This is a genomic window from Roseateles sp. GW821-FHT09H11 (assembly GCF_059415845.1).
The window spans coordinates 508,366-589,508 of record NZ_JBWKOA010000005.1 but is presented as its reverse complement, the minus strand read 5'-3'; the positions used below and the strand labels follow the sequence as shown (position 1 = coordinate 589,508).

Below are 81,143 nucleotides of genomic sequence, written 5' to 3'. Positions count from 1 at the left end.
CAGTACTAATTGCCCGTGAGGCTTGACCCTATAACTTTGACACTCAAAACGTCAAGGTGAGTGGTCACGCAGATCGACGCGCATCCCGCTCATGCTGGGAATGCCCGATCAAAACCGTTCTTCAAACCTGAAGACGCAATCAAACCAAGCTGATTTGACTCTACCGAATTGGGCCTGCTGAGCCCCTCAGCAAGCCAACCAGTCAAGCCTGATGACCATAGCGAGTCGGTCCCACCCCTTCCCATCCCGAACAGGACCGTGAAACGACTCAGCGCCGATGATAGTGCGGATTCCCGTGTGAAAGTAGGTCATCGTCAGGCTAATACCCCGCCAAACCCCTCGATCAGCCATGGTCGAGGGGTTTTGCCTTTTCCGGAAGCAATTTCCGACTTCAACCGCTCGCAGCTGAGATTGTTCGAATTGGCGTCGAGTCCTGTTGCAAGGCGCCGCCAAGTACGAGGTTCTGCACCAACTCCGCTGCCCAACCATGTAGCGGATCCGAGTCAAAGAACCGTCTCCAGGTCTGGACCAGGATAGGGGTGCTCGTCAGCCACTCGACCAAGTCCTCCGTTGGGCAGGCTTGAGCTTCGAGCATGTGGAAGACCGTCAGTGCCTTAGCCGCATGCATGGCGTGTTTTCGAGGCTCGCGCTGGAAATACTCGAGTCTTCCGCGTGCAGAGCTCAGGGCGGTTTGTGCATCTTTAAATGGCGAGCCATGACCCGGGATAACGATTCGAGGGTCGAGCGATTCGATGAGGTCCAGCGTCGCGCCCACGTGCGCGAACGCGTGTTCGCCGTCGAGCTCCGGAAACACAATGCCGAAACCCCGTTCCCACAACGCGTCAGCCGAGATCAGTGTCCGGTTCTCTGGCTCAAAAAGGATCACCGAGTGGGGATCATGGCCTGGTGCCGAATGAATCTGCCATTCGTGCCCACCTTGGTACAAGGCTTCGCCGGGAATCAGCTTGCCCGTGGGGCTGAACTGCTCACAGTATTGGCCAGTGGCGCGAAAACTGAGTGCGGCCTCGTCCCAGGCCAAGATTGCCGAGAATTCGCCCGGGGGGATCAAAACTGGGCAACGATACCTCGCCGAGAGGGCCGCGTTTCCACCGCAATGATCCGAGTGCAAGTGACTATTGGCAATTAGCCGGAGCTTTTCACCCGGCCGGAGTGATTCCGCGATCAGTGCGAGCGTTTGTTCACGATGGGACGAGTACCCGGTATCTACCAGGACCGCACCTTCCTCACGTGTCGCGCCATGAAGCAGGATGTTGTTGGAGGAGAGCCATCCGCGCTCCAGCACTGTCATGCCGGCAGGAAGGTCTAGGTGGCCCATCGCCCCGCGTCTCGCCAAGTCCAATCGAACTGCTACTGGCGCAACTCGCGCCTGAGGATCTTGCCGACATTCGTCTTGGGCAGCTCATCGCGGAACTCGATGTACTTCGGACGTTTGTAGCCGGTCAGTTGCTTATGGCAGTAGGCGGACAAGTCCTCTTCCGCGAGCGCCGAATCCTTCTTGATGACGAAAAGCTTCACCGCCTCACCTGAATGCTGATCGGGAACTCCGATCGCAGCGCATTCCATGACCCCGGGATGCAGATTGACCACCTGTTCAATCTCGGTGGGATATACGTTGAACCCGCTGACAAGGATCATGTCCTTCTTGCGATCTACGATGCGTGTGAAGCCTTCGGCGTCCATGACGCCGATGTCGCCGGTCTTGAAGAATCCGTCCGGGCCGATTGCCTGTGCGGTGTCGTCCGGGCGATTCCAATAGCCGGCCATCACCTGAGGGCCGCGGATGCAGATCTCTCCGCGCTGCCCCAATGGCACGTCATTCCCGTCGTCGTCGCGGATGGCAATCTCAGTATTTGGAACAGGCAGCCCGATCGAGCCGTTGAACTGATCCAGGTCGAGGCGGTTGACCGTCGCGACAGGAGACGTCTCCGAGAGTCCATAACCTTCGACGACGGGACAGCCGGTGATGCGAGCCCATTTCTCCGCCGTGGCCTGCTGCACTGCCATGCCACCGCCGTTCGAGATCACCAGTTCGCTGAAGTCCAGCTTGGCGAAGGCGGGGTCGTTCGCCAAGGCGTTGAACAGCGTATTGACCGCGGGGAACATGTTCACGCGGTAGTTGCGAAGCGTGGCGATCAGCCCTGGAATGTCGCGCGGATTGGGAATCAGCAGATTCATGATCCCCATCCGCGCGCCCAGCATGTAGCACGCCGTCAGCGCGAAGATGTGATACAGCGGCAGCGCGCAGACGATGGTCAGCGGCTTGTCGCCCAGCTTGTTGAGCATCGGCGCGAACCACGCCTCGCTCTGCAGGATGTTGGCCACGACATTTCGATGCAGCAGCGTCGCCCCCTTGGACAGGCCGGTCGTGCCGCCGGTGTACTGCAGGAACGCGGGATCCTCGGCGCCCACCTGCACCGGCCTCAGCGGCTGGCCTGCGCCTTCCGCAAGCGCCTTGTTGAAGCGCGTGACGCTGCGGCCGCCGGTCAATGGCAGGCGGAATTCCGGCACCATCTTCTTGACATGTCGAACCGCGAAGTTGATCAGTGGCCCGCGCCACCAACCGAGCATGTCGCCCAAACCGGTGAGCACCACGTGCTTCACCTGAGTTCGGTCGATGACCTCCGACAGCGTCTTGGCAAAGTTCTCGAGGACGATGATCGCCTCGGCGCCGGAGTCTTTCAGCTGATGCTCGAGCTCGCGAGGCGTGTACAACGGATTGACGTTCACGACGACGTAGCCTGCGCGCAGGATCGCGGCGATCGTCACCATGTACTGCAGCACGTTCGGCATCATGATGGCGACGCGAGCACCCCGCGCCAGACCGCGGTGCTGCAACCAGGCGCCCAATGCGGTCGAGAGCTCATCGACCTGCGCGAAGGTCAGGCGCTGATCCATGCAGGCGGCCGCATCGCGGCGCGCATGCTTGCGGAAGGCCTCCTCCAGCAGGGCTACCAGCGAGGGATAGACATCGACGGGGATCTCGGCAGGAACGCCTGGCGGATAGTTCTTGAGCCAAGGCTTGTCGGTGTGGGTTGCGGTCATGTCTCCTCGTCGCGTTCTTGATGTTGGGGAGGGGGCTGGCCCCCGAGGAACTGCCGATGCTGGCGGCTGACGCGGTCTCGTCGTAGCGGGGATGCCCTAGGCCGACGCGTCACGTGAGGGACAACGTGGGTGATCCGAGGGGCGGTGCACGCCGCCGCAGAATTTTCCGAACTCCCGGCGACGCCGAACCCACCTCTACACTCGATGCTTTGCCCGGGAGTCCGGATGAACGGCAGGCTGCAGCGCCTCACTTCCCTGTTTCGCTGGATCGTCGGACCGCTGCTGTCCGCGTGGGCGGCCGTTCTCTGGACGCCATGGATCGGTCTTTCCGTCCTCGCGCTGTTCGTGCTGGGGCCCCCTTTGACGATGCTGCCGCAGTTCCTGGTTCTGCGCGTCATACCGCCGGCGCCGGGGCTCCCGACCGCGCCGCTCGGCGACCTGCTGCACGCATGGTGGCGCGAAGTCGTCGTGGTGACCAAGGTGTTCAGCTGGCAGCAACCGTGGGCAGAGCACCAGGAGCCCGACTTCATCCCCGACGCCGCGCAGGGACGAGGGCAGCGCGGCGTCGTGCTCCTGCACGGCTATGGCTGCAATCGCGGCTTGTGGAACGGATGGATGAAGGCGCTGCGCAAGCGCGGCATTCCCTTCGTCGCCATCACCCAGGAGCCGGCATTTGGCTCGATCGATCGTTACGCGCCTCAGATCGACGCGGCTATGCACGCGCTGCAGGCGTGCACGGGGCAGGCGCCGTTGATCGTCGCGCACAGCATGGGCGGATTGAGCGCTCGCGCCTGGTGGCGCAGCCAGGGCCACGCCTTTGACCGCATCCATCGCATCCTGACGCTGGGCACCCCGCATCACGGCACGCTGCTGGCGAAACTTGGCACCACCGAAAACGCCCGCCAGATGCGCGGCGATTCGGAATGGCTGAATCAGATGGCGCGCGAGGAGCCTGCACAGCTGGCAGGTCATTTCGATTGCCTCTACGGGCACTGCGACCAGATCGTGTTCCCGGCGGAAACCGCCATCCTGCCCGGCGCCCGCGTCCTGCACCTCCCGGCGCGGGGACATCTGCAACTGGTGTTCGAGCCGCAGGCCTTCGAACGGGCGATGCAGTTGCTCGAAGAGCCCGCCCAGCGTGCACCCGAAAGGGCGAGCCGGGCGGGCTGAGTCAGGCAAAGATCAGGCGTCGGCCTTGAGCACGCCGCGGCGGATCTGGTCGAGCTCGATGCTTTCGAACAGCGCCTTGAAGTTGCCCTCGCCGAAGCCTTCGTTGCCCTTGCGCTGAATGATCTCGAAGAAGATCGGGCCGATCACCTCCTTGGTGAAGATCTGCAGCAGCAGCTCGTGCGGCGCGCCCTGATGCGCGGCGCCATCGATCAGGATGCGCAGGCGGCGCAACTCGTCGAGGTTCTCGCCGTGCTCGGGCAGGCGCTTCGACACCAGGTCGTAGTAGGTCTCGATCGTGTCCTGGAAGACCACGCCGGTCCCCCGCATGCCTTCGATGCTGCTGTAGATGTCGTCGGTGCCCAGTGCCACGTGCTGGATGCCTTCGCCGTGATACAGGTCCAGGTACTCCGCGATCTGGCTCTTGTCGTCGCTGCTCTCGTTGATCGGGATACGGATCTTGCCGCAGGGGCTGGTCATCGCCTTGGACTTCAGGCCGGTCAGCTTGCCCTCGATGTCGAAATAGCGGACCTCGCGGAAGTTGAACAGTCGCTCGTAGAACTCAGCCCATTCCTTCATGCGTCCGCGGAAGACGTTGTGGGTCAGGTGATCGATGTAGGTCAGGCCATGCCCCTTGGGCGTCGACTGCACCGGCTGGCCTTCCGCGTCCAGCAGCGGAACGAAGTCGACGTCGTAGATGCTGATGTTGCCGATCTCGCCGGCGGCCGCGCCGTTCTTGCCTTGCCAGCGGTCGACGAAGTAGATCAGCGAGTCGCCGATGCCCTTGATCGCCGGGATGTTCAGCTCCATCGGGCCGGCCTTGTTGTCGAAGCCCCAGGCGCCCAGTTCCAGCGCGCGTCGGTACGCGAAGGCGGCGTCCTTGACGCGGAACGCGATCGCGCAGATCGACGGGCCGTGCAGGCGCGCGAAGCGCTGTGCGAAGGCGTCCTGCTCGGCGTTGATGATGAAGTTCACATCGCCCTGGCGATACAGCGTCACGTTCTTGTGGCGGTGGCGTGCGACAGCGACGAAGCCCATCGAGGTGAACAGCGCGCCGAGCGCGGCGGGATCGGGCGCGGCGAATTCGATGAACTCGAAGCCGTCGGTGCCCATCGGGTTGTCCCAGGGGGTGAATGCCATGTTTGTCTCCGATTCCCGTCAAGGGGATCTGGTCAGAAATGCGATGGCGTCACTGTAGAAGGTGGAGGGCGCAGGATTTCTGCGATCCACGTCGTCCTCTTGGGGTGAGGCGCAGGAATCCTGCAAGAATCTCGGCATGGACAAGCAGATCGAGCTCGATGCGATCGACCGACGCATCCTCCACGCCCTCCAGGCCGATGGCCGCATGACCTACGACGCGCTGGCGGCGCAGGTCAACCTGTCGTCGTCCGCGGTGCTGCGGCGGGTCCGGAGGCTGGAAGAAGGCGGCGTGATCACCGCCTACGTGGCGCTGGTGAATCCGGAGCGGGTGGGGCTGGGGCTCACGGCCTACATCAACGTCCGATTGGAGAAGCACACGGAGAGCCACAAGCGCACGCCGATGGACCTCTTCCGCGCCGCGGTCCAGACCTGGCCCGAAGTGGTGGAATGCGCCGCCCTGACGGGGGAGATGGATTACCTGCTGCGTGTGCTTGTCGAGGACATGAGCCACTACGCGCGCTTCATCAGCGACACCCTGTTGCGTCATCCCAGCGTGCAGGACTGCAAGACGAGCTTCGTGCTGGACCGGTTGAAGAACACGACGGCCTTGCCGGTGTGAGCCGGGGACGTCAGCGGCGTTCCAGCACCACCGCCAGTTCGAACCACCCTCGCTCGTGGGGGCGTTGCAGGTAGGGCGGCGCGGGCCACTTCCAAAGGGCGAGCGGGAACAGGGCCCTCACCGCGTTGATGTCGCAGTGGTACGGCGGGCCGACGACCTGGCCGAGCTCGGACTCTTCGCGCCGCGCCTGCATGAACAACCCCAGCAGCCGCCCTCCCGGCTTGAGCCAGCGCTGCAGTTGCTCGGCGTAGGTCGTCCATTGATCGGGGTGCAGGGCGCAGAGGCAGGTCTGCTCGTAGACCAGGTCGAGCGGCTGGTCCGGACGCCAGGCCAGCACGTCCGCCTGTTCGACCCGACCCGGCAGGCCCGCCTCCTTGAGCTTGGCGCGGGCGCTCTCGACGGCCGCCGGCGTGTAGTCGAGCCCGGTCACGTCGAGCCCCGCCTGCGCCAGCACGGCCAGTTCGTGGCCGCGACCGCAGCCCGGCACCACGATGCGCTGGCCGTTGCCGAGCAATCCGTCGCCCATCCACGTCGCCAGTTGCGGATGCGCGCTGCCGCGGTCCCAGCCGGTCTGACCGGTCTCGAACCGCTGTTGCCAGAACGCTTGATCGGGGCCGGCCATGTTGTCTCCTCGCGCGGTGTCCGCGTTCCTGCGAAGCGGACAGCGTAACCGGGCGCGGGGTCAGATGACGCCGTCGACCTCGTGGACGAGTTTCAGCGTATGGGCCGGTGAGAGGCTCATCAGCTGGCCGATCTCGATGAGATCGTCCGGCACGGCCGGGTTCTCCCAGCTCTGTGCGGTGTGTCGCGCCAGGCGGACTGCCAGCATCACGCTGCGGACCTGCGGGTCGTGGACCTTCTTGTCATCGACGATGTGGGCGAGCAACTCTGGCAGACGCCAGGTGCGCATCAAGGCCTGCTCGAGATCGCCGAGTTCCACGTTGAGCACCGCGCGCTGCGCCGCGACGCTGCGCAGCGTCGGATCGGCCTCTTGACGGCGCCGGATCTCGAGCGCGAGGTCCGGCGCCTCGCACCACAGCAGCATCTCGGAGAAGTCGTGGAGCAGCGCGGCGCTGTGGATGACGGCGGCGTCGGGATCGGCGCGGTGGGCGGCGAATCCCAGTGCGAAGCGGGCCGCGCGCTCGGCGCGGTGCAGCACGCGCTGCACGCCGGCCAGCGCGTCCGGTCGGTCTGCCAGACGCTGCTCGACCGTCGGCTGCTCGCCGAAGGCCTTGAAGAAGGGGGTGATGCCCATCAACACCAGGGCGGCCGTGACCGTCTCGGTGTCGGTCAGCAGCCGGCTGGAGCGCTGCGACGCGGCATGCGCCAGCAGCTTGAGCGTCATCAGCGGATCCTTGCTCAGGAACTCGCCGAGCAGGTGCGCGTCGACCGCGTCCTCATTCGCGCGCCAGAGCTCCAGTTGCTCGGCCGTGCTGGCCAGTACCGGGATCTCCATGTCGCGAAAGCGGGCCGTCCACGCCGCCAGATCCGGCAAGGGCCGGGTCAGCGGCTGGAACGGCGTCCGCGGCGCCGGAGGCGGGGAGGGAATCGGCGGATTCCCCGGCCCGCTCCCGGACGGGGCAGACGCAGCGGGCGGAGCGCTCTGGGTCATGAAGCGGGGTCGTCGCGTGGGCGGCGATGCACGGTGAACGTTGTTCATCGTATATCGGCTCGGCGCCCGCGAGCTTGATCCCCACCGCGGCCACGGCGACCGCGAGCCAGACCGGCATCACAGCCGTTGCACACCCGCGAGGGTGCCCTGCAGTTGGCCGTCGACGTAGATCCGGCCGGCGCCATCGGCATCGGCGTGGAACTCAAGCCCTTCGGCCGGAGCTTCCCGACGCGCCGCCGGAGCGACGTGCCAGGCCCAGCTGATCAGGCGCCCGCCGGCGCTGAGCAGCAGGATCGCCAGCCAGCCCCGGAGGCTCTGCTGGCGGACCAGACCGTGCATGCGGCCTGGCATCAAGGTGATCTCTTGCATTTCTTGTCTCCCGGGGCGGCCTGCGCCGGACCGGGAGGACATCCCGTTCCGTCGGAGGCTACCCTTTCAAGGGCTGAAGTCGTCGTGCCGCTGAAGCGCGCGCTTCAGGGCCTGCTGTTCCTGCTGGCGGCGGCCGCCGCCGGTGGGGCCGTGACGGCCCGCGGAACGGCCGTGGCTCAGGGCCACGAAGGGATTGCGCGGCTTGCGCAGGGTCATTGCGAGACGCGGACGGGGAGTGGTGAACTGGGCCATGGCAAGCCTCCTGTGATGACAGACGAAAGGGGACGGAAAGGGGTCGGACAGCGTGAGCGCCTCGGTCCCGGGACGGCGCCAGACAGCGCGGCCGTTGCGGCGGGGGCTCAAAAGTTGCGCAGATGATAAACATCTGATTATCAAGCGCAAGAGCTTTTCATCAGACGTTGTCCCTGGGCGACGGGACGCGCCCAGGCGGGCGCCCACCGGGTCGGCGTGGCGTGTGCAGGGTTGGGGCGTGCGGAAGAAGCGCGTCAGCGCTTCTTGGACTTCAGCGGTGCGATGCTCCGCTGCAGCTTGTGCCAGTCGTCGACGTCGGAGGCCGCTGGCGCGGCGGCCCTGGGCGCCGGCACGGGCGGCGCATTCGGCGCGGGTGGGGTGAGCACCTCGCCCAGCAGATCCAGCAGGCGCGTGCGCGCCCGTTGCGGATGGCGGCGGTAGTAGGTCAGCACCAGACCGACGATGAAGCGCTCGTCGTCGTCCTGCGGCAGGCTGGGGGAGTTGTCCGCCGAGCCTGGCCGGCTTGCGCTTGATAAAGCCGTGTTGCTCTGCGAGGTACCGCCGGCCGCCGGCGCGGCGGTGCCGAGCGGGCCGTGTTCCTGGTCCATCCAGCCGTTGGGCTTGTGGGTCAACTGTTCGAACTGGCGGGCCAGCCGCTCTCCGATCTGCCGCGAGCGGCTCTTGATCTGGCTCCAGTAGCTGGGCTGGATCTGCAGGCGCTCGGCAAAACGGCGCTCAAGGCCGCGCAGGGCGGCGGCATCGGGATGTTTGATCGTCGCGGAGACAAACTCGTCGAACAAGCGCATCGCGTTGTCCAGGCGGATCTGCGCGACGTCTCGGTGGGCGGAACACATCCCCCAATGATAAAGCTTCGTTCACAAACGCCCGGCCCCCACCCCGGGGCCAGCGCCGTGCCCATCGGCGTGGTAGCGCTACGGTGAGGGGAGCGGGGGCTACTCCTCCTCCTTCAGGTGGTAGCCGGCCACCAACTGGGCCTGTGTATTGGGGGGCACCGCCTCGTAGTGGGACAGCACCATCGTGTAGCGCCCCTGGCCGCTGGTCATCGCGTTGAGCCGGTTCTGGTACGCGCTGAGCTCGGCCAGCGGCGCCAGCCCGTCCACGCCAATCAGTCCAGGCACGCTGCTGCGCGTCCCGAGCACCTGACCGCGCCGCGACGCCAGATCGCCGGTGATGTCGCCGGTCGCGTTCTCGGGCGCGCTGATCTCGACCTGCACGATCGGCTCCAGCACCACGGGTCGCGCTTCGCGGACCGCCGCGATCAGCGCCTTCTTGCCCGCCGTGATGAAGGCGATCTCCTTGGAGTCGACCGAATGGTGCTTGCCGTCGAAGACCGTCACCCGCAGGTCGACGACCGGATATCCGGCCACGACGCCCTGCGCCAGCGCCTGCCGCACGCCTTTCTCGACCGCCGGCATGAACTGGCCGGGGATCGTCCCGCCCTTGACCTCGTCGCGGAACTCGAAGCCTGCGCCGCGCTCCAGCGGCTCGATGCGCAGCCACACCTCGCCGAACTGCCCTGCGCCGCCGGTCTGCTTCTTATGGCGGTAATGCCCCTCGGCTTTCGCCGAGATCGTTTCGCGATACGCGATCCGTGGCGGTTGGGTCTGGACGTCGAACTTGTAGGTCTCCTTGAGCCGGTCCAGCAGCACCCGCAGGTGCAACTCTCCCAGTCCGTAGACGAGCGTCTCGCCGCCTTGCGGGCCGAGTCCCTCCTCCTGGCCACCACGTTCCAGGCGCAGGCACGGGTCCTCCTCGACCAGGCGCGCGAGGACCTCCCACAGCCGCTGCTCGTCGCCGTGACGGCTGGGTCGGATCGCCACGCCGTGCACCGGCGTCGGCAACGCGATCGGCGCCAGGTGCAGATGCTCGTCTTCCTGCGCGTCGTGCAGCACCGCGTCGTAGTGCAACTCGTCGATCTTGGCCAGCGCGCACAGGTCGCCGGGCAGCGCCTGCTCGATCTCGACGTGCTCCTTGCCCTGCAGCATGAACAGATGGGCGACCCGCACCGCCTTGCGCGCGTGGCCGACGAACAGCTGGGCGTTCTTCCTCAGCGTGCCCTGATGGACGCGCAGCATCGCGAGCTTGCCGAGGTAGGGGTCGGACTGGATCTTGAAGACATGCGCGACGACGTGCTGCGCCGGATCCATCGCGACGATCAGCGGTTCCGCCTCGTCGCCTTCGCGTCGCATGAACTGCGGCGGGTTCGCTTCATAGGGGTTGGGCAGCAGCTTCTCGATCACGTCGAGCAGTTCCGCCACGCCCGCGCCGGTGCGCGCGGACACGAAGCACACGGGGATCAGGTGACCCTCGCGGAAGGCCTGCTCCAGCGGGGCATGCAGCTCGGTGGCGGGCACGTCGCCGTCGTTGAGGTAGCGGTCGACGAAGTCCGGATCGACCTCGACGACTTGCTCCACCAGCGCGCGATGCGCCGCCTCGACCGAGCCGAAGTCGCTCTCGCCGCTGCAGCCGAAGAAGCAGTCCTGCACCCGCGCGCCGCCCGCGGCGGGCAGGTTCAGTGGCAGGCACTCCCGTCCGAAGGCCGCTTGCAGCTGCCCGAGCAGCGCCTGCGCGTCGACACCCGGCGCATCGATCTTGTTGACGATGATCAGCCGCGTGAGGTCGCGCCCCGCCGCCGCGTCCATCATCCGTTGGACCATCAGCTCGAGGCCGTTCTGCGCGTTGATGACGACGGCGACCGTTTCCACCGCCTCGAGTGCCGGCAAGGCCTGGCCGATGAAATCGGGCGCGCCCGGCGTGTCGAGCAGGTGGATGCGCAGGCCCTCGTGCGTGATGTGCATCTGCGAGGCCTGCAGCGAATGCAGCATCCGCCGCTCGAGCGGATCGTGGTCGCTGACCGTGCTGCCTTTCTCGATGCTGCCGGCGGTCTTGATGGCGCCGGCTTTCAACAGCAGGGCCTCGGCCAGCGTGGTCTTGCCGGCGCCGGCCGGGCCGGCCAGCACGAGGGTGCGGATCGCCGCGATGCCGGGATGCCGGGCCACCGCGGCGCCGCCTGGGCTGCCCGCGGGGGCGCCTTCCGTGTCGGGGGAGGGAGTGGGGGACATGGCTCGTTCCTCTCAGGCAAGAGTTGGACGTGGGTCTGGAGCCGGACTGCGGCCAGCGTAGAGGAAGCGCAGGGCCTGCACAAGCAGGGGCATCCGGCTCGGTCCTGGGCGCGCATGGTGATTGCCCGTGTCGCGGGAGCGTCCGGAGACGCCGATTTCATCCGCTTGCAACTCCGTTGCGGGCGCGGCCTAGACTGGCCGCCTTCACGGTGTCGTGACACCGGCACGAGCGGCAGGCAACAAGGAGAACGGACATGAGCGTGGCGGAATGGATGTCGACACTGGCCGTCGCGATGGCGGCCACGGCTTGCGGTGGCGGCGGCGGCGGGGATGACACCGCCGCGCCGACCCAGCCCGGCGGCGGCGCGGCGGCGCCTTCGATGCAGACGCTGAACAGCACGCTCGACCGTCCCTGGGGCCTGGCGCAGCTGCCGGACGGCCGGCTGCTGGTGACGCAGAAGGGCGGCACGATCGTGCGGCTGTCCGCGGCCGGCAAGACCGAGGCGACCGTCGCCGGCGTGCCCAAGGTGCTGGACAGCGGCCAGGGCGGGCTGCTGGGCATCACGATCGACCCGGACTTTGCGACCGCCGGCAGCAACTGGGTCTACTTCTCCTACTCTGAGCCGGGCACCGGCGCCGAGTCCGGCAAGGCCGGCACCACGGTCGCGCGCGGCCGGCTGGAGGGCGACGCGCTCACCGGCGTGCAGGTGATCTTCCGCCAATCCCCCAAGGTCGACGGCACGGGGCACTACGGCTCACGGCTGGTCTTCGCGCGCGACAAGACGCTCTACATCACGACCGGCGAGCGCATGAAGGGCAGCCCGTCGCAGGACCTGCAGCAGACGCTGGGCAAGGTGATCCGCGTGAACCGCGACGGCAGCATCCCGGCGGACAACCCGAGCTTCGCGGCGGGCGCCAAGCCGGGCATCTGGAGCTACGGCCACCGCAACATCCAGGGCGCCGCGCTGCATCCGCAGACTGGCGAGCTGTGGATCACCGAGCACGGACCGCAAGGCGGCGACGAGGTCAACATCGCGCGTGCCGGCCAGAACTACGGCTGGCCGATCAAGAGCTACGGCTGCGACTACGGCTCGCCGGTCGGCGACGCCTGTCGCATCGGCGGCGGCACGCATGCGCCGACCTATGTCGAGCCGCTGACGACCTGGACGCCGATCTCGGTCGCGCCGGCGGGGCTCGTCTTCTACACGGGCAGCATGTTCCCGGAGTGGCGCGGGCAGTTGATCTCGGGCTCGCTGGCGGGCACCGCGCTGTGGCGCATCGCGCTGAACGGCGACACGGTGAGCGGCAAGGAGAAGATGTTCGGCGATCTCGGCGAACGCTTCCGCGACGTGATCCAGGCGCGCGACGGCGCGCTGCTGACGGTGACCGATGGCGGCAAGCTGATGCGCTTGTCGCGTTGAGGCGTTGATGCGCTGGCGAGCGCTCAGTCCAGCCGCTTCCAGTACAGCGCGGTGGCTTGCAGTTCGCCGCGTGGGTTGGCGGCGAAGCACGGAATCTCGCCGGTGCGCTGGAAGCCTTGCGACTGGTAGAAGGTCTCCGCGGCGGACTGGGCTTCCGTGTCCAGGGTCAGCAAGGTGAGGCCCGCGTCGCGCGCGGTCTGTTCCAGCGTGGCCATCAACTGGACGGCGAGGCCACGTCGCCGCGCGTCGCGGTGGACCATCAGCTTCATCACGTCCGCACGATGGCGCTGATTGGGTTTGCCGCAGATCGCCAGCTGCACCGTCCCGAGCACCCGGTCGCCTTCCCGCACGATCCACAGGCGATGGCGCGGTCCGAGCTGCTCGAACACGCCTTCCCAGTACTCGCGCATCTGCGCCTCGTCGACGTCCTCCAGGAACCCCAGCGAGCCGCCGCCATCGATGACATCGAAGAACAGCTCGCCGAGCGCCGGCATCCAGTCGCGGTCGGTGCCGCGCAGTTCGATCAGATCCATGAGGCTTCCTTGTTCAACGATGGGGCGGCAGCGTGGCGCAGCGGCTTGCCGAGGCACACCGCCTCCTCGCGGCCGACGTAGCTGCCGTAGTTGGGAATGTCGGAATAGCCGTGCCGCCGATAGAAGCGCAGCGCGCGTCCGTTGACGCGACGGGTCTCCAGCCACAACGCGCGATAACCCATGGCGAGGGCTTCCCGCTCCAGCGCGGCCAGCAGCGCTGCACCGACCCCGCGGGTGCCGTCGCGGGCGAACATCCGCTTGAGCTCGGCCACCGGCGCCACGCCAGCCTGCGCGAGCGGACGGACCGCGCCGCAGCCGAGGAGGGTGCCGTCGGCGTCTCGCGCAACCAGGAACACCGACCGCCCGGTCGGCATCGAGCCTGCTTCGAAACTGCTGGCGCCGGAGTCGCCGCTGAGCGATGCCAACCGTTGGTTGAGCTGATGCATCAGCAGCACCGCATCGGGGTGAGCGACGGAGACTGCCTCCAGCACCGGCAAGGCGAAGGGGGCGTCGGCATGGTCAATCGCAGGGTTTTGTGGCATCGTCCAGTCTTCATTCAAACCGTTGATCAAATACTAACCAATGGTTAGCAAATCCACAAGTGGCGGCCGAGCGCCGATGCCGGACCCGCGTCCGAGCGGTCCGAAAGGCCTGCACAACACGTCGGGCGTCGTGCAGGACCGGCCGGATGGTTCGGCCGATGCGAGACCGCAGGCGAAGCCCCAGCCGCGCGTGCGACAGAAGGTGGCCAAGCCGGAAGGTCCACTCAAGCGTCAGGCGCAACGAAAGGCGTTGAACGAGGGCGACCTCGACGGCGAGGCCGCCCTGGGTCTCGGTGACGATGCGGATGTGCCGCAGACCGCCTCCCAGCAGCGGCGCGCCGCGCACAAGCTCGCACTGGAGGCCGGCATCCTGGCCGCGGCGCGCGAGCTGTTTGCGGAGCGCGGCGCCGACGCGCTCACGCTGCGCGAAGTCGGCGCGGCGGTGGGCTACTCGCATGCGACGCTCTACAGCTTCTTCCACGACAAGGGGGAACTGCTCGCGCGCCTGGCCGAGGACAGCCTGCGCACGCTGCTCTCGCGCTTGCAAGGCGCGGCGGACGGAGCCGCCTCAGGCGGTGAAGCCGCCGCCGTGGCGCGGGCCTTCGTGAACTGGGGGTTGCAGCACCCGCATGACTACCGGCTGCTGATGCTCGACACGCCGGTCGCCCTGCGCGAATCGCTGATCACGGGCCTGGACGGATTGATCGCCCCGGCGGCGTTGCCGGCGCCGCGCGCCGCGGCGCTCTGGGCGGGGCTGCATGGCCTGGTGATGCTGGAGCAGGGCGGGCTCGCCGCGCTGGGCGGCGTTGCCGCGCGAGCGAAGCGCATCGAAGCGCTGCTCGCGGGCCTGCTGGCAGGGCGCTGACGCACGCGCTGCCGGTCGGGCGCACGAGGACGCCGGGCGCCGGGCGCCGGCGTCCGTGCGCTGGCGCGGGAAGCTCAGACCAGATGCGGCAGGCGCTTGTAGTACAGCGCGGCGGCCTGCAGCTGGCCCTCGGCGCCGTGGCAGTGATCCGGGATCTGGCCGGCGCGCTGCCAGCCGAGATGCGCGAACACCGCTTCCGCCTGCGAGTCCGCGCAGGTCTCGAGTTGCAGCAGGAATCGGCCCTGCGTCGCCGCCGCGCACTCCAGGCGCGACATCAGCTGTCCCGCCACGCCGCGGCTGCGCTCCTGGCTGTGCACCATCAGCCGTTGGACTTCCCCACGGTGGTGCGCATTCGCCAGCGGGCACAGCGACAGCTGGACGGCGCCCAGCAGACGGCCCGGACCTTCCGATTCGCAAGCGATCCACAGCATGTGGTGCTGGCCCAGCCGCGCGAAGACACCGTGCCAGTAGTCCAGCGCCTGGTAGCGCGACAGCGGGGCCAGGAAGCCCAGCGTGGCGCCGAGATGGACGTTGTCGATCAGCAGGTTCGTCAGGGCGGGCAGCCACTGCAGATCGCGAGAGGTCAGCTTGACGACCTCCATCGGCGCGCGTTGCAGGTGCTGCGACGCGGCGGCATCGCTGGCCAGCGGATTGAGGGCGCGAGGGGCTCGAGCGTGAACGGCCGTGGGACTGAGGGCGACATGCATGTGCGGGAACTCCAGGGCGAGGGTCTACGGCATCCCGACCGATCTTGTGGATCACGGCGGGACCTGGAAAACCCTGACGCAAACGTCATGCCAACCGGGCGTTGGCGCCTGTCGACTGGGCGATTGCCGCGCGAGTGGTGTGGCGCGCGTGAACCGCGTCACGTCTCACGGCCTCGCGGGGAGGTGGACGGGGGCCGGTCCGACCTCGTCCCGACGCCGTCGTGCCCGCCGGGGCCGTGAGCGAGGGGGGGCTCAGGCCGGAACGGCCACGCTGAGCTCGGCCTCGAGCCCCGGTTCGGCGCACAGGCGCCCCTTTCCCTGGCGTTTGGCGGCATAGAGCGCCGCTTCGGCGCGGTGCAGCAGGTCCTCGATGTTGCGGTCGCCGTTGCGCAGCTTGGCCCAGCCGGCGGAGTAGCCCAGCGTGAAACCGAGCTCGCGCGGCGCGAGTTCGAGCAAGGCATCGCGCAGCCGGCGGTCGAGCGCGGGCGGCCCCACCAGGTCGGAGCGCGCCATCAGCACGGCGAAGCGCTGGCCGTCGATGCGCGCGACGACGTCGCCTAGGCGCTTCTGCTCGTCCAGGCAGCGACCGAACAGCGCGATGGCCTGGTCGCCCTTGGCCTCGCCGTGCGTGGTGTTGATCGCCTTGCAGCCGTCGACGTCCATCACGAGCAGCATCAGCGGCTCGCTGTAGCGCCGGGCCATCGAGATCATGTCCACCGAACGCTGCTGGAACGCACGGCGGTTGGCCAACCCGGTGGACGCGTCGATCTGCGTGAGGCGGCGCAGCTCGGCCTCGCTCTCGCCGCGCCAGGCCACGAGGATCGCGACTGCGGCGGCCAGCACGCAGACGTTGGCGACGACGGCGAAGACCATGTTGAGCGGATGCGGGGCGTCGAAGCGGGGCAGGTTCGCGGTGTCGAAGCCGGCCAGGTAGGCCCGCGCCAGGTTGAGCACGGCCAGCAGGCCGAGGCTGACCGTGAACAGCAGCCGCCATCGCAGGTTGCCGACCGGGCCGCGCTTGACGGGCTGCATCAGGCTGGCGCCGAGCGCGAGCATCTGCAGGCCGATGCAGCCGTTGGACCAGGCCAGGCGCAACGCATAGTTGTCCCAGCCGGCACCGTAGCCGACCATGACCAGCACCGGCATGCCGTACTGGAAAAGGCGGCCGAGCCGCCTCGGCAGCCAGCGGTCGGCGGCCATCCACAGCAGCGTGACGCTGAGGCTGAGCAGCCCGAGCGCGACGATCGACGTCAGGCGCGTGCCGTCGGGCGGCAACAGCAACAACGCCCAACCGGTGGCCTGCGCGGCCGCGCTGAGCTGCGCGCGACGGGCGGCGATGCTGTCGCACCAGCCGAGCAGCAGCGGCAGCAGCAGCGCCAGCGCCAGGGACTGGATCAGCATCAGGCTGAACAGCGTCGGGACGTCGAAGCGCATACGCGGCACCCGCCGGCGAGGACGGGCTGGAGCTGGTCATGACAGGACATTGTGGCCGTAAAGTCGCGCTCCGATGACCCCTGCCACCCCCACGATTTCCTCGGCCCCGTTCGAGGGCTTGCCCTTCGCCTATGCAGGCGGTTATGCGCCGCCATGTGCCGGCATCCACGCGCTGGTGCGCGATGCCGAGGGGCATGTCCGGGCGCGCCTCGCGGCGGCGCTGCCGGGCAGTCCGACCTGGCTGCACCTCGCCGAAGGCGGAAGGCATCTGCATGCGTTGCTGGAAGACGGCCACGAGCTGGCGAGCTTCGACGTCGACCCGGAGGACGGGACGTTGACCCTGCTGTCCCGACACGCGACCGGCGGGACCTTGCCGGTGCACCTGGCGCTCGATGCGCAGGCGCGCCATGCATGGATCGCGCATTACGGCGACGGCACACTGCGCCGCGCGGCGATCGGCGCGGATGGCGCGCTGCGGGCACCCGAGCGGGTCGTCATGCCGCGAGTCGGTGTCGACCCCGTCGCCGATGCGCATGCGCACATGATTCGCCACCATCCGCGATGGCCGCTGATGCTGGGAAGCGACCTCGGGCGCGACCTGCTGCGGGTGTGGCGGCTCGAGGGGCCCGCCGCAGACCCGCTCGAACTCGACGGCTTGACGCTTCCCACGGGCTCAGGTCCGCGCCACTTCGTCTTCCATCCCCAGGACGACGGACAGGTCTATCTGCTCAACGAGCAGGCCAACGCGCTCGACTGGCTGGGCCTGGACGGGGAGGGCCGTCTGACGCATCGACTTCGGCTCAGCAGCCTGCCCGAAGGATTCGAAGGCCTGAGCTACGCCTCGGACCTGCTCGTCGCGCCGGATGGTCGTCGGCTCTTCGCGCTGAACCGGCTGCACGACGCGATCGCCGTCTTCGACCTCGACGACCAGGGGCGGCCGTCATGGCGCGGCGAGACCTGGGCGCAAGGCAGCTATCCGCGCAGCGCGACCTTCAGTCCGGACGGCCGGGAGCTGTGGGTCTGCCTGCAGCGCAGTCATCAGGTCTGCGTGTTCCGGCTCGACGGCCAGGAACTGCCGCGCTTCGACGGCCGCTTCATCGCCATGCCAGGCGCGGCCTGCGTCGTGTTTCGCTGAGCGGGTGGACGGGCGACGACCGGGCGTCCGTTCAGCCGAATTGCCGCCGATAGCGTGAGGGCGCCGGCAGGCCCATCAGCCGGAAGTGCCGGCGCATCGACTCTGGCGAGCCCAGTCCGGCGAGGTCCGCGACGGCCTCGACATCGAGCGCGTCACGGGTCTCGAGCAGCTCCTTCGCGATGGCGACGCGCTCGCGGGTCAGCCACTCGAGCGGCGCGAGCCCGGTGGCGTCCTTGAAGCGGCGCTGCAGCGTGCGGGCGCTCATCGCGGCGTGGCGGGCCATCGACGCGACGGTGTGTGCCTCGCGCGGATGCGCGCGCAACCAGTCCTGCAGCACGGCGATGGGGCTGGATTCATCCGAAGGCATCGGCCTTGGCACGAACTGGGCCTGGCCGCCCTCGCGGTGTGGCGACATCACCAGCCGCTGCGCCACGGCGTTGGCGACACGCGGACCGTGATCGCGGCGCACGAGGTGCATGAGCATGTCGAGCCCGGCGGCGGATCCCGCCGAAGTGACCAGTTCGCCCTCGTCGACGTAGAGCGCGGACCGGTCGACGTCGATCAACGGGAACTCCTGCGCGAGCCGCTCGGCATAGCGCCAGTGCGTGGTCGCGCGCCTGCCGTCGAGCAACCCCGCATGCGCGAGCACGAAGACGCCGGAGCAGATCGTGCACAGCCGCGCGCCGCGCGCGTGGGCGGCGCGCACGGCCTTGAGCAGCGCCTCGGGCGGCCGCTCCGCGGCATCGCGCCAGCCGGGGATGACGATGGTGTCGGCGCGGCGCAGCATCGCCAGCGTGTGCGGCGCTTCGACACGGACACCGCCGGTGCCGCGCAGCGGCCCGGGCTCCGCGGCGCAGATCGCATGCCGGTACCAGGCGACGCCCAGCTCCGGACGCTCGAGCGCGAAGAGTTCGACCGCGCAGCCGAACTCGAACATGCAGAGCCGGTCGTACGCCAGGATCGCGACGAGATGCGGCTTGTCCACGGCGGAGGCAGCGGCGGAACGACGGGCGGCACGGGCGGCGGTAGGCGGACGGGGCATGGCGCGATCTTACCGATTGGCGTCGTTCCGGCCACTCGTCCGAAGCGAGGCGCTTCGCGACACTGGCTGCCGTCGATCCACTCCGTTGAAGGAATCCCCGATGAGCTCGAACATCGCTGCCGTCCCCGCCGCCCCGAGCGCCCAGGCGCTTGCCCACTTCGAGCAGGCGTTCGCCTTCGAGACCGACTGCTGGGACGTGCACGACGCGTTCACGCGCGGCGTCGAGGACTTCGTGCTGCTCGACGTCCGCAGCCACGAGCTCTTCGCCCGCGGTCACGTGCCCGGCGCCGTGAGCCTGCCGCACGGCAAGATCACCGAGGGCAAGATGGCCGCGTACCCGATGGACACGCTCTTCGTCGTCTACTGCGCCGGCCCGCACTGCAACGGCGCGCACCGCGGCGCGATCCGGCTCGCGAAGCTCGGCCGACCGGTGAAGCTGATGATCGGCGGGCTGACGGGGTGGATCGACGAGGGGTTCGAGGTCGCACGCGTCGCAGTGCCGACCGTCGCCGGTGCCGACCGGTGACGCTCTTGGCTGAGGCTGACCGGCGTCGTCACTTCACCGGAATCACCGTCCCCCGATCCACCGGCACGGCCGTCACGCTGTTCTGCGGCGAGCCTTCGATCACCCGGTCCGAGTAGGTCAGGTAGACCAGCGTGTTGCGTTTCGGGTCGACCATGCGGACGACGCGCAGCCGCTTGAACACCAGCGAGGAGCGTTCCGAGAACACCTCCTCCTGCTTGGGCAGCGGCTTGGGGAAGCTGATCGGGCCGACCGCGCGGCAGGCGATCGAGGCCTCCGACTTGTCCTCGGCCAGGCCGAGGCCGCCCTTGATGCCGCCCGTCCTCGCGCGCGAGACGTAGCAGGTCACGCCGTTCACGGCGGGATCGTCGTAGGCATCGACGACGATCTTGTGGTTCGGGCCGATGAACTTGAACACCGTGCTCACTTCGCCGATCTCTTCGGCGCTGGCGGCGACACACGCCGAGGCGACGAGCGCGAGCACGGCGGCACCGGCGCACAGGATCGCCGCGCGGCGCGGACTGCGGACAGGGCGGGTGGGGCTGGAAGGACGAGGGCTACGCATGCTGGGGACTCCTTGGATCCGCCGTTGTAGCACGCTGTGTGTCGACGAATTGCGAAGGGATCCAACGGTCCCGCAGGCGCATGAACGGCGACTCCACCCACCGGTACAGCAGCCATCCGCCGAGCAGGCAGGCCGCCGCGATCACCGGCACGGTCCATCCCGACGCCCGCATGAGTCCGAGCGCCGCCAGCGGCTTCACGAGCGCGAAGGCGATCGGCTTGTGCGTCAGATACAGCGCATACGACCAGCGTGCCAGCGCGTTCGCACCCGGGACCTGCGCGCGTGCCAGCGGCCCGCGCGGTGCAAGCGCGGCCAGCACCATCAGGCCGAAACTCCAGGCCAGCGCGCTGTAGCCCCAGCTGCTCATGGCATGGCCGTAACCGTAGCCATCGATGTAGTAGAAGTGCAGCATCAAGGTCAGCATGCCGAGGCTCGCCGCCGCGCCGATCGCGAGCAGCGTCTTCGCGCGCCGCATCAGCGCCGACCAGAGATCCGCGTGGCCATGCTTCAGCAACGCGATCGCGACACCGGGCAGGAACTCGTCCAGTCGCGCGAGGCTGCCGTAGTACAGGTGCGGGTAGTAGCCGAGCGACGGGTCCTGCGTTCCGTACAGGCGCCACAGGTGATCGCGCCAGAGGATCGCCGCGAGGGTCAGCACGCCGATCAGCGACCACGCCAGCGCGCGGCGGTGGCGCTCCAGCGCGGCCCCCAGCATCAGCGCCGCGGGCAGCACCAGGTAGAACTGCTCCTCGATGCACAGTGACCAGGCGTGCGAGAAGGCCGTGCCGGGCGTCAGCGCGATGTTCTGCGTGAAGGTGAGGAAGCGCCACAGTGGCGGCGGCTCGCGTCCGCCCATCACCTGCGGGAGCAGCCAGTAGAGCGCGAGCACCACATAGAAGTTGGGCAGCGTGCGCAGCAGGCGCCGCCCGTAGAAGCGCGGCAGCGAGAGCTGCCCGCCGCGCGTCATCCCACCCATCAACTGGTTGGCGATCAGGTAGCCGCTCAGCACGAAGAACAGGTCGACGCCCGCCCAGCCGATGCCGCTCAGCCAGCCAAAGGTCGGCGTGCCGCTCACGAAGACCTGGTAGTGGTACGCGAAGACCAGCAGGATGGCGGCGGCGCGCAGCGTGTCCAGGCCGTGCTGGCGCGGTGAACCCATGGCGGGCAGGGGAGGGGATGACATGAGCGGGAGGCCGGCCTCAAGGCCGTGTCGTGTGAGCGGCGGCGATTCTCGGCGCGCTGCCCGACGCCGGGCGCGATGGTGCGACGGAATCGTCCTCTCCGACGACGAGACCCCGGCGGAAGGCGCGTTACGTGCGTTACGCGTTCTATGCGCTCTATGCGCTCTATGCGCTCTATGCGGGCTCAGCCGCGATGCCGCTCCCGGCTATCCGCCGGCGCCTGCTCGCGCTCGGTCATGCCGTAGTCGCGCAGTACTGCGGCGACGCGCAAGCGGTAGTCGGCGAAGACGCCCGCGCGCCCCTCCGATTGCGCGCCGCGGTGCGCCTCGATCCGACGCCACTCGCGCACCGCCGCCTCGTCGCGCCAGAAGGACAGCGACAGCAGCTTGCCCGGGTCGGTCAGGCTCTGGAAGCGCTCGATGCTGAGGAAGCCGTCGACCTCCTGCAGCAGCGGCTTGAGCTCGGCGGCGAGTTCCAGGTAGCGGTCGCGCCCGTCGGCGCTGGGGATGACTTCGAAGATGACGGCGATCATGGGCGGAGCTCCTCGTCCAGGAATTGCGGAATGTCCATGTTGGGCAGCGACAGTGGCGGGGCCGGATCAGGCAGCGGTGGTCCGGGCTGACCGGCGAGCCAGGCCAGCGCCGCGTGGAGGCTCGTCAGTGCCAGGCCTTGCCCGGGGCAGCGGTGGGCGCCGTCGCCGAAAGGATGGTCGGTGCCGGAGAGTGGAACGCTCACTGGCGTGGCGGGATCCTGCCGCTCATCGAAGCGACGGGTCACGCGGACCGCGCCGCCCTCGCGGGCGATGCGCAACAGGTCCTCGCGCGTCGGCACGCGACCGGTCGACCGCCAGTCGAGCAAGGCATGCCCGAGCAGCGCGGCGCCGGCTTCGTGGCTCTGCCAGATCAGCGCCAGCCGGTTGGCGGTGAACGTGGCGCGATCGGTCCATCGGGCGGGCGGCGCATGGCGCAGCAGGGTCCATTGCAACGGGGCATCCGGCGAACGGCGCTCCGCGTCGTCGAGCGCGGTCAGCAGCGTCGTGACCGCCGCGCCACCCGCGAGCACAGCGTCGGCATTCGCGTCCGCGCCGAGCCCCGCCGCCATCGCGCGCAGGCTGGCGTACAGCCGACGTTGCGCGTCGACGTCGTTGAGCTCGATGCCGAGCAGGCTCGCCGCTGTCGACGCCGGGACGGCCCAGGACCAGTGCGACCACCCGCCTGGCAGCGCGATCGCGGCCTGGCGCCGTGCGTGGGCGCGGATGTCGTCGTCGGAGAGCGCTTGCAGCGCACGCGTCAGCGCGGCCTTCTCAGGTGCGTGTGCGCCATCGTCGCGCTGTCGCAGCCAGCGCGCGAAGACGTCGCCCAGCGGCCCGCCGTGCGCGCGCAGCGGCGGAGGCAAGGGCTCACCGGGCGGGCGCATGCGCAAGTCAGGATCGAGCAGCGGCGAATGAATGGGACAGGAGGTCATGGGGGAATCTTCGCGATGGATCGCCAGGAACGCTTCGCTTAGCATCGAAGCATGATTGACGCCCCCACCGCCGACGAGGCGCTGGCCCACATCGCCGCCAGCATGGCCGAGCCGGTACGCGCGCGCATGCTGTGCTGCCTGATGGACGGCCACGCGCGCACGGCGACCGAGCTGGCCGCCGTCGGCGACGTCGCCGCGTCCACCGCCAGCGCGCACCTGGCCAAGCTGCTCGGGCAGGGACTGGTCGGCTGCATGGCGCAGGGCAAGCACCGCTACTACCGGCTGGCCGGCCCGGAGGTCGGCCAGGCGCTGGAAGCGATGCTGGTGCTGGCCGGTCTGCCGCGGCCGCGTTTCGAGCCCAGCACGCCGCCCGCGCTGCGTCAGGCGCGGCGCTGCTACGACCACCTCGCCGGCCATTGGGGCGTGCGGCTGCACGACCACGCGCTGCGTCTGCACTGGATGACGCCCGACCCCGACGAGGTCCGCGGCTATCGCTTCACCGGCGAGGGCCTGGACGCGTTGCGCGACCTCGGCGTCGATGTCGACGCCGCCACCGGCGCGCGCCGCCGTCGGCTGGCCTGCGCCTGCATGGACTGGAGCGAGCGGCGCCCGCACCTGGGCGGCGCGCTCGGCGCCGCGTGGCTGCAGGCGATGCTGACGCAGGGCTGGCTCGATCCCGACCCCGACAGCCGCGCCCTGCGCGTGACGCGCCGCGGACAGACCCGACTCGAACGACTTCTGGAGGACACGACGACATGAGCACCTCGATCCACGTGGGCATCGGCGGCTGGAACTTCGAGCCCTGGCGCGAGACCTTCTATCCCAAGGACCTGCCCGCCTCGCGCGAGCTGGAATACGCCAGCCGCAAGCTGAGCGCCATCGAGGTCAACGGCACCTACTACTCGACCTTCAAGCCGGCGACCTTCGCCAAGTGGCGCGACACCGCGCCCGAGGGTTTCGTGTTCTCGCTCAAGGCCAACCGCTTCGCGACCAACCGGCGCGTGCTGGCCGAGGCCGGCGAGTCGGTGATGCGATTCATCGACAGCGGCGTCGCCGAGCTGGGGCCCAAGCTCGGACCCATCGTCTGGCAGTTCGCGCCGACCAAGCGCTTCGATCCGGTCGACTTCGGCGCCTTCCTGAAGCTGCTGCCGAAGGACTCCGCCGGTGTGGCGTTGCGGCATGCGCTCGATGTCCGGCATGAGAGCTTCCGATCACCGGAGTTCCTGGCGATGGCGCGCGACTACGGCGCGGGCGTCGTGTTCACCGAGTCCGACGACTATCCGCCGATCCCCGACCTCACCGCCGATTTCGTCTACACGCGGGTGATGCGCACGCGCCCGGAGCTCGTCACCGGGGTCACGGAGGAGGAGCTCGACGGCCTCGCCGCCAGCGCCTCGCGCTGGGAGTCCGGCGGCCAGCCCGACCGGCTGCCGCTGGTCGAGGCCGACCGCGCGCCGCCCAAGCGCGCGCGCGACGTGTTCGTCTTCTTCATCAGCGGCGCGAAGGAGCGAGCGCCGGCCGCGGCGATGGCGCTGATCGAGCGCCTGTCCTGAGCCGGACCAGCCGCAGCCGAGACCGACCTGAGGCGGACCTGAGCGGGAGGGACGCGGGCGCGCTGCCGTCCGCTGTCAACTTCGCGGCAGCGCGCGGCCGGCGGGCCGCCTAGAGTCGGCGGTCTCCCGGGAGGTTCCACATGCCGTCGCTCGTCGCTCCGTTGTCCGCCACCGTCCAGCAGTGGCTCGTCGCCGTCGGGGAAGTCGTCCGACGCGGCCAGCCGGTCGTGCGGCTCGAGGCGATGAAGATGGAGCACGAACTGCCCGCGCCGGCTGACGGACGCATCGAGGAGCTCTTCGCCGTCGAAGGCGAGCTGGTGCGCGAGGGCGATGCCCTGATGGCGTGGCAGGCCGCGTCTCCCGCATCCGCATCCGCGTCCGAATCCGCGGCGGAAGCAGCGGACGGGGACGCGGCCCGTCACGGCGCCCCGAATGACAGGACCGTCGAATCGTCGACGACCGGAGAGCGTGCCGACCTTCGCGCCTGGCGCGAGCGCCACGCGCTGCTGACCGACGAGGTCCGGCCCGATGCCGTCGCCAGACGGCATGCGCTCGGCCAGCGCACGGCGCGCGAGAACGTCGATGCCCTCTGCGATCCCGGCAGCTTCACCGAATACGGTGCGCTCGCGATCGCCGCGCAGACCGCGCGTCGTCCCGTCGAGGAACTGCGGGCGCAGACGCCTGCCGACGGTGTCGTGACCGGCATCGCGCGCCTGCGCGGCCGGCCGATCGCCGTGATGGCCTACGACGCCACCGTGCTCGCCGGCACACAGGGCTTCCGCAGTCACCAGAAGACCGACCGGCTGATCGAGCTCGCGGAGCGCCGCCAACTGCCGTTCGTGCTGTTCGCCGAAGGCGGCGGCGGTCGACCCGGCGACACGGACATGCCGGTCGTCGCCGGCCTGCATGTCGCCACCTTCGCGCGACTGGCCGCGCTGGCCGGACAGGTGCCGACGATCGGCGTTGCGGCGGGACGCTGCTTCGCGGGCAATGCCGCGCTGCTGGCCTGCTGCGATCTGGTCGTCGCCACGCGCGGCAGCAACATCGGGCTCGGCGGTCCGGCGATGATCGAAGGCGGCGGCCTCGGTCGCTTCGAGCCCGAGCAGATCGGCCCCGCGCCCGACCTCGCGCGGGCGGGCGTCGTCGATGCGCTGGTGGACGACGAGCAACAGGCGACCAGTCTCGTCCGGGCACTGATGGCCTGGATGTGCCGCCTGCCCGCAGCGACGGCGTTCTCCGAGCCGGACCAGGCACCGCTCGACGACGCGATCCCGGAGATCCGCCAGCGGGCGTACCCGGTCCGCGAGATCCTTGCGCGTCTCTTCGACGCGGGCTCGCTGATCGAGCTCGGTCGCGGCAGCGGCGACAGCGTGATCACCGCCGCCGCCTTTCTCGAGGGCCAGCCGGTGGCCGTCGTGGCGAGCGACTGCGCCGTGCTGGGCGGCGCGGTCGATGGCGCCGCGTCGCGCAAGCTGGCGCGCTTCTGGCGGCTGTGCGAGCGCCTCGGCCTGCCCGTCGTCAGCCTGATCGACAGCCCCGGCTTCATGGTCGGCCCGGAGGCCGAATCCACCGGCCAGCTGCGAGAGGCCGGCGAGCTCTTCCGTGCCGCGGCGGCGTTGACGGTGCCGCTGGTGGCGGTGGTGATGCGACGCGCGTTCGGGCTCGGCGCGATGGCGCTGGCCGGCGGCAGCCTGCACCGGCCGATCGGCTGCGCCGCGTGGCCGAGCGGCGAATTCGGTGCGATGGGACTGGAAGGGGCGGTGCGGCTCGGCTACCGCAAGGAACTGGCGGCCGTGCCCGACGGACCGGAACGGCAGGCGCTGTTCGAGCGCCTGCTCGCGGCGCAGGTGGCACGAGGTCAGGCGCTGGCGATCGCGGAGACGCTGGAGATCGACGCCGTGATCGCGCCACGACAGACGCGCGACTGGATCGCCGGGCTGATCGGCGCTGCCCCGGCGACGTCCCGCGCGGGCCCCCCGGCACATCTGCCGGCACATCCGCCGGCAAGGTCGTGAGCGACGCGACTTGACGCGCCCTTCACGCGCGGCGCCTGCGATGTAGGGGGTCTGCCGGCGGGCGTCGATCACTACACTCACGCGTCATGGCGTCCATCCACATCCCCACGCTGATGTTGGCGCTGCTGAGCGGTTTCGCGATGCTCGGCGTCCAGCTGTGGGCGGCGCAGCGCAGCCGGCTGCGCTACCTCGACCTCGGCGTGTGGACCTGGGGCTCGTGGACGCTGCTGGCCGGCTTCACGATGCTGACGGCGCGCGTGGTGCTGCCGGTCTGGGTGTCGGCGCTGATCGGCAACGGGCTGATCGCGCTGGGCATCGTGTTCTACAACGAGGCCATCCATCGGCATGTGCTGGGGCGTTCGCTGCCGCGCTGGATGTGGTGGGGCGGCCCGACGGTGGCCTGGGGCCTGACGGCATGGATGCTGGCCTGGCCGCTGGCGGTACGCACGAGCGCGATCTCGCTGGTCTTCGCGACCCTGCTGCTGCCGGCGATCTTCGTGCTGCTGGGGCCGGGCTGGCGCGGCGAGTCGTCGCTGCGCGCCGTCGGCATCACGCTCGTGGCCGCGGCGGCGAGCCTGCTGCTGCGCAGCCTGCACGCGATGACGAATCCGGAGGAATACCTGGACCTGATGCAGGGCAGCCTCGGCCAGGGCCTGACCTTCCTGTTCAGCTTCCTCTGCCTGATCGGCGCGGGTTTCGGCTTCGTGCTCGCGAACTTCGAGCGCATCGCGCGGCGCATGGAGGAGGTCGCCTCCACGGACGGCCTCACCGGCTGCCTGAACCGGATGACCGCCGACGCGCTGCTGCGGCACGAGCTGGAGCGCGGCCGGCGCGAGGGCACGCCGCTGGCCTTCGTGCTGCTGGACCTGGACCATTTCAAGGACGTCAACGACTGCCACGGCCATCACGCCGGCGACGACGCGTTGCGCGCGTTCGCGGCCGAGGTGCGGGCGCGGCTGCGCGCGTCGGACGTCGTGGGCCGCTGGGGCGGCGAGGAATTCGGGCTCGTGCTGCCGGCCACCGACGGATCGGGCGCGATCCGTCTGGTCGAGCAGATCCGCGAAGCGGTGGCGACGCTGCAACTGTGCGACGGCGATGGGCGTGCCTTCACGCTGACGGTGTCGGCCGGCGTCGCGGTCGCGGAGCCCGGCGACCAGGTGAGCGCCGATCAGCTGTTCATGCGGGCCGACCGCGCGCTGTATCGCGCCAAGGACGGCGGTCGCAACAACGTGCAGGTGCACGACAGCAACTGGGAGCTCGGCGCGGGGTCGTCCGCGGCGTGAGCCTGCGCCAAGCCGCTGGCGGTCCGTGGCCTCAGCAGTTCTCGTACTTCCAGTTCCGCCGCTTGCCTTCGGCCATCCACTCCACGGCCTGCGCCAGGCGGCGCTCGCGTGTCTCGGCCTTCCTGGCCTCGACGATCCAGTCGACGTAGTCACGCTTCTGCCCGGGCGGGAAGGACTCGAAGGTCTTCCGCGCGGCGGGATTGGCCCGCAGCGCGGCGGCGAGGTCGTCGGGCACTTCCGGCGGCGGCTTCGGCGCGGCCGCGCGCGCGGGTCGGGCCTTCACGCCGTCCTCGATCAATTGCATCGCGCGTTTCAGGATCGCCTGCTGCTCGGCCTTGGGCGGCAGGTCCTGGAGCGACGTGAGCTTGCCGAAGTCGCCCATCGCGCCCCCCTTGGCGTGGTCGGCGCCGACGGCCGCCTCGCCGTGCCAGAAGCCGATCGAGCAATGCGCCTTGAAGGCGGCCATGCCGGTCAGGATCTTGTCGCGGTAGGTGAAGTTGGGGAAGCCCCACTTGATCGTCTCGACCACGTCGGGGCAGTGCGCATGCACGGTCGCGCGCCAGTGGCGCAGCAGGTCCTGGGCGAACGGGGCGGCGCGGTCGATGTAGGCGTCGACGCGCGGATCGAGGGTCGGCATGGCTGCCGAGCGTAGCGCTTCCGAGGTCGCCAGACCATCGTGGTCTATGCTCGGTCCATGCATGTGAAGCGCTCCAACTCCCTCCTTGCCCGCCTGCCGGCGGCCCTGCCCATCTGGTCGCTGCTGGCGCCGCTGGCCGCGATCCTCGCGCTGCTGGGGCTGACGGCGGGCGCCAATTCGACGCTGGTGCTGACGGTGGTGAGCGTGCTGCTGATCGCCGCGGTGCTCGCGGCGGTGCATCACGCCGAGGTCGTCGCGCATCGCGTGGGCGAGCCGTACGGCTCGCTGGTGCTGGCGGTGGCGGTGACCATCATCGAGGTGGCGCTGATCGTGTCGCTGATGCTGGCCGGCGGCGAGTCGACCAACGCACTGGCGCGCGACACGGTGTTCTCCGCGATCATGATCGTGTGCAACGGCGTGCTGGGGTTGTGCATCCTGGTCGGCGGCTGGAAGCATCAGGAGCTGGCCTTCCGTGTCGAGGGCACGAGTCCGACGCTCGCGGTGCTGGCCGCGCTGTCGGTGCTGACGCTGGTGCTGCCGGCGTTCACGACGAGTTCGGCCGGGCCGACGTTCACGACCACGCAGCTGCTGTTCGCGGGCGGCGTGTCGCTGGTGCTCTACGGAGCCTTCGTGTTCGTGCAGGCGGTGCGGCACCGCGACTACTTCCTGCCGGTGGCCGGCGTCGACGACCAGGACACGCATGCGGCGCCGCCGAGCTGGCGCGTGGCCGGCACGAGTCTGGCGCTGCTGCTGGTGTGCCTGGTCGGCGTGGTCGGCCTGGCGAAGCTGCTGGCGCCGACGATCGAGCGCGGCGTGCATGCGATCGGCGCGCCGCCGTCGCTGGTGGGCGTGATCGTGGCGATGCTGGTGCTGCTGCCGGAGACGGTGGCGGCGGTGCGCGCGGCGCTGCACAACCGGCTGCAGACCAGCCTCAATCTGGCGCTGGGTTCGGGCCTGGCCAGCATCGGGCTGACGATCCCGACGGTGGCGGTGCTCTCGCCGCTGTTCCCGCACTCGCTGGTGCTGGGGCTGACGCCGTTGAGCATGGTGCTGCTGTTCCTGACCTTCATCGTCGGCGGCCTGACGCTCGGCGGCGGCCGCGCGACGGTGCTGCAGGGGGCGGTCCACATGGTGGTGTTCGTGGTGTTCCTGTTCCTTGCGGTGTTCCCGTGATGTCTGTCAGCGCGGCCAGGCTGTCGCCTTCGACCCGTACTCCCACGTGAACGGCACGCCGGTCTCGCCGAGCACGCGGCGCACGATCGCGGGGTAGAGCCGTTCGGCCATCACGTCGTTGGACAGCAGCACGACGCAGGCGCGGCGCTGTTCGAGGCACACCATCGTGTTGCCCGTCTGATCGTCGTGGCCGCCCTTGAAGTAGCCACGGCCTTGCGGGCCGTCGAACACGACGACGCCCAGTCCGGCCGCGAGGTCCGGCCTGCGTTGCGTCGCAGGCAGCTCCGGCTGCAGCGTCGGGAACTGCGACGCGGTCGTGATCGGTGCCTGCGGGCGCGTCATCTCCGCCCGGCTGCGCGGCGAGAGGCCGTCGCCACGCGCAAGCCCCGCCGCGAAGCGCGCGAAGTCGTCGATCGACGTGTCCATCGAGCCCGCCGCGCGCACGCGGCTGCGCGCATCGTGCGGGACCCAGCGGCGCGCTTCGGTCACGCCGTCCGCCAGGTTCGTCGCGAAGTCCGCCCGCCACTTCATCGCCGTCATCGTCATGCCGAAGCGGTCGAAGACGCGGCGCTGCATCTCCTGGCCGAGGTCCAGCTTCAGCCGGCCCTGTTCGAGCACGAACTGCAGCAGGATCAGGCCCTCGCCGGAATACGCGTAGCGGCTTCCCGGATCAAAGTGGAAGCGCAGCTTCCCGTCCGGCTCCAGGAACGCGAAGTTGCCGAAGCCGCCGCGATGCGAGAGCAGCAGGCGCGGCGTCAACGCCCGCCAGCGTTCATCGCCGCGCAGGTCCGGCCACGGGCCGTAGCGGACGTCCTTCGGGTAGTCGGGCAGCGGACGATCCAGCAGGGTGGCGATCGAGGCGTCGAGATCGACCCGGCCCTCGTCGACGAGCTGCATCACCGTGTAGGCGAAGACCGCCTTGGTCAGCGATGCCCCGTACATCACCGTGCCGGTCTGCAGCGCCTGACCGTCGGCGTTGCGATGGCCGTAGCTGCGCACCGCGCGAATCTGTCCGTCCTCGATCACGGCGAGCGCGAGACCCTTCACCTCGCCCGAAGTGATCGACGCCCTGATCAACGACTCCGCGCCATCGAGGTCCGGCGCGGAGACGACAACGGACGTGCCGGTCTGATCGCGCGCGCATCCGCTCAACGACGTGGTCAACGTCCCCAGCGCCGAACCGGCGACCAGTGCGGCGAAGGCCGCGGCGATGCGCTGTCCGTCGCGACGCCTCATGCCGCCAGTCGGAAGGTGCTCACCAGCGCGTTGAGCTGTTCCGCCTGTGAGCGCAGGCTGCCCGCCGCCGCGGCCGATTCCTCGACCAGCGCCGCGTTCTGCTGCGTCATTTCATCGAGCCGCTGCACGGCGACGTTGACCTGGCCGATGCCGTCCTTCTGCTCGGCGGCCGCCGTCGCGATCTCGCCGACGATGTCGGCCACGCGGCGCACGCCCTGGACGATCTCGCCCATGGCCAGTCCCGCGTTCTGCGCCAGCCGCGTGCCGGTATCCACGCGCAGCACGCTCTCGCCGATCAGCGCCTTGATCTCCTTGGCCGCGCCGGCCGAGCGCTGCGCCAACGCCCGCACCTCGCCGGCCACGACCGCGAAGCCCCGACCCTGTTCGCCGGCGCGCGCTGCCTCGACGGCGGCGTTCAGCGCCAGGATGTTGGTCTGGAACGCGATGCCATCGATGGTCCCGATGATGTCGTTGATGCGGCGCGAGCTCGACTCGATCTGCTGCATCACCGCGACCACTTCGCCGACGACATCGCCGCCCTTGGACGCCGACACGCGCGTCGCGCTCACCAGGTCGTTGGCCTGCTGCGCCGAGCTGGCCGTGCTGGCCACCGTGCCGGTCAGTTCCTCCATCGAGGACGCCGTCTCCTGCAGGTTGGACGCCGTGGCCTCGGTGCGCGCCGACAGGTCCTGGTTGCCCGTTGCGATCTCGCGCGTCGCGACATTGATCGTCTCCGTGCCGTCCCGCACCTGGCGCACCATGCGCCGCAGCGACTCCTGCATCGCGCTCAGCTCGCGCAGCAGCACGCCGATCTCGTCGCTGCGGTCGACGACGATGTCCTGGCTCAGGTCGCCGCTGGCGATGGTCTGCGCCACCGCGCCGGCCCGCACCATCGGCGCCCGCACCGAGTGCGTGATCCGCCACGCGATGAAGATCCCCAGCACGACCGCGACGCCCGTCAACGTCAGCATCAGCGTCGCCGCCTGCGTGGCCTGTTCGCGCTGCTGTGCGGCGAAGTGGTCGGTGTCCTCCGAGATCAGCGTCACCAGCTTCTCGACCGATGCCAGGTAACTCGCCGCCACCGGGATCAGCGTCTGGTCGACCTGCCGCCCGCCGGCCTCCGGGTCCGCCTTGATCGCGGCCATCACGCCCTTGCGGATGTCGACGTAGCGCTGCCGCTCGGACGCGATCACCGGCAGCTGGGCCTTCTGCTCGGGATCGTCGATGACCTTGTCGAGCTCGGCCTGCAACTGGTTGATGCGTTCGGTCGTGCGCGTCATCTCGGCGGCCAGGAAGCCGCTGAGTCCCTCGTGTCCGCCGGACTTGGCCATCGCCATCACGCGGTTGAGGTTGAGCTCGGTGGCGGCGCGCCAGTTCGTGGCCATCAGCCGGCGCTGCTCCAGCGTGTGCAGCTGGTCGCTGAGCCGCACCATTTCGCGCAGCTTCATCACGCCGACGCCGGTCATCAAGGCGGCCATCGCGAGCACTGCCGCGAAGCCGACTTGCAACAGGGTCGTGATCTTCATCCGGCTCAGGACCTGCAGCATGTCGTACTCCAACAGCGATGGTGCAATCGATTATGGGAGTGCCGCTGCGGGGCGGCAACACGCGGGAGAACCCGGCCCCCCGGCCCCGGGGGCGCGCGCTCACGCGAGCCGGAACACCCGCACCAGCGCCGCGAGCTCCTTGGCCTGCTGCTGCAGGCTGTCCGCGGCCGCGCTGCTTTCCTCGACCAGCGCGGCGTTCTGCTGCGTCACCTGGTCGAGCTGCGAGCCCGGTGTCACGACGGATCGTCCGCCTGCGAGAGCGGGTCCGCGAAGGTGACGCGCCGGGATCGCGGCCGCGCCGTCAGCGCTTCCATCTGCAGCAGGCCCATGCGGCGCAGCACATCGCCCTCGGGCAGACGCACCTGCCATTCGGCAAAGTTCAACATGGCCTCGCCGAAGCCCTGGCCCCCCTCCCAGGCCTTGCGCAGGCTGGTCGCGGCGGCGTGGCGCGCCTTGCACGCCTCGTCGATGCACTTCGCCCGCGTGTAGAAGTCGTCCGGCCACGCCCACCGCTGGAGCTTGGCCAGCGTGACGAGGTCGCGCGGCGGCCGGATCGGTCGGAACGCGCCGCGGGGCGGACTGGCGATGTGCCATTGATCGTCGAGGAGGTGGGCGATCCGCAACAGGTCCTGCTCGTCCAGCCCTTGCTTGAGGTAAGGCGGAGGCGCCAGGCGCAGGGGAAGCATCCGGAGCAGCAGGTCCTCGATGGCGATCGAGCCCGGCGCGGGAAGCAGTTCGCGCGGCACCATGCGCAGCGCACGGCCGATCGTGAGCTGCTCCTCGGCGTTCGGCTGGATCCTCGGGTGAGCGCCATCCTTGCGGTTGTCGTCGACGCCGGAGCGGCCGAACCAGGAGGCAAACAGGTCGGCGAGCCGGCGCGACAAGTCCCCGAACGCCTTTGCCGGCGGCAGTTCCAGCCGGCAGTCATCGCTGCACAGGGCGTCGCGCAGGGCGGCGACCGCCATCAGGCGTGTCGGGGCGACGTCGCTGTCTTCCCGCGCCAGAGGCACGCAGCTCGGGGCCCGTTCGGTCAGGCGGAACAGCACCGGAACACCGGACGGGTTGAGCAGGTAGGGGAGCGGGTCCGTGGTCTCGAACAGGCGCAGCGCCGTGTCGGTCGGCAGGTCCACGAGGGTCCGCTGCGCGTCGACATGCGGCGCGCTGACGCATTCCGTGCCGGACAGCTCCCGCAGGAAGCGGTTGACCGTGGAGGCCGTGCAACCGTCCGGCAGCGCCACCACCGGCGGATGGTCGGCGGGGTGCGGAAACGCGTGTTTTCCCAGCAGCCGGAGGAAGCCGTCCGGCAACTCGTCGAGCGTGGTCGGACGCAGGTCGCGCAGATCGGCGACGGACGTGCCGGCGCCGGTCAGGCGCTGCAGTACCGGATGGAGGATCGTCCTGTCGCCGCCGCGGCGCGACAACGTGGAGAACGCCTGGACGAGCGCGGAGGGGAGAGCGGATGGTGGCAGCATGGTGGGAGACCTCGACGAAGGTCTCTCCTAGTGCCGGGCCGGCGGACGCGCGGCGCGCGCCCGCGGATCGCTCACATGCTGCGCCGGTACTGCCCACCCACTTCAAACAGTGCCGCGGTGACCTGTCCCAGCGAGCACACCCGCACCGCGTCCATCAGCACGTCGAAGACGTTGCCGTTGGCGATCACCGCCTGCTGCAGCCGCTTGAGCATCGCCGGCGCCTCGGCCGCATGGCGCGCGTGGAAATCGCCCAGGCGCGCCAGCTGACCCTGCTTCTCCTCCTCGGTCGAGCGCGCCAGCTCGATGTGGTCCGGCACCGGGTCGCCGTGCGGGTTGCGGAAGGTGTTCACGCCGATGATCGGGTACTCGCCGGTGTGCTTGAGCATCTCGTAGTGCATCGACTCTTCCTGGATCTTGCCGCGCTGGTAGCCCGTCTCCATCGCGCCCAGCACGCCGCCGCGCTCGGCGATGCGCTCGAACTCGGTCAGCACCGCCTCCTCGACCAGCTCGGTGAGCTCGTCGATGATGAACGCGCCCTGGCTGGGGTTCTCGTTCTTCGCCAGGCCCCACTCGCGGTTGATGACCAGCTGGATCGCCATCGCGCGGCGCACCGATTCCTCGGTCGGCGTGGTGATCGCCTCGTCATAGGCGTTGGTGTGCAGCGAGTTGCAGTTGTCGTAGATCGCGATCAGCGCCTGCAGCGTGGTGCGGATGTCGTTGAAGGCGATCTCCTGCGCATGCAGCGAGCGGCCCGAGGTCTGGATGTGGTACTTCAGCTTCTGGCTGCGCTCGTTGGCGCCGTACTTGTCGCGCATCGCCACCGCCCAGATGCGGCGCGCGACGCGGCCCAGCACGGTGTACTCGGGGTCCATGCCGTTGCTGAAGAAGAAGCTCAGGTTGGGCGCGAAGTCGTCGATGTGCATCCCGCGCGCGAGATAGGCCTCGACGAAGGTGAAGCCGTTGGACAGCGTGAACGCCAGCTGCGAGATCGGGTTCGCGCCCGCCTCGGCGATGTGATAACCGCTGATCGACACCGAGTAGAAGTTGCGCACGTCGTGGTTGACGAAATACTGCGCGATGTCGCCCATCACCTTCAGCGAGAACTCGGTCGAGAAGATGCAGGTGTTCTGGCCCTGGTCCTCCTTGAGGATGTCCGCCTGCACCGTGCCGCGCACGTTGGCCAGCACCCAGGCGCGGATCTTGGCGGCCTCGTCGGCGGTCGGGTCGCGGCCGTTGTCGGTCTTGAACTTCACGAGCTGCTGGTCGATCGCGGTGTTCATGAACATCGCCAGGATCGAGGGCGCCGGGCCGTTGATCGTCATCGACACCGAGGTCGTCGGGTGGCAGAGGTCGAAGCCGTCGTACAGGACCTTCATGTCGTCCAGCGTCGCGATGCTGACGCCGGAGTTGCCGACCTTGCCGTAGATGTCGGGCCGCGGCGCGGGATCGGCGCCGTAGAGCGTGACCGAGTCGAAGGCCGTCGACAGCCGCTTGGCCGGCAGGCCCTCCGACACCAGCTTGAAGCGCCGGTTGGTGCGGAAGGCGTCGCCCTCGCCGGCGAACATGCGGGTGGGGTCCTCGCCCTCGCGCTTGAACGCGAACACGCCGGCCGTGTACGGGAAGCTGCCCGGCACGTTCTCCAGCATCAGCCACTTCAGCAGTTCGCCCTGGTCCTCGTACGGTGGCAGCACGACCTTGCGGATGCGCGTGCCCGACAACGAGGTCGACACCAGCGCCGTGCGGATCTCCTTGTCGCGGATCTTCACGACGTACTCGTCGCCGGCGTAGGCCTGCTGCATGTCGGGCCACTGCGCGAGCAACTGGCGCGCGTCGGCGTCGAGCTTCGCCTGACGCGAGGTGGCGAGTGCTTCAAGCGTGGACAGCGACGCGGCATGAGCCTGGATATCGCCGCCGGCTCCGGCGCTGCCGAGCATCGCGGCGCTGGCGGCCAGCTGCTGGATCTCGCGGGCCAGGCGCGCTTGCGCGCGGGCCCGCTTCTTGTATGAGCGCACCGTGTCGCCGATCTCGGCGAGGTAACGCGAACGCGCCGGCGGCACGATCGGTGTCTGGTGCGTGCTGAAGCGCGTGGCGGCGATCGGCAGGCGGCCGTCGCCGTCTCGCAAAGGCAGGCCGAGTTCGGCCAGACGCGGCTTCAGCGCCTGGTAGAGCGCGGTGACGCCGTCGTCGTTGAAGCGGCTGGCCATGGTGCCGAAGACCGGCAGTTCCTCCGCCTTCTTCCCCCAGGCCTCCTTGTTGCGCTGCACCTGCTTGGCGACGTCGCGCCACGCGTCGGCCGCGCCCTTGCGGTCGAACTTGTTGATCGCGACGAACTCGGCGAAGTCCAGCATGTCGATCTTCTCGAGCTGGCTGGCCGCGCCGAACTCCGGCGTCATCACGTACATCGGCACGTCGACGTGCGGCACGATGGCCGCGTCGCCCTGGCCGATGCCGGAGGTCTCGACGATGACAAGGTCGAAGCCCGCGACCTTGGCCGCGGCGATCACGTCGGGCAGCGCCTGCGAGATCTCGGAGCCGAAGTCGCGCGTCGCGAGCGAGCGCATGTAGACGCGTTGACCCGCGGCCCAGGGCGCGATCGCGTTCATGCGGATGCGGTCCCCCAGCAGCGCGCCGCCGCTCTTGCGGCGCGACGGATCGATGGAGATCACGGCGATGCGCAGCGCGTCGTCCTGGTCCAGGCGCAGGCGGCGGATCAGTTCGTCGGTCAGCGAGGACTTGCCCGCGCCGCCGGTGCCGGTGATGCCCAGCACGGGCGTGCGCAAGCCCTTGGCGGCATCGCGCAGCGCCTGCGTGAAGCTCGCATCGGCGCGACCGTTCTCCAGCGCCGTGATCGCCTGCGCGAGCGCGCGCCAGGCGCTTTCCGAATGGCCTTGCAGCGCGGCCACGGCCTTGGGCGCGGCGGCGCTGAGGTCCTGGTCGCAGCGCATGACCATCTCGCCGATCATGCCCATCAGGCCCATGCGCTGGCCGTCCTCTGGGCTGAAGATGCGCACGCCCTGGTCGGCCAGGTCGCGGATCTCGGCCGGCACGATCACGCCGCCGCCGCCGCCGAAGACCTGGATCTTCTCGCCGCCGCGCTGGCGCAGCAGCTCCACCATGTACTTGAAGTATTCGACGTGGCCGCCCTGGTAGGAGCTGACTGCGATGCCCTGCGCGTCTTCCTGCAACGCGGCGGTGACGACCTCGTCCACCGAGCGGTTGTGGCCCAGGTGGATGACCTCCGCGCCCATGCTCTGCAGGATGCGCCGCATGATGTTGATCGCCGCGTCGTGCCCGTCGAACAGGCTGGCGGCGGTCACGAAGCGGACCTTCTGGGTGGGGCGGTACTCGGCCAGGGCCTTGTACTCGGCGGACATCTCGGTCATGACGTGTGTCTCCGGCTGGGGGCGCGGTCGCCTGCGGTGGAGAGGATGGTCCCGCCGCGGCGCCTGTCGTGGGTCGACCCCTTTTGGGGATCGATGTTGCGCGCCGATTCTAGATTCCGGTTGACGTTTACGTAAACGTGAGATGTCCGGGGTTGTTCACCCGCGAAGGGCGGGGAATCCCTAGGGTGCCGGTTGATCCGAGCGATGGCGGCGACGCGAGCGTCCCAGCGCGAGCAGCGCCAGCCCGGCGACCATCAGCGCCCAGGTGCCCGGTTCGGGGACCGTCGCCGCAGCCAGCGAGGCGGCGTAGTTGATGCCGACGTCGTTGAAGGCGGTCACGTCCGCCATCGGGCGGCCCTGCGCATCGGTGACGCCGACGATCCCGTCCCAGCTGAAGCTGTGGGAGAAGTCGGTCAGCCCGGCGCCCCAGGCGGTGATGCGCGAGTCGGTGTCGGTCAGGCCGACCACGGCCGTCGCATAGAGCGAGCTGCGCCACTGGATGTCCACTGCTTCGCCGAAGGTGACGGGCACGGTGTACGTGAAGGTGCCGACACCCTCGCCGGAGGCATAGCGGCTGCGCTCGCCGTTGTAGAAGTAGTTGACCTCGTAGCTGTCGACGCGGAACGGCGACGTGGTGGCCGCATTCAGCGTGAGCGCCGTCTGCCAGGAGGTCTCCCCGCCATAGACCCCGCCCGGCCCCTCCAGGACGGCGGCGTAGCCGTCGGGCCAGCGCACGCCGTCGACGACGATGCGGAAGCTCATCGTGCCGGTCGTCCCGGACACGCAGGCGGGGCAGGTGATCGCGAAGCGGTCGCTCCATCCGCCTCCCACCACCGCGGAGCCCACGGCGACCCCGGAGCCGTCGCGGCTGTCGAGGAAAGCGCTGGCCTGCGCCTTCAGGCGCGCGTTGCCATAGGTGAACTCGCCGCGCGCCTGGGCCTGCGCGACGCTGCTGTGGCCCGGCGCCTCGCCGTCGGCGGCGGTCACGACTTGCGCGAAGAGCGGTGATTCGGCGAAGCGCTCCTCCAGCCGCCGCTCGTCCTGCTCGGAACTCGTGCGGCTGATGCCGTTGCCCCAGGTCCAGAAGTTGGCGCCCTGCGCGCCGGCGGCGGTGCCGATCAGCAGCGCGGCCAGCGCGCCTTGGCGCCATGCGGTGGCGGGCTTCACGCGCAGAGCTCCGGCGCACGGCCGCGCCCGCGCGCGGTCCGTCCCCACGCGCCCATCGCCAGCAGGCCGAGGGCCATCAGCGCCCAGGTGCCGGGTTCTGGCACGGCGGCGGCCGCGGCTGCGGCGAAAGAATACCGGTAGTCGATGCCCGCGGCGTTCAGCGCGGTGAATTCGCGCAACGGCACGCCGTTCGAGTCGACCACGCCATCGAAGCCGTCCCAGAACGTGGAGCGGGAGAGGTCCGCGGTCGACATCGCCCAACCGTCGACCGAAGGCTGGCCCTGTTCCGACACGACGGCCATCACGCCGGCGCTGCTGTGCAGCTCGAGGTGGATGGGCTGGCCGAAGATGAAGAACACCGTCATGTGGCGATAGCCCGGGCCGAACGACGCATCGCCAAAGGTCTCGGTGTAGTCGTTGTAGAGGATGTCCATCCGCTGCCCGCCCTCGAACACGCGGCCGGGGTTGTTCGGCGGGAAGGGCTCGCCGTGGGGCCAGTCAGGTGGTGGCGTGTCCCAGGGCACGCCTTCGGCTTCGACGCTGACCCCGGCGCCGCGGTCGACATAACCGGCATGGAGCGCGTCGGGGCTGTCCACACCGCCGGCCAGGTGCGTGATGCCGTCGACGTAGACCCGCGCCGAGAAGTAGCCGAGCGTGCCGGCCACGCAGCCGTCGCAGTCGATCACGAAGCTGTCGCGGCTGATGGCCGACGACGAGCCCCAGGCCTCCGCGGCCTGTTCCGGCAAGGTCGTCGACAGCTGGCTCGCGCCCTGCGCGAAGGCCTGGGCGTAGCCGTAGCCGGCGCGTCCCCAGGTCGAGAGCTGCACGCTGCCCGCGAGGTCGGCGGTCTGCGCCATCTGCGACAGCGCGCCGTCGACGCGCACGTTGCGCAGGCTGCCTTCGCGCGTCTGCGTCAGTTGCTGCCCCGCGAGCGAGGTCGTGAGCGTCTGGCTGGTGAGGAACTCCGGTGCCTGAGCTTGCGCCAGCATCGGCGCCCCTGCGATGGGAATGGCGATGGCGCCAACGGACAACGCCGTCGTCAGCGCCGATCGCGCATGGCGACGCAAGCGCCAGCCCAGCAGCGCCAGGCCTGCTGCCATCAGCGCCCAGGTGCCCGGCTCCGGCACGGCTGCCGCGTTGGCGAACGAGCGTGCGTAGTCGACGCCCGTGGCGTTCAGCGCGGTGAAGCCGTTGACCGCGTTGCCCTGCGCGTCGACCACGCTGGTGATGCCATCCCAGTACATGCTGCGCGTCGCGTCGGTCTCCATCGCGCCGTGCCCGCTGAACGGCGTCGTGTTCTCGCCGGTGTAGACGCCGCCGAGCACGACCGCGCTCAGGCTCATGTCGAGCCGGATCGGCTCGCCGAAGACGAACTGGATCGACAGCTCCTGCAAGCCGGCCGACACGCGCGGACTTTCCTCGATGCCGGGGACGTCGTTGTGCAGCGTTTCCAGACGGTAGAACTGGAAGCCCAGCTGGCCGGGGTTCGGCGGCCCGGGCACGTCGGGGGGCGATGGATTCGGCACGCCTTGCGCGTTGATCCCGAACCCGGTCCACCAGTTGGTGTCGGCGAGGTAGCCGCCGGTCTGCGAGACCGGCTGGCCGAGTCCGCCTTCGCGCGCGGTGGCGGCGTCGAAGAAGACGCGGAAGTTCATCGAGCCCACGGTCCCCGCCGCGCAGCCGCCGCACTGGATGACGAAGCTGTCGGTCAGCGTCGCGGTGATGCTGCCCAGCACGTAGGTGCTCTGGTCCGGCGCCTGGGCCGTGAGCGCCGTCGAGCCCTTGGCGAAAGCCTGCAGGTGACCGTAACGCGCCGCGCCCCAGCCTTCGATGCGTGCATCCGAGAACAGCGACGCGTCGCTGAAGCCGATCGCATCGCTGAAGCGGCGCACTTCGCCGGCAGACGTGAAGGCGCTGCGCTGGTCCATCCGGCTGGGCGCGCCGGGTGCGACCAGTTGGTAGTCGTAGTTCACCTCGAAGGACGTCGGGGACTGCGCCTGGGCAAGGTGGCCGACGCCCGGACCCAGCAGGCCCCCGCAGGCCGCGACCAGCGCGGCGAACCGGGGCGTTGACCTTGACCTCGACGATGAGGCCGCATCGACGTGCCGCGAGCGCCGACGCCCGGCGATCAGCGCCAGCATCACCAGCCCGACCGCCATCAACGCCCACGTCCCGGGCTCCGGCACGACCGCCGCGGTGGCGAACGAGCGCGCGTAGTCGAGGCCTGCGGCGTTCAGCGCGGTGAACTCGTTGACCACGTTGCCCTGCGCGTCGAGCACGGTGGCAATGCCGTCCCAGTACATGCTGCGTGTCGCATCGGTTGCCATCTCGCCGTGTGCGCTGAAGGGCGTGCCTTCCGGCGGCGAGTAGGTGCCGCCGAACACCACCGCGCTCAGGCTCATCTCGAGCCGGATCGGCTCGCCGAAGACGAACTGGATCTGCTTCGACTCTGCATTGAACGACTCCTGCACACGCGACTCCACGTCGTAGACGTCGTTGTGCAGCTTCTCGAGTTGGTAGAAATCGCGCCAGAGCTGCCCGGGGTTCTGGCCGACCCAGCCGCTACCGGGATCGGGCGGCGGATCGGGAACGCCGGCGGCACTGAGGGACAGTCTGGTCCCCCAGCTCGTGTCCGCCATGTAGATGCCGCCCTCGGCCACCGGCTGACCCAGTCCGCCCGTGCGCGCCATGGCGACATCGGCGAAGACGCGGAAGGTCATCGATCCCAGGGTGCCCGCCGCGCAGGTGCCACATTGGATGACGAAGGTGTCGGTCAGCGAGCTCGTGACGGTCCCCAGCACGGAGGTGCCTTGATCGCTGGCCTGCGATGCGAGCGACGTCGAACCTTTGGCATAGGCCTGGAGGTGACCGTTGCGCGCCACGCCCCAGCCTTCGGTACGGGCGTCCGAGGACAGATTGGCGCTGCTGACGCCGATCGCATCCTCGAATCTGACAACCTCGCCGGAGACGGTCGCGCCGCCGCCTCGGACGTCGCGTGACGTCGTGCCGAACGCTTCCAGCTGGTGGCGGTAGGTCACGTCGAAGGACTGCGCCGGGGCAAGGCCCGCCACGCCGAGGACGCCCAGAAGTACGCCCGACAGGGCGCGCAGGTGCGCGCCCCTGCGTCCTGCGGAGATCGTGCGCTTTGCCGCGTTCCGGGCCGGTGTGCCGTCATGTCGACCTCGTCGAGCCCGGGTAACCGCTCCGAGCATCAAGAGCCCGGCCGCCATCAACGCCCAGGTGCCGGGCTCCGGCACCAGCGCTGCGTTGGCGAAGGACTGCGCGTAGTCGACGCCGACGCCGTTCTTCGCGGTGAACCCGTTCACCAGATTGCCGTTGGCATCGGTGACGGCGGAGATCCCGTCCCAGTAGAAGCTGTTGGAGAAGGCGGCGTAGCCCATCGCGCTCAGCGCGCCGATGGCATTGCCGTCGCCCGCCCGCAGGTCGGCCGAGGACGATGCGCTGGCCAGCCAGTTCATGTGGATGGGGCTGCCGAACTCGAATTCGAGCTGGTAGTCGTAGATGCCCATGCCTTCGCGCGAGCCGCCGGCCACGATGTCGTCGTTGACCATCGCCCGGTAGTCGTAGGCGAACAGCGCCAGCGTGCCGGGGCCGGGGAAGTCCATGGCGACGCCCTCGGCGCGCATCGACAGGTTGCTGCTCCAGTAGTACTGCGTGGTCCGGGCCGCGCCTGGGATCGGTTGACCGCCGAGGCTGGTGGACGAATTGTTCAGACCCACGTCGCCCTCCAGCACGACCCGGAAGTTCATCGTGCCGCGCGTGCCGGCGACGCAGGTGGGGCAGGCAACGACGAAGCTGTCGGCCATCGACGCGCTGGCGTTGGATTCGGCGTGCAGCCCGGGCTGATCGCCCGACACGGAAGTCTGGTTCGTCGACGAGCGGGAGACGAAGACCAGGTGACCGTAGCTCGCGCTCGCGTAGGAGATGGCATTGGTGTTCTGAAGGACCCCGGGCACGGCGTCGTACAGGATGAGGTCGGTGCCGGCCCACACCGGCGAGCTGCCCGATCGGGGATCGCCGCCGCCCTGCTGCACGTTCTTCGTCGCGGTCTGGCTGGACGCTCCGGCCCCGGCGGTGAATTCGGCGGCGCAGACCGCGCCGCCGCCCAGCGACAGCAGTGCGATCAGCAGGGCCTGGCGACCCACGCGACGCGGGAGGTGGTGCGGAATCCCGTGTGGGATCAAATGCGTTGAAAGGCGCATGGTCATCTCCCTGGCGGCGTGACCGCCGCTCGCCGCGACAGTACGGCGAAGCGCCGGTTTGCGCGGCCCCTTCTTGGCAGGACCCTGGGCACGCCGGTTGCGATGGTTCAGGAGCGTGCCTTGCCCGGCATCCCGGCGTGGAAGCGGCCGGACTCGGCATGGAACTTGCGCCGTGATCGGCGTGAAGCCGCCGCCCGCCCCCGATGCCAGCCCGCCGCCCGCGCATGCCGCGCATGCCGGCTTGCGCGTGCTGCTCATCGACGACGGCGCCCATCGCGTCGACCTGCTGCGCGATGAACTGGTGCGCCAGGGCTGCGAGGTCGTCGGCGTCATCGAGCAGGCCACGCTGATCCACGACTGCGTGCTGCGCCTGCAACCGGACGTCGTCATCGTCGACGCCGAATCGCCGACGCGCGACACGCTCGAGAACCTCGCCACGCTGTCGACGAAGATGCCGCGCCCCGTCGTGATCTTCGCGGAGGACGAGGACCGCGCCCCGATGCGCCGCGCGATCCAGGCCGGCGTCAGCGCGTATGTCGTGGCAGGGTTGCAGACGCAGCGGCTCGCGCCCGTGCTGCACGTGGCGATCGCGCGCTTCGAGCAGGACCTCGCGCTGCGCGAGGAACTCAGCAGGACGCAGGCGCAACTGGCTTCGCGCAAGCTCGTCGACAAGGCCAAGGGCATCCTGATGCGCGAACAGGGCCTGGACGAGGACCAGGCCTACCAGCGCCTGCGCAAGCTCGCGATGGACCGCGGCGAAGCGCTCGCGCAGGTCGCCCGGCGCGTGATCGACGCGCACGATCTGTTGCGAGGCTGAACGCACCGCAACGGCGCATCCGTGCCGCGAGACAGTGCATCGCGACGGACTTCGGCGTGCCTGTCCGCCTGCTTCCTCCGGGGCCGCGTCGTATCGACCTCGTGGCACGCTTCCTGCAATGCCCTGCTCGTGCCCTCGCAACGGCGTGAGGGTCACATCGAAAGATTTGGGCAAAGGCGTCCGATCGGTTCCGCTTCGACGAAGCGGGACGGTCGCGACGCCTTTTTTGTTTTTCCCCCGGAGGTCTTGAATGCAACACGGTTCCCAGGAGGGTCTGATGAGCGCTGAGCGTCGCAAGCTGCTCGCCACCGGCGCGGCGCTGGGCGGGCTGTCCGCGCTGCCGGGCGGCGGCGCGTTCGCCGCCGGCTCCGACAAGCCGGAGAAGGAGGAGGTCCGCATCGGCTTCATCCCGCTGACCGACTGCGCGTCGGTGGTGATGGCCGCCGCGCTGGGCTTCGACAAGAAGTACGGCATCAAGATCATCCCGACCAAGGAAGCTTCCTGGGCCGGCGTGCGCGACAAGCTCGTCAACGGCGAGCTCGACATGGCGCACGTGCTCTACGGCCTGATCTATGGCGTGCAGCTGGGCGTGGCCGGTCCGAAGAAGGACATGGCCGTCCTGATGACCCTGAACAACAACGGCCAGGCGATCACGCTGTCGAAGAAGCTGGCCGAGGCCGGCGCGGTGGACGCGGCCTCGCTGGCCAAGGTCATGAAGAAGGACAAGCGCGACTACACCTTCGCGCAGACCTTCCCGACCGGCACGCACGCGATGTGGCTCTACTACTGGCTGGCCGCCGCGGGCGTGAACCCGATGAAGGAGGCCAAGGTCATCACCGTGCCGCCGCCGCAGATGGTGGCCAACATGCGCGTGGGCAACATGGACGGCTTCTGCGTCGGCGAGCCCTGGAACCACCGCGCCATCATCGACGGCATCGGCATCACCGCCGCCACCACGCAGGACATCTGGAAGGACCATCCGGAGAAGGTGCTCGGCACCACCGGCGACTTCGTCAAGAAGTACCCCAACACCGCGCGTGCCGTGATCATGGCGGTGCTCGAGGCCGGCCGCTGGATCGACGCCAGCCTGTCCAACAAGCAGAAGATGGCCGAGACCATCGCCGACAAGGCCTACGTCAACACCAGCGTCGACGCGATCAACCAGCGCATCCTGGGCCGGTACCAGAACGGCCTGGGCAAGACCTGGGACGACCCCAACTACATGAAGTTCTTCAACGACGGCCAGGTCAACTTCCCCTGGTTGTCCGACGGCATGTGGTTCCTGACGCAGCACAAGCGCTGGGGACTGATCAAGGAGCATCCGGACTACCTGGGCGTCGCGCGCCAGGTGAACCAGGTCGAGCTCTACAAGCAGGCGGCATCGGCGCTCGGCGTGTCGGTGCCGAAGGAGACGATGCGCTCGGCGAAGCTGTTCGACGGCGTCGTCTGGGACGCCAAGGATCCCGCCAAGTACGCGGACGCCTTCAAGGTCCGCGCATGACGGGCTTCCTCACCTCTCCCTTCTGATCGATGCAGGAGTCCGCCATGGTCAGTGCCGTTTTTCATTCCCCCGGCGATGCGAACGGTGAGCCGGTCACCGTCTCCGTCGCGACGCCCCTGCCGCTGGCGCGCGACGCGGCCAACGAGCCGGTCGCCAAGCCGGTCCCCGCGCGGCCGCCGCGCGCCGGCATCGACTGGCGCGCGGTCTGGATGCGCGTGCTGCCGCCGGTGTGCGGGCTTGGCCTGCTCTGGCTGGTCTGGTACGTCGCGACGATGAAGGGCGGCGAGTTCCCGACGCCGGGTGCGACGTGGGACGCCGCGGTCAAGCTGTTCGCCGATCCGTTCTATCGCAACGGGCCGAACGACCAGGGCATCGGCTGGAACATCCTGAACTCGCTGCAGCGGGTGGCGCTGGGCTTCGGTCTTGCGGCGGCGGTCGGCATCCCGCTGGGCTTCATCATCGGCCGCTTCGAATTCGCGAGCCGCATGCTGTCGCCGCTGATCAGCCTGCTCAAGCCGGTGTCGCCGCTGGCGTGGCTGCCGATCGGCCTGCTCGTGTTCAAGAGCGCCAACCCGGCGGCGATCTGGACCATCTTCATCTGCTCGATCTGGCCGATGGTCGTCAACACCGCGGTGGGCGTGCAGCGCGTGCCGCAGGACTACCTGAACGTCGCCCGCGTGTTGCGCCTGTCCGAATGGAAGCTGGTGACGCGCATCCTCTTCCCCGCCGTGCTGCCCTACATGCTGACCGGCGTGCGGCTGTCCGTCGGCACCGCGTGGCTGGTGATCGTCGCGGCCGAGATGCTGACCGGCGGCGTCGGCATCGGCTTCTGGGTCTGGGACGAGTGGAACAACCTCAACGTGCAGCACATCCTCATCGCGATCTTCGTGATCGGGATCGTGGGCTTGTTGCTGGAGTGGTTCCTGATGACCCTCGCCAAGCGCTTCTCTTTCGATGACTAGGCCCACCCCCTACCGGCTTCGCCGGCCCCCTCAAGGGGGCGAGCCCGGTGGCCTGGCGGAGCCAGTTCCACGGGCTCCGCTTGATATGTCGGCCCGGTCCCGGGCCTCTTGATCCGAGGAGACTTCGATGAGTCCGTTCATTCGTGTGCAGCAGGCCGAGATGGTCTTCTCCAGCCGCAAGGGCCGCTTCCATGCGCTGCGCGAGATCGACCTCGACATCGCCAAGGGTGAGTTCGTGACGCTGATCGGCCATTCGGGCTGCGGCAAGTCGACGCTGCTGAACCTGATCGCCGGCCTGCTGCAGCCCACCGACGGCGGCCTGCTCTGCGACGGTCGCGAGATCGCCGGCCCCGGCCCCGAGCGCGCGGTCGTGTTCCAGAACCACTCGCTGCTGCCGTGGCTGACCTGCTTCGATAACGTGCTGCTGGCGGTGGAGTCGGTCTTCGGCAGCCGCGAACTGCGACCGCGCCTGATGGCGCGCACCGAGGAGGCGCTGCACCTCGTCGGCATGAGTCACGCGATGTTCAAGCGGCCGCACGAGATCTCCGGCGGCATGAAGCAGCGCGTGGGCATCGCGCGGGCGCTGGCGATGGAGCCCAAGGTGCTGCTGATGGACGAGCCCTTCGGCGCGCTGGACGCGCTGACGCGCGCGCACCTGCAGGACGAGCTGCTGAAGATCGTCGCCGCGACGCACAGCACGGTGGTCATGGTCACGCACGACGTGGACGAGGCGGTGCTGCTGTCCGACCGCATCGTCATGATGACCAACGGCCCGGCGGCCACGATCGGTGAGATCCTGCCCGTCACGCTGCCGCGGCCGCGCGACCGCGTCGCGCTCGCCGAGGACCCGACCTACGTCCATGCGCGCAAGGCGGTGATCGACTTCCTCTACACGCGGCATCGGCACGTGGAGTCGCGGGCCGCTTGACTGCGTGAGTCAGCTGGCCCTCACCCCCGCCCTCTCCCGCAAGCGGGAGAGGGTGTCCGACGGGCTCCATTCGCGGCGCTGGCTCTCTTTCTCCCTCTCCCGCTTGCGGGAGAGGGTAGGGGTGAGGGCCAGCGGCCGTGGCAGTCCTGAAGCCCTCAACCCAGGATGATCTGCAGACTCTGTTGGTAATGCACCGTGAGCAGTTCCAGCCGATCGAGCAGCACCTCGCTGCTGCGCGCCAGCCCTTCGGCCGCTTCGCGGCCGTGGGCGTGGCGCACGCTGCGCATCAGCCGCAGCCATTCGGCGCCGACCTCGGCCAGCAGTGCGCGGATCGCGTCGCTCGATAGCGGCGAAGATTCCAGTTCCGCGAGACCCGCGGCGAAGCGATCCAGGCTGTCGATCAGCACCGCCGTGTCGCGACCCGGCAGCAGGTCCGCGAGCAGGGCCTCCTTCGCCAGTTGCTGGCTCAGCATGCGCTGCCGTCCACAGACATTGACGACGTGCAGCGGCTTGCCGCCGCCCGAGGCCGCGAGTGCCGTGGCCAGCGCGTCGGACTGCGTCAGCAGGTCTTGCGCGGCGACATCGGCGGCCGCCAGCGCCTCGGTGCCGGGCTTGCCGGCGAGCAGGGGCTCCAGCCGGTGCCAGGCGTTGATCACGGGGTCGACGAGGTGGGCCGGTGTGCCCGTCGACGGCGGCAGGCCCGCCACCAACGCGGGCAGTCGGGCCAGATTGGCGGTGACGCGCGCGCAGGACTCGTCCTGCAGCGCCTTGGCGCGCTTGCCCTCGATGCCGGCGGCGCGCTGGGCCATCAGCTTCACCAGCCGCTGGCTGAGCATGCGCTGCTGGCCGGCGAGGTTCACCGCCTCCGCCAACTGGGCCGACTGCACGACCGACCGCGCCACCTCGCCCAGCCGCAGGTGCGCGTGCATCGCCGCATCGCGCAGCAGCCGGAAGGCGGCGTCTTCATCGAGGTCGCGGGCCGACATCAGCAGGCCCTTGGCGCGATCGGTCCACTTGCGGTCGTCCAGCTGCGCCCGCAGCGCCGCGAAGCGGGCGCATGCCCCGACCGCCCAGCGCAGCTGGCGACGCAGCGCGGCGGGTTCCGGCATCGATTCGAGGAGCACCTGCACGCCGACCGACATCGCGCGCTGCTGGAACTCGACGGGCATCCGATCGGCGCCGGGCGCCACGCACACACCCGGCAGGTTCAGCTGGGCGGCCTCCAGGGCGTCGAACCAGTCCGACCAGTCCGGCACCATCGACCGCGCCGCGGTCGACCGATCCGACGCGCTCGCAGGCGACACGCTCGCAGGAGACGCGCCGAGGTCGAGCACGAACGCCTCCGCGTCCCGTTCCTGTGCGGCGCGCACCAAGCTGTCGCGTTCCGACTGGTGCACGGCTGCCGCAATCCAGTGCGCGGCGGGGTCGCCCGCCAGCGCGGCGGCGCCGAGCAGCAGGACGCGGCGGGGCAGCGTCGCGTCGTCGTCGGCGGGATCGGCATCGGGTCGGGCGAGGGGCTCGGACATGGGGCTGACAGAGGAGGGCGGCGACGGTCTCCGGCCATCGACGGACGGTCCGGCGGAGCGCCGCAGCATAAGCCTGTACCGGTCCGGCGTTGAAGAAATACCGACCGCCGCGCGCGCTGGCATGCGACTTGCGAAGTCTCCGGCGTGGCGCAACGACGCGCCGCACCCGCGCGGGGCTCCGGTCCCGCGGTCTTCGCGCCGGATCGCCCGCGATCCGATGCCTCATCCGTCAGAAGGCCTCGCCGAGCCCCGCGCTCGACGCGGCCTTTTTTCGTTTCCAGCCCCCCACAGCAATTCCGCCATGGCAGCGTTCCGCACCTTCCTGCGCTCCGGCCACGCCCCGACCCTCGGCGCGGCGTTCCTGTACTTCGCCTGCTCCTGCTGCATCTGGGTGCTCAACGGCGCGCTCGCGCCCTTCATCAGCGAGGCCTACCAGCTCACCGCCGCGCAGAAGGGGCTGATGCTGTCGATCCCCATCATGGCCGGCGCCCTGATGCGCTTCCCGCTGGGCGTGCTGTCGCAGTACATCGGTCGCAAGAACGCGACGCTGGTGGAGATGGCGCTGATCGCCGTCGCCATGAGCTACGGCTACTTCATGGTCGAGAGCTACGGCGATCTGCTCGCGATGGGCGTGCTGCTGGGCATCGCCGGCGCGAGCTTCGGCGTGGCGATGTCGCTGGGGTCGGGCTGGTACCCGCCGAAGTACAAGGGCCTGGCGATGGGCCTGGTCGGCGCGGGCAACGTCGGCACCGCGGTGTCGGTGCTGGTGGCCCCGCCGCTGGCGCAGTGGCTGGGCTGGCAGAGCGTCTACGCGATCGCCGCCGCCGCGATCGCGGTGCCGATGGTCGTGATGGTGGTCTTCGCGAAGGAGCCGCCGGACGTCGACGCCCACGCCGGTCTGCGCGAGCACGTCGCCTGCCTGTTCGAGAAGGACGGCTGGGCCTTCAGCCTGCTGTACGCGGTGACCTTCGGCGGCTTCATCGGCCTCACCACCTTCCTGCCCACCTACTACCACGACCAGTTCGGCGTCTCCAAGATCGCCGCCGGTCAGTTGACGATGCTGGCGGCGTTCATGGGCGCGGCGGTCCGTGTCTTCGGCGGCGCGCTCTCGGACCGCTGGGGCGGCGTCAATGCGCTGACGGTGGTGTTGGCGATGGTGACGGTCTCGCTGCTGCTCATCGGGCCGGCCAACGGCTCGCTGGTGCTGACGACGGTGCTGCTGGTGGTCTGCTTCGGCGCGCTGGGCGCGGGCAACGGCGCGCTGTTCCAGCTGGTGCCGCTGCGCTGGCCCGCGGCCACCGCGGTGGCCGGTTCGATGATCGGCGAGATCGGCGCCCTCGGCGGCGGCGCGGTCCCCAACCTCATGGGCCTGTCCAGGCAATGGGCCGGCACCTACGCCTGGGGCTTTGCGGCCTTCGCCGTCTTCGCGCTCGCGATGCTCGGCCTGCTGCGCGTGATGCAGGCCCGCTGGACCCGCACCTGGGTCGGCGCCGGCGGCCGCGCGCATCCCTCTGCGTCCACCGAGACGCCTCTCTCACTCCCTCTCCCGCTTGCGGGAGAGGGCAGGGGTGAGGGCCCGGCTCTCCCGACCGCCACCTTCCGCATGGAGCGCTCCGCATGAACGCCACCACCGAACTCGCGCCTCTGAACACCCCAGCCGGAGCCCCTGCCATGAAGAAGATGAAGCTCGTGATGATCGGCAACGGCATGGCCGGCGTGCGCACGCTGGAAGAGCTGCTGAAGATCTCCCCCGACCTGTACGACATCACCGTCTTCGGGGCGGAGTCCCATCCCAACTACAACCGCATCCTGCTCAGCCCGGTGCTGGCCGGCGAGCAGACGCTCGACGAGATCATCCTGAATCCGCTGTCCTGGTACGAGGACAACGGCATCACGCTGCACCTGGGCAAGACGGTGACGACCATCGACCGGGTCCGCCGCAAGGTGGTCGCCGACGATGGCACCGAGGCCGAATACGACCGTCTGCTGATCGCCACCGGTTCCAACCCGTTCATCCTGCCGGTGCCCGGCAAGGAGCTCGCGGGCGTGATCGGCTACCGCGACATCACCGACACCAACACGATGATCGAGGCGGCCGCGAAGTACCGCCACGCCGTGATCATCGGCGGCGGGCTGCTGGGCCTGGAGGCGGCGAACGGCCTGATGCTGCGCGGCATGCAGGTCACGGTGATCCACATCGCCGGCTGGCTGATGGAACGCCAGCTTGACGACCAGGCCGGCGACCTGCTGCGCAAGTCGCTGCAGGAACGCGGCCTGCGCTTCCGGATGGGCGCGCAGACGGAGGCGCTGATCGGCGACAAGGACGGCCGCGTGATGGCCGTGCGTTTCAAGGACGGCGAGGAGATCCCCGCCGACCTCGTCGTGATGGCCGCCGGCATCCGTCCCAACACCGCGCTGGCCGAGCGCGCCGGCCTGCACTGCCAACGTGGCATCGTCGTCACCGACACGCTGCAGACGGTCACCGATCCCCGCGTGTACGCCGTCGGGGAATGCGCCGCGCACCGCGGCATCGCCTACGGTCTCGTGGCGCCGCTGTTCGAGCAGGGCAAGGTCTGCGCGAACCACCTGGCGCAGTTCGGCATCGGCCGCTATCTCGGCAGCCAGACCAGCACCAAGCTGAAGGTCACCGGCATCGACCTGTTCTCGGCCGGCGACTTCATGGGCGGCGAGGGCACCGAGGAGATCGTGATGAGCGATCCCTTCGCCGGCGTCTACAAGAAGCTCGTCATCAAGGAGGACCAGCTGGTCGGCGCCTGCCTCTATGGCGACACCGTCGACGGCAGCTGGTACTTCAAGCTGCTGCGCGAGGGCCGCAAGATCGGCGACATCCGGGACAAGCTGATGTTCGGCGAGAGCAACATCGGCGACGTCGGCCACCAGGGGCACAACAAGGCGGCCGCGATGGCCGACAGCGACGAGGTCTGCGGCTGCAACGGCGTCACCAAGGGCGCCGTCTGCAAGGCGATCAAGGAGAAGGGCCTGTTCACGCTGGAGGAGGTGCGCAAGCACACCAAGGCCAGCGCGAGCTGCGGCTCCTGCACGGGGCTGGTCGAGCAGCTGCTGATGTTCACGGCCGGCGGCGACTACTCGTCGGCGCCGAAGAAGAAGGCGATCTGCGGCTGCACCGACCTGAGCCACCAGGAGGTGCGCGACGCCATCTTCGACGAGCACCTGATCAAGCTCGGCGACGTCTACGCGCGCCTGAACTGGAAGACGCCCAACGGCTGTGCGACCTGCCGGCCGGCGCTCAACTACTACCTGCTCTCGTCGTGGCCCAAGGAGGCCGTGGACGATCCGCAGTCGCGCTTCATCAACGAGCGCAGTCACGCGAATATCCAGAAGGACGGGACCTACTCGGTGATCCCGCGGATGTGGGGCGGGGAGACGACCGCCGACGAGCTGCGCCGGATCGCCGACGCCGTCGACAAGTACAAGATCCCGACGGTGAAGGTGACCGGCGGCCAGCGCATCGACCTGCTGGGCGTGCGCAAGGAGGACCTGGTCGACGTCTGGCGCGACATCGGCATGCCCAGCGGCCATGCCTACGCCAAGGCGCTGCGCACGGTGAAGACCTGCGTCGGCTCCGAGTGGTGCCGCATGGGCACGCAGGACAGCACGCAGATGGGCAAGGACCTGGAGCGCGCGATGTGGCGGATGTATGCGCCGCACAAGGTCAAGTTCGCCGTCAGCGGTTGCCCGCGCAACTGCGCCGAGGCCGGCATCAAGGACGTCGGCATCATCGGCGTGGACTCCGGCTGGGAGATGTACGTCGCGGGCAACGGCGGCATCAAGACCGAGGTGGCGCACTTCCTCGTCAAGCTCAAGACCTCGGAAGAGGTCATGGAATACACCGGCGCCTTCATGCAGCTCTACCGCAAGGAGGGCTGGTACCTCGAACGCACCGTGCACTACGTGAGCCGCGTGGGCCTGGACCATGTGAAGCGCCGCATCCTCGACGACGCCGAGGGGCGCAAGGCGCTGTGGGCCGAGCTGCAGTTCGCGCTCGACGGCGAGCCGGATCCGTGGTTCGAGTTCGCGAAGGCCCAGGTCGACGTGCGCCAGTTCGAGCCGGTCGCCACCGTTCAAGCGTGAGGAACATCCCATGACGAACTGGATCTCCGTCTGCACCGTGGCCGATATTCCCGTGCTGGGCTCGCGACGCGTCGCCCGCGAAAAGGGCCCGCAGGTCGCGCTGTTCCGCACCGCCGACGACCGCGTCCATGCCTTGCTCGATCGCTGCCCCCACAAGGCGGGGCCGCTCAGCCAGGGCATCGTCTTCGGCAACGCGGTCGCGTGTCCGCTGCACAACTGGACCATCGCGCTGGAGAACGGCTGCGCCCGCGAGCCGGATGAAGGCCGCACGCCGGTTTTCCAGGTGAAGGTCGAGGACGGCTTCGTGCTGCTGGACCGCGATGAACTGGACACGGTCGGCATCGATCTGCCGCCGGTGAAGGCCGGCCCCTGCACTCGGGTGGCCTGCTGAGAGGCCGATGGCGATGAGCCCGGACGTCCGCACCACGCGCTCGACCTGCCCGTACTGCGGCGTGGGCTGCGGCGTGCTGATCGACGCGACGGGGGACGGCGCGGACGCCCGGATCGTCGGCGTGCGCGGCGATCCGGCGCATCCGGCCAACTTCGGCCGCCTCTGCACCAAGGGCTCGACCTTGCACCTGACCGCGACGCCGATGGTGCGCGCGCAGCAGCGCTTGCTGCAGCCGGCATGGCGGGCGACGCGCGACGCGCCGCTCCAGCCGGTGGCCTGGGACACCACAACGCAGCGTCTCGCCGATCGATTGCTGGCGATCCGGACGGAGCACGGCCCGGACGCGATCGGCTTCTACATCTCGGGTCAGTTGCTGACCGAGGACTACCACGCGTTCAACAAGCTGGCGCGCGCGCTGATCGGCACCAACAACATCGACAGCAACTCGCGGCTGTGCATGAGCTCGGCGGTCGTGGGCTACAAGCAGTCGTTGGGCGCGGATGCGCTGCCCACCTGCTACGACGACCTGGAGCAGACGGACTGCCTGTTCATCGCCGGCGCCAACACGGCATGGGCGCATCCGATCCTGTTCCGCCGCATCGAGGCGGCGCGCACCGCGCGCCCGGCGATGAAGATCATCGTCGTCGACCCGCGCCGCACCGAGACCGCCGAGTTCGCCGACCTGCACCTGGCGCTGAAGCCCGGCAGCGACATCGCGCTGTTCCACGGGATGCTGCACGCGGCGATCTGGGAGGGCTGGATCGACGCCGCGTTCATCGAGCGGCACACGAGCGGCTTCGACGCGTTGAAGGCGCTGGTGCGCACGACCACGCCGGCCGAGTCGGCGCGGCTGACCGGACTGAAGGAAACGGACATCCTGCAGGCGGCGCAGTGGTTCGCGCGGTCGCCGTCGACGCTGTCGCTGTACTGCATGGGCCTGAACCAGAGCAGCAGCGGCGCGGCGAAGAACACGGCGCTGATCAACCTGCATCTCGCGACCGGCCAGATCGGCCGCGCGGGCGCGGGGCCCTTCTCGCTCACGGGCCAGCCGAATGCGATGGGCGGTCGCGAAAGCGGCGGCATGGCGACGCTGCTGCCGGGTCATCGCGACCCGGGCAACGCCGCGCATCGTGCGGAGGTGGCGGCGCTGTGGGGCGTTGACGCCTTGCCGGAGCGGCCGGGCAAGACGGCGGTCGAGCTGTTCCAGGCGGCGGCGCGTGGCGAGCTCAAGGCGTTGTGGATCGCGTGCACGAACCCGGCGCAGTCGATGCCCGACCAGGCGCTGGTGCGCGCGGCGCTGGAACGCTGTGAGCTGGTGATCCTCCAGGAAGCTTTCGCGGGCACGGCGACGGCGGCGTTCGCCGACGTGGTGCTGCCGGCGGCGACCTGGGCGGAGAAGGAAGGCACGGTCACCAACAGCGAGCGCCGCATCAGCCGCGTGCGTGCGGCGCTTCCGGCGGCCGGCGAGTCGCGCGCCGACTGGCGCATCGTGCGGGACGTCGCTCGCCGCATGGAGACTGCATTGCGACCGGGGCAGGCCTCGCTTTTCGCCTGGGACCGGGAGGAGCAGCTCTGGCTGGAGCATCGCGAGGCGACGCTCGGACGGGACCTGGACATCGGCGGCTTGAGCTACCCGATGCTGGAAGAGGCACCCCGCCAGTGGCCCTGGCCCGCGGGCGCGAACGCGGCGAAGGCCAGGCTCTACGAGGACGGCGAGTTCGCTCACCCGGACGGCCGGGCGCGCTTCATCACGAAGCCCTTCGCGCCGACCGCGGAGGTGCAGGACGCCAGGTTCCCGATGGCGCTGAGCACCGGACGTCTGCGTGACCAGTGGCACGGCATGAGTCGGAGCGGCACGGTCGCCAGGCTCTTCGCTGGCGAGCCGGGGCCGGCGGTGGCGATGCACCCGCAGGACATCGACCGGCGCGGCTTGACGGCCGCTTCCCTGGTCCGCGTGCGGTCGCGGCGCGGCGAACTGATCGTGCCGCTTCGCGCGGACGAGGGCGTCGGCGCACAACAGGCGTGGCTGCCCATGCACTGGGGCAGCGAGTTCCTCGGCGGGCGCGGCTTGTCGGGCATCAATGCGCTGACACAGCCGGCGTACTGTCCCGATGCGCGGCAGCCGGAGCTCAAGTTCACCGCCGTGGCCGTCGAGGCCGTCCAACTGCCGTGGCGCGTCTTCGGCGCTGCGTGGGTCGGCCCGGGCGAGGGCGCGGCGCTGCGCAGCCAGCTTCGCGCGTTGATGGCGGAGGCGGATTACGCCTGCTGCCTGCCAGGCCCCGCGCAGGACGCGCAGGAGGGACTGGATGCGATGGAGGGATGGAGCCTGGAACTCGCCTTCGCGGAGCCGCCACCGGCACCGGTGGTGCAGGCGCTGGCGGCGGTGCTGCAACTGAACGGCGTCGGTGTGTTGCGCTACGCCGATGGGCGCCGTGGGCGCAGTCGATCGTTGCGGCTCGACGGCGAAGGGACCGAGGCGAGGCTGCAATCGCTGATGCGCGTCGGCGAGGGCGGCGAAGCGGCCTGGCTCGACACGCTCTGGCGCGAGCGTGTGCCGGTGGCGCCGTTCGGGCGCCGCCTGCTGGCGCCCGATGCGGAGTCGCCCGCCGTGCCCGTCAGCCCGCAGGTCTGCAACTGTTTCAACGTGCGGGAAGACGCCATCGGCGCCTGCCTCCGGCGACTGCCGGAGGGCTCGCCCGAAACCCGTCTCGCCGCGCTGCAGGGCGAGTTGCGCTGCGGCACGCAGTGCGGCTCCTGTCTGCCGGCGCTGCGCCGCCTCGTGCACACCAAGGCACCGAGGCTGCCACCCGTCTCGAATGAAGTGAAGGAACCGACATGAGCCCGCTCGACGCCAGCCCACCTCTCGGTCATGCCGTTCGCACGCCCTGTGTGTCCCTCGTCGGCGCCGGACCGGGCGATCCGGAGTTGCTCACGGTCAAGGCGCTCAAGCGGCTGCAGCAGGCGGAGGTCGTGCTGACGGACGATCTCGTCGACCAGCGCGTGCTGGCGTGTCTGCCGGCCTCCGCGCGCGTGTTGCGCGTGGGCAAGCGCGGCGGCTGCGTGTCGACGGAGCAGCGCTTCATCCACGAACTGATGATCCGCGAAGCCAGGGCCGGCGCGCGCGTCGTTCGCTTGAAGGGCGGCGACCCGTTCGTGTTCGGACGCGGCGGCGAGGAAGTCGACGCGTTGCGCGAGGCAGGGATCGAGGTCGAGGTGATCAACGGCCTGTCCGCCGGGCTGGCGGCGCCGGCGTCGGTCGGCGTGCCGGTCACGGACCGGCGCTGCACGCCGGGCGTGGCCTTCGTGACCGGGCACAACGGCGAGCATGGCGTCGCACCGGACTGGGCGGCGCTGGCGCGCAGCCGGCTCACGCTGGTCGTGTACATGGGTCTGACGCGCGCCGCGGTCATCGCCCAGTCCCTGCAGGACGGCGGACTGGCCGCCGGCACGCCGGCGGTGATCGTCAGCGCCGCGCACACGCCGCGTCAGCGCGAGTGCTTCACGACGCTCGCCGACCTGCCTGCCGCGATCGAGCGCGAACGTCTGCCGAGTCCGGCGCTGCTGGTCATCGGCGACGTGGTGGCGCTGTCGCCGCAATGGCGAACGGACCTGGGCCTCGAGGGCTCGACGTCCGCCCCGGATGAAGTGGCCGCCGTGTCCGTCAGGGCCGCGACGGCCGCAACGGCCGCAATGGCCGATGGCATCGATGACTCACGCGTCGCCGCGCGCTTCCAGGCGGCGTAGTCTGAGCATGATCAGCATGCCGACGGTGAGCACGGCCGCGGTCAGCCACAGCGACGCGCTGTAGCTGCCGCTGGTCTGCGCCATCGCGCCCGCGAGCGCCGGCGCGGTGACCTGCGCGACGCCGTAGCTCAGGGTGAGGCGCGCCATCGCCTTGCCGGGATTGCCGGGCGAGCGCCGTCCCACGAGCGCGAGCGTGAGGCTCACCAGCCCGATGAAGGTCGCCCCGTAGAGCAGCGCGCCGGTGAGCGCGGCGGCGAGGCCGCCGGACAGCATGGGCAGGACGACGGAGACGATCTGCAGCGCGAAGGCGGCGAGCAGCGCGTTGAGATCGCCGAAGCGGCGCGCCACGCGGTCCCACAGGAACACGGCCGGCGTGGCGGAGAGCCCGACCAGCAGCCACGCCCAAGGGCCCTGACCGTGAAGCAGCGGCTGGCGCTCGACGATGGTCACGGTGAACGTGGCGCTGATGACGAAGCCCCAGCCGGCGCAGAAGTAGCCGGCGATCATCCACCGCATCCAACGGGCGCTGGGCGCGCCGGCGGCGAGTGTCGCGGTCGCGGGCGGCGGGACGGGCGGACGCCACCACCAGGTGATCGCGAGCAGCGGCGCGCCGATGACGACGAAGCCCCACCAGTGACCGGCCCAGTCGAGCGCGAGCCGGTCCATCGCCATCGCGCCGATCGCGGAGACGACGATGCCCAGGCCCAGTCCCATGAAGTGGACGCCGAGTTCCGGGCGTCTGCCGGCGCGCATCAGGAAGCCCAGCACGAGGCCGGAGCCGAGCAGCATGCCGGCGGCGCCGCTGAGGCCGCCGAGGTAGCGTGAGACCGCCCACAGCGCCAGGTTGGGCGCGAGCGGCATCAGCGCGGTGGCGACGAGGCCGAGCAGCATGCCCCAGAAGTACAGCCGCGAGCGCCAGCGCGGATCGTCGATGAGCGCGGCGAGGACGGCGCCGCTCATGTAGCCGGCGTAGTTGACGGCGGCGAGCGTGCCGCCCATCGCGTCGCCGAGCGCGGCCTGCTGCTGCATCAACGGCAGCACCGGCGTGTAGGCGAAGCGCGCCAGGCCGATGCTCAGGATCAGACCGGCGATGCCGCCGGTGGAGACTTGCCAGGGATGGAGGGGGCTGGCGCTGCGCATCGCTCACGAATCGATGAAGGATGTCAGTCGCGACTAAGGCATTGCGTCATGTCACGACGCTCATGAATCACGTCGATCATGCGTACATGATCTTCGGTCTCAACATTGAAGACCTCCTGAGGGGACTTGTGCCCAACGCGCCAATGACGAAGCCGCGTCATGTTCAATGCCTCTGCCTCGGCTTCCTCAAGCAGTTCGTTGAAGTACTGGTCGTCCGCGAAGCCGGCCGGACCTGACTTGATGCTGTTGATCAGTCGACTCTTCAGCGCCTGCCTTTCGCGATGCTGATGGAGAACCTGGACGACGTATTGAGCGCTGTCGTCATGTCCGCGCGCAAAAGCCTGCTCGTCGAGATAGGCCAGCAGATCGTCGGGCAATCCGAGGTTAAGAGTAGCCATCGTGGCGATGTGGCGGTCGGGGACGGGAGAGGGGGCGTCGTCGGGATGCGGGATGAAGTGCATGCTACGTCCGCAAGCGTTGGAGGAGGGCAGTCAGCCTAAACCTGTTGCGGACGCTAAAAACCCATTCCCAAAGCGAAACGACCTCTATTCAAGAGGTCGTTGCGCCAGATCAAAAAGTTTCCCAATCGCCGTCGGGAGCAGCCGTTGCGCTGGGTCCCGATGGTTTTGGGGCCGCCGGTCTTGGTGTATGCGACGCGGCGGGCGCTTTCGGCGCGGGCGCCTTGGGGACAGGTCTTGCCACCGGCTTCGGCGCGGACGCCTTGGCCGCGGTCTTCACGACCGGCGTCTTGGTCGCAGTCGATGGCCGCGGTGCCGGCGGCTTCTTCGCGACGGGTGTCGCCGCCGGACGGGGAGCAGTCGCCGGTCTGGCGACCGGTGCCGCGGCACGCGCGATCGGCGCGGGCGCCGCGACGACGCTCGTGGCCTCCTCCTGCGTCGGCTTGGGATCGCTGACCTTGAAGTGCCCCACCAGCGCGGTGAGCTTGCGCGCCTGCTCGCTGAGCGACTCGGCGGCGGCCGCCGATTCCTCGACCAGCGCGGCGTTCTGCTGCGTCATCTGGTCCAGCTGCGACACCGAGCCGTTGACGCTGCCGATGCCCTGGCTCTGCTCCACGGTGCTCGCGCTGATCTCGCCGATGATGTCCGACACGCGCTGCACGCTGGCGACGATCTCGTTCATCGTCGCGCCGGCGTTGCGCACCTGCTGCGAGCCGACCTCCACCTTGGTCACGCTGTCGCCGATCAGCGCCTTGATCTCGCGCGCCGCGCCGGCGCTGCGCTGCGCCAGTGCCCGCACCTCGGACGCGACCACCGCGAAGCCCTTGCCGTGCTCGCCCGCGCGGGCCGCCTCGACGGCCGCGTTCAGCGCCAGGATGTTGGTCTGGAACGCGATGCCGTCGATGGTGCCGATGATGTCGTTGATCTTCTTGGCCGACGCGTCGATCTGCGCCATCGTGCCCACGACGTCGCCCACCGCCGTGCCGCCGCGCTCCGCCACCTCGGCGGCGCTGCCCGCCAGCTGGTTGGCGGTGCGCGCGCTCTCGGCGCTCTGCTGCACGGTGCCGGTCAGCTGCGACAGCGACGACGCCGCCTGCTGCAGGCTGGACGCCGTCTGCTCGGTGCGCAGGCTCAGGTCCTGGTTGCCGCTGGCGATCTCCTGGCTGGCGGTCTGCATGCCGTCGGCGCTTGCGCGCACCTCGCGGATGACCTTGCGCAGCGAGCTCTTCATCGCGGCCAGCGCGCGTTGCACGTCGCCGATCTCATCGTCGCGGTAGTCGCGCTCGACGTGGTACAGATCGCCCTCGCCGATGCGCTCGGCTTCGGACATCAGCGACTTCAGCGGCGCCGAGATCGTCCGCACGAAGTACGCCGTGGCCAGCGCCAGCAGGCCGACGATGACCGCCATCAGCGTCGCCACGCCCCACAGCGTGCGCATGCGCTCGGCGCCCGCGGCCTCGCGCAGCGACGCGGAGCGCTTCTGCTGCAGCGCGACGAAGTCCTGCTGCGCGGCCAGGTACTGCTCGATCGCGGGCACGACCTTCTGCTTGAGTGCCTGATGCGCGCCGTCGTTGTCGCCGCCGGCCTTCAGCTTGTTGGCGTCGTTGCGCGCGGCGATGTAGACCTTGCGCTGTTCGGCGATCTTCGCCATCGCGGCCTTGTCCTCGTCGCCTTCGGCGAGCGCCTCGAGCTGCTTCTGGACATCGTTGATCGTCTCGGTGGTCCGGGCGATGTCGGCCTTCATGGCGTCGGCGACGGCGTTGTCGTTGGCCGCCAGCCCGGCCTGCACGCGGCTGGCGTTGGCCTCGGTGAGGCCGCGCCAGCGCAGCGCGAGTTCGAAGCGCTGCTGCTGCCTTTCCTGTGTCACCTGGGCGACTTCCAGCAGGGCGCGGGTCCGGGAGGCCGCTCCCAGCGTCATGACGACGGTCATGACGGACATGACGGCGACGGGGATCCACAGTCGCGTGGCGATGGAGAACTTCATCGGTCCGGAGCCTTGTTGTTGTGACGACGGCGTTGCCCCGGGATGGGGCGACGAGCCTCGATTCAATCCTAAATCGGCTGTCCGGTGCACCGGCTTGAGGACAAACACTGCTAACCTGCCGCCCTGTCCCTCACGGCACCGACATTTCCCCAAGAACCGCACGGATTCGCGCAACGCCCATGAGCTTCCTGGCCATCGACATCGGCAATACCCGCCTCAAGTGGGCGCTTTATGCCGGCCCGCAACCGGGCAGTCCGATGCTGGCGCACGGCGCGCAGTTCCTGGAGAACATCGAGAAGCTCGCCGAGGACGACTGGGCGAAGCTTCCTGCGGCGCCCGGCAGCATGCTCGGCAGCAACGTCGCCGGCGACGCGATGCGGCATCGCGTCGAGGAGCAGATGGAGGAGATCTGGGACATCGAGCCGCGCTGGGTCGCCTCGTCGGCGCAGGCGGGCGGCGTGACCAACGGGTACGACCATCCGGGACGCCTGGGCGCGGACCGCTTCGTCGCGCTGATCGGCGCGCGGCACCATGTGGTGGCACGCGGGCGCGGACAGGCGCCGAAGCCGGCGCTGGTGGTGATGGTGGGCACGGCGGTCACGGTGGACGCGCTCGATGCGGACGGCCGGTTCCTTGGCGGACTGATCCTGCCCGGACACGGGATCATGCTGCGGTCGCTGGAAGGCGGCACCGCCGGCCTGCGCGTGCCGACCGGCGAGGTGCGCGAATTCCCGACGAACACGTCGGACGCGCTCACCAGCGGCGGCAACTACGCGATCACCGGCGCGATCGAGCGCATGCATCGCCACATCCTCAAGCGCTGCGGCCAGGCGCCGGTCACGCTGATGACCGGCGGCGCGGGCTGGAAGGTCTCGCCGGCCCTGGACATCCCGCACGAGCTGATCGACTCGCTGATCTTCGACGGGCTGCTGGCGCTGCAGGCGCATCGGCTGGCGCTCTGACTTCGCGCCTGCGGCTGTCCCCTCGCTGCGGGACGGTGCGGATCGACCCTTGCATGTGACACTGGTTTCGTCCGTCACCGTTCACGCCAGGGAGCATCGAATGAGCGAGATGAAGACCATGTTGCCGCGGATCGCCGCTGTCGTCGGCACGGCGGTGTCGATCGGGCTCGGAGGTTGCGCGACCTCCCATCACCACTGGGAGAAGTCCGACGCGCCGATGTCGCAGGTCGAGAAGGACAAGGCCGAATGCGAGTACGAGGCCAAGGCCGCGACCGCGAGTTACTCGACGGCGAGCTCCGGCAAGGAGAGCGGCAGCCAGGCCATGGGCAAGGCCGTCGGCGACGGCATCGTCATCGCCGAGAAGCGCATCGAGCTGACCAACGAGTGCATGAAGGTACGCGGGTACCGGCCGCGGGCGTCGTGAGCATCACACGTCGACCTTGAATCCGAGGTCGATCTCCGACGCCGGCACGCCGCCGCGCAGGCCCCAGTTCTCGCGCTCCACTTCGTTGAGCGTGATCGTGATGTGGTCGGCGGGAATGTCGAGCGCGCCCAGGCGCTCGACGATGCTGCGATAGAGGCGACGCTTCGCCTCGATCGTCCGGCCGGCGAAGCCGGTGACCGTCACCAGGGTGTAGCACTCCGGGCGCGACAGACGCGGCGGGTAGATGAACCGGTGCGGCTCGTAGGCGACGAGGCGCACGCAGCGGTCTTCCGCCGGGATCTTGAAGCCTTCGATCAGCGCGTCCTGCACGGCTTCGATCAACTGGACTTCCTGCTCCTGAGCGTAGGCGCGGCGGACTTCGATGAGGGTGCTCGGCATGGGCGTGGCTGTGGAGGGCGACGGGCCCTGCAGCTTATCGCGACCCAGGCGGAGAGAGACGTGGAAGTGCGGCATGACGGATCGGTGTCCACTCGTTGAGGAGACGCCAGTCTCGTCATGCCCTTCGAGGGCAGCATGAGCCCGCGGTGAGGTCGGTGTGAAGTCGGACGCCTCCCGACGTCCTCGGCCCTTCATCGACGCTTCAGCGGCTCACCACCTGCTTGCTCTGGAAGTCGACCGGCACGGACGTGTGCTGATGGACGACACGCCACGTGCCGCCGTCGTTGCGCAGGAGCACGGTGAGGCGGTTCTCCGTGGACCGCAACGGCCGGCCGTCGGCGTCGAGCGCGGCGAACTCCAGCATGGCCGAGCCGCCGGCCACGTGGACATCGTGCCAGGTCTTGACGTCCTTCGCCGTGACGCGCACACGCACGTCCCGGATGCCTTCGAACCAGCCGGCGATCATGCCCGCCCAGTCTTCGCGGCCAGCGAACTCCCAGCGGTCCCAGCTGTCGAAGACCTGGACATCCCCGGCGTACAGGCCGACGAAGCGCTGCAGGTCGCGGTCCAAGACTGCCGCGGCGTAGTCGCGCAGGAAGGTGTGAACGGGATCGTCGGTCATCTCGGGCTCCTGGAGTTCATCGAAGGTAGATGACGAACGACGAACGGGATCAGCGGTTTTCGACATGAGCCGGTCGAAGAGGTTCCGCCCGGTCCGGTGCCATCACCGCACGCGCTGCTGATGCCGCGCCCAGTCGCGTTTCCACGCCACGACGTTGTACAGCAGCACCGAGGCCGACGACGCCCAGAACATGCCGAGCCAGATGCCGACGACCTTCAGCGTGAAGGCCATGTCGCCGTCGCAGCGGCCGATGGCGTTGCAGGGCGACGGGACGTAGACGTCGATGAGCAGGGCGGTCGAGACGTTCCACACCAGCAGCCCGATGAGCACGGAAGCGAGAAAGCGGTTCATGGCGAGACGAGTCCTTTCCTGAGGTGAAGGACCCAGTCTCGCCATGGGGTTCGAACTCAGCATGAGCCCTGTGTGAGCTCAGGGTGAAGGCAGCGGACGCCGCACGGCAGGCGTCCCGTGCGCCGCGATCACTGCACGATCACTTCGGGAAGTCCGTCGACACCGCCAGCTCACGCCACCGCGCGAGTTCCCCCGCGACGAAGGCGTTCTTCTGCTCGATCGCCGCGACGGTGTCCGAACCGAACGGCATGCGCAGCGGCGGCTGTTCCGCGTCGACGACCTGCAGGAGGGCCTTCGCCAGGCGCGCCGGATCGCCGGGCTGCTGATGGTTCAGTTCCGCCGCGATGCGGCGTACCGCGCCGACCGGCGTGTCGGCATAGTCGGGGATCGTGGCCGGGGCCGTCGTCAGCGAGCCGCCGTCGAGGAAGTCGGTGCGGAAGTAGCCCGGCTCGACGATCGTCACGTGGATGCCCAGCGGCTTCACTTCATCGGCGAGCGCCTCGCTGATGCCTTCGACAGCGAACTTGGTCGAGGCATAGACGCCGAAGCCCGCCGCGCTGCGATAACCGCCGATCGACGAGATGTTGATCACATGCCCCGCGCGTTGCTGGCGCAACTGCGGCAGCACGGCCCGCGTCACCGCCAGCAGGCCGAAGACGTTGGTGCGGTAGAGCGCCTCGACGTCGGCGGCGCTGGTCTCTTCGATCGCGCCGAGCACGCCGAAGCCGGCGTTGTTGACGACCACGTCGATGCGGCCGAAGCGCTTGACCGCCTGCTCGAGCGCGGCGCGGGCCTGCGCCTCGTCGGTGACGTCGAGGTTCGCCGCGAGCAGGCGAGGGTGGTCGCCGAATTTGTCGATGACGGCGCGGGCGTTGCGCGCCGTGGCGACGACGTTGTCGCCGCGCTCGAGCGCTTCCTTGACGAACAGGGTGCCGAAGCCGCGCGAGGCGCCAGTGATGAACCAGGTCTTCATGGGGAACTCCTTGTGGGAAAAAGGGGGTGAGGGCAGGGGGACTCAGTTCGCCGCGATCGGGTTCTGCCGCCAGAACTCGTCGAAGGCGATGCTGTCGAAGAAGGCCGTGACGCGGACGGCCTTGCCGTCGCGCATCGTCAGCATCCAGACGTAGCTGTTCGTGTAGGGCTTGCCGGCGTTGGTCGTGCCGGCTGCCGAGAAGTGCGCGACGACGGTGTCGCCGTCCGCGTGGATCGCATGAATCGTGCGCGGCCGGAAGCGGTCCTGCGACTGCGCGAAGCGCGCGCCGAACGGGCCGAGCACCGTGCGGTTGAGTTCATCGCGGCTGCGCGTCGTGCCGGCGACGAGGGAGTTGCCGGTGATCGTCCATTCGATGTCGTCGGCGAGCATCGGCTGCAGCGCGCCGTAGTCGCCGCCCATCCAGCGGCGCAGCATCGTGTCGACGGCGGCCTTGTTGGCGGCGGCAATGGCGACGGCATTGGAAGCGGCATCGGCGCTGGCCTGAGCCTTCGCCTGGGCTGCTGCGGTCGCGGCGCGGGCTGCGGGAATCGCCATCGCGAGCGACGCGATCACGGCGCCCGTCATCACGGCGGAAACAAGTCGGGTGCTGGTCATGGTGCGGTTCCTTTGCTGGTCGTCTCCCGCCGCCTGGTCGATGGCGTCGCGGTATGGAACGAACTCTAGGAACCGGCGATTGATGCGTCTATGCTCAGGAATTGAAACGAGCTAGTGGCGAATCTTCATGAATAAGCGTTCGGACGGTCCCCGTGACTGAGCGTCCCAGCCTCGCGGAGCTGACCGCCTTCCTGGCGATCGTCCGCCATCAATCCTTCCGCGCGGCGGCGGATGAGCTGGGGATGTCGCCGTCCAGCCTGAGCCATCTGGTGCGGGGTTTGGAGGAGCGGCTCGGCGTGCGCCTCTTCAATCGCACGACGCGCAGCGTGGCGCCGACCGATGCCGGCCAGCAGCTCGCGCGCGACGTCGGGCCGATCCTGGCGGAGCTGGACAACGCGCTGGGCGACCTCGGCTCGCTGAGCGGGCGCATGTCGGGCCGGCTGAGGATCAACGTCTCCGAGATCGCGGCCGGCGAGTTGATGCGGGAGATCGTGCCGATGTTCGTCGAACGCCATCCGGACGTGCAGCTGGACCTGGTCACCGAGGGCAAGCTGGTCGACATCGTCGCCGAGGGCTTCGATGCGGGCGTGCGGCTCGGCGAGGCGCTGCCGCAGGACATGGTGGCGGTGCCCTTCGGTGGCGACGTGCGATTCATCGTCGTGGCCTCACCGGCCTACCTCGCGACGCACGGTACGCCGCAGACGCCCGATGCGCTCACCGGGCACCGCTGCATCCGCTTCCGGCTGCCGAGCGGGAAGATGTACCGCTGGGAGTTCGAGCGCCAGCGGCAGTCGCTGAAGGTCGACGTGCCGGGCTCGCTAACGCTCGATCACATCGGGTTGATGGTCGAGGCGGCAACGAAGGGCATGGGCCTCGCGTATGTTTGGTCGACGAAGGCCGAAGCGGAGATCGCCGCTGGCCGCCTGGTGACGGTGCTCGACGACTGGACGCCGCCGATCCCCGGCCATCACCTCTACTACCCCAGCAGTCGCTTGATGCCCGCGGCGCTGCGAGCGTTCATCGAGGTGATCCGGGAAGTCGAGGCCCAACGCGCGCCGGCGAAGGCGCGGGTGACGGCGACGTCGGCGCTGGGAAAGGCGAAAGGTCGGACAACGGCTGCCAAGGCGCTCGCGAAGCGGGGCTGAAGCGCGCGCTCAGGAGCCGGCGACGAAGTCGCCGATCACGCTGGCTCCCAGCATTCCCGCAGCACGTCGCGGAACAGTTCGGACAACAGCGGCTCCACTTCGGGTCGATCCTTGGCCGGAAGCTCCAGACCTTCGACCCGCGCCAGCTCCCGCTCGATGAAGCGCTGGATGGGAACGACCTGCGGCGACAGGCCGAGCTCCGGCGTGTGGCGCTTGAGCGCCAGCAGATCGTCGATCGCCGCCGGCAATCCTGGCTCGTCGGCGATGGTCTCGAGGAGCCGATGGAATTCGATCGGCGCGGGCTGCTGGTGGCGTTCCAGCCAGCGGACCGAGAGCAGCGGTCGCAGCACGTAGAAGTACTTTTTCAGCGGCACTTCATCGGCCTGCAGGTAGCCGCGGAAGTTGGTCTTGGCCATGCTGCGGTAGTGATGGATGCCGCGCACGGTCGAGTACACGATCGGCAGCAGCTCGCGCGCCCGCGGGTGGAAGCTCGTATTGCTCTCGTAGACGATCGGCGACTGGATCCATTCGACGAAGCCCGGGTTGGAACTCCGGAACAGCCGAAGGGCCTTGCGCAGGTCCCAGCCGTTGATGTCCATCTCATCGACGATCGGGTACTCGATGACGTCGCGCTGTTCTTCCAGGCCGACCGACAGGTACCAGTCCGTCCGGTTCGCGTAGATGAAGCGGGCGTCGAAATCGCTGTTCGGCGACGCGAAACCCCAGGCGCGACTGCCGGACTCGATGGCCAGCAGCACGCGGACCTGGTGCTCGGATTCGGCCGCCCGAAGCCGGGCGTGAATCTCGGTCCGGGCGGATTCGGGGATGACGGAGATGTCGGTGGTCGGAACGGCGTTCATGGACGCCATTCTGACCGCCTGACGCGCATCGGAGAGGCTCCGGTTGGAGAGACGGAGCGCCCGAGCGCCGCGGGCCTGCCCTCAGAGAATGAACCTGCTCAGATCCTCGTCCTGCGCCAGCGCGCCGAGCTTGTCATCGACCTGCGCGCCGTCGATCGTCACCGTCTTGCCGGCGTGCTTGTGCGCGTCGAAGCTGATGTCGTCCAGCAGCCGCTCCAGCACCGTCGCCAGGCGGCGCGCGCCGATGTTCTCGGTGCGCTCGTTGACCTCGTAGGCGATCTGCGCCAGCCGGCGGATGCCGTCGGCGCTGAGCTCCAGCGTCAGGCCTTCCGTCGCCAGCAAGGCCTGGTACTGCTTCACCAGGCTCGCGTGCGTGCTCGACAGGATCGCTTCGAAGTCGCCCACCGACAGCGACTTCAGCTCCACCCGGATCGGGAAGCGGCCTTGCAGCTCGGGGATCAGGTCGCTGGGCTTGCTCAGGTGGAACGCGCCCGAGGCGATGAACAGGATGTGGTCGGTCTTCACCATCCCGTACTTCGTGTTCACCGTCGTGCCCTCGACCAGCGGTAGCAGGTCGCGCTGCACGCCCTGGCGCGACACGTCCGCGCCGCCGCTGTGCTCGTTGCGGGTCGCCACCTTGTCAATCTCGTCGATGAAGACGATGCCGTTGTCCTGCGCCATGGCCAGCGCGGCGGTCTTGATCTCGTCCTCGTTGACGAGCTTGCCGGCCTCTTCCTCGACCAGCAGCTTGCGGGCCTCGGCGATCTTGAGCTTGCGCGTGGTCTTCTTCTCCTGCCCCATCTGCGAGAACAAGCCCTTGAGCTGCTCGGCCATCTCCTCCATGCCCTGCGGCCCGAGGATCTCCATGGAGGGCTTTGCCTCGATCAGCGCGATCTCGATCTCCTTGTCGTCCATCGAGCCTTCACGCAGGCGCTTGCGCATGACCTGGCGCGCGGTGTTGTCCACGCCGCCGCTCTCCGTCGCCGAAGGGGCGAAGCCGGTCGAGGACCGCGGCGGGGGGACCAGCACGTCCAGGATGCGCTCTTCGGCCGCGTCCTCGGCCCGCGCGCGCTGGAAGCGCATCTGGCGCTCGCGCTCCTGCTTGACGGCGATGTCGACCAGGTCCCGCACGATGCTGTCCACGTCCTTGCCGACGTAACCGACCTCGGTGAACTTCGTCGCCTCGACCTTGATGAAGGGGGCATCCGCCAGCTTGGCCAGGCGGCGTGCGATCTCGGTCTTGCCGACGCCGGTCGGGCCGATCATCAGGATGTTCTTCGGCGTGATCTCGCCGCGCAGCTTCTCGTCCACCTGCTGGCGACGCCAGCGGTTGCGCAGCGCGATCGCGACGGCGCGCTTCGCATCGGCCTGACCGACGATGTGCCGATCGAGTTCGGAGACGATTTCCTGCGGGGTCATGCTGCTGCTCATTGGAGCCCCTCGTTCGATGAGTACATCGACCGATCCCCCGAGGGGATGGCCACTTGCTTGGGGCGGCCCGGCGCCGCGTGGCTGTTCATTCGAGGACCTCGATCGTGTGATTGCCGTTGGTGTAGATGCAGATCTCGCCGGCAATGACCAGCGACTGCTTGACGATGTCCACCGCGCTCAGCTCGCTGTGGTTGAGCAGCGCCTTCGCCGCCGCCTGCGCATACGCGCCGCCGCTGCCGATGGCGACGATGCCTTGCTCCGGTTCCAGCACGTCGCCGTTGCCGGTGATGATCAGCGAGGCCGTGCGATCGGCCACCGCCAGCATCGCCTCCAGCCGCCGCAGCACGCGGTCGGTGCGCCAGTCCCGCGTCAGCTCCACGGCCGCGCGCACGAGGTTGCCCTCGTACTTCTCGAGCTTGGCCTCGAAGCGCTCGAACAGCGTGAACGCGTCCGCCGTCGCGCCGGCGAAGCCGGCCAGCACCTGGTTCTTGTGGAGCTTGCGCACCTTGCGCGCCGTCGACTTGACGACGATGGTGCCCAGCGTGACCTGACCGTCGCCGCCGATCGCGACCTGGTTGCCGCGGCGCACGCTGACGATGGTGGTGCCGTGGTACGGCGGGAGCGGGGAGGAATGGTCTTGAGACATGGGCGATCCAAACGTCTTGAACGTCGTGAAGACCTCACGTGGGTTCCCTCGCGGAAATCACAAGGTGAGGAGACGGTGAGGAAAAGGCTGCGGCGCCGCGTGTGCGAAAGCCGGTTGACGAGGTCGATGATCGGACATCCGAAAGCACAACGGGGCCAGAAGCCCCGTTGTCGCGAAGGTCGCGAAGTGTGAAACCGCCAGGACGGCCAGAACGGCCGCGTCGCCTCAGACGTGCCGGACCTTGACCCGCGCGTGTTCGTTGATGCCCATCGCGCCGAAGAACAGCGCGACCAGCCGGTGCGCATCGCTGAACTGCACCGCGCGGTTCTCGCTGCGGCGGGCCAGGACCCAGTTCAGCAGGTCACCCGCGGCCATGAAGTCCAGGCGGATCAGCTTCGGGCAGGCGATCGTCACCAGCGACGCGCCGCCCAGCTGCTCGGTCATCAGCGCCAGCGTCTCGCTGATGTCGCCGCTGAGCTGGCCGGACAGTTCCATCAGTGCCGCCGTGTTGACCGCGTCGGTCATCGTCGACTCGAGGAAGGCGATGCCGGTGTCCATCGCCGCCGGTTGGATGGAGGACGGCGAACTGGTCGACAGCGCGTTGCCGCTGATGCGGACATGGCACAGCGCCTTTTCCCAGCTCGGCGGGGAGACCTCGTAGGTCACGCAGTAGTCGATCGCGACCTCGTCGAACTGGTCCGGGCGATTGGCCAGGCGCAGCGCTTCGAGCCGCAGCATCCAGAGGATGGGATCCGCGTCGCGGCTGCCCACCGGCGCCTGGTCCCGCAGCACCTGGAAGAAGTGGTCGCCGGACAGCCAGCGCAGGTCCAGCGCCTGTTGCGCCCAGGCACGGAACAGGTCGCGCAGCTTGGCGCAGGCCTCGATGTCGATCTGGCGCAGCGGCGCCCAGTCGATCACCCAGGGCATCGGCAGGTTCTCGCAGCGCGTGCGCATCTGCGTCACGGCCTCGGTGTCCAGGTACTCCGGCGTGGTCCACGACACGCTGCTCGCGCGGCCGCGCGGGGCGCGTTCCGCCTGCACCGCCTCGGCCACCAGCTTGGGAAGCGAGAACCATTGCGGCGACGACAGCCCGAACTGCTGCGCGTAGTCGTTGGCCAGATTCTCGAACTTGCCCTGCTGGCCGGTCGCCCGGTAGAGGTCGAACAGCACCAGCCAGGTCTCGGGGTGCTCGTGACGCGCGCCGCCCTCGCGGGTCAGGTCGATCAGGCTGCGCTCGCAATGCTCGTAGTCGGCATTGGCGAAGGCGATGACCGCCTCGTCCAGCTCGGCGTCGTGGACGACCTCGCTGACCTCGACCTGCGGATCCGCGACGTGGAAGCTCAGCGTCGGGATCTCCTTCTTCAGCTCGGGGATCGGCGCCGGAGCGCCGGCCGGTGCCGGCGGCGCGATGCCGCCGCCCATCGACGCCGCGGCCGGCGCGGGCGTCAGGTCCAGGCGTTCGATGTCGGCGCGCGGCGCGTGGTCGGAGACGCGCGCGCCGATCTGGTCCGCCGGCTGCGTCGCCGCGAAGTTGATCGGACGCGTGCTCGTCTCGAAGAAGCCGGGCGGATGCTGCCCCTGGATCTGCGTCGGGACGAAGCCCTCGCCGACCATCTGCTGCTCGATCTGGTCGATCTTGGCCTTGACGGTGCCGTCGTCGCGCCGCACGCCCTGGATCTCGCTGATGCGGCCCAGTTCGTCGATGCCCGAGGTCGCATGGCCACCCAGGGCGGCCAGTTGCTCGGGCGTCAGGCCTTCACGGCGGATCTTGCGCAGCATGTCGAGTTCGCGCTTGCGCACGAAGTCGTTGCGGCGCTTGCGCTCCACCATCGCCCGCAGCTCGGCCTTCGCGGCGTCGGCCTCGGGATCGTCCTGGCGCGAGTTGATCTCCGCCCAGTCGGTCGTCGGATTGGCGACGAAGCGCGCCACCTTGCGGAAGAAGCTCTCGCCTTCTTTGGTGCCGTCTTTGGGGTCGGACATGCTCTAGCGGACCTTGCTCTTCGCAGTGTTGCGCGGTAATGCGCAGTGTTGGCGGTTCTTCCTGTGGCTTGGCGGGCGAAGCCCGGGCGACTCAGTCGCCGAACATCTTCTGCTTCAGCTCGCGGCGCTGCTGCGCCTCGAGCGACAGCGTGGCGGTCGGACGGGCGATCAGGCGGCCCAGGCCGATCGGCTCGCCGGTCTCGTCGCAGTAGCCGTACTCGCCGCTGTCCAGGCGCGTCAGCGACTGCATGATCTTCTTCAGCAGCTTGCGCTCGCGGTCGCGGGTGCGCAGCTCCAGCGCGTGCTCTTCCTCGATCGTGGCGCGGTCGGCCGGATCGGGGACGATGGACGTGTCCTCGCGCAGGTGCTCGGTCGTCTCGCCGGCGTTGGACAGGATGTCTTCCTTCAACTGCGTCAGCTTGGCGCGGAAGAAGTCGACCTGCTTGTCGTTCATGTATTCGGTGTCGGGCATCGCGAGCACTTCGGCATCGGACAGTTCGGCACCGGCCTTGGTTTTCCAGGCAGAGGAGAGTTTGGGATCGGCTTTCACGGCAGGTCGGCTGTTCTGGTTCGTTGATGTCGGGGTCGAGGGCCGGACGGGGCTGTCCAGCAGTGAGACCGTGCTGTCGGGGGCGTCCGCCACGGCGGACTTGTCCTCCGCCGCGGCCTTGGACGCCTTCGAGGGAGTCTTGGTCGCAGCGGTCTTGGAGGCCGGGGTCTTGCTCACGTTCACTCTCCTAGCGGCTCTTTATACCTGCTCGACATGAGAAGCCGGGGCTTCCCGCCGTTGGCGCAGGGGCCTGGTTCGGGCGCGGCGGATTGTAGCCACCTCCGCCGACGTCCCAGCGATGGCCTTGAGCCATCGGTCAGTGTGGCACTAAGCCAGACACCCTTCCAGCCCCTGCATGAGGATGTCCTTCGGCAAATCGATACCGATGAACACCATCTTGCTGACCTTCTTTTCATCGGGCAGCCACTTCGGACCGAGATCCGAGCCCATCAGCTGGTGCACGCCCTGGAAGATGACCTTCTTGTCGGTGCCGTTCATGTTCAGCACGCCCTTGTAGCGCAGCATCTTCGGGCCATAGACCTGCACGATCGCGCCAAGGAAGTCCTCCAGCTTGGCCGGATTGAACGGCCGTTCCGAGCGGAAGACGAAGGACTTGACGTCGTCGTCGTGGTGATGGTGGTGCGGATGGTCGCAGGCTTCGCCGGGGGCGTGGTCGTGGCCTTCGTGGCCGTGATCGTGGCCGTGATCGTGCGAATGACCGTGGTCATGGCCGTGGTCGTGTGCGTGGTCATGCCCGTGATCGTCCACGGCCAGGAACTCCGGATCGATCTCCAGCTTGGCGTTCAGGTTGAAGCCGCGCAGGTCGAAGACGTCCTTGATCGGCACCTCGCCGAAATGGACCTTGGACTGCGGCGCGCGCGGGTTCATGTGCTTGAGGCGGTGCGACAGCGCGTCGACCGCCGCGGCGTCGACCAGGTCGGTCTTGCTCAGGAAGATCTGGTCGGCGAAGCCCACCTGGCGGCGTGCTTCCTGGCGCGTGTCGAGCTGGTCGTTGGCGTGCTTGACGTCCACCAGCGTCAGGATCGAGTCGAGCAGGAAGGTCTCCGCGATCTCGTCGTCCATGAAGAAGGTCTGCGCGACCGGGCCCGGATCGGCCAGGCCGGTGGTCTCGATGACGACGCGCTCGAAATCGAGCTCGCCCTTGCGCCGTTTCGCGGCCAGATCGGCCAGCGTGGTGCGCAGATCCTCGCGGATGGTGCAGCAGACGCAGCCGTTGCTCAGCTGGATGATCTGCTCCTGGGTCTCGCTGACGAGGATGTCGTTGTCGATGTTCTCCTCGCCGAACTCGTTCTCGATGACGGCGATCTTCTGGCCGTGCGCCTCGGTCAGCACGCGCTTGAGCAGCGTGGTCTTGCCCGAGCCCAGGAAGCCCGTGAGGATGGTGGCGGGGATGAGGCCCGTGGCGGCACTGCCGGCCGGACTCGTTGTGGAAGCCTGTGCGGCGGTATCAGGGACGGACGACATGGTGAAGACCAATCTGTAAGGGAAGCCTGGGCCCGGCAACTGAGGGCGGATGACTGTGTTTCAAGCGAATGTCAATGTCAATCGGTTATTCTGGCGCCTCTTCAACGACGGCACACACCCCAGTGTCTGAACCTCAGCCTAGTCGGCCCGCCAAACATGGCGGGCGTGGCAATGAACAACGCGGCCTGCTCGAACGCGTCCTCGAATTCCTGCACCCCGGGCCCGACTCGACCAGCGAGCTGATCGAGAACTTCGCCGAAGCGGAGGAGCGCGACCTGATCGCGCCCGAATCGCGCCAGATGCTCGAGGGCGTCCTGCGGATGGCCGAACTCAGCGCCGGCGACGTGATGGTCGCCGCGCCGCGGATGGACCTGCTGGACATCCAGTCTTCCGCCGACGAACTGCTGGCCTACGTCATCGACACCGGCCACTCGCGTTTCCCGGTGTACGACGGCCAGCGCGACAACATCATCGGCATCCTGCTGGCCAAGGACCTGCTCAAGCTCCAGCGCGCGCCGGAACTGAACCTGCGCGCCTTGCTGCGCCCGGCAGTTTTCGTGCCCGAGAGCAAGGGCCTGAACGAACTGCTGCGCGATTTCCGTTCCAACCGCAATCACCTGGCCATCGTCATCGACGAATTCGGCAACACGGCGGGCCTGATCACCATCGAGGACGTGCTCGAGGAGATCGTGGGCGAGATCGAGGACGAATTCGACGTCGGCGACGGCGATGCCGGCATCTACACGCTGGCCGACGGCAGCTACCGCGTCGCCGGCGACGCCGACGTGGCCGCGGTCAACGAGTCCTTCGGGCTGTCGCTGTCGGTGGCCGACTTCGACACCATCGGCGGCCTGGTCGCGCACGAGCACGGCCGCGTGCCGCGGCGCGGCGAGACCGTCGAGGTCGCCGGGCTGCGCTTCTCGGTGATGATCAACCGCGGCGGCGCCGTGCGCTGGTTCAAGGTGACCCGCGCGCCCGCTTCCGAGGCCGACGACCACAGCGGCTGATGCGCCGCGGATCTCGCTTCGACGGCTCCCGCGGGGCCGACGGATCCGAACGCCCCGCCCGCCAGGGATGGCGCGCGTGGCTGTGCCATCCCGCGCTGGCGCTCGTCGCCGGCGTGCTGCACACGGCCTCGTTCTCGCCCAGTCCGGCGTGGTGGCTGCAGCCGCTGGCGCTCGCCTGGCTGATCGCGGCCTGCGACGGTGCCAGGCCGCGCCGCGCCGCGCTGACCGGCGCGCTGTTCGGCGTCGGCTGGCTGGCCTCCGGGCTGTGGTGGCTCTACATCAGCATGCACGACTTCGGGCATCTGCCCGCGGCCGTGTCCGCGCTCGCGGTGCTGGCGCTGGCGCTGTTCCTGTCGACCTACTACGCCGCCGGCATGGGCCTGGCCGCGCGCTGGTCGGCGGGCGCCGCGCCGTGGCGGCGCGCGCTGGCCTTCGCCGGGCTGTGGCTGGGGGCGGAACTCGTCCGCGCCACCTTCCTCACCGGCTTCCCGTGGATCGCCAGCGGCTACGCGCATGCGCAGGGTCCGCTGGCCGCGTTCGCGCCCTACCTGGGCGTCTACGGCATCACGGCGCTGGCGGCGCTCGTGGCGGCGGCGCTGGCGCTGCGGCGCTGGGCGCTGCTGGCCGCACTCGTCGTCGCCATCGGCGCGGGACAGTTCCTGCCGCAGGACTTCACGCGGTCCACCGGCACGCTGGCCGTCTCGCTGGTGCAGCCCAACATCCCGCAGGACCAGAAGTTCGATCGCGAGCGTTTCGACCAGAACCTGGACCAGTTGATCGCGCTGATCGACGCCTCCCGGGGTCAGGTCGTGATCACGCCGGAGTCGGTGCTGCCGGTGCCGCTGGCCTTCCTCGACGAGGACCACGTCGAGCGCCTGCGCCGCGGCGCCGAGACGCGTCCGCTGCTGCTCGGCACCTTCCTGGGCAACTCGACGGACGGCTTCGTCAACTCGCTGGTGGGCGTGGGCTTCGCGCGTCGCTACGACTACGGCAAGCGTCATCTGCTGCCCTTCGGCGAGTTCATCCCGCCGGGCTTCCACTGGTTCGTCAAGGCGATGGACATCCCGCTGGACGACCAGGCCAGCGGCACGCACGAGGGCGCGCTGCCCTTCGCGGGACAGCGCCTGCGGCCGCTGATCTGCTACGAGGATCTGTTCGGCGAGGACGTCGTCGCCAGCGCGCTCGACAGCGGCGAGCCGGCCGCGACGGTGCTCGTCAACGTCAGCAACCTGGCGTGGTTCGGGCCGCGCATGGTGCAGGACCAGCATCTGCAGTTCTCGCAGATGCGGGCGCTGGAGTTCCAGCGCCCGATCGTGCGCGCGACCAACACCGGCGCGACCGCGCATGTCGACCACCGCGGTCGCGTGCTCGCGCGGCTGCCGGCGGAGCAGGCCGGCGTGCTGGAAGTGAGCGTCGACGGCCGCAGCGGCGTCACGCCGTATGCGCGCTGGCTGGCCCTGCTCGGGCTGTGGCCGTTGTGGGCGCTGGCCGCGCTCGGCGTGCTGCCGGTGCTGGGCCGTCGCCGTCCCGCGTCGGCGCGCCTGGCCTGAACGGGGGCCGCGTCCCCGAGACGGGACGCCGGTGCGCGGCACGAGGCGCACATAGAATCGGTCGGTTTTCTCCAACGCCCGCCGACGGCCCGACGTCCCTATGCTGACTTTCCAGCAACTGATCCTCCGCCTGCAGGAATACTGGTCCCAGCAAGGCTGTGCCCTGCTGCAGCCCTACGACATGGAAGTCGGCGCCGGCACCAGCCACACCGCGACCTTCCTGCGCGCGCTCGGTCCCGAGCCCTGGAAGGCCGCCTACGTCCAGCCCAGCCGCCGCCCCAAGGATGGCCGCTACGGCGAGAACCCGAACCGCCTGCAGCACTATTACCAGTTCCAGGTCGTGCTCAAGCCCGCGCCGGCCAACATCCTGGAGCTCTACCTCGGCTCGCTGGAGGCGCTCGGCTTCGACCTGAAGAAGAACGACGTCCGCTTCGTCGAGGACGACTGGGAGAACCCGACACTCGGCTGCTGGGGCCTGGGCTGGGAGGTCTGGCTCAACGGCATGGAGGTGACGCAGTTCACCTACTTCCAGCAGGTCGGCGGCATCGACTGCAAGCCGATCACCGGCGAGATCACCTACGGCCTCGAGCGCCTGGCGATGTACCTGCAGGGCAAGGAGTCCGTGTACGACCTGGTCTACACCGACGGCCTCACCTACGGCGATGTGTTCCACCAGAACGAGGTCGAGCAGTCGACCTACAACTTCGAGCACAGCGACGTCGACTTCCTGCTGAACGCCTTCGGCGCGTATGAGCGCAAGTCCAAGGACCTGATGGACGCGCACCTGGCGCTGCCCGCCTACGAGCAGTTGCTCAAGGCCGCCCACACCTTCAACCTGCTGGACGCGCGCGGCGCCATCAGCGTGACCGAGCGCGCCGCCTACATCGGCCGCATCCGCAACCTCGCGCGCGCCGTGGCGCAGAGCTATCTGGAGAGCCGCGCGCGGCTCGGCTTCCCGATGGCGCCCAAGGACTGGGCCGACGAGGTGATCGCGCAGATCGAGAAGAAGAGCGCCGAGGCGGCCGCCAAGTCTGAAAAGGCTGCCGACAAGGCTTCGGACAAGAAGACCGCCGCCTGACGACGAGGAACCCCCCAGCATGACCACGAAGAATCTTCTCGTCGAACTGTTTGTCGAGGAACTGCCGCCCAAGGCGCTGAAGAAGCTCGGCGAGGCGTTCTCGACGGCGCTGACCGACTCGCTGAAGGCGCAGGGCCTGGCCGAGGCCGGCGCCGCCGTGACCGCCTTCGCGACGCCGCGCCGCCTGGCCGTGCACCTGACCGGTGTCGGCGCCAAGGCCGCCGACCGCGCCGTGCAGCAGAAGCTGATGCCGGTGGCGGTGGCGCTGGATGCGTCGGGCAACGCGACGCCCGCGCTGCTGAAGAAGCTGGCTTCGGTCGGCGCGGACGCGTCGGTCGTCCCCAGCCTGAAGCGCGCGCCGGACGGCAAGGCCGAGGCGCTGTTCCTGGACACCGTCGTCGCCGGCGTCACGCTGAAGGACGGCCTGCAGAAGGCGCTGGATGAGGCGCTCGCCAAGCTGCCGATCCCCAAGGTCATGACCTATCAACTGGCCGACGGCTGGAGCGACGTCAAGTTCGTCCGCCCCGCCCACGGCCTGATCGCGCTGCATGGCGACGAGCTGATCGAAGTCGCCGCACTGGGCCTGACGTCCGGCCGCACGACGCGCGGCCACCGCTTTGAGACCCAGGTGGCCGAGATCTCGATCAAGAGCGCCGACACCTACGAGCAGCAGCTGCGCGAGGAAGGCCGCGTCATCGCGTCCTTCGAGCAGCGCCGCAACGACATCGTGCGCCAGCTGCAGGCGCAGGCCGAGCCGCTGGGCCTGACGCCGATCGACGCGCCCGAGCTGCTGGACGAAGTGACCGCGCTGGTCGAGCTGCCCAACGTGCTCTCGTGCCAGTTCGAGCCCGAGTTCCTGGCCGTGCCGCAGGAATGCCTCATCCTGACGATGAAGGCCAACCAGAAGTACTTCCCGCTGCTGGACTGCCACGGCAAGCTGACGCACCGCTTCCTGGTCGTCAGCAACGTGCATCCGGACGACGCCTCGAAGGTCGTCGAGGGCAACGAGCGCGTCGTGCGCCCCCGCCTGGCTGACGCGAAGTTCTTCTTCGACCAGGATCGCAAGAAGACGCTGGCCTCGCGCGTCGAGGGCCTGGGCAAGGTCGTGTACCACGGCAAGCTCGGCAGCCAGGGCGACCGGGCCGAGCGCGTGCGCGCGATCGCGCACACGATCGTCAACCAGCTGCGCATGGCCCAGCACCCGTACACGGCGGAAGCCAAGGACGAGTTCGACATGCTCGACAGCAAGGTCAAGGAAGCCGCGCTGCTGGCCAAGACCGACCTGCTGACCGACATGGTCGGCGAGTTCCCCGAGCTGCAAGGCATCATGGGTGGCTACTACGCGCGCCATGAAGGCCTGCGCGACGGCGTCGCCAAGGCCATCGAGGACCACTACAAGCCGCGCTTCGCCGGCGATGCGCTGCCGCGCAACCACACCGGCACCGTCGTCGCGCTGGCCGACAAGCTGGAGACGCTGGTCGGCCTGTTCGGCATCGGCCAGCTGCCCACCGGCGACAAGGACCCGTTCGCGCTGCGCCGCCATGCGCTGGGCGTGATCCGCATCCTGGTCGAGAACCACATGCACCTGTCGCTGCCCGAACTGATCGAGGGCGCGCTGCCCGCGTTCGGCGAGCTGATCCAGGACCCGAGCGAGCCGCTGCTGAGCTTCTTCGCCGACCGCCTGGCGGTCAGCCTGCGCGACCAGGGCTACAGCGCCCAGGAAGTCGACGCGGTGCTGGCGCTGAACCCGGCCCGCCTGGGCGACGTGCCCAAGCGCCTGGGCGCCGTGCGCGCCTTCGCGGCGCTGCCGGAATCGGCCTCGCTGGCCGCGGCCAACAAGCGCGTGGGCAACATCCTCAAGAAGGTCGAGGGCGAGCTCCCGACCGAAGTGACCCCCGCGCTGCTGACCGAGGCCGCCGAGAAGGCGCTCGCCGACGCGCTGGCCGGCGTGAAGCCGCAGGCCGACGCCCTGTTCGAGCAGCACGACTACGCCGGTTCGCTGAAGGCGCTGGCCGCGCTGAAGGCGCCGGTCGACGCGTTCTTCGACGACGTCATGGTCAACGCCGAGGACCCGGCCTTGCGCGCCAACCGCCAGGCGCTGCTCAAGCAGCTGCACGAGGCGATGAACCGCGTGGCCGACCTGTCGCGCCTGGCCGTCTGAGCGGCGGCTGATCGTTCCCCGTCGTCGCCCCGTCGTCGTCCAAACGCAGTTCACTGGAGACCCCGATGCCTACCCGGTCCGACCATCCGCACGGCATGAAGCTGGTGATCCTGGGCCGCGACGGCACGATCAACCGCTACCGCGACGACCACGTGAAGTCGCCCGAGGAACTCGAGCCGCTGCCCGGCGCGCTCGAGGCCGTCGCGCGGCTGAACCACGCCGGCTGGCACACCGTCATGGCCACCAACCAGCCCGGCATCGGCCGCGGGCTGATCGACATGGCCTCGCTGAATGCCGTCCACCTGCGGCTCAACCAGCTGCTGGCGGAGAAGGGCGGCCGGCTCGATGCCGCGTTCTTCTGCCCGCACGCGCCGGAAGACAACTGCAACTGCCGCAAGCCGCTGCCGGGCCTGATCGAACAGATCGGCGAACGCTTCGGCGTGGACCTGAAGAACGTCCACATGGTCGGCGCCAGCGTGCGCGACCTGCAGACCGCGCGCAACGCCGGCTGCGTGCCGCACCTGGTGCGCGGCGACCGGCTCGCCGGCGTCGAGGAAGCGCAGCTGCAGGAGCAGATCGCGCTCGTGCCCGGCTCGCGCGTGCACCAGGATCTGGCGGCCTTCGCCGAAACCCTCATCCACGCGGAACGCCGCGCCCGCGCCGAGTCGCGGGGCGAGTCCGCCGAACCCGATACCGCTCCTGGAGACCTGGGCTGATGCTCGTTGCGCTGCGTTCCTTCCTCTTCGTCCTCTACCTGATCGTCACCGTCGTCCCCTGGGGCAGCGCGGTGGTGCTCTGCTCGCTGTTCCTGAACAGCACCCAGCTGTACTGGATGTGCGCCAACTGGCTGCGCGTCGCGATCTGGGGGGCCAAGCTCATCTGCGGCGTGCACTGGCGCGTCCGCGGCATGGAGCACCTGCCCACCGACCCGAAGCAGTCGGTGATCCTGCTGTCCAAGCACCAGTCGACCTGGGAGACCTTCGCCTACCCGATGCTGATGCCGCGGCCGCTGGCCTACGTGTTCAAGCGGGAGCTGATCTACATCCCGTTCTTCGGCTGGTCGATGGCGCGGCTCGACATGATCCACATCGATCGCAGCAAGCGCAGCGAGGCCTGGAACAAGGTGGCCGCGCAGGGCAAGCGGATCGCGGCGCTGGGCCACTGGATCATCATGTTCCCGGAAGGCACGCGCGTGGCGCGCGGCAAGGCCGGCGACTACAAGACCGGCGGCTCGCGCCTGGCGGTCGAGACCGGCGTGCCGGTGGTGCCGATCGCGATGAACTCCGCGACCTGCTGGCCGCGCAAGAGCTTCCTGTTGAAACCTGGCACGATCGATGTCTCCATCGGCCCGATGATCCCCAGCACCGGTCGCGCGCCGGCCGAACTGATGAAGGAAGTGCAGGCCTGGATCGAGGCCGAGATGCGGGTGCTCGACCCCGCGGCCTATCCGGCGTCCGCGTCGGGCGAGGTGACTCAGGCACCGCCCACGCCGCCTGCGCCACCCGCGCCGCCGCCCACGCCGGCCGCCGCCTGATTACACTCGCAGCCCATGCTGCCTTCCAAGCTGCGGGGACTGGGCGCGCTGCTGAACAACTTCACGCAGCTGTCGCTGTTCGACACCGAGCCCCAGCCCCAGCCCGTTTCTCCGACAACGTCACCGCTGCCCCCGCCGGAGCCGCTCGCGCCGACGCCGCGGTCGCGTGGCGATGCCGGCGCGTCGACGCGTCAGGTCTTGCTCCAGGGCCAGTCCATTCCCTATGAACTGAAACGCGCGCGGCGCCGCAGCATCGGCTTCACCGTGAGCGAGGACGGCCTGCGCGTGTCCGCGCCGAAGTGGGTGCCGCTGGGCGACATCGACAAGGCGCTGCAGCAGAAGGGCGAATGGATCCTGCGCAAGCTCGTCGAGCAGCGCGAGCGCGCGCGACGCACGCAGGCGGCCCGCGTCCATTGGGGCGACGGCTGCAGCCTGCCTTACCTGGGCGAACCGCTGATCGTGGTGCTCGATCCGTCGCAGACGGGCGCGCGGCTCGACGAGGGGCAGGCCGATCCGCAACCGACGCTGGCGACGGTGCCGCGTCGCATGCTCTACCTCGGCCTGCCGCAAGACGCGACCCCCGAGCAGATCCGCGACACGGTGCAGGCCTGGTTGCAGCGCCAGGCGCGGCAGCGATTCGAGCAGCGTTGCCGGCACTTCGCGGGGCCGCTCGGCGTCACGATGACGGGGTTGCGGCTCTCGTGCGCGCAGACGCGCTGGGGCAGCGCCAGCGCGGACGGCATGATCCGGCTCAACTGGCGGCTCATCCACTTCTCCCCGGCGCTGATCGACTACGTCGTCGCGCATGAACTCGCGCACCTCAAGGAGATGAACCACAGCCCGCGTTTCTGGGCGGTGGTGAGATCCGTCTTCCCCGAATACGAGCTCGCGCGCGATCGTCTCAAGCAGGCCGTGCTGCCGCTGATGGACGAGGCCTGAGGCGGGCGGACGCAGTACGTTTCGGGCTTCCCCCTTCAGGGGGGCTTGTAGCTGATTTGAGTGGCGGTACACACTGCGAGTTGCTGTCATCACTCGCATCTGAGTCAGAACTTCCTCCCGCGTTCCGCTCCCGGCGGCGCTCAGGGTTCCCCGGCCGACAGGCTGCGTCAGGACAACCCGCGCTCAGAGCCGACAAGCTGATGCATAACAAGGCGCAGCGCCGCCGTCCCGTGATCGGGGCGGCGGCGACTGTCTTTCTGGGGGCTGTTTTCTTGCGCCGTCGCGCACGGACGCCAGCGCGGCGTCGCGGCCTCAGGCCGAGAAGCGATGGATCCCGTCCTCGTCCAGCGTGCGCCGCAGCAGCCCGCCCAGCCACAGGCGATTCAGGTGGGCCACCGCCTCGCCCATCGCGAAGGTCGTCTGGTGCAGGTCCAGCGGCCGGCGGAACATCATCGGCAGCA

Annotated in this window: 72 protein-coding genes and 1 rRNA gene (1 of these 73 running past the window's edge); 31 read left to right on the top strand and 42 right to left on the bottom strand. The window is 69.2% G+C overall.

The window, feature by feature from the left end; all coding sequences use genetic code 11:
* Positions 1 to 207: 207 nt before the first annotated feature.
* A 5S ribosomal RNA gene (gene rrf, locus AC07PR_RS19555) occupies positions 208 to 320 on the top strand.
* 71 nt (positions 321 to 391) lie between these two features.
* Here rrf and AC07PR_RS19550 read toward each other — a convergent pair.
* A complete protein-coding gene (locus tag AC07PR_RS19550) occupies positions 392 to 1,336 on the bottom strand; it encodes an MBL fold metallo-hydrolase (RefSeq protein WP_495136261.1) in 945 nt (314 codons plus the stop codon).
* A gap of 32 nt (positions 1,337 to 1,368) precedes the next feature.
* On the bottom strand, positions 1,369 to 3,063 hold the full coding sequence (locus AC07PR_RS19545) for a long-chain-fatty-acid--CoA ligase (RefSeq protein ID WP_483107987.1): 1,695 nt from the start codon (positions 3,061 to 3,063) through the stop codon (positions 1,369 to 1,371).
* Positions 3,064 to 3,288: 225 nt separating this feature from the next.
* Between AC07PR_RS19545 and AC07PR_RS19540 the strand changes: the two genes are divergently transcribed.
* On the top strand, positions 3,289 to 4,233 hold the full coding sequence (locus AC07PR_RS19540; RefSeq protein ID WP_495136260.1) for an esterase/lipase family protein: 945 nt from the start codon (positions 3,289 to 3,291) through the stop codon (positions 4,231 to 4,233).
* 12 nt (positions 4,234 to 4,245) lie between these two features.
* Here the strand turns inward: AC07PR_RS19540 and hppD are convergent, their stop codons facing one another.
* Entirely contained in the window at positions 4,246 to 5,370 is a 1,125-nt protein-coding gene (hppD, locus tag AC07PR_RS19535) for a 4-hydroxyphenylpyruvate dioxygenase (RefSeq protein ID WP_483107985.1), read from the bottom strand.
* A 136-nt stretch (positions 5,371 to 5,506) separates the two neighbouring features.
* Between hppD and AC07PR_RS19530 the strand changes: the two genes are divergently transcribed.
* Positions 5,507 to 5,989: an Lrp/AsnC family transcriptional regulator gene (locus tag AC07PR_RS19530; protein ID WP_088407753.1), complete on the top strand. Its 483-nt coding sequence runs from the start codon at positions 5,507 to 5,509 to the stop codon at positions 5,987 to 5,989.
* 10 nt (positions 5,990 to 5,999) lie between these two features.
* On the opposite strand, the gene AC07PR_RS19525 is transcribed toward AC07PR_RS19530, so the two are convergent.
* The 6 genes from AC07PR_RS19525 to fusA all read right to left on the bottom strand — a co-directional run bounded on the left by AC07PR_RS19525 (position 6,000) and on the right by fusA (position 11,305).
* Complete coding sequence (locus AC07PR_RS19525; RefSeq protein WP_495136259.1) at positions 6,000 to 6,611, bottom strand: methyltransferase domain-containing protein; 612 nt, start codon at positions 6,609 to 6,611, stop codon at positions 6,000 to 6,002.
* 60 nt (positions 6,612 to 6,671) lie between these two features.
* Positions 6,672 to 7,445 carry an HDOD domain-containing protein gene (locus AC07PR_RS19520; protein ID WP_495136258.1) on the bottom strand — a complete coding sequence of 258 codons (774 nt, stop codon included), beginning with the start codon at positions 7,443 to 7,445 and terminating at the stop codon, positions 6,672 to 6,674.
* A 273-nt stretch (positions 7,446 to 7,718) separates the two neighbouring features.
* Positions 7,719 to 7,970 (bottom strand): hypothetical protein, encoded by a 252-nt coding sequence (locus AC07PR_RS19515; protein WP_377159749.1) that lies wholly within the window; start codon positions 7,968 to 7,970, stop codon positions 7,719 to 7,721.
* Between the two features lie 66 nt (positions 7,971 to 8,036).
* Entirely contained in the window at positions 8,037 to 8,222 is a 186-nt protein-coding gene (locus AC07PR_RS19510) for a hypothetical protein (protein WP_431100414.1), read from the bottom strand.
* Between the two features lie 254 nt (positions 8,223 to 8,476).
* The gene (locus tag AC07PR_RS19505; RefSeq protein ID WP_495136257.1) at positions 8,477 to 9,076 is read right to left on the bottom strand and encodes a hypothetical protein; all 600 of its coding nucleotides are present in this window, start codon (positions 9,074 to 9,076) and stop codon (positions 8,477 to 8,479) included.
* 99 nt (positions 9,077 to 9,175) lie between these two features.
* Positions 9,176 to 11,305 (bottom strand): elongation factor G, encoded by a 2,130-nt coding sequence (fusA, locus tag AC07PR_RS19500; RefSeq protein ID WP_483107980.1) that lies wholly within the window; start codon positions 11,303 to 11,305, stop codon positions 9,176 to 9,178.
* A gap of 254 nt (positions 11,306 to 11,559) precedes the next feature.
* On the opposite strand from fusA, the gene AC07PR_RS19495 reads away from it, so the two are divergent.
* Complete coding sequence (locus AC07PR_RS19495; RefSeq protein WP_495136256.1) at positions 11,560 to 12,726, top strand: PQQ-dependent sugar dehydrogenase; 1,167 nt, start codon at positions 11,560 to 11,562, stop codon at positions 12,724 to 12,726.
* Between the two features lie 23 nt (positions 12,727 to 12,749).
* Here AC07PR_RS19495 and AC07PR_RS19490 read toward each other — a convergent pair whose 3' ends face one another.
* The gene (locus tag AC07PR_RS19490; protein ID WP_495136255.1) at positions 12,750 to 13,259 is read right to left on the bottom strand and encodes a GNAT family N-acetyltransferase; all 510 of its coding nucleotides are present in this window, start codon (positions 13,257 to 13,259) and stop codon (positions 12,750 to 12,752) included.
* Positions 13,250 to 13,831 carry a GNAT family N-acetyltransferase gene (locus tag AC07PR_RS19485; protein WP_495136254.1) on the bottom strand — a complete coding sequence of 194 codons (582 nt, stop codon included), beginning with the start codon at positions 13,829 to 13,831 and terminating at the stop codon, positions 13,250 to 13,252. Before AC07PR_RS19485 ends, AC07PR_RS19490 begins: the two co-directional genes overlap by 10 nt.
* A gap of 46 nt (positions 13,832 to 13,877) precedes the next feature.
* On the opposite strand from AC07PR_RS19485, the gene AC07PR_RS19480 reads away from it, so the two are divergent.
* Positions 13,878 to 14,666, top strand: a complete 789-nt coding sequence (locus tag AC07PR_RS19480; RefSeq protein WP_495136253.1) for a TetR/AcrR family transcriptional regulator — start codon at positions 13,878 to 13,880, stop codon at positions 14,664 to 14,666.
* Between the two features lie 74 nt (positions 14,667 to 14,740).
* Here the strand turns inward: AC07PR_RS19480 and AC07PR_RS19475 are convergent, their stop codons facing one another.
* Together AC07PR_RS19475 and AC07PR_RS19470 are read right to left on the bottom strand one after the other, a co-directional pair.
* Positions 14,741 to 15,373: a GNAT family N-acetyltransferase gene (locus tag AC07PR_RS19475; RefSeq protein ID WP_377159765.1), complete on the bottom strand. Its 633-nt coding sequence runs from the start codon at positions 15,371 to 15,373 to the stop codon at positions 14,741 to 14,743.
* Positions 15,374 to 15,625: 252 nt separating this feature from the next.
* Complete coding sequence (locus AC07PR_RS19470; RefSeq protein WP_495136252.1) at positions 15,626 to 16,807, bottom strand: GGDEF domain-containing protein; 1,182 nt, start codon at positions 16,805 to 16,807, stop codon at positions 15,626 to 15,628.
* A 73-nt stretch (positions 16,808 to 16,880) separates the two neighbouring features.
* On the opposite strand from AC07PR_RS19470, the gene AC07PR_RS19465 reads away from it, so the two are divergent.
* Positions 16,881 to 17,942, top strand: a complete 1,062-nt coding sequence (locus tag AC07PR_RS19465) for a lactonase family protein (protein ID WP_495136251.1) — start codon at positions 16,881 to 16,883, stop codon at positions 17,940 to 17,942.
* Between the two features lie 31 nt (positions 17,943 to 17,973).
* Here AC07PR_RS19465 and ftrA read toward each other — a convergent pair whose 3' ends face one another.
* Positions 17,974 to 18,984, bottom strand: coding sequence for a transcriptional regulator FtrA (ftrA, locus tag AC07PR_RS19460; RefSeq protein ID WP_377159771.1), 1,011 nt, complete (start codon positions 18,982 to 18,984; stop codon positions 17,974 to 17,976).
* Between the two features lie 100 nt (positions 18,985 to 19,084).
* On the opposite strand from ftrA, the gene AC07PR_RS19455 reads away from it, so the two are divergent.
* The gene (locus AC07PR_RS19455; protein WP_495136250.1) at positions 19,085 to 19,510 is read left to right on the top strand and encodes a rhodanese-like domain-containing protein; all 426 of its coding nucleotides are present in this window, start codon (positions 19,085 to 19,087) and stop codon (positions 19,508 to 19,510) included.
* Positions 19,511 to 19,538: 28 nt separating this feature from the next.
* Here AC07PR_RS19455 and AC07PR_RS19450 read toward each other — a convergent pair whose 3' ends face one another.
* From AC07PR_RS19450 to AC07PR_RS19435, 4 genes are all read right to left on the bottom strand, one after another.
* A complete protein-coding gene (locus AC07PR_RS19450; RefSeq protein ID WP_495136249.1) occupies positions 19,539 to 20,072 on the bottom strand; it encodes a CreA family protein in 534 nt (177 codons plus the stop codon).
* Positions 20,065 to 21,255 (bottom strand): acyltransferase family protein, encoded by a 1,191-nt coding sequence (locus AC07PR_RS19445; RefSeq protein WP_495136248.1) that lies wholly within the window; start codon positions 21,253 to 21,255, stop codon positions 20,065 to 20,067. The genes AC07PR_RS19450 and AC07PR_RS19445 overlap by 8 nt, the downstream gene beginning before the upstream one ends.
* 182 nt (positions 21,256 to 21,437) lie before the next feature.
* Positions 21,438 to 21,785 (bottom strand): antibiotic biosynthesis monooxygenase family protein, encoded by a 348-nt coding sequence (locus AC07PR_RS19440; protein ID WP_495136247.1) that lies wholly within the window; start codon positions 21,783 to 21,785, stop codon positions 21,438 to 21,440.
* Positions 21,782 to 22,717, bottom strand: coding sequence for a cytochrome P450 family protein (locus tag AC07PR_RS19435; RefSeq protein WP_495136246.1), 936 nt, complete (start codon positions 22,715 to 22,717; stop codon positions 21,782 to 21,784). The genes AC07PR_RS19440 and AC07PR_RS19435 overlap by 4 nt, the downstream gene beginning before the upstream one ends.
* Positions 22,718 to 22,768: 51 nt before the next feature.
* Here AC07PR_RS19435 and AC07PR_RS19430 point away from each other — a divergent pair, with 51 nt between their 5' ends.
* From AC07PR_RS19430 to AC07PR_RS19415, 4 genes are all read left to right on the top strand, one after another.
* A complete protein-coding gene (locus tag AC07PR_RS19430) occupies positions 22,769 to 23,476 on the top strand; it encodes an ArsR/SmtB family transcription factor (RefSeq protein WP_377159783.1) in 708 nt (235 codons plus the stop codon).
* Positions 23,473 to 24,270 (top strand): DUF72 domain-containing protein, encoded by a 798-nt coding sequence (locus AC07PR_RS19425; protein WP_495136245.1) that lies wholly within the window; start codon positions 23,473 to 23,475, stop codon positions 24,268 to 24,270. The genes AC07PR_RS19430 and AC07PR_RS19425 overlap by 4 nt, the downstream gene beginning before the upstream one ends.
* A 140-nt stretch (positions 24,271 to 24,410) precedes the next feature.
* Positions 24,411 to 26,285, top strand: a complete 1,875-nt coding sequence (locus tag AC07PR_RS19420) for a carboxyl transferase domain-containing protein (protein WP_495136244.1) — start codon at positions 24,411 to 24,413, stop codon at positions 26,283 to 26,285.
* A gap of 86 nt (positions 26,286 to 26,371) precedes the next feature.
* Positions 26,372 to 27,568: a GGDEF domain-containing protein gene (locus tag AC07PR_RS19415; protein WP_377159787.1), complete on the top strand. Its 1,197-nt coding sequence runs from the start codon at positions 26,372 to 26,374 to the stop codon at positions 27,566 to 27,568.
* Between the two features lie 31 nt (positions 27,569 to 27,599).
* Here the strand turns inward: AC07PR_RS19415 and AC07PR_RS19410 are convergent, their stop codons facing one another.
* A complete protein-coding gene (locus tag AC07PR_RS19410; protein WP_495136243.1) occupies positions 27,600 to 28,205 on the bottom strand; it encodes a YdeI/OmpD-associated family protein in 606 nt (201 codons plus the stop codon).
* 57 nt (positions 28,206 to 28,262) lie between these two features.
* Between AC07PR_RS19410 and AC07PR_RS19405 the strand changes: the two genes are divergently transcribed.
* The gene (locus AC07PR_RS19405) at positions 28,263 to 29,378 is read left to right on the top strand and encodes a calcium:cation antiporter (RefSeq protein WP_377159791.1); all 1,116 of its coding nucleotides are present in this window, start codon (positions 28,263 to 28,265) and stop codon (positions 29,376 to 29,378) included.
* 6 nt (positions 29,379 to 29,384) lie between these two features.
* On the opposite strand, the gene AC07PR_RS19400 is transcribed toward AC07PR_RS19405, so the two are convergent.
* From AC07PR_RS19400 to AC07PR_RS19370, 7 genes are all read right to left on the bottom strand, one after another.
* Positions 29,385 to 30,614 carry a serine hydrolase domain-containing protein gene (locus AC07PR_RS19400; protein WP_495136242.1) on the bottom strand — a complete coding sequence of 410 codons (1,230 nt, stop codon included), beginning with the start codon at positions 30,612 to 30,614 and terminating at the stop codon, positions 29,385 to 29,387.
* On the bottom strand, positions 30,611 to 32,161 hold the full coding sequence (locus tag AC07PR_RS19395; RefSeq protein WP_495136241.1) for a methyl-accepting chemotaxis protein: 1,551 nt from the start codon (positions 32,159 to 32,161) through the stop codon (positions 30,611 to 30,613). The genes AC07PR_RS19400 and AC07PR_RS19395 overlap by 4 nt, the downstream gene beginning before the upstream one ends.
* 99 nt (positions 32,162 to 32,260) lie before the next feature.
* The gene (locus AC07PR_RS19390) at positions 32,261 to 32,398 is read right to left on the bottom strand and encodes a hypothetical protein (RefSeq protein ID WP_483109356.1); all 138 of its coding nucleotides are present in this window, start codon (positions 32,396 to 32,398) and stop codon (positions 32,261 to 32,263) included.
* A complete protein-coding gene (locus AC07PR_RS19385; protein ID WP_483107963.1) occupies positions 32,395 to 33,633 on the bottom strand; it encodes a hypothetical protein in 1,239 nt (412 codons plus the stop codon). The genes AC07PR_RS19390 and AC07PR_RS19385 overlap by 4 nt, the downstream gene beginning before the upstream one ends.
* 71 nt (positions 33,634 to 33,704) lie before the next feature.
* Positions 33,705 to 37,016, bottom strand: coding sequence for a fused isobutyryl-CoA mutase/GTPase IcmF (icmF, locus tag AC07PR_RS19380; RefSeq protein ID WP_495136240.1), 3,312 nt, complete (start codon positions 37,014 to 37,016; stop codon positions 33,705 to 33,707).
* A 180-nt stretch (positions 37,017 to 37,196) separates the two neighbouring features.
* On the bottom strand, positions 37,197 to 38,183 hold the full coding sequence (locus AC07PR_RS19375) for a PEP-CTERM sorting domain-containing protein (protein ID WP_495136239.1): 987 nt from the start codon (positions 38,181 to 38,183) through the stop codon (positions 37,197 to 37,199).
* Positions 38,180 to 42,406 carry a PEP-CTERM sorting domain-containing protein gene (locus AC07PR_RS19370; RefSeq protein ID WP_495136238.1) on the bottom strand — a complete coding sequence of 1,409 codons (4,227 nt, stop codon included), beginning with the start codon at positions 42,404 to 42,406 and terminating at the stop codon, positions 38,180 to 38,182. Before AC07PR_RS19370 ends, AC07PR_RS19375 begins: the two co-directional genes overlap by 4 nt.
* A gap of 172 nt (positions 42,407 to 42,578) precedes the next feature.
* Here AC07PR_RS19370 and AC07PR_RS19365 point away from each other — a divergent pair, with 172 nt between their 5' ends.
* The 4 genes from AC07PR_RS19365 (at position 42,579) to AC07PR_RS19350 (ending at position 46,614) form a co-directional block, all read left to right on the top strand.
* Positions 42,579 to 43,223, top strand: coding sequence for an ANTAR domain-containing response regulator (locus tag AC07PR_RS19365; protein ID WP_483107960.1), 645 nt, complete (start codon positions 42,579 to 42,581; stop codon positions 43,221 to 43,223).
* 277 nt (positions 43,224 to 43,500) lie between these two features.
* Positions 43,501 to 44,724: a CmpA/NrtA family ABC transporter substrate-binding protein gene (locus tag AC07PR_RS19360; RefSeq protein ID WP_483107959.1), complete on the top strand. Its 1,224-nt coding sequence runs from the start codon at positions 43,501 to 43,503 to the stop codon at positions 44,722 to 44,724.
* A 44-nt stretch (positions 44,725 to 44,768) separates the two neighbouring features.
* Positions 44,769 to 45,686, top strand: coding sequence for a nitrate ABC transporter permease (ntrB, locus tag AC07PR_RS19355; RefSeq protein ID WP_377159807.1), 918 nt, complete (start codon positions 44,769 to 44,771; stop codon positions 45,684 to 45,686).
* A 127-nt stretch (positions 45,687 to 45,813) separates the two neighbouring features.
* Entirely contained in the window at positions 45,814 to 46,614 is an 801-nt protein-coding gene (locus tag AC07PR_RS19350) for an ABC transporter ATP-binding protein (protein WP_483107958.1), read from the top strand.
* 155 nt (positions 46,615 to 46,769) lie between these two features.
* On the opposite strand, the gene AC07PR_RS19345 is transcribed toward AC07PR_RS19350, so the two are convergent.
* Entirely contained in the window at positions 46,770 to 48,140 is a 1,371-nt protein-coding gene (locus AC07PR_RS19345; protein ID WP_495136237.1) for a type IV pili methyl-accepting chemotaxis transducer N-terminal domain-containing protein, read from the bottom strand.
* A gap of 301 nt (positions 48,141 to 48,441) precedes the next feature.
* On the opposite strand from AC07PR_RS19345, the gene AC07PR_RS19340 reads away from it, so the two are divergent.
* Genes AC07PR_RS19340 through cobA form a run of 5 tightly spaced genes read left to right on the top strand, consistent with a single transcriptional unit; the run spans position 48,442 to position 56,388 of the window.
* Positions 48,442 to 49,761 (top strand): MFS transporter, encoded by a 1,320-nt coding sequence (locus tag AC07PR_RS19340; RefSeq protein ID WP_495136236.1) that lies wholly within the window; start codon positions 48,442 to 48,444, stop codon positions 49,759 to 49,761.
* Positions 49,762 to 49,811: 50 nt separating this feature from the next.
* Entirely contained in the window at positions 49,812 to 52,253 is a 2,442-nt protein-coding gene (gene nirB, locus AC07PR_RS19335; RefSeq protein ID WP_483109309.1) for a nitrite reductase large subunit NirB, read from the top strand.
* Between the two features lie 10 nt (positions 52,254 to 52,263).
* Positions 52,264 to 52,644, top strand: coding sequence for a nitrite reductase small subunit NirD (gene nirD, locus AC07PR_RS19330; protein ID WP_495136235.1), 381 nt, complete (start codon positions 52,264 to 52,266; stop codon positions 52,642 to 52,644).
* 13 nt (positions 52,645 to 52,657) lie between these two features.
* The gene (locus tag AC07PR_RS19325; protein WP_495136234.1) at positions 52,658 to 55,483 is read left to right on the top strand and encodes a nitrate reductase; all 2,826 of its coding nucleotides are present in this window, start codon (positions 52,658 to 52,660) and stop codon (positions 55,481 to 55,483) included.
* Complete coding sequence (gene cobA / locus AC07PR_RS19320) at positions 55,480 to 56,388, top strand: uroporphyrinogen-III C-methyltransferase (protein WP_495136233.1); 909 nt, start codon at positions 55,480 to 55,482, stop codon at positions 56,386 to 56,388. The genes AC07PR_RS19325 and cobA overlap by 4 nt, the downstream gene beginning before the upstream one ends.
* Here the strand turns inward: cobA and AC07PR_RS19315 are convergent.
* From AC07PR_RS19315 to AC07PR_RS19305, 3 genes are all read right to left on the bottom strand, one after another.
* Positions 56,356 to 57,528 carry a YbfB/YjiJ family MFS transporter gene (locus AC07PR_RS19315; protein WP_495136232.1) on the bottom strand — a complete coding sequence of 391 codons (1,173 nt, stop codon included), beginning with the start codon at positions 57,526 to 57,528 and terminating at the stop codon, positions 56,356 to 56,358. The two genes, cobA and AC07PR_RS19315, sit on opposite strands and share 33 nt — an antisense overlap.
* A gap of 23 nt (positions 57,529 to 57,551) precedes the next feature.
* Complete coding sequence (locus tag AC07PR_RS19310) at positions 57,552 to 57,989, bottom strand: hypothetical protein (RefSeq protein ID WP_495136231.1); 438 nt, start codon at positions 57,987 to 57,989, stop codon at positions 57,552 to 57,554.
* Positions 57,990 to 58,098: 109 nt separating this feature from the next.
* The gene (locus tag AC07PR_RS19305; RefSeq protein WP_495136230.1) at positions 58,099 to 59,970 is read right to left on the bottom strand and encodes a methyl-accepting chemotaxis protein; all 1,872 of its coding nucleotides are present in this window, start codon (positions 59,968 to 59,970) and stop codon (positions 58,099 to 58,101) included.
* A gap of 179 nt (positions 59,971 to 60,149) precedes the next feature.
* On the opposite strand from AC07PR_RS19305, the gene AC07PR_RS19300 reads away from it, so the two are divergent.
* Positions 60,150 to 60,932 carry a type III pantothenate kinase gene (locus AC07PR_RS19300; RefSeq protein WP_377159825.1) on the top strand — a complete coding sequence of 261 codons (783 nt, stop codon included), beginning with the start codon at positions 60,150 to 60,152 and terminating at the stop codon, positions 60,930 to 60,932.
* A gap of 100 nt (positions 60,933 to 61,032) precedes the next feature.
* Positions 61,033 to 61,356, top strand: coding sequence for a hypothetical protein (locus AC07PR_RS19295; RefSeq protein ID WP_495136229.1), 324 nt, complete (start codon positions 61,033 to 61,035; stop codon positions 61,354 to 61,356).
* A gap of 3 nt (positions 61,357 to 61,359) precedes the next feature.
* On the opposite strand, the gene AC07PR_RS19290 is transcribed toward AC07PR_RS19295, so the two are convergent.
* From AC07PR_RS19290 to AC07PR_RS19270, 5 genes are all read right to left on the bottom strand, one after another.
* Positions 61,360 to 61,755: a tautomerase family protein gene (locus AC07PR_RS19290; RefSeq protein ID WP_483107951.1), complete on the bottom strand. Its 396-nt coding sequence runs from the start codon at positions 61,753 to 61,755 to the stop codon at positions 61,360 to 61,362.
* 202 nt (positions 61,756 to 61,957) lie between these two features.
* Positions 61,958 to 62,377: a YybH family protein gene (locus AC07PR_RS19285; RefSeq protein WP_495136228.1), complete on the bottom strand. Its 420-nt coding sequence runs from the start codon at positions 62,375 to 62,377 to the stop codon at positions 61,958 to 61,960.
* A 102-nt stretch (positions 62,378 to 62,479) separates the two neighbouring features.
* Entirely contained in the window at positions 62,480 to 62,728 is a 249-nt protein-coding gene (locus AC07PR_RS19280) for a hypothetical protein (RefSeq protein WP_431100363.1), read from the bottom strand.
* Between the two features lie 139 nt (positions 62,729 to 62,867).
* The gene (locus AC07PR_RS19275) at positions 62,868 to 63,701 is read right to left on the bottom strand and encodes an oxidoreductase (RefSeq protein WP_495136227.1); all 834 of its coding nucleotides are present in this window, start codon (positions 63,699 to 63,701) and stop codon (positions 62,868 to 62,870) included.
* 42 nt (positions 63,702 to 63,743) lie between these two features.
* Positions 63,744 to 64,316 (bottom strand): nuclear transport factor 2 family protein, encoded by a 573-nt coding sequence (locus AC07PR_RS19270; RefSeq protein WP_495136226.1) that lies wholly within the window; start codon positions 64,314 to 64,316, stop codon positions 63,744 to 63,746.
* Positions 64,317 to 64,468: 152 nt separating this feature from the next.
* On the opposite strand from AC07PR_RS19270, the gene AC07PR_RS19265 reads away from it, so the two are divergent.
* Positions 64,469 to 65,461 (top strand): LysR family transcriptional regulator, encoded by a 993-nt coding sequence (locus AC07PR_RS19265; protein ID WP_495136225.1) that lies wholly within the window; start codon positions 64,469 to 64,471, stop codon positions 65,459 to 65,461.
* Between the two features lie 35 nt (positions 65,462 to 65,496).
* Here AC07PR_RS19265 and AC07PR_RS19260 read toward each other — a convergent pair whose 3' ends face one another.
* The 6 genes from AC07PR_RS19260 to AC07PR_RS19235 form a co-directional block, all read right to left on the bottom strand.
* Positions 65,497 to 66,321, bottom strand: a complete 825-nt coding sequence (locus tag AC07PR_RS19260; protein WP_495136224.1) for a nucleotidyltransferase domain-containing protein — start codon at positions 66,319 to 66,321, stop codon at positions 65,497 to 65,499.
* Between the two features lie 81 nt (positions 66,322 to 66,402).
* On the bottom strand, positions 66,403 to 67,752 hold the full coding sequence (hslU, locus tag AC07PR_RS19255) for an ATP-dependent protease ATPase subunit HslU (protein WP_495136223.1): 1,350 nt from the start codon (positions 67,750 to 67,752) through the stop codon (positions 66,403 to 66,405).
* Positions 67,753 to 67,837: 85 nt separating this feature from the next.
* Positions 67,838 to 68,398 (bottom strand): ATP-dependent protease subunit HslV, encoded by a 561-nt coding sequence (gene hslV, locus AC07PR_RS19250; protein WP_297525322.1) that lies wholly within the window; start codon positions 68,396 to 68,398, stop codon positions 67,838 to 67,840.
* A 225-nt stretch (positions 68,399 to 68,623) separates the two neighbouring features.
* On the bottom strand, positions 68,624 to 70,378 hold the full coding sequence (locus tag AC07PR_RS19245; protein WP_483107944.1) for a hypothetical protein: 1,755 nt from the start codon (positions 70,376 to 70,378) through the stop codon (positions 68,624 to 68,626).
* A gap of 91 nt (positions 70,379 to 70,469) precedes the next feature.
* Positions 70,470 to 71,105, bottom strand: a complete 636-nt coding sequence (gene dksA / locus AC07PR_RS19240; protein WP_377159851.1) for an RNA polymerase-binding protein DksA — start codon at positions 71,103 to 71,105, stop codon at positions 70,470 to 70,472.
* 150 nt (positions 71,106 to 71,255) lie between these two features.
* Positions 71,256 to 72,413 (bottom strand): CobW family GTP-binding protein, encoded by a 1,158-nt coding sequence (locus tag AC07PR_RS19235; protein WP_495136222.1) that lies wholly within the window; start codon positions 72,411 to 72,413, stop codon positions 71,256 to 71,258.
* Between the two features lie 122 nt (positions 72,414 to 72,535).
* On the opposite strand from AC07PR_RS19235, the gene AC07PR_RS19230 reads away from it, so the two are divergent.
* The 7 genes from AC07PR_RS19230 (at position 72,536) to AC07PR_RS19200 (ending at position 80,682) form a co-directional block, all read left to right on the top strand.
* Positions 72,536 to 73,420, top strand: a complete 885-nt coding sequence (locus tag AC07PR_RS19230; RefSeq protein WP_483107941.1) for a CorC family transporter — start codon at positions 72,536 to 72,538, stop codon at positions 73,418 to 73,420.
* Positions 73,420 to 74,970 carry an apolipoprotein N-acyltransferase gene (gene lnt, locus AC07PR_RS19225; RefSeq protein ID WP_495136221.1) on the top strand — a complete coding sequence of 517 codons (1,551 nt, stop codon included), beginning with the start codon at positions 73,420 to 73,422 and terminating at the stop codon, positions 74,968 to 74,970. Before AC07PR_RS19230 ends, lnt begins: the two co-directional genes overlap by 1 nt.
* Positions 74,971 to 75,070: 100 nt before the next feature.
* Positions 75,071 to 76,048 (top strand): glycine--tRNA ligase subunit alpha, encoded by a 978-nt coding sequence (glyQ, locus tag AC07PR_RS19220; RefSeq protein ID WP_377159857.1) that lies wholly within the window; start codon positions 75,071 to 75,073, stop codon positions 76,046 to 76,048.
* A 19-nt stretch (positions 76,049 to 76,067) separates the two neighbouring features.
* Positions 76,068 to 78,209: a glycine--tRNA ligase subunit beta gene (gene glyS / locus AC07PR_RS19215; protein WP_495136220.1), complete on the top strand. Its 2,142-nt coding sequence runs from the start codon at positions 76,068 to 76,070 to the stop codon at positions 78,207 to 78,209.
* A 65-nt stretch (positions 78,210 to 78,274) separates the two neighbouring features.
* Positions 78,275 to 78,925 (top strand): D-glycero-beta-D-manno-heptose 1,7-bisphosphate 7-phosphatase, encoded by a 651-nt coding sequence (gene gmhB, locus AC07PR_RS19210; protein WP_377159861.1) that lies wholly within the window; start codon positions 78,275 to 78,277, stop codon positions 78,923 to 78,925.
* On the top strand, positions 78,925 to 79,743 hold the full coding sequence (locus AC07PR_RS19205; protein WP_377159863.1) for a lysophospholipid acyltransferase family protein: 819 nt from the start codon (positions 78,925 to 78,927) through the stop codon (positions 79,741 to 79,743). Before gmhB ends, AC07PR_RS19205 begins: the two co-directional genes overlap by 1 nt.
* Before the next feature lie 15 nt (positions 79,744 to 79,758).
* Positions 79,759 to 80,682, top strand: coding sequence for a M48 family metallopeptidase (locus AC07PR_RS19200; RefSeq protein WP_495136219.1), 924 nt, complete (start codon positions 79,759 to 79,761; stop codon positions 80,680 to 80,682).
* 312 nt (positions 80,683 to 80,994) lie between these two features.
* Here the strand turns inward: AC07PR_RS19200 and AC07PR_RS19195 are convergent, their stop codons facing one another.
* On the bottom strand, positions 80,995 to 81,143 hold the 3' end of the coding sequence (locus AC07PR_RS19195) for an MBL fold metallo-hydrolase (protein WP_377159867.1). It continues 919 nt past the right edge of the window; 149 of the gene's 1,068 nt are visible here — the last part of the coding sequence; its start codon lies beyond the right edge, outside the window; it ends in the stop codon at positions 80,995 to 80,997.

Excerpts from the sequence above, each read along its gene's own strand:
- AC07PR_RS19300 (WP_377159825.1), top strand. The coding sequence starts at position 60,150 with ATGAGCTTCCTGGCCATCGACATCGGCAATACCCGCCTCAAGTGGGCG.
- ftrA (WP_377159771.1), bottom strand. The coding sequence starts at position 18,984 with ATGCCCCGTCCGCCTACCGCCGCCCGTGCCGCCCGTCGTTCCGCCGCT.
- AC07PR_RS19280 (WP_431100363.1), bottom strand. The coding sequence starts at position 62,728 with ATGAACCGCTTTCTCGCTTCCGTGCTCATCGGGCTGCTGGTGTGGAAC.
- AC07PR_RS19450 (WP_495136249.1), bottom strand. The coding sequence starts at position 20,072 with ATGCGTAGCCCTCGTCCTTCCAGCCCCACCCGCCCTGTCCGCAGTCCG.
- AC07PR_RS19495 (WP_495136256.1), top strand. The coding sequence starts at position 11,560 with ATGAGCGTGGCGGAATGGATGTCGACACTGGCCGTCGCGATGGCGGCC.
- AC07PR_RS19515 (WP_377159749.1), bottom strand. The coding sequence starts at position 7,970 with ATGCAAGAGATCACCTTGATGCCAGGCCGCATGCACGGTCTGGTCCGC.
- AC07PR_RS19455 (WP_495136250.1), top strand. The coding sequence starts at position 19,085 with ATGAGCTCGAACATCGCTGCCGTCCCCGCCGCCCCGAGCGCCCAGGCG.
- AC07PR_RS19260 (WP_495136224.1), bottom strand. The coding sequence starts at position 66,321 with ATGAACGCCGTTCCGACCACCGACATCTCCGTCATCCCCGAATCCGCC.
- icmF (WP_495136240.1), bottom strand. The coding sequence starts at position 37,016 with ATGACCGAGATGTCCGCCGAGTACAAGGCCCTGGCCGAGTACCGCCCC.
- hppD (WP_483107985.1), bottom strand. The coding sequence starts at position 5,370 with ATGGCATTCACCCCCTGGGACAACCCGATGGGCACCGACGGCTTCGAG.
- AC07PR_RS19550 (WP_495136261.1), bottom strand. The coding sequence starts at position 1,336 with ATGGGCCACCTAGACCTTCCTGCCGGCATGACAGTGCTGGAGCGCGGA.
- AC07PR_RS19325 (WP_495136234.1), top strand. The coding sequence starts at position 52,658 with ATGAGCCCGGACGTCCGCACCACGCGCTCGACCTGCCCGTACTGCGGC.
- AC07PR_RS19290 (WP_483107951.1), bottom strand. The coding sequence starts at position 61,755 with ATGCCGAGCACCCTCATCGAAGTCCGCCGCGCCTACGCTCAGGAGCAG.
- lnt (WP_495136221.1), top strand. The coding sequence starts at position 73,420 with ATGCGCCGCGGATCTCGCTTCGACGGCTCCCGCGGGGCCGACGGATCC.
- AC07PR_RS19510 (WP_431100414.1), bottom strand. The coding sequence starts at position 8,222 with ATGGCCCAGTTCACCACTCCCCGTCCGCGTCTCGCAATGACCCTGCGC.
- AC07PR_RS19345 (WP_495136237.1), bottom strand. The coding sequence starts at position 48,140 with ATGTCCGAGCCCCTCGCCCGACCCGATGCCGATCCCGCCGACGACGAC.
- AC07PR_RS19490 (WP_495136255.1), bottom strand. The coding sequence starts at position 13,259 with ATGGATCTGATCGAACTGCGCGGCACCGACCGCGACTGGATGCCGGCG.
- AC07PR_RS19200 (WP_495136219.1), top strand. The coding sequence starts at position 79,759 with ATGCTGCCTTCCAAGCTGCGGGGACTGGGCGCGCTGCTGAACAACTTC.
- AC07PR_RS19430 (WP_377159783.1), top strand. The coding sequence starts at position 22,769 with ATGATTGACGCCCCCACCGCCGACGAGGCGCTGGCCCACATCGCCGCC.
- AC07PR_RS19295 (WP_495136229.1), top strand. The coding sequence starts at position 61,033 with ATGAGCGAGATGAAGACCATGTTGCCGCGGATCGCCGCTGTCGTCGGC.
- AC07PR_RS19350 (WP_483107958.1), top strand. The coding sequence starts at position 45,814 with ATGAGTCCGTTCATTCGTGTGCAGCAGGCCGAGATGGTCTTCTCCAGC.
- AC07PR_RS19275 (WP_495136227.1), bottom strand. The coding sequence starts at position 63,701 with ATGAAGACCTGGTTCATCACTGGCGCCTCGCGCGGCTTCGGCACCCTG.
- AC07PR_RS19270 (WP_495136226.1), bottom strand. The coding sequence starts at position 64,316 with ATGACCAGCACCCGACTTGTTTCCGCCGTGATGACGGGCGCCGTGATC.
- AC07PR_RS19530 (WP_088407753.1), top strand. The coding sequence starts at position 5,507 with ATGGACAAGCAGATCGAGCTCGATGCGATCGACCGACGCATCCTCCAC.
- hslV (WP_297525322.1), bottom strand. The coding sequence starts at position 68,398 with ATGTCTCAAGACCATTCCTCCCCGCTCCCGCCGTACCACGGCACCACC.
- gmhB (WP_377159861.1), top strand. The coding sequence starts at position 78,275 with ATGCCTACCCGGTCCGACCATCCGCACGGCATGAAGCTGGTGATCCTG.
- AC07PR_RS19285 (WP_495136228.1), bottom strand. The coding sequence starts at position 62,377 with ATGACCGACGATCCCGTTCACACCTTCCTGCGCGACTACGCCGCGGCA.
- AC07PR_RS19425 (WP_495136245.1), top strand. The coding sequence starts at position 23,473 with ATGAGCACCTCGATCCACGTGGGCATCGGCGGCTGGAACTTCGAGCCC.
- AC07PR_RS19370 (WP_495136238.1), bottom strand. The coding sequence starts at position 42,406 with ATGCGCCTTTCAACGCATTTGATCCCACACGGGATTCCGCACCACCTC.
- AC07PR_RS19540 (WP_495136260.1), top strand. The coding sequence starts at position 3,289 with ATGAACGGCAGGCTGCAGCGCCTCACTTCCCTGTTTCGCTGGATCGTC.
- cobA (WP_495136233.1), top strand. The coding sequence starts at position 55,480 with ATGAGCCCGCTCGACGCCAGCCCACCTCTCGGTCATGCCGTTCGCACG.
- ntrB (WP_377159807.1), top strand. The coding sequence starts at position 44,769 with ATGGTCAGTGCCGTTTTTCATTCCCCCGGCGATGCGAACGGTGAGCCG.
- AC07PR_RS19545 (WP_483107987.1), bottom strand. The coding sequence starts at position 3,063 with ATGACCGCAACCCACACCGACAAGCCTTGGCTCAAGAACTATCCGCCA.
- AC07PR_RS19400 (WP_495136242.1), bottom strand. The coding sequence starts at position 30,614 with ATGAGGCGTCGCGACGGACAGCGCATCGCCGCGGCCTTCGCCGCACTG.
- AC07PR_RS19470 (WP_495136252.1), bottom strand. The coding sequence starts at position 16,807 with ATGCGCTTCGACGTCCCGACGCTGTTCAGCCTGATGCTGATCCAGTCC.
- AC07PR_RS19235 (WP_495136222.1), bottom strand. The coding sequence starts at position 72,413 with ATGTCGTCCGTCCCTGATACCGCCGCACAGGCTTCCACAACGAGTCCG.
- AC07PR_RS19475 (WP_377159765.1), bottom strand. The coding sequence starts at position 15,373 with ATGCATGTCGCCCTCAGTCCCACGGCCGTTCACGCTCGAGCCCCTCGC.
- AC07PR_RS19205 (WP_377159863.1), top strand. The coding sequence starts at position 78,925 with ATGCTCGTTGCGCTGCGTTCCTTCCTCTTCGTCCTCTACCTGATCGTC.
- AC07PR_RS19395 (WP_495136241.1), bottom strand. The coding sequence starts at position 32,161 with ATGCTGCAGGTCCTGAGCCGGATGAAGATCACGACCCTGTTGCAAGTC.
- nirB (WP_483109309.1), top strand. The coding sequence starts at position 49,812 with ATGAAGAAGATGAAGCTCGTGATGATCGGCAACGGCATGGCCGGCGTG.
- nirD (WP_495136235.1), top strand. The coding sequence starts at position 52,264 with ATGACGAACTGGATCTCCGTCTGCACCGTGGCCGATATTCCCGTGCTG.
- AC07PR_RS19445 (WP_495136248.1), bottom strand. The coding sequence starts at position 21,255 with ATGTCATCCCCTCCCCTGCCCGCCATGGGTTCACCGCGCCAGCACGGC.
- AC07PR_RS19315 (WP_495136232.1), bottom strand. The coding sequence starts at position 57,528 with ATGCGCAGCGCCAGCCCCCTCCATCCCTGGCAAGTCTCCACCGGCGGC.
- AC07PR_RS19310 (WP_495136231.1), bottom strand. The coding sequence starts at position 57,989 with ATGCACTTCATCCCGCATCCCGACGACGCCCCCTCTCCCGTCCCCGAC.
- AC07PR_RS19520 (WP_495136258.1), bottom strand. The coding sequence starts at position 7,445 with ATGGAGATCCCGGTACTGGCCAGCACGGCCGAGCAACTGGAGCTCTGG.
- AC07PR_RS19405 (WP_377159791.1), top strand. The coding sequence starts at position 28,263 with ATGCATGTGAAGCGCTCCAACTCCCTCCTTGCCCGCCTGCCGGCGGCC.
- AC07PR_RS19245 (WP_483107944.1), bottom strand. The coding sequence starts at position 70,378 with ATGTCCGACCCCAAAGACGGCACCAAAGAAGGCGAGAGCTTCTTCCGC.
- AC07PR_RS19440 (WP_495136247.1), bottom strand. The coding sequence starts at position 21,785 with ATGATCGCCGTCATCTTCGAAGTCATCCCCAGCGCCGACGGGCGCGAC.
- AC07PR_RS19385 (WP_483107963.1), bottom strand. The coding sequence starts at position 33,633 with ATGCTGCCACCATCCGCTCTCCCCTCCGCGCTCGTCCAGGCGTTCTCC.
- AC07PR_RS19340 (WP_495136236.1), top strand. The coding sequence starts at position 48,442 with ATGGCAGCGTTCCGCACCTTCCTGCGCTCCGGCCACGCCCCGACCCTC.
- AC07PR_RS19410 (WP_495136243.1), bottom strand. The coding sequence starts at position 28,205 with ATGCCGACCCTCGATCCGCGCGTCGACGCCTACATCGACCGCGCCGCC.
- glyS (WP_495136220.1), top strand. The coding sequence starts at position 76,068 with ATGACCACGAAGAATCTTCTCGTCGAACTGTTTGTCGAGGAACTGCCG.
- AC07PR_RS19465 (WP_495136251.1), top strand. The coding sequence starts at position 16,881 with ATGACCCCTGCCACCCCCACGATTTCCTCGGCCCCGTTCGAGGGCTTG.
- hslU (WP_495136223.1), bottom strand. The coding sequence starts at position 67,752 with ATGAGCAGCAGCATGACCCCGCAGGAAATCGTCTCCGAACTCGATCGG.
- AC07PR_RS19305 (WP_495136230.1), bottom strand. The coding sequence starts at position 59,970 with ATGAAGTTCTCCATCGCCACGCGACTGTGGATCCCCGTCGCCGTCATG.
- AC07PR_RS19360 (WP_483107959.1), top strand. The coding sequence starts at position 43,501 with ATGAGCGCTGAGCGTCGCAAGCTGCTCGCCACCGGCGCGGCGCTGGGC.
- AC07PR_RS19480 (WP_495136253.1), top strand. The coding sequence starts at position 13,878 with ATGCCGGACCCGCGTCCGAGCGGTCCGAAAGGCCTGCACAACACGTCG.
- AC07PR_RS19420 (WP_495136244.1), top strand. The coding sequence starts at position 24,411 with ATGCCGTCGCTCGTCGCTCCGTTGTCCGCCACCGTCCAGCAGTGGCTC.
- AC07PR_RS19525 (WP_495136259.1), bottom strand. The coding sequence starts at position 6,611 with ATGGCCGGCCCCGATCAAGCGTTCTGGCAACAGCGGTTCGAGACCGGT.
- fusA (WP_483107980.1), bottom strand. The coding sequence starts at position 11,305 with ATGTCCCCCACTCCCTCCCCCGACACGGAAGGCGCCCCCGCGGGCAGC.
- AC07PR_RS19435 (WP_495136246.1), bottom strand. The coding sequence starts at position 22,717 with ATGACCTCCTGTCCCATTCATTCGCCGCTGCTCGATCCTGACTTGCGC.
- AC07PR_RS19415 (WP_377159787.1), top strand. The coding sequence starts at position 26,372 with ATGGCGTCCATCCACATCCCCACGCTGATGTTGGCGCTGCTGAGCGGT.
- AC07PR_RS19505 (WP_495136257.1), bottom strand. The coding sequence starts at position 9,076 with ATGTGTTCCGCCCACCGAGACGTCGCGCAGATCCGCCTGGACAACGCG.
- glyQ (WP_377159857.1), top strand. The coding sequence starts at position 75,071 with ATGCTGACTTTCCAGCAACTGATCCTCCGCCTGCAGGAATACTGGTCC.